Here is a 115343-nt window from a genome sequence, read left to right as displayed (position 1 = left end):
GAACACCCTGCGGCCCAGTGCGGGCAGGAGTCCGGCGGCCTCCTCCAAGGACCCTGTCGCGTGCCAGACGTCGCCCGCCACCGGGGTCCAGCCGGGGCGCCTCAGGGCGAGCAGCGGAACGCCCGTGATGGCCGCGGCCGACGCCGCGTTGGAGCTGATCGTTCCGGCGAAGGGGTGCGTGGCGTCCACGACCGCGTCCACCGCGTGCTCGCTCAGCCATCGCGCCAGGCCCTCCGCACCGCCGAAGCCGCCCACACGCACCTCGCCGGGCGGCAGCCGGGGCGTGCTCACCCGTCCGGCCAGTGAGCTCGTCACCCTGAGGCCCGGGTGCGTCCCCGCCGCCAGGCTCTCGGCGAGGGAACGGGCCTCGGCCGTCCCGCCCAGGATCAGTACGTGCACGGGGTCCGGTTCCCTTCCGCGGAGTGAGTGGGGCGTGGACAGCGGGGCCGGGGCGTGGCCGAGGGCGGTCGCAGGGGCCAACTCAAGCACACCGCCGTCCGCGGCCCGGCTCGCCCCGGGTGGACGCGCGACGACACGGCGTCCGGAGCCGGCCCGCACTCCCCCGCGTCACCCGCGGCACCCCGCCGTCTCGCGGAGCGCCACCCGGTGGGGCACCGTGGAATCACGCCTGGCACTCCCGCCACGGCGGAGAGGAGCAGCCGCATGTCCGAGCACACCTACCGGGTCACCGAGATCGTCGGGACCTCCCACGAAGGCGTCGACCAGGCCATTCGCAATGGAGTGACCCGGGCCTCGCAGACCCTGCGCAACCTCGACTGGTTCGAGGTCACGCAGGTCAGGGGCCAGATCGAGAACGGTCGGATCGAGCACTACCAGGTCGGCCTGAAGCTCGGTTTCCGGCTGGAGGACGCCGACTGACCCGACCCGCGCCCCGCGGGTCCGCCATCCGCCGAGAACCCCCTCAGGTCCGCCCCTCCCGCTCCTGCGCGTCCTTCAGTGCCGCCGACGCGGCCGCCCACCGCGCCCGTACGACCGTGAAGCCGGCCCGCTCCGCCTCCTCGCACACGAATGCGTCGTCGTCGACGAGGACGCGGATCTCCCGGCCGCGGGCCAGCCGGCGAAGGATCTCCAGCTTGGTGCGGCGGGCGGGCCTGCGGTCGTCGTTGCGCCGCATCCAGATACGCCCCTCGGGCAGGCCGTGCTCGGCCAGCCAGTCCGCGGTCGCCCGCCGGCAGCGCTCGGGGCGGCCGGTCAGATAGACCACCTCGCACTCCCGCGCGCTGCTCAGCGCCATCGCGACGCCCTCCGCGAGCGGCGGGTCCGCGGACGCCGCCGCGAAGAAGGCGTCCCAGTCCCTCGGCGTGCGCTCCAGGAACCGCTGCCGGTGCGCGGTGTCCGCGAGCGTGCCGTCCAGGTCGAACACGGCGAGTGGTCTGCTGCTCTGTTCCTTCACTCGGACCAGCCTAGACAGCGGCTCCGACAACGGGCGGGCCACAACACCCCGGCCGAGGAACGCGAAGAGGCATGAACACGCTCAACTTCCGTCTCTCCAGGCCCTGTTCACATCACCGGCAAGCCCTTACCGTAAAGCCTCGCACAGCATGTCGCACAGCATTCGGTATGTCGAACAGGAGTGGCCGGTCCGGTGCGGAGGGACACCCGTACCGCCCCCGCTCCTCCACCGAGGAGACCGGCATGAACGACAGGCCCCTTCAGCCCTCCCGGCGTGGCGCGCTGGGGACGATGGCCGGCCTCACCGCCGCCTTCGCCCTCGGTGCCCCGCCCGCCCGCGCCGCGGCCTCGGCCGCCTGTGTGATGGGCTACTTCACCGAGTCCCCGAACGGCGACGGAGCGGACTACGGTCTCCATCTGGCCGTCAGCACCGACTCGCTCCAGTGGACACCCCTGAACCAGAACAAGCCCGTCGTGACGCCGGCCGGCGGCACCGGCGGGCTGCGCGATCCGTTCGTCCTGCGCAGGCAGGACGGCACGTTCGTGGTGCTCGCCACCGACCTCTTGGGCACCGACTGGAGCCTGCAGAGCCAGTACATCCATGTGTGGGATTCGGCCGATCTGCGGTCCTTCAACGGCTACCGGCGGCTGAAGCTGCACGACATGGCCACCCACAGCTGGGCACCCGAGGCCTACTGGGACGCGGGGCGCGGGCAGTACGGGATCATCTACTCCGCGGTCGACTCCAGCGGCCACGACGTCATCATGGTCAACTACACGACCGACTTCGTGACGGCATCGACGGCGCAGGTCTTCTTCGACCCCGGCCACGACGTGATCGACGGTGATCTGGCGGTGGGCGTCGGAGGCGTCAACTACCTCTATTTCAAGAAGGACCAGACCCTGGTGGGCGCGAGGTCGACATCCCTCGACCCCGGCAGCTTCACCGTGTTCAGCACACCGGTCGCGCACGGCGGCACCGAAGCGCCGATCCTCGTCAGGTCCCGGTCGACGGGGACTTGGTACCTCTGGGGAGACACGTACACGCCCAACGGGGTCTTCTACGCCTGGCAGTCGGCCGATCTCGCGACCGGCACCTGGACCGCGGTCGACCAACGGCTCTACACGCAGCCGCTGAACTCCAAGCACGCGAGCATCCAGCCGATCACCACGGCGGAGTACGACAACCTCCTCGCCAAGTGGGGCGCTCCCGCCTGGAACCGGCTCAAGTCCTACAACTATCCCGCCCGTTACGTCCGGCACTCCAACTATGTCGGCCGGATCGACGAATACCCCTTCGACCCGTACGCGGACGCGCAGTGGACGCTGGTGCCCGGACTCGCGGACACGGCGGGCCTCTCGTTCCGCTCGGTCAACTACCCGACGCGCTACCTGCGGCACAGCGACTACCGGATGGTGCTCGACGTCGACGACGGGACCACGGCGTTCGCGCAGGACGCCACGTTCTACCGCACCGCGGGCCTGGCCGACACGTCGTGGTCGTCGTTCCGCTCCTACAACAACCCGGACCGTTACCTCCGGCACGCGAACTACGTGCTGCGCATCGATCCGGTCTCCACCTCCACCGACCGGGCCGACGCCACTTTCTCCGTCGGTTTCTGACGCCCCCTCATACCCAGGAGACACCCCCATGTCCCCTCTGCACAGACTTCTCGCCGGTGCGGTGGCGGCCGCCGCCGCACTCGGCGGACCCACCGCGGCCGCGTCCCCCGCCACGGCCGCTTCCCCCACCGCCTCCGCCGCCTCCGCCACGGCCGCCGGCTCCGGCACCTTCAGCGTGCTCACCTACAACGTCGCGGGGCTGCCCGACGGCATCTCCAGCGCGCCGACGCCCCGCCAGTCCGCGACCACGGCGATCGGCGGGCTCATCGCCCCCTACGACATCGTCCATGTCGAGGAGGACTTCAACTACCACGCGGCGCTGTACGCGGCCGACACCGCACACACCTACCGCACCCCCACCAGCGGCGGCGCAGGCATCGGCAGCGGTCTCAACACCCTCTCGAAGATCTCGTACGACACCGACGACTTCGAGCGGGTCGGCTGGAACTCCTGCCAGATCGACTCCGGCGACTGCCTCACGCCCAAGGGCTTCACCTTCATGCGGGAACGCCTCGCCGACGGCGTCTACGTCGACTTCTACAACGTGCACACCAACGCGGGCACCAACGACGGCGACCTCGCCTCCCGCGCCGACAACCTCAGCCAGCTCACCGCGTTCATCAACACCCATTCCGCGGGCAACGCCGTCGTCGTCATGGGCGACACGAACACCCGCTACACCCGCTCCGGCGACACCATCGCGGAGTTCGCCGCCGCCAACGGGCTGACGGACGCCTGGGTCCGGCTCGTCCGCGGCGGCACCCCGCCGGCCAAGGGAAGCGACGCCCTCGTCTGCGACCAGAGCGGCACCACCGTGCCCGACACCTGCGAGGTCGTCGACAAGATCCTCTATCGCGGCAGCAAGCTCGTCTCGCTCGACGCCACGGGCTACCACGACGAGCACACGCGCTTTTTGACCTCCGACGGTCTGATGCTCTCCGACCACGACCCGATCACCGCGTCGTTCGCCTGGTCGCGCAACACCGCCTTCCAGTTCAGCGACCAGTTCGGCGGGCCGCACGGCGACTACTTCGACGACATCGACCGGGTACCGGCCGGCGCACGCGCGACCGTCGTGTCCCTGAGCAGCGGTTCGCGGGTCGACCGGATGGGTCTGACGCTGAGCGACGGCACCACGTTCGCGCACGGCGGCACGGGCGGCACCACCGCCTCACTGACGCTCGGCAACGGTGAGTACGTGACCTCGGCGCAACTCTGCGAGGGAGTGAAGGACAGTCATACCCGCATCTTCTACGCGAAGTTCGCCACGAACCTCGGCCGCAGCCTGGCCGGAGGCACGACGACGTCGGACTGTGTGACCCGCACCGCGCCGAGCGGCTGGCAGCTCGCCGGCTTCCACGGTCGTACGGGGGACGAGGTCGACAAGATCGGCTTCATCTACACCCAGCGCTGACCGGACGGCAGGCACCGGATCCTCCCGCCGGGTTCCCGGACCCGGCGGGAACCCGCTCGCTCCACCGGCTTTCCGTCCACCGGCTTTCCGTCCGACGACCGGTCAGCCGGTCAGCCGGTCAGCCGGTCAGCCGGTCAGCCGGTCAGCCGGTCAGCCGGTCAGGAAGCGTCGGACAGCCAGGGCCTGACCTTTCTGCGTGCCTCGTGCAGACGGGACTTGAGCGTGCCGAGCGGAATGCCGACCCGCTCGGCGACCTCCGCGTACTCCAGCTGGCAGATGTCGCGGTAGACCAACGGCTCCACCAGATGCGGATGTTCGCGCTCCAGACGCTCCAGCGCCTCCAGGAGGTCGATCCTGGAGCCCGCGATGACGCTCGTGGTGCGCGGATCGACGTACTGCGTCGCGTCGATCGCCTCGGGCCGCTCGGCGGCCCGCCGCTTCAGCTCGCGGTACTTCTGCCGGGCGCAGTTGGCGACCACCGTGTACAGCCAGGTGCTGAACCGGCTGCGGCCCTCGAACGCCGTTATCTTCCGGGCGACTTGGAGAAGAACGTCCTGGGCCGCCTCCTCGGCGTCCTCACGGCAGGGCAGGAAACGCCCGCACCGCCGCACGATCTCGGGCCGGACCTGCCGGAGCAGGACGTCGAGCGCCACCGTGTCACCGGCCGCCGCCCGCCGCGCGAGCTCCTCGGTCTCCGCCGCGTCCCCCACCTGGAGCTCCCCTCGATGCAGATCAGAGGCCAGGCATGATAGTCGTATGCACTCCCTGGAGCGGATCGGCCGCTACCGCCTCGAACGGCGCCTGGGCGCCGGTGGTTTCGGCGTCGTCTGGCTCGCCCATGACGACGTTCTCGACGCGGCCGTCGCCGTCAAGGTGCTCACCGAGAACTGGGTCGACCGCCTGGACATCCGGGAGCGCTTCCTCTCCGAGGCCCGGTTGCTGCGCAAGGCCGACTCCAGCCGGGTCGTCCAGGTCTACGACATCGGTGAGCTCCCCGACGGAAGGCCCTACTTCGTCATGGAGTACGCCGACGGGGGCACCCTCGCCGACCGGATCGAGGCCGGGCCGCTGCCCGTCGCCGAGGCGCTGCGCCTGACAGCGCTGGCGGCCCGGGGCGCCGCCGCGCTGCACGCCGCCGGGATCGTGCACCGCGACATCAAGCCGTCCAACGTGCTGCTGCGCACCACCCCCGGCGGAGCCGACCGGGTGCTGCTGGCCGACCTCGGGCTCGCGAAGATGCTGGCCCAGGCCTCCGGGCTCACCATGGCGGCGGGCTCGGCCGGCTACACCCCGCCCGAGCAGGCCCGCCCCGGCTCCGGGATCGACGCGCGGGCCGACGTGTACAGCCTGGGCGCCCTCGGCCACCACCTCGTCACCGGTTCGGTTCCGGGCCCGCCCGGCAAGGTCGAACGCGCCGACCGGCTCCGTACGGACATCGGCCCGGACGTCGGCAGGGCACTGCTGCGCGCCATGGAACCCGACCGGGAACGGCGCTGGCCGGGCGCGGACGTCTTCGCCGCGGAACTCGAACGGCTGGCCGGACAGGTCGAGGGCGAGGGTGTCCCCACGTCCGGGCGGAACCGTCGGCCCGGGCGGCTCCGGCGCACCCCGCTCCTCGCGCTGGCCGGCGCCGCCGTGGCCTGCGCCGTCGGCGTCGGCGCCGTACTGCTGGAGAACGGGCCCGCCGCGAGAACCCTCACGGTCGAGGACGGCACGGGCCGGATCACGGTGGAGGTACCGGCCTCCTGGGGCGGACAGGTGCGCGACTCCGGATGGAATCCACGGTCGCTGGGACTCACGGACGGCACCGAACCCGGTCTCGTCGTCGCGGACCGCCTGGCGCGGTGGCAGGACCTCCGCGTCGGCGTCGGCGGAGCCTTCGTCGGACTCAGCGAACACGGCGACGTGACCGGCGAGGTCCGCGCCATCACACACCCTGGATGCCACTACGCCGGCAGCCGCCCCTATTCCGGCGCGCACTGGCACGGGCTGATACGGACCTGGGACGGCTGTCCGGGCGAGGAGGGCCGCCTCACCGAGGCCGCGCTGAGCGCGGCGGGGGGCAGCGGCCGGTCCCAGGTGTACGTCCAGATCCGCCAGGCGGACGGCGACGACGACACGGCCGTCGGTGTCATCGGCTCCCTGCGGCTCACACCCTGATCCCGGGCGGGCGATCCCGGCAAAATCCGTCGAAAATCCCGAGAACTTTTCGGCCCCCGGGTGCATCCAAGAGTAGTGACGAGGGGCGACGTGCCCCGCGCATGTGCGATGAGCTCGTACGAAGATTTCCAAGGAGTGGTGACATGTCGACCTTCCCGCACACGGTGGCGGACACGGACAGGCCCGGCACGGTGTCCGCGCACCGCGCTTCACCCGCCGCCCGGCGGGCCGCGCTGCTCGCGGGTGTCGCCCTGCTGGGCCTGCTGACCGCCTGCAACAACGGCACCCCGCAGAGCTCGCCGAAAACCCTTCCTGGCACGGCCGGACCGGCTTCCGGCGGTACGAGCACGAAGTCGGGTTCCACCCCGGCGGCCAGCACCGCCGCGAGCACCCCGTCGAAGAAGACGGGAACCGGGACCGGAACCGGGACGGGAAGCGGGTCCGCCTCGGCGACGGCCACCTCGGGGAGCGCCGCCGGCACCGGGCGCTGCCACACCTCGGAGCTGCGCGCCTCCGTCGGCCGCAACGACCCGGGAGCGGGTCAGGAGAACTTCCCGGTCGTCCTGACCAACAGATCCGGACGCACCTGCACCGTGCGCGGCTACCCCGGCGCGGCCTTCGTCGACGCGTCCGGCAAGCAGCTCGGACCCGACCCGCAGCGGTCGCCGGGCACACCGACGACGGTCGTGCTCGCCCCCGGGCACAGCGCGTGGTCGGGCCTGACCTTCTCCAACCCGGGGATCAGCGGGGCGGCCACGGCGACGCCCGCCTCGCTGGTCGTGACGCCGCCCGACGAGCTGGACTCCCTCACGGTGACGTGGACGCAGGGCGAGGTACCCGTGTCCGGCAACGCCTCGTCGGTCCGTCTGACGGTCCTCAGCCCCGGGACCGCCCCCTGACCGTACGTGCACGCCGGCCACACGGGCATCGGTGACCTCGGCGGCAGCGACAGCACATCACCACCGACGAAGGCAACGGCAACGCGGCAGCGGCAGCGGGCGGCCCCAGGGCGCCTCGCCGTCGCCGCGCCGGACGGCTTCCCTCGAGCCGCCAAGTGCCCCTCGCGCAAAGGGATTTGTCACAGAACGGAAACACGTCCCGTTTCCCGCGACCCTTTCCGGAATTTCACGCATCCCACCGTTTGACGCACCCCGCGAACGGCGCGCGTCGTACGGACGAAGGCACCGGCCCACAACCCCGGCCGGTGCCGAGAACATCGGGGGGATGAATCATGAGCGGTGTATCGCGCAGGCGATTGCTGGCCGCGACGGCGTCCGCGGGCGCGCTGGGCGCCCTGTCGGCCTGCTCGTCCAAGGACTGGTCCATGGGAGACGGCGGCGACGGCCCGGCCGCGCCGCCACCGGTCAGGCCGATCGGCGACGGGTCCACGGCGGACACCGGAGCCCAGCCGAAGCAGCCGAAGGCGAAGCGGCTGAAGCCCGGTGAACAGCCTCCGCAGTTCGTCGTGTTCTCCTGGGACGGCGCGGGCGAACTGAGCAACAAGCTGTTCTCCCGCTTCCGCAAGGTCGCCGCCGACCACGGGGCGTCGATGACGTTCTTCCTCAGCGGCATCTACACCCTGCCGGAGTCGAAGAAGCACCTCTACCACCCGCCGCAGCACCCCGTCGGCGCCTCCGCCATCGGCTACCTCTCCGACCGGCACATCCACGCGACGCTCCAGCAGATACGCGCGGCCTGGCTGGAGGGTCACGAGATCGGCACCCACTTCAACGGCCACTTCTGCGGCCCGGACGGGGTCCGCCGCTGGTCGCCCGCCGAGTGGCGCAGCGAGATAGAGCAGGCGAAGAAGTTCGTCAAGGAGTGGCGGACCAACACCGGCTTCACCGACCTGGAACCGCTGCCGTTCGACTACGAGAAGGAGCTGACCGGCGGCCGCACTCCCTGCCTGGAGGGCCAGTCGAATCTGCTGCCGACCGCCGCCGCTCTCGGCTGGAAGTACGACGCCAGCTCGCCCGGCGGACTCCAGATGTGGCCCTCCAAGGTGCAGGACGGCAAGATCTGGAACTTCCCTCTCCAGTCCATTCCCTTCCCCGGTCACTCCTTCCAAGTCCTGTCGATGGACTACAATCTGATGGCCAATCAGTCGAACGCCAACCCGCTCGGCGACCGCACCCGCTACGACGCCTGGCGCACGCAGGCCCGCGACAGCTATCTCGCCGGCTTCCGCCGCGCCTACGAGAGCAACCGGGCCCCGTTCTTCATAGGCAACCACTTCGAGCGCTGGAACGGCGGCATCTACATGGACGCCGTCGAGGAGGCGCTCTCCCGGATGGCGGCCCACGACGACGTCCGCATGGTCTCCTTCCGCCAGCTCGTGGAGTGGCTGGAGGCCCAGGACCCCGCGGTCCTGCGGAAGTTGCGCACGCTCGACCCCGGCCGTTCCCCGCTCGGAGGCTGGGCCGAGTTCCTGGGCACGGCCGGACCGTCGGACTCTGCCACGGCATCCGCCGGCACCGCGTCGCCCTGACGACCCTGGAGGGTGTCGTCCGGACCGACCCGAACGACACCCTCAGGACAAGAGACTTCCGAAGCCGTGTGCACAGGTTCGAATCCTGCCGGGGGCACCCTTCACAAGGCACCCGAAGACCCCGTCACCAGCGGAAACGCCGAGGTCGGGGTCTTCGTGTTCGTGCAGGCGTGTACGGGCGCCGGGCGGCCCCGTGTCGGGGCCTGTGGACTGTTCACGAGCAGGATCTCGGCGAGACTTCAGGAAGCCTTACGTATTGGGGCGAGCCTCTAAGATCATGGCCCCGACGTCGTGCTTTGACGGGCAGGTCCACAGACTGCCCGACTCGCCGGAAGCCCGCGGGGCCGTGATCACTCGTCCCGAAGCAGCTCCAGCCCAAAGCCGCTCCGCCGACCTTCGCTTTCATCACCGGGAGACTGCGTGAGACACGTATCGATAGCCGCCCTGGCCCTGTCGCTGGCTGCCCTGCTTGCAGGGTGCTCGCAGGACGAGCCCAAGCCACTGCATCCCACGAGGTCGCCAGGGGAAGCGGCCTGGTACGAGAGCACCAAGAAGCAGCAGCAGGAGTACTGCGCCGCTTACCGAGCGCACGACCCACAACACCCCATCCACGTCCCCTCGTTCTCCTCAGCCATGTCCGAGGACGAGTTCGCCGACGACTTCTACAGCACAGTGAAGAAGAAGTGCACGCCGGCCTGACGGGGCGCCCTTGAGCGACCGGTCCCCAACCTCAGGTGTCTGGCTGACGTCCTCGGCAAACCTCGGCAACTTCCGCGCCCATGGCTCGCATCGAGGTGGGCTGGGGTTCACACCCCCACAGGTCCATCGCAACTCAGAGCCTCGGCCGGAGAGATCCGGCCGAGGCTCTTCGGCATTCCCGCGGCAGCGGAGCGTGGCGGGTTGCTGCGATCCGGGAGGGGGGAAGGAGGCGTTCATGAAGCCTGAACGTGTTGCTGTCGTCGGAGTAGGCGTCCTCGGAGCCAGCGTGGGATGGAACCTGTCCCGGCACGGCGTCGAAGTGGTCTTCATCGACGCCGGCCGGCCAGGTGAAGGAGTTACCAACTGGTCTTTCTCATGGGCCAATGCGAGCAACAAGACAGTGCGCAAGTCCTACTTCGACCTGAGCGTCGCGGGCATGGAAGCGCACCGCGAGCTCGCCAGGACCATCGGGCCGGACTCCTGGTGGTATCCCGACGGCCACCTACGCTGGGCAGCCAACCCCGCAACAGAGAGAAAGCTCCTGGAAACAGCGGATTTGTTGACCAGCTGGAATTATCGGGTCGACGTGTACACAGGGGCCGAGGCGCGTCGCCGCCTCGAACCTGCTCTCACACTGCCCGACGACATTCCCGTCGTGTTCTACCCCGACGAAGCCTGGGTGCACGGACGTCATCTCGTCGGCCGCCTGGTGAGCAAGGCTGTCGCATCCGGCGCCGAGCACCGATTCGACACCACAGTCCGTGACATCGGCACCGGTGCCGACGGGAGCATCCGGTCAGTTGCTCTGTCCGACGGGAGCCATCTCGATGTCGACATCGTCGTGAACGCGGCAGGTCCCGACGCCGCCCACGTGGCCGAGCTCGTCTCGCGGCAACTGCCGATGCGCCGGGAGCCCGGCATCGTCACGCGGATCGGCTGTGCCGAGGTCCCGGTTCGCCGGGCCATGCACGCCCCTCACATCGAGATCCGTCCTGACGGGAACTCTTCGGTAGTCCTCCACAGCCGCGAGATCGACGCACTCATCGACACCGGCGAAGATCCCTCGGAACTCGCAGGGTTGCTCCACGAATCGGCGCGGCAGGTCGTTCCCGATCTCGGCAGCGGTCGCATCGCACAGACACGGGTGGCCAACCGACCGATCCCAGCCGACGGATTCCCCTCAGTGGGAGCAGTGCCGTCTGTGCCGGGCTATTACGAAGCTGTCTCCCACAGCGGCATCACACTCGGGCCGGTAATCGGCCGCCTGCTTGCTTCGGAGATCCTCAGCGGGGAGAGAGACGAGATGCTTGCGGACTTCCACCCCGAGCGGTTCGCCCCGTGACAATCCAGGCATGCGCTACTGGTACGCGACGATGGTCGGCCCCACGCTTGGCAGAACCGTGCCAGAACGAGCGGGGAACCACGGGAAATGACAGGCACCATCAGGACGTGACAGCCACGTCCGCCAGAATGGTCCATCCGCAGACCAGCCGAAGGATCACCCAACCTCGCTCCTAAAGCGGTGGTCCCGTCCAGGCGTCCTCTCTACCCTGTCCGCATGTGCCGATACGCGACCTCCTACAAACCGCACTTCGTGTGTCTGGCGTGCCGGGCGTCGTTCAAGCAGAGCCCACTGCCGCTGCGGGAGCATCCGTGCCCGCACTGCCGTACCCCGATGGTCGATGCCGGGTTCGACCTTGCCGTACCTCGCCGTGGGAACAACAGCGCTTGGAAGGCACTCGAGGCGACGCTGCGTGCCGGCCTCACCTTCCACTCGTGTGGTTGTGACGGCCCCGGCTACCGGCCCCGCTCGACCGCAGAAGTCCGGGAGCGACGCCGGGCGGCGAAGCGGCTCGGGCTGCTGGAGCTGACGGCGCTGGAGCGCTACGACCCTTGGGAAGAACCAGCGCGGTGAGGTGATGCGTGTACAGCGGCGAAACACAGAGACCCCGGCAACCGGCAGTGCCCAGCGGTGTCGAGTGGTGAGGTCGTCCGCACGATAAAGGCCGTGACCGGGATGCGACAAGGGTCGGCTGCCTCACCGCCACCTCAACCCCGTGCCACTCTCGTGCCAGAACGAGCGGGGACTCACAGGGACTCGCCGACAACAACGGAGCACGAGCGGGCACTTGCCCCCGTGCACGTTTCTGCAGCTCATCCCAGCATCCACCCGACCTCGCTCCTAAAGCGGGTGTCGGGGGAATCCTGCCGAGGAATGCCGCGAAGGGCCGGTTCAAAGGGAAGCAAGGCAGGCAGCACACGGCATTAGAGGGCTGGCAGGGCCTCCCCGCGGCGGGGTGTGCGGCGTTGCTCCAGCCAGAAGGTGTAGCCGCGCAGATATGCCTGCAGTCCGTCGTCGATGTAGGCGACGAAGTCCAGGTGGCCTTGGGCGGCGTCGAGATAGTGCCCCTGGAATCGGGCGGACCCGTTGCTGCCCCAGCCGGGGTGGGTGCTGGCGCCCCAGTCGGCCGCGATGGCCAGCGCCCACTCGCGAACACGGCCTCGGTCGCGCCACCATGCGCGGACAGTGTCAGGGGTCCAGTGGTCGTCGCCGTCCCAGCCGTAACCGCTGTACAACTCCAGACAGGCAGCCGATACCACTGCCTCGGTCTCCATTTCGCTCACGGGCTGGCGATAGACGAACTCCGTTCCGAAGCCGCCCCCGTAGTCGTCGTCGTAGGCAATGTGGTGTGGTGCATCCAGCCGGCCGGTGGCCATGGAGTCGGTGGCCGCACCGTAGAACGGGCCTGGGACGTTGCGCCAATTCCGTTCTGCCCAGACACCTGAGAAGACTTCCCTCGTCGGTTCCGCAGTGATGACAAGTTGCCGTGCCGTGGGCAGCGGATCCCAGTAACCATGCAAGACAACCCCTCCTCGATCGAGCACCCAGACGAGGTTATCCACCCCACCGGTGGACATGATCCGGCTGTACTTCCGTGCTGTACAGCACGGAAGTACAGCAACCGCCGGGCCCGTCATCGACCCTCCGTATGCCTAGGACACCAGGTGAGCGGCTCGGTAGACCTCAGCGACCGTCGCGCCCATATTTCGCATCGAGGGGGTGCGAGCGGTGGCCGTGGGCTGTGGCGGCCTGCTGCTCGTCGCTGGGGCCACTGCCACAGTGGACTGAAATCACCGTGCGCCCGATAGGCGCAAGTCCATACCCTCTGCGACATGGCTTCTGAGGAATCAGGTTCGTTGCCCCGTCGGCCCCAACTCGTGGACGGAGGACCATACGAGTGCCCGTGCTGCCGGCTCATGACTCTGGAGACATCGGCCAATTTCGAGATCTGTCCAGAGTGCGGGTGGGAGGACGATGGGCAGGACGATTTCGACGCTGACGAAGTCCTGGGCGGTCCCAATGGGGCGGAGAGCCTGACGGAAGCGCGGGAACGCTACGCGGCGTACCTTGCCGAGTCAGCCGGTCCTGACAGCGTCACTCAGGGCGGCGAGGGGTCTTGGCTGTCTGCCGCCAAGAGGAAGCGGCCGAGACGGACCGAGTGAGTGCGCAGTTGGAGGTCAGGGCGAACGTGTCCGCGTGCCACAGTCGCGCCAGATGAGGCGGGGACTCACGGGGAACCTCGGCTGCCGACGGGCAGCGCAGCCAGCAAATGCCGAAGTCGGAATCCCCCAGGTCAGACCTCAACTCGCCCCACCTCGCTCCTGAAGCGGGTGTCGCAGGTTCGAATCCTGCCGGGGGCACAGTGTCTGACCAGCGCGTTTACCTCTCCGAGGTAGGCGCGCTGTTTGTCGTAGCCATGGCATTAACCATGAATAGGTTCCAGAACCATGGTGAACACCAAGAGCAAGCGACGTCAGCGCGGCAGCATCCGCCCCAACGGGGCCGGCTTCCAGGTCCGGGTCTACGCCGGGCGGGACCCGCTCACGAAGAAGGATCTCTACCTCCACGAGCAGGCCGAGACGGAGACCGAGGCGGAGAAGGTCCGTACCCGGCTCCTGCACCAGGTCGACGAGAACCGCCACCCGAAGACGCAGGTGACCATGTCCTTCCTGCTCGACCGGTGGCTCGGTGTCGCCGAGCTCGACGAGACGTCGTACGAGCGGGCCGAGGGCATCATCCGCAACTACCTCAAGCCCACCTTCGGCGACCTCAAGGCCGGCAGGCTGACCGCCGAGATGCTGGAGCTGTTCTACGCCCGTCTCCGGCAGTGCCAGGACCAGTGCGAAGGCCGGCGCAACGGCAAGACCGACCCCAAGACGAAGCAGAAGCACGTCTGCGAGCCGCTCGCCGCGAACTCCGTCCGCAAGATTCACTTCATCCTGCGCCCGGCGCTCAACCGCGGCCTGCGCTGGGGATACGTGACGACGAACGTGGCGGCCCTCGCCGAGCCGCCCTCCCAGCCCAAGCCGAACCCCGACCCGCCCACTCCCGAAGAGGCGGCCCTGGTTCTGAACACGGTCTGGCAGCGGGACCTGGACTGGGGAACGTTCCTGTTCATGACGATGGTCACCGGCTCACGCCGCGGCGAGATGTGCGCTCTGCGCTGGTCTGGCATCAACCTCGACCGCCTCGAACTCTTCGTGAAGCACTCCAACAACGGTCGCAGGATCAAGGACACCAAGACCCACCAGCGCCGTAAGCAGGCCATCGACGTGATCACGCGTTCCGTCCTGGCCGCCCACCGGGCCCGCGCCGAGGAACGCTGCAGGGCGCTCGGCGGCGAACTCGCCCGCGATGCCTTCGTGTTCTCCGGCGAAGCCGACAGCACCGCCCCGCTCGTGCCCTCGAGCGTCAGCCAGCGCTACCGTCGCCTCGCGGAGAAACTGAAGATCCATACCCACCGCCTGAAGGACCTGCGCGCGTACAACGTGACCGAGCTCCTGGGCGCCGGTGCCGACGTACGAACGGTCGCCGGCCGCGTCGGGCACGGCGGCGGAGGCGCGACCACGCTCAAGTACTACGCAGCCTTCCTGGCCACCTCCGACCGCCAGGCCGTCACCGCCTTCGCCAAGCAGCTGCCGGTGCCGGAAGGGCTACTCGCCAAGCAGCCGGTCACCACCGTCGTCAACGGGCTCCGCCTGCTCTGAGAGTGCGGCAACGAATCGCTATGGGCGATGCTCCTGGTCACCGAGGGCGGCGCCGAGGCCCTGTGCGGCCAGTGCGAGGCAGCCGTCCAGGCCCGCCCGGACGCGGCCGTGGGCCCCATCGGCAAGACCATCAAGACCGAAGCCGCCCCGCCGTGTGAACTCGCTCCCTGGGAAGTGATCGCACAGGAACTCGCGGACGCCATCAAGGACGGCACGATGCTCCCCGGCGAGGACGTCCCCACGGTCGGCGACATCGCGCAGGCCCACGGCGTCTCGGTCGGCACCGCGCACCGGGCCTTCACCCAGCTGAAGAAGGACGGCCTGATCGAGGTCAGCCGGGGCCGCCGAGCCGTCGTCCGCCAGCACCAAGAGACAGCCGATGTCGCATAAGACGCCATTTCAGTTGGTGTGATCTTGCGGCAGTCTGGGGTGGTGGCTGCTGCGCTTGTCGAGCGGATGGCGTCCGAAGAGTTATGGACGTTGTTCCAGCGGGTGGTGCCGCCGGCGCCGGTCCGCCCTCAGAGTGGAGGGCACCGGCGGCGAGGGGACCGCGAGGTGTTGGCTGCCATCATCTTCGTGGCCACCTCAGGCTGCACCTGGAACCAACTGCCCTCCGGCTTCGGGCTGTCGGGCGTGACGGCCTTCCGCCGGTACGTCCCGTCCAATATCACGAACGCCTTCGTCGACGTCGCTCGTACGGCTTCGGCGAAGGTAGGGGCAAGGGCGGCCAGGAGGTTGACGGCATCGGTGACGTACCGGTAGGTGGTGCTGATCCCGAACCCGGCCGCGAGCTGGGCTTAGGGATGGCCGTTGCGCAGACGGGTGAGGGTGAGCAGGGCCTGTCAGCTGCGTTGAGGCGGCGCCATCGGGTTCCGAGAGCGCGGCGGTGTTACCTCAGACGGGCGGCGAGGAAGCGCAGGGCAGAACTGGACACGTCGACGCCAGACGGGTAGACAAACATTGCGAAGCCTCTGGTGGAGACGGTTCTCTTGGTCGAAAACCCATCTACCAGGGGCTTCAGCTGTCCGTCCGTCCAACTACCCCGCTGTCATGGGAGGTTGGAAAGGGCTCACTCTATCCCGGCGTGTCGTTCAGAATTGTCGCGACGCCATGAGGAGAATTCGCTATCTGATGGCCAGCCCGGAGCCGATGTCTGCGACAAGGAGGTCGAGGAGTTGGCACCCGAACCCGATTCCGTGGTTCCAGTTTCCGGCACCGGCGTACCTCAACTTCTCAAGATGTATGACCGAGCAATAGAGGATGCGGCGTCATTGTCGCCGTTCGTGTTGGTGCACTCTCGGCCCTCGCGGTGGCGATTTCTCAAGCCATTGGCCCGGTTTCCCCGTATGGCCTTTGGGACGCGAATGTTCCTCATCCGGCACGTAGAGCGGTCACTCCTAAAACTTGAGCGACAATATCATGTTCGAGAGGCTCTCGGCGAGCTGACGCCCGATCGCGATGATCGAGATCGCTCCGCTTGCGCGGCGTACCGCAAAGCCCTCCCACCAAGCCGTTACACGTTCGCCCTCATCGGCTTTGCGGTGTCTGCTGTGATCGTTGCGTCGATTATTATCCAGCTCGCTGGACGCGTCGCAAAATCTGTTATCCCAGGCGGTGGTACACAAAAGAAAAGCAGGCATTTCGGAAATGATCTGCTGAGTACCCTACAAGATAGTCGCCTTGAGAAGACCTTCGGCGAGATCAGTAAAGAGCTGGTCAACTTGATGACCGGTGGTGGTGGAGGAGATCTGCCGACGGCGGTCGGCCAAGCAATCCATATTGGTACCGCAGGTCTGCTAGTGCTGGTCTTCATCACCTTCGTCACGGGCTACGTGGCCACTCGACCGTTGGTATCTGCCTTCCGGCTCAAGAGGCAAATTCTCGGTCTCGCCGATCAGGACGAACTTGACCTTAACAACACCGCAAGCAGCTGGTACGTGAACAAATCGGTCGGCGCTTATGAGCAGGAAAGAAAAGTCTTTGGAGCACTTGAAAGAAAGCCGGTACCGGAAAAGCCCGTCGACCTAGTGATTCTCGCCTTTCCGGCTGCATGCTTGCTCGCACTGGCGATTCTGCTCGCCTGGTGGGCAACAAAAACCACCTTTCAAGCTGCCACCGAGTGGCAATCGTGGCAGGAATGGCTACCAATCACATTTGCGTATTATCTTTACGTCGTATGGCTGGGAGCTCTGGGCGTGCTTCGAATGATGTGGCTGCTTTCAGCGCTGGAAGGTCGCAGAGATGAGGAGAACCAAAAAGCCCCCTTCATCGGTAAGGTACGCGACAACGGCTTGTATGTGGAGGCGCGTCCTGTGATTGAGGCTGCCGCATGGCCGATGGCTTCCGGATTGCTCATTTTTCCATGGCTCCTTTATCCAGTAATTGGTGCCATCCAGTTCCATCGCATTATGATGACCGGGAATCGTTTGCGCGGACGCCGCGGCCACTGCTCAGTGGCGACTCTGGCCTTCATCTCAGTTGTTGCCACGCCAGTCATCGTCTCTCGCCAACTCTGGCGATTTGCCACGCTGGATAGCAGCCGCCGCAACAAAATCCTTGCTGTCGCTGCTTGCCCCGCATTGTTCACGCTACCGGTCGCCCAGGTTGCGAGCCTGTTTGAATTCTCTTCGACTGTAGACTTTTCGGTCTCCGCTTGGCTTTTCCTGTGCTTTGTTGCCTCTGGCTTGCTGTCTGCTCTGCTTTACGCACTACTCGTGGCAGCGGTGCAGAAATGCCAGAACAACCTGATCCAAAAACTAGCCGATGAGGTTAAAAGCGGACAGTGCGAGGCAGTCAGCGCGCATGTCACACTCGACCCGGTTCACGGACAAGCATAAGATTCGTAGCCAGGCGCCTTTATAACCGGGACCCGGACGCTGACAGAGTCGATCGCGCACCGTGACCAGTCCAGGTCGCCCCGGGCCCCGAGTTCGTCCAGCACCAGACGGTGGAGCTTGGCCCACACCCTGGTCTCGGTCCACTCGGTGAACCGACGAAAAGCGATGACCACCGACAGCCCTAAGCCTGGCGGGAGTTGGTTCCAGGTGCAGCCCGAGGTGGCCACGAAGACGATCGCGGCCAGCACCTCGCGCTCTCCTCGCCGGCGGTGCCCTCCACCTTGCGGGCGAACCGGTGCGGGCGGCACCACCCGCTGGAACAACGTCCATAACTCTTCGGACGCCATCCGCTCGACAAGCGCAGCAGCCACCACCCCAGACTGCCGCAAGATCACACCAACTGAAATGGCGTCTAAGGGGCTATGATCACTCGCCCCATGGCAGCTCCCGCCCAAAGTCTCGGAGCCGACCTCTCAGCGTCGTCGACCGCAGGCCGCCGGCTCTACTCGCGCGTGCGGGCCTTGCCGGCCGAGGGCTGGGTCTGCTGGAAGCTGTCTGCTCCGAATCCTTCCCAATCAAAAGCGAGCCGCTTCCTGGCCTTCACCAGCGTTGCCTGCATCCTCATCTGCTTGCGTCGCCTCACCACGCTGGATGTGCCGCTGCAGCAGCTCGACCGCCAGGTGGTGGCCGTAGGAGACGGCCAGGCCTATGGGTGTTAGCCCGTCGGGTCCCGGGAGCTGCGGATCAGCCCCGAAGGCCAGGAGCACCGCGGTGGTGTGCACAGTCAACGGCTTGCCGCTCTGCAACGCGCCATCGCCTTCCGCGTCAACGGCGTGCGTAAGGAGCGTCATGTCGTGGCAGATCTCATCGGGGTCGACTCCCTTGGCCAGCAGTTGAGCCAGGGTCTCTGCGTCTTCGTTCTCCACCGCTCGATGTGCCGGTGTACAGGTGTTCTCCACGTCGGCATTCAACCGTGCGATACCAACCTGCCCAAGCCCTTTCCCCACGTCGGCGCACCTATTGGGATGGCCCACGCGTGCCCCCTACGTGCCCGTTCGGTCGGGAAACAGCGGGGAGTCACGGGCGCCGACGGACAACGCTCACGAGAACGGCTCCTGACCGAGTTACCTGGTCAGGAGCCGTTCACTTGCGGTGGGTGTGGGATTTGAACCCACGGTGACTCGCGCCACGACGGTTTTCAAGCCTGTTGCGGCGGTGGGACGTTACTGATTCGATCCTCGAATGGCAGAGATCAAGGAGCCCTGGGGGCTCAGCGTGCTCGGTGCAGGGAACGTGTCGGCGGAGCCCCGGCTCGCCCAGGCGAAACTTGCGGTTGACCTCGTGGCACCGACACCCAAAGAAGCCTTTGAACAGGCTGGAGCAGCAGTTGTCAGGCTGCGTACTGTGCTGCGAGAGCATGGAATACCCGACTCCGACGTATCCGGATCACGCCTCGTCCTCAAGTCGGAATTCAAGGGCTACGGCGCGGACCGGACGTTCCTGGGCTATCGCTGCGAGGCGACGTACACCGTGCAGACTGAAGCCCTTGATCGGCTCGAACTTCTGATAGAGGACGCCGTCCGGGCTGGCGCCAACCGCGTCGACGAGGTGCACTTCGACGTGCTTGACAAGCCCGCGCTCCGGGACGAAGCCCGCCGCAGGGCAGTCGGGGCTGCACGACGCAAGGCTGAGGTCTACGCGGATGCCTGCGGTGTGCGGCTTGGCCCTGTAGTGCATATTCAGGACGTTGACCCGGAGTCGGTCGGGCTACGCAGTCATGGGAGTCGCCTTGGAGGCGATCCTGAATCTGACGGTGTCTTCGCTCCTGGGTCGGTACGCGTCGAGGCCGCTGTGTTGCTCGGATTCAGCTTGCTACCCGACTAGGATCTTTCGAACCGATGCTCCAGGCCGACACGAAGAGCCACGCCCGCGAAGACCGCGCATGGCGGCTGACACCAGCGGCTGACACCAACGAGCGCGAACAGCAGCGGTCGGCGCCGGACCTCAGTGGACGATCGACCGAGGCGCAGGCCCGGTGGGTTGACGTCGACAGACCCAGACGGTCACCAGTCGGCAGGGCTTGGGGCGGCCTTGAGAGATGCGGCCGTGAGCAAGTCTCGGCATGCGCGATCCAGCGGTCGAAGTACTGAGCCTCGGCCTCTGCGGTGCCCTCTGCGACAAGCCGTTCCCGGGCTGCTCTGACCGTGTCGCCCTCAGCCTCGGCCGTCTCGCTCGGCCGCAGTTCAACCCAGTCCGTCAGGGCGCCCCAGAGAAGTTGCAGAGCGATGCAGATCTCGTCCCCGTCGCCGCTCGGCCATTCCCTACCCGCGCGGGTTTCGGCTTCTCGTGCCCGCCCAAGGGCCGGAGCGGTGAGCCCCGACCAGGTCGAACGCTCGTTGGCGCGGGGCCGTCTCCGGGCCGTCCGAGGGTGCTCCACTACGTCCAACGACGACCAACGCTGACAACCGTCGACAGGTAAGTCGCAGGTCGCAGCGTTGACCGATGAGAGGGGCACAGGTCAAAAACCCGGCCCCTCACTTCTTCGGCCAGTGAGATCGCGCGGAAGGCTCAGGCGTGCATCTGTTCGTCGGTGGCCTGGCGACGGCCTCCGTACGAGGTGACCAGTGCGTCGGCGACGGCCACCGCGTCCGCGTCGGCTACGTCCGCCGGGTACTCCGGCAGGAGGTCGTCCCAGACGGGCAGCCATGACCCGTACAGCTGGGCCTGCCCCTCGGGCCGGGCGAAGAACCAGATGTGCAGGTGCGCGGCTCCGTCCCCGATCCGGTAGACGTGGGCTCGGGAGACGTGCGCCAGTGCCTGCACATGGCGGACGATGTGCGTGGTGAGCACCCCGAGTTCGGCGGCCATTTCATCGGGCAGATCCGCCATGTCGTAGTGCTCTCGGGGGAACAGCATCAGCACCAGAGGCACGCCGACGCCCGTGACCCGGGCCAGTCGCCAGCGTTCGTCGAACCAGACGCCTTCGTCCCGGGCGCGGCACGGGTCGCAGTTCGCCGGGTCCTCGCCGTGTCGTTCCGGCTCGGGCAGAGCGGGCGGACGCAGCGGCGCGACGCGAAGTCCTTCAGGTTCGAACGGACTTATCTCCCAGCCGGTCATCCGCGCCAACGGAAGCCGAAGCTCACCGTCCGCAGCCGCGCGTGCGTGGTCGTAGAACTCATCAGGTCGCAAGGCCATGTTCGGAGACTAACGTGACTCACGGGCACCCTGACCGTGCCGGACGCGTGCCAGATCGTGTGGGGAGCCACGGGGGAACAGCGAATCCCGACTCCGCAGACGGAACGCGCCTGCGCCGCCGTAGCGCAGGTCAACTCCACCACTCCCGCCAGATCACCTGAGCTTCCCCAGCTGAGAGCGCGGGTTCGATTCTTGTCCTGCCCAACAGGAACCCCCAGGCCAGCGACCCGGGGGTTCCTTTTTTGTCCAGACCAGTGAGCAGGTGGCGCACCACAACCGCACCGCGGCTGCCCGGAACAGGATCAGGCGCCCAGCGCCACGCATTCCGCCGCAACCCAACCGTCGCGGCCGTTGATCCGAACGGTCTTCCAGTCATTGGACGTTCCGCCGCAAGCCGTGTAGGTCTGACCGTTCGCGGAGCCCTCCCCGAGGCTTCCGCAGGGAAGACGTCCGCTGGCGGCGATAGTCCCCACGACCGAGTACCTCGTGCCGGCTCCGCCCCGCACGTTCAGGGTCGATCCGGACCGGTTGTACGCATAACAACTGGCTGCGGTCACGGAAGTCTTCTGGCCGACCTCGGTCGCAGGTGCGGCGCCAGCAGGACCGATCGTGGCACCCACCGCCCCAAGTGCAGATACGACGACAGCTGTGGCCTTCATGGACAGACGCATGACTTCCAATCATTCATCCAACTAGAACACCCAATCCAAGCCCGGTGACGCTGCCCGAGCAAGATCATTTCTCGCCATTGCCCCGCACCTGACCACGAAGAATGACCCCCGCGTTGGCGACTGGGCCGCGGCCAACAACGTCGAGTTCGCCTACACACCGACCAACGGCTCCTGACTGAACCGCGTCGAGGCCCAGTTCACCGCGCTGCGCTACTTCGCGCTGGACGGCACCGACCACACCAGCCACAAGGAGCAGGGCAGCATGATCCGCCGCTACATCACCTGACGGAACAAGCACACCGCCGATATTCGCTTGCACACCATCGTCACTCGGGTCAACGTCGCCTGACACCTGACGAAGGAAGAGAAGATGACCACGCAGGCCCACCCCGTCGATCACGAACTCATCCAGGCCGCAGCGCACGTCGCCCGCACTCGCTGCCGGGGCGACAACCACACCATGGCAGCCGCAGCCCGCGCCCGGGACGGCCGGATCGTCACCGCGGTGAACGCCTACCACTTCACCGGAGGCCCCTGCGCCGAGTTGGTCCTCATCGGCGCCGCAGCCGCCCAGGGCGCCTACGAGCTGGACACGATCGTCGCTGTGGGCGACCGCGACCGGGGGGTTGTTCCCCCGTGCGGCCGGTGCCGTCAGGTACTTCTCGACTACTTCCCCGCCATCAAGGTCATCGTCGGGGAAAACGACCGTGTCCGAACCGTCCTCATCTCGGACTTGCTGCCCGAAAGCTACGTCTGGGCCGACCACCAGGTCGACGTCGAGTAGACCCTGCCACTCAGCACGAACCGACACCGCCAGTCGGCAATAGGGCGAACGTCGTCTGATGCGGCACCAGGTATTCCAGGGCATCCGCCTTGGTCCGCACGGCGATGACGGTACTCGTCGGACTTGCGCGATGGCCCGAATCGCAGTCGCCGTCGTGCAGGTCGCGCACAGTACGGATTGCCTGGTGCAGGCACTCGGCCAGCGGCAGAGCCGGGTGCGTGACGACGACGGCGGCGAGCAGCATCCCGCCCAGCGTCGAGAGAGCCGGGCACCACCGTGCTTACAGCCCGTGTCCGGGAGCCGACCGCTCACCGTTGTCGGCCACAGGCCGGCCCGACAGGTCACATGGACTGGCCGGCGGGCCCGACGGCCACCCGTCGACTTGACGGAGTCCTGTCATCTCGGCCTTCTTCACGGCTGGCATGATCGGCATGCCGGGGCGTCTGGCACGGCTGTTCGCCGGCGGGGTCATCCTTACGCTGCTTTGGCATTTCGGCAGGGGTGAGTCGTGGCTCGACGCGCCCGGAACGGTCGTCGGCGAACCTCGCTGAACACGGCCTCGACCAGCTCACCGCATTGGTGAAGACGCGGTTGAAGCGGATGCGGTATCGCCCCGCCTCGTCGAGGGACTCATCGTCGAAACCGGGCTCGGCCTCCCGTCTCCACGACCCCGGCCGTCAAAGATCTCCTAGAAACAGGAGGCCACCAGGTCGCGGTCCACCGTGATGGTGTCGCGATCCAGCGCGGGCAACCCCAGGTGGTCACAGATCAGCTGGGTCAACTGCTCCTCGTAGGCCTCGTTCTGATGGTCCAGCCCGGCCGCCGCGATGAGGGGGGCCATCTCGTTGGGCCAGTATTCTCCGACGTACTCGGGATTCTCGTAGTCGATGCAGGACGATATCTGGCCGTCCTTGTAGTGGTATGCCTTGGGTCCGCGACCCTTGGCAACGCACGGGTTGGGAACGAACACCATCAGCTCGGCGCCCTGAGGGCACAGCTCGCGGTAGTCGATCTCGTCGTGGTCGTCGCGGTTGAACATGTGGTGCACGATCACGCCCCAGTCGCCGGCTGCCGTGTCGTTGCCGTGGGCGAACGGCGGCCGGTGCTGCGCGGACAGGCCTTCGGCCATGGCGGCCGGACTGGTCCCCTTGAAATAGACCAGGACGGTTTCGTCTTCCCGGTACCGCTTCTCTTCCATCCACGCCATGACGCCGCAGCCGATCCAACTTGTCATGCTCGGCAACATAACTGGCGCCACTGACATGCCGACGCCCAGAGCCGCCACTCGACGCCAAAGCCAACCGCCTCACCTACGCCGCCGGAGCAGGACGCTCCGACCGCCGGCTCAAGCACCCACGAGACGCCTGAGGCCGCCGGAGCCGTCACCGACGGCCGCCACGGCCCCCTCCGCCGAAGGATCCATAGCCGCCGGAACCGGATCCCGTGCCGTATCCGCCGTCCCGGGCCGAGCCGTCGAACCCGCCGCCCGGGCAGTCGACGGACGCGGAGGCGCAGGAGGTGTCGGACGGGTCCGCGGACGCGGTGCCCCGGCCGGGAGCCGTGGCCGTCGCGGTGGGTGTCCGGGTGGCGGTGGGTGCCGTCGCGGACGCGGAGGGCCTCCGGCTGCCGGAACCCTTCGCGTCACCGTTCGTGGAGTCCCAGTTGACGACTTCCAGTTGGAGCGAGGGCGCCGGGGTGTCGAGCGTCCAGTGCTGGACCGGTTCGTCCTTGCGGGGTTTGAGGACGAGCGCCGACTCGCCGGTGTCCGACGCGGGGGTGAGGGCCAGATCCTGGTTCCAGCGCGGAACGAGCATGCCCTGGAGGGTGAAGTCGTAGCGGACGTTCTTGGTGCCGGGCTGCGACGAGCCCGTACAGGCGGCCAGTTGGACCGAGTAGCCCAGGTGCGAGTCGAGGCACAGGCTCGGGTGGGCGGCGTCGCGCAGCAGCCCGTCCGCCGTGTACGACCATTCCGTCGCCGAGTCCGAGGAGCACGGGACGAGCCGGGCCTCGGCACCCTTCGCGGGCGCTGTTCCGGTGAAGCCGACGCACAGCCCGGTCGCGGCGTTGCGCAGCCGGCCGCTCACGGCGCCGTCCTTCTTCTCGCCGTTCCGGGCCCACGTCGGGCCCGTGTCCTGGCTCGGTGCCGCGGAGGTGTGGCCGCCGTCGGTCGTGCCGTGCCGTCCGTCGGGGTCCGCGTCACTCGCCCACAGGACCAGCGGGACCGCGACCAGGGCGCTGAGGGTCAGCACGGCGAGGGTGACGTTACGGCGTCCGGGAGCGCGCCGGGACGCCTTGCGCTCGGCGGCCCGGCGGGCGGCGCGGGTTCCGGCGCCGGTCCGGGGCGCGCCCCGGCGGCGCGTGGAGCGGTCGTCGTCCCCGCCGGGCGCGGGAGCGTCCTGTCCGGACGGGACCGCCGGCTGCGGCGCGGTCGCCTCGTGGGCCGTGGGCGGGGTGCCGGTGTACTGAAAGCCGTCCGCCGAGGTGCGCGGGGGGAGACCCGGTGGGCGTACGTCGTCGGCGTCGGGCCGGAACTCGACGATCTGGGCGGTCTCGGCGGCCGGGCCGCCGGGACCGGTGGCTCCGCCCGCGAAAGCCGGATCTCCACCGGCCCTGAAAGCCGGGCCGCCGTCGGCACCCGTGGCTCCACCCGCGAAAGCCGGGTCTCCACCGGCCCCCATGGCTCCGCCCGCGAAAGCCGGGCCGCCGTCGGTGTCCGCCGGTCCGCCGCCGAAGGCGCTGCCGGGGCCGGTCCCGTCGCCCTGCGGCTCCCGGGCCGCGGCGGCAGCCGCCGCCCGCTCCTTCCGGGAGGCCGCGTAGGCGCCCGCACCCCAGCCGAGCACCGCCTCGGCGAGCGGGACGGAGAGATCGCCGTTGAACACGCTCAACTGGTCGGCCGCGTACCGGCAGTGGCCGCATTCGTCCATGTGGGCGCGCAGGTCGGGGTCGAGGTCGGTGCCGCCGCGCCGGAACGAGACGTCGAGCATGCGGTGGTAGCGGCGGCACTCCTGGCTGGGGGCGAGTTCGTGGTGGATCTCCAGGCAGCCCTCGCGCAGGCGTTCCCTGGCCCGCTCCAGTTCCATGACCGCGTCCTCGGGGAAGATCCCCAGCAGAGCGGCGGGCACCTCGGGCCGTTCGGCCTCCACCTCCCCGTGCCAGAGCAGGCAGCGGGCCGGTTCGGGCAGCCGCTGGAACGCCCGTGAGATGAGACGCCTGTTCTCCGGCGGGAGCAGCCGTGCCGCCGCCCGGTCCTCCCGGTCGGCTTCGGCCAGGAGGGCGGGATCGAGCAGTTCGCGCCGCGGGTCCGTGAGCCACTCGGCCGCCAGGCGGCGGACGGTGACGAGCAGCTGGGGCCGCCAGGCGGCGCTCGGCCCGCCCTGGTGCAGCGAATCCCCGAACAGGCGCGTGAATGAAGCGGTGGTGAGCATTCCGGCGGGACGTACGCCGCCGGTGCACAGTCGCGCGTAAGAGAACACCGCCTCCCAGTGGCGGTCCAGGAGTTCCCCGACCGGATAGTTCGCCGACACGCCCCCTTGCCTCTTCAGCTCGGCCGCGAGCCGTTCATCCGACACCTCGAACAAGCGGTCGGGGTCAGACGAATGAGACAGCGTTCCGTCATTCACGTCCGCTTTCCTTCCAAGGGCAGCGCGGCAAATAGTCCATACCAACGGGTATGGAGGCCGCCCGTCGGAACCGGAGGGTCTGCCCGTTGGGCGTGACGTCGCGAACCACCACCTCCGGCAGCCCTTCCGGGCGAGGGGGGAGTGGGCGCGCCACACGCGCGCAGAGCGAAGTAACCATTGTCTGCACGCCGACAACGCCCACCTTTGCACAGGGCGGTGAGCCGGAACAAGCGATCCCGGATTTTCTCTTAATGCGACACCGTCGCGATTATTGAACAAATGTCAGCCGACCCGCTCCAAAAGAAATTCGGAAACCCGGCGGCCCGCACTTCCGTCCGAAGTCTCCACAATGGGAGCGCTCTCACGCGCTCATCCGAGCGCCTTTCCGCACGGAATTCCCGTCCTTCCGCCGCCCGCCCCGGCCGGGCCGGCCGGGGCGGCTCGCACGCGTCAGTGACCGCTGATCGCCCGGGGCGTGTACGGCTGTTCCAGTTCCTCGGTCTCCTTGTCGGAGAGCTCGAGGTCGAGCGAGGCGACCGCGTCCTCGACGTGTCCCGCCTTGGTGGCGCCGATGACGGGCGCGGTCACGCCGTCGCGCCGCAGCAGCCAGGCGAGCGCGATCCTCGCGCGCGGCACCCCCCGCTCGGCGGCGATGCGTGCGACCGCGTCGGCGATCTCGCGGTCGCCTTCCTGGTACAGCTTCCGGCCGAACGTGTCGCCACGGCTGCGTTCGGTGGACGTGTCCCAGTCACGGGTGAGCCGGCCGCGGGCGAGCGGGCTCCACGGCAGGACCCCGACGCCCTGGTCGGCGCAGAGCGGCAGCATCTCGCGCTCCTCCTCGCGGTAGAGGAGGTTGTAGTGGTTCTGCATGGAGACGAAGCGGGTCCAGCCGTGCAGCGCGGCCGTGTACTGGGCCTTGGAGAACTCCCACGCGTACATCGAACTCGCCCCGATGTAGCGGGCCTTGCCCGCCTTGACCACGTCGTGCAGGGCCTCCATCGTCTCCTCGACGGGGGTGCGGTGGTCGAAGCGGTGGATCTGGTAGAGGTCGATGTAGTCGGTGCCGAGGCGGCGCAGGCTGTTGTCGATCTCCGTCATGATCGCCTTGCGGGACAGGCCACGGCCGTTGGGGCCTTCATGCATCGCGCCGTTGACCTTGCTGGCGATGACGATCTCGTCGCGGCGCGCTAACGCGCCGAGCGCCCGTCCGACGATCTCCTCACTGGTGCCGTCCGAGTACACGTTGGCCGTGTCGAAGAAGGTGATCCCGGACTCCAGGGCCTGGCGGATCAGGGGCCGCGAGGCCTCCTCGTCGAGGGTCCACGCGTGGACTCCCCGGTCGGGCAGACCGAAACTCATGCAGCCGAGGCAGATCCGGGAGACGTCCAGACCCGTCGAACCGAGCTTCACATACTGCATGCTCACTCCTGCTCTCGCTGCCGGTGGGATGGGGCGGGGAGATCCGAGGACGGATCCCGGGGTGGGGCGGGAAGATCCGAGGACACATCCCTGCCCGCCGCGGACGCGCGGCAGCCCTACCCGACCGGGGCATCCACGTCGTCGTACACCCGCGCCGACACGATCAGGCCATCGCCGCCCCGGGCGCAGACCGCGAGGCCCGGCTGCGGTGGCAGTCCGATGCCGCCCCAGCGGTCGACGACGTACTCGAAGGCGCTGCGGGTGCCGTCCTCGGTCACGGTGCACAGGGTGAGCGGGATGCCGCCGCCCGCGGAGAAGAAGGCGTCGAAGAGCTCGGTCAGCTCCTTGGTCCCGGTGTGCCGGTACGCGTCGGCGGCCGGTCCGCGGAAGGACCCGTCCGGAGCGAAGGCGGCGACGACGGCCGCGGTGTCCCCCGCGCCGAGGGCGGTCAGGTAGGCGCCCACCACGTCCGAGGCGTGCGCCGACGGGTCCGGCGGCACCATCGGACGGCGTACGACGTGGCGACCGCCCAGCGGCAGGCGGGAGTGGTGGATCCGCACCGGCAGCGCGGAGGCGAGGTCCACGGCGGCGGCCACGGGCAGCCCGGCGCGCCCGCCGTCCTCACCCTCCATGTGGACGACCCATTCCCCCACGGCCCGCCCTTCGGCGAAGGTGGTGGCGACCTCCTCGATCTCCGCCTTCCGTTCCGCCCTCCAGGTGTCCTGCACGGCCAGCCAGGCCTCCAGCACCCCGACACCGCTGATCCGGCCGGCTTCCGGATCGTCGAGGGCGACGGGCACGGTCGCCGCCGCCGGGTCGCGCAGGGCGCCGGCGAGCTCGGCGGCGCCGAGCCGGTCGACGAGGTCGGAGATCTGCGGGATCCAGACCATGGGGGCTCCTGGGCCGTACGGAGTGGTCGACTTCGATCGTGGGCCCGCACCGGCCCCGGCGCGACCTCAGCGGACGGGAGAACGCCTCCGTGCGGTGTCTCCGGACCGCCCGCTCGGCTCTTTCACCGGGCTGCCCGCCCTGCGCTCTGTCCGAATCCCGCCGGACGGGAGGCCGCGCAGGGCGCACTGTTGAGGGTGAACACGCCGGAGACCTCGGAAAGGACCGGACCGATGACGGTCTACACGACCATGGACAGCCCGCTCGGCCGACTGCTGCTGGTGGGTGAGGAGTCGGCCACCGCCAGGGGCGGTACCGCGCTCGCCTCGCTGTCCGTGCCGGACCAGAAGTACGGCGCGGTCGTCCAGGAGGGCTGGCACGAGGACGCGGACGCCTTCCGGGAGATCGTCTCCCAGCTGCGCTCGTACTTCGACGGCCGGCTGACCGCCTTCGACATCGAGTACGTGACCAGCGGCAGCGATTTCCAGCGGCGCGTCTGGAAGGCCCTGGAGACCGTCCCGTACGGCACCACGGTCAGCTACGGGGAGGTCGCCGCGCGGATCGGCGCCTCCAGGGCCGCGGTCCGTGCCGTCGGTACGGCGATCGGGGCGAACCCGCTGCTGATCGTCCGCCCCTGCCATCGTGTGATCGGCGCGAGCGGGGCGCTCACCGGCTATGCCGGGGGCCTGGAGCGCAAGCGACAGCTCCTGGACCTGGAGAACGTGCCGTCCTGAAGTACCCAAAAGGAGCGGGGTGCGCCGGCGGTGCCGCGGCGGCCGGCGGCCTTCCGGGAACGGGTGTGTCACGCGTCATATCCCCCTCGACACAAGGAAGTCGGGGCGACAGCATGGTGCTGCGCCGAGGGTCGGGGCAGGGGGAGAGGAACAGTGAGCACGGGGTTCGAGAGGCTGCCGCGCGAGTACCGGATGAGCCGGTCGAGGAGGCGGGCGGTCCTTGTGGTGATCGTGACGGGCACCGCGGGCGTCGCGAAGGGCCTGCTCGATCTCGACGGCCTGCCCACCTCGTTCACGTACCCCTTCCTCGTCGCCTGGGCGGCGTTCATGGGCTGGCTCTTCTACACCACCCTGCGCTCCTCCACGTCGGCGGACCTCGACGCGATCCACGTACACGGCGTGTTCAAACAGCGCCGGCTGGCCTGGGAGGACATCCAGGACATCCGGGCCGAGAGGAACCCGGCCGCGGCGAGGAAGGACACCGCGCCCAAGGTGCTGGTGTACGCCTACGGCCGGGACGGCCGCAGGATGCCGCTGCCGTTCGTCGACGACCTGAACGTGAACGTCGGGCACGAGGTCGGGGTCCTGCTGGAGGCGTGGGAGGAACTCCGCGGCGCGGACTGGGCACCGAATGCCGAGGCCGCCGTCCGCATCGACCGGCGCGCCGCCCGCCGGGGCGCGCTGACGGCCGGTTTCTCCGCCGCGATGCTGGCGTTCATCCCTCTGACGGTGCTGATGCTGCTGCCGCTCTTCGTGGACGTGCCCGGATGGCTGGCGCCGGTGCTTCAGCCGCTCGCGGTGATCACGGTGGGCCCGATGCTGATCTTCGCGCTGACCGCGATCGCCTCGTACCGCGGGCGGACGCGCACCGACTGAAGGAGGCCCGGACACCGGTGTGCCCCGGCTTCGGGCCCCCGGGGCGGGAGCGGGCGGGGAAGACCCCTTTCTCTCTCCGGGCGCTCTCGTGCCGTCCCGCCCGCGCGCTCGGACGACCCCGGTGGCGGGCCCCCGGATCTCAGCGGCGCGCCCCGGAACACGAGCCGGGGTCGTGTGTGTACCCCTGTGCCGCCTCGGCCAGGGACCGGCGGTCGGGGTGGCCGCCCGCCGGGAGCGGGGGACGCAGACTCACCTCGGCCGTCAGACCGCGTGCCGAGACCACGCGCCACAGCGAGGCGAGCAGCGAGTCCTCGCCGACGAACGCGGGCGCGGTGCTCGCGGCTCCGTCGGCGGACCGGTACCGGATGCGCACCGGCTGGACCGGCACACCGGCGTCCAGCGCGGCCTGGAAGAGGGCCCTGCGATAGCGGCCCCGGGCCCGGCCGCACCAGGTGCTGCCCTCGGGGAACGCGGTGACGGCCGAGCCGCCGCGCAGGGCCTGGGCGACCTCGTCCACCGTGCCGGGCAGGGCGCGCAGCCGGTCGCGGTCGATGAAGAGGGTGCCGCCGCGGGCGGCCAGCGCGCCCACCACGGGCCAGCCGCGCACCTCGGTCTTGGCGACCATCCGTGCCGGGCGGACGGCGGCGAGCAGCGGGACGTCCAGCCACGAGATGTGGTTGGACACGATCAGCAGGCCGCCGACGGGCGGGGCGGCTCCGGTGATCCGCGTCCGGACCCCGGCGGTGTGCACCACGGCCAGGCACCAGCGGCGGATCCACCTCTGGCGTGACCGGTACGGCAGCCGTGCGATCAGCGGGAGCAGGGCGATCCCGAGGACGACCACGGCCAGCAGCGCGACCAGTCGCAGGACGGCCCGGGGCACGCCCGTCAAGGGCCGCGCCGACTCCACGCAGTCGCGCGGCGAGCAGGGGGCGGTGGGCAGCCACGCGCTCGCCGCCCGGACGGGACCGGCACCCCGCCGCCGGGACTGGACGGGACCGGCGATGGGGTGCTGGGACTGGACGGGGCCAAGGACGGACGGTCGGGGCTGTACGGGATCGGCGGCGAACTGCCGGGCCGGTACGAGACCGGCGGCGGACTGTCGGGGCGCGGGGACGGCTTCGGGGGGTACCGCCGTTCCCCGCCCTCCGCCGGACCGGGGACGGCGGAGGGCGGGGAGGCGCGGCGCTCCGGTGCGGGGCGTGCTCATCAGGCGGGAACGAGCGAGAGGAAGTGCCGCAGGTAGCGCGGGTCGACCCGGCGCATCGACAGCAGCACGTACAGGTCGGCGACCCCGAAGTCCGTGTCGTGCGCGGGCTCGCCGCACACCCAGGCGCCGAGGCGCAGGTAGCCGCGCAGCAGCGGGGGCAGTTCGGTGCGGGCGGGGCGGGCGACGCCCTCGGGGCTCCAGGGCAGCAGCGGGCGGACGCGGAACTCCTCGGGGGCCAGGTGCTTGGCCTGTACGCGGTCCCAGGTGCCCGCGGCGAGGGTGCCGCCGTCGGCGAGCGGTACGGAGCAGCAGCCGGCGAGCCATTCGTGGCCGCCGTCGACCATGTAGCGGGCGATCCCGGCCCAGATCAGGCCGATGACCGCGCCGTCGCGGTGGTCGGGGTGGACACAGGAGCGGCCGACCTCGACCAGCCCGGTGCGTATTCCGGCCAGCGGGCCGAGGTCGAACTCGCTCTCCGAGTAGAGCCGTCCGGCGACCGCGGCACGGTCGGGCGGCAGCAGCCGGTAGGTGCCGACGACCTGGCCGCTCTGCGTGTCGCGGACCAGCAGGTGGTCGCAGTACGCGTCGAAGGCATCGATGTCGAGACCGGGCTGCGGGGTGTTCAGGAGGGCGCCCATCTCTCCGGCGAAGACGTCGTGGCGCAGCCGTTGCGCGGCCCGGACGTCGGCCTCGTCGCGGGCCAGGGTGACGGTGTAGCGGGTGGGGGCGACGGGTTCGGTGGGGGTGTCGAGGGTGGAAACGCCGGTCATGGCACTCTCCTGGTCACGGGCCGGTTCGGCGGAGGGGTGCCCCTTGCTCCAGGGGAGTCGGGAGCGCGGGGAGGCAGGCCGGATCCGAACGGACTGCGCGCTCCTGTTCTTCCGACGCCGGTTGGCGCCTGCGTGACCAGTGCCAGGAGGGCGGATGTGGGAATGCTGAATGACAGGGGTGACCCGGAAAGGCGAGACGGGACCGGGGATGAGCACCACTCCCGGTCCCGCCCGTCCGCACCGTACGGCGAACGACTTTGCGGCTAACGCCTGCCCGCCCTGCGGGTGGCGCGCAGCCACTCCTTGTTCATGCTGGTGATGGAGACCAGCGGGATGCCCTTGGGGCAGGCGGTCGCGCACTCCCCGGTGAGGGTGCAGCCGCCGAAGCCCTCCTCGTCCATCTGCCCCACCATGTCGAGCACCCGGGTCTCGCGTTCGGGGGCGCCCTGCGGCAGCACGTTCAAGTGGTTGATCTTGGCCGAGGTGAACAGCATGGCGGCGCCGTTCGGGCAGGCCGCCACACAGGCGCCGCAGCCGATGCACTCGGCGTGCTCGAAGGCGAAGTCGGCGTCGGGCTTGGGGACGGGGGTGGCGTGCGCCTCGGGCGCGGCGCCGGTCGGGGCGGTGATGTAACCGCCGGCCTGGATGATCCGGTCGAAGGCGGAGCGGTCGACCACCAGGTCCTTGACGACCGGGAAGGCGGCGGCCCGCCACGGCTCGACGTCGATCGTGTCGCCGTCGCGGAAGGAGCGCATGTGCAGCTGGCAGGTGGTGGTGCGCTCGGGTCCGTGCGCGTCGCCGTTGATGACGAGGCTGCACGCGCCGCAGATGCCCTCGCGGCAGTCGTGGTCGAAGGCGACGGGGTCGTCGCCGGCCAGGATGAGCTCTTCGTTGAGGGTGTCGAGCATCTCCAGGAAGGACATGTCGGCCGAGATGCCGTCCACCTCGTACGTGGACATCGCTCCGTCGGCGTCGGCGTTCTTCTGCCGCCAGACGCGCAGGGTGAGCTTCATGCGTAGCTCCGCTGGGTGGGGTGGACGTACTCGAAGACCAGGTCTTCCTTGTGCAGGACGGGAGCGGTACCGGTTTCGGTGAACTCCCAGGCGGCCGCGTACGAGAACTCCTCGTCGCGGCGTGCCGCCTCGCCGTCCGGGGTCTGGGACTCCTCGCGGAAGTGGCCGCCGCAGGACTCGGCGCGGTGCAGTGCGTCGAGGCACATCAGCTCGGCGAGTTCGAGGTAGTCGACGATCCGGTTGGCCTTCTCCAGCGACTGGTTGAACTCCTCGCCGGTGCCGGGGACCTTGATGCGCCGCCAGAACTCCTCGCGGATCTGCGGGATGCGCTCCAGTGCCTTGCGCAGGCCGCTCTCGGTGCGGGCCATTCCGCAGAACTCCCACATGAGTTCGCCGAGTTCGCGGTGGAAGGAGTCGGGGGTGCGGTCGCCGTCGACGGCGAGCAGGAGCCGCAGCCGGTCCTCGGTGTCCGCCAGTACCTCCTGGACGGCGGGGTGTTCGTCGGTGACCTCGGTCTGGTGCGGGTTGCGGGCGAGGTAGTCGTTGATCGTCGACGGCAGGACGAAGTAGCCGTCGGCGAGGCCCTGCATGAGGGCGGAGGCGCCGAGCCGGTTGGCGCCGTGGTCGGAGAAGTTGGCCTCGCCGATGGCGAACAGGCCGGGGACGGTGGTCTGGAGGTCGTAGTCGACCCACAGTCCGCCCATCGTGTAGTGCACGGCGGGGTAGATCCGCATGGGCACGGTGTACGGGTCCTCGGCGGTGATCCGGGCGTACATGTCGAAGAGGTTGCCGTACTTCTCCTCGACCGCCGCCCGGCCCATCCGCCGGATGGCGTCGGCGAAGTCGAGGTAGACGCCCTGGCCGCCGGGACCCACTCCCCTGCCCTCGTCGCAGACGTTCTTGGCGGCGCGGGAGGCGATGTCGCGGGGCACGAGGTTGCCGAAGGACGGGTAGATGCGCTCCAGGTAGTAGTCGCGCTCGTCCTCGGGGATCTCGTTCGGCGGGCGGGTGTCGCCGTGCGCCTTGGGGACCCAGATGCGGCCGTCGTTGCGCAGCGACTCGCTCATCAGCGTGAGCTTGGACTGGTGGTCGCCGGTGCGCGGGATGCAGGTGGGGTGGATCTGGGTGAAGCAGGGGTTGGCGAAATAGGCGCCGCGGCGGTGGGCCCGCCAGATCGCGGTGGCGTTGGAGTTCATGGCGTTCGTCGACAGGTAGAAGACGTTGCCGTAGCCGCCGCTGGCGAGGACGACGGCGTCCGCGAAGTGGGTGTCGATCTTCCCGGTGATCAGGTCGCGGGCGACGATGCCGCGCGCGCGTCCGTCGACGACGATCAGGTCCAGCATCTCGGTGCGCGGGTGCATCTCGACCTTCCCGGCGGCGATCTGCCGCGAGAGCGCCTGGTAGGCGCCGAGCAGGAGTTGCTGGCCGGTCTGGCCGCGGGCGTAGAAGGTGCGGGAGACCTGGACGCCGCCGAAGGAGCGGGTGTCGAGCAGACCGCCGTACTCGCGCGCGAACGGCACGCCCTGGGCGACGCACTGGTCGATGATCTCGACCGAGATCTGCGCCAGGCGGCGGACGTTGGACTCGCGGGCCCTGAAGTCGCCGCCCTTGACGGTGTCGTAGAAGAGGCGGTGCACGGAGTCGCCGTCGTTGCGGTAGTTCTTCGCGGCGTTGATGCCGCCCTGCGCGGCGATGGAGTGGGCCCGGCGCGGGGAGTCCTGGTAGCAGAACTGGACGACGTGGTAGCCCTGTTCGGCGAGGGTGGCGCCCGCGGAGCCGCCCGCGAGGCCGGTGCCGACGACGATCACGGTGTGCTTGCGGCGGTTGGCCGGGTTGACCAGCTTGGCCTCGAACCGGCGCCTGTCCCAGCGCTCTTCGACCGGCCCGGCCGGTGCCTTGGTGTCGGCGACCGGTTCCCCGGTCGTGAAGTGGGCGTATTCAGCGGTCATTTCAGCTCACCACTCCGGTCATGACGCCCACGGGCACGGCGACGAAGCCGGCCGTGAGCAGCAGTGCGAGGACGTTGGCGACGGTCTTCAGGGCGCGGTCGCGGGTGCGGCTGCCGGCCCCGAGGGTCTGGGCTGCGCTCCAGAAGCCGTGCCGGATGTGCAGGCCGAGCGCGAGCATCGCGACGATGTAGATGACGTTGCCGTACCAGGTGGAGAAGGTGTCCACGACGTTCTGGTAGGGGTGGCCCTCCTGGAAGCCGCCGGAGTGGACGGTGCCGGTGGTCAGGTCGAGGAGGTGCCAGACGATGAACAGGCCGAGGATGATCCCGCCCCAGCGCATCGTGCGGGTGGCGTAGCTCGCGCCGCGCTTCTTGTGCACGTACTTGCTGGGCCGCGCCCTGATGTCACGACGGCTGAGCTGGTACGCGGACACGGCGTGCGCGACCACGGCGACGACCAGCACCGCGCGGACGATCCACAGCGTCCACTCGTAGTGCATGAAGGGTTCGCCGACGGTGCGCAGCCAGTGCGCGTAGTGGTTGAACTCGCCCGCGCCGAAGTAGATCTTCAGGTTCCCGATCATGTGGGCGACCAGGTAGAGCAGCATGATGAGGCCGCTGACGGCCATCACGGTCTTCTTGCCGACGGAGCTGTCCCACACGGTGCGTGCCATGGACGGCCGTCGGTCCGTCCGCGTTGCCAGAGCCATGGGACGAGACGGTAAGCCGCGGGGAACCGATCAGTCCAAGACATGGAACAGCTGGTTTCCATAGACGTGAGCTATCGTCGGGGCGTGCAGTTCCAACAGCTCCAGTACTTCGTGGCCGTCGCGGAGACCCGGCACTTCACCCGGGCCGCCGACCTGGTGCATGTCGCGCAGCCCTCGCTGTCCCAGCAGATCAAGGCGCTGGAGCGGGAGCTGGGGGCCGATCTGTTCCTGCGGGCGCGCGGGAACATCACCCTCACCGACGCGGGCGAGGCGCTGCTGCCGCTGGCCCGGCGCATCCTCGCCGACGCGGACACGGCCCGGCACGAGGTGCAGGAGCTGGCCCAGCTGCGCAGCGGCCGGGTGCGGCTCGGCGCGACCCCGAGCCTGTGCACCGGTCTGCTGCCCGACGTGCTGCGCGCCTTCCACGACCGCTATCCGGGCATCCGGCTGCTGATCGAGGAGGGCGGCTCGCACGATCTCGTACGGGGACTCGCGCGCGGCGCCCTCGACCTCGCGCTGGTCGTCCTGCCCCTGCCGACCCCCTCCCCCGCGCTGACCACGGTGGAACTGCTGCGCGAGGACCTCGTGGTGGTGTCGTCGCCGGAGGCCCCGGCGCCCGGCGGTGGCGGCCGTCGGAACACGGTGCGGGTCGCCGATCTGGAGGGCGAGCGCCTGGTGATGTTCCGGCACGGCTACGACCTGCGTGAACTGACCGTGGCCGCCTGCCGCGCCGAGGGTTTCGAGCCCGACTTCGCGGTCGAGGGCGGTGAGATGGACGCGGTCCTCGGCTTCGTCCGGGCGGGCCTCGGCGTGGCCGTCGTACCGCGCATGGTGGCCGCGCGGTCCGGGCCGGGGCTGCGGGTGACGCCGCTGGCCCCGCCCGGACTCGAGCGGACCATCGCCCTGGCGCACCGCAGCGACGTGGCACCGCCCCGGGCGGCCCGGGAACTCCAGCGGATGCTGCTGGAACGCTGACGCCGGGCGACCCGGGGTTCACCAGGTCGGGATGAGGCCGCCGTCGATGACGAAGTCGCTGCCGGTGATGTTGCGCGCGCGGTCCCCGGCGAGGAAGAGGACCAGCTCGGCCACCTCGGACGGCTGGGAGAAACGGCCGGTGACGGTCGCGCCGGAGGCCTGGGCGACCACGTTGCCGGGGGTCGTCCCGACGACGGCCGAGACCGTCTCGGCCACTCCCCCGCTGCCGAGCCACAGGTCGGTCTCCACCGGACCCGGGCTCACCGTGTTGACGCGGATGCCCTTCGGGCCGACCTCCTTGGACAGCGCCTTGGAGAAGGCGACGAGGGCGGCCTTGCCCGCGCTGTAGTCGATGACCAGGGGGTCCGGCAGCGTGGCGTTGACCGAGCCGATCGTCACGACCGAGCCCCCTCGGGCGGCCAGCATCGACGGCAGGGCCGCTCGGGTGACCCGTACGGCCGTGAGGAGGTTCAGATCGACGGTGCGCCGCCAGTCCTCGTCGGTGATCGAGAGGAAGCCACCGGTGCGGGCGGGGGCCGCGCCCACGTTGTTGACCAGGATGTCGATCCGCTCGCCGGCCGCCTCCACGAGCCTGGCCGCGGCGTCGGGTTCGGCGAGGTCGACCGGGACCCAGGTCACGTTCCCCTTCCCCGCCAGGGCGTCAAGGCCCTGGGATGTGCCGCGGGAACCGGCGATCACCCTCGCTCCGGCTCCCGCCAGCGCCTCCGTGACCGCGAGTCCGATGCCCTTGCTGGCTCCGGTGACGACGGCCGTCCTGCCCTCAAGTTCGGTACTCATCCGTCTCAGCTCCATAGGTGGAAGGTGCTCCCCGTCCATGAGACATACGGAGGACCGCGGGCGCGAGGCGTGCCGTGCGCTCAGGACGCCCGCCCCGCGCGGCGCGCCCCCGCCCGGGGAGGCCTCGCCGCGCGGACGGGTTCAGCCGACCGCGTCGACCAGCGCCAGTTCGTGCAGCCGCTCCGGCGGGCCCGGACGGGCGTAGTACCAGCCCTGGGCGGTGTCGCAGCCCAGGATCCGCAGCTGTTCGGCCTGCGCGCCCGTCTCCACGCCCTCGACCGTCACCGCCAGGTCGAGGCTGTGGGCCAGCGAGACGATGCCCTCGACGATCTTGAGGTCGACCGGATCCGCCGGGAACTGCTGCATGCCCTGGGTGAAGGACCGGTCCAGTTTGAGGATGCTGACGGGCAGCCGGCGGAGGTTGGCGAGATTGGAGTAACCGGTGCCGAAGTCGTCGAGCGCGATGTCGACGCCCATCTCGGCGAGCCTGCGCAGCGGCTTGAGCAGGTCGTCGTCCGCGCCGATCAGCGCGGACTCGGTGACCTCCAGGCACAGCGCCCGGGCGTCGAGACCCTCACGCTCCAGGATGTCGACCGTGTCCTGGACCAGCCCGGGATGGGTCAGCTGGCACGGCGAGAGATTGACGTTGACCCGCAACGGGCCCGCGTCCGAGTTCCGTTCCTGCCAGCTGCGGGCCTGGCGCACCGACTGCTCCAGGACCCAGCGGCCCAGCGGCACGATCAGTCCGGTGTGCTCGGCGAGCGGGATGAAACGGTCGGGTCCGAGGACCCCGTGCTGCGGGTGCAGCCAGCGCACCAGCGCCTCCGCGCCCCGCACACTGCCGTCACCGAGGTGCACCAGCGGCTGGTACTCGATGAAGAACTCGCCCCGGTCCAGGGCGGCGGGCAGCGCGGTGGTGAGTCCGTTGCGGGTGATGGCGCGGGCGTCGGCCTCGGGGTCGGCCAGCTCGAAGCGGTTGCCGCCCGCGGACTTGGCGCGGTACATCGTGATGTCGGCGCTGCGCAGCACCTCGGCGGCGCCGCGCTCCCCGGCCGGGCCCTCGACGACGCCGACGCTGCCGCGCACGGTCAGGTCACGGCCGTCGATGCTGATCGGGGTGACGAGCGCGTTCATGATGCGCCCGGCCAGCTCGTCGACCTCGCGCTCGGTGTCCGGGCCGGTGGTGAGGGCCACGAACTCGTCGCCGCCGAGCCGGGCGACCATCTCACCGGGCGCGGTGGCGCAGGACTGGAGGCGGTCGGCGACCTCGACGAGCAGCCGGTCGCCGGCCGCGTGCCCGAGGCTGTCGTTGATGGTCTTGAAGCCGTCGAGGTCGAGGTAGCAGAGCCCGAAGCGCTGGCCCTCCCCCGCGGCCAGCGCCTTCTCCAGTCGCTCGAAGAACAGGGTGCGGTTGGGCAGTCCGGTGAGCGCGTCGTGGGTCGCCTCGTAGCGCAGCCGCAGATTGAGCAGCCGCCGCTCGGTCGTGTCCTCCATCAGCGCCAGTTGGTACTGGGGCGCGCCGTCCGCGTCACGCAGCAGCGAGACCGTCAGGTTGGTCCACAGGGCGGTGCCGTCGGGGCGGTAGAACGCCTTCTCCACGTGGTAGTGCTCGCGTTCGCCGCGTACCAACTCCTCGTACAGACGCCATACTTGAGGGGCGTCCTCGGCGTGCGTCCATTCGGTGACCTTGCGGCCGCGCATGGTCTGCTCGGAGCCGCCGAACATCCGCAGCAGGGCTCCGTTGACCTGGAGGATGTTGCCGTCCAGGTCGGCGATGCCGATGCCTATGGCCGCGCCCTCGAACACCGCGCGGAAGCGGGCCTCGCTGTCGTGCAGCGCCTCGGCGACGGCGCTGCGCGCGGTCAGCGCGGCCTGCGAGATGGCCTGCTGCTCGGCGAGCGTCCGCTCGCGCAGCGCCTCGGCGTATCCGGCGGCGATGGCGTGCTGGAGCCGCGCGGAGCGGGTCCGCAGCGCCTCCTTGGGACCGTCCTCGCCGCAGTAGAGCACCAGGTAGGCGTCGACGCAGTCGAGGGCCCGGCTGAGGGCCTCGGGATCGGTGCAGTGCGCGGCGACGAGCGCGGCGCCGACGCTCCGTCCCTCGGCGGCCTCGAAGGTCCGGGCCCGCAGGGCCTCGCTCAGCCGCCTCGCGAGCGGCAGCAGTTGTTCCTCGAACTCCGGCCGGGTCAGCGAGGTGGAGGTGACGGGGAAGACCGCCCGGCTCCAGATCGTCGCGAACCGGCGCAGTCTGTCCTCCGGCCCGTCCGGCTCGGCGCTCACGCCTTGCGTCCCACGCCGCCGAACCCGGAGAAGGAATAGGGATCCTCGTCCTCGGGTGCCGTGTCGGGCCGCCATTCCGGCATCGGCACCAGTCCGGGTTCCACCATGTCGTACCCCTCGAAGAACCGCGCGATCTCCTCGCGCGTGCGCATGATCAGCGGGTTGCGGATGTCCTTGTAGACGTCGACCGTGCCCTCGGCCTGCTCCCGCAGGAGCGGAATTCCCTCGAACGAGGCATGCGTGACGACGAGCATGCTTCCCGGCGCGAGGGCGTCGCGCAGTTCGGCCACCGCCCGGTACGGGTCGTCCGCGTCTTCCACGAAGTGAAGTATGGCAACGAGAAGCAGGGCGACCGGCCTCTTCAGGTCGATCAACCGCTGAACCTGGTGACTCACCAGGATTTCCTGAGGCTTGAGCAGGTCCGCGGCGACGACGTCCGCGTTCTCGTTGTCCCGCAGGACGGCCTGGCTGTGTGCGACGGCAACCGGGTCGTGGTCGACGTAGACGACCCGTGCGCCGGGCCGGGCGGCCTGGGCGATCTCGTGGACGTTGCCGAACGTCGGGATGCCGGAGCCGATGTCGAGGAACTGGTCGATGCCCTCGACGGCCGCGTGGCGGACGGCCCGGCGCATGAACGCCCGGTTCGCCTGCATGATCTTGGGAAGGCCCGGCATGGACTCCATCGCCTTGCGCGCCGCTTCCCGATCCACCTCGAAGTTGTGCGAACCGCCCAGGTAGTAGTCGTATATCCGGGACACGCTCGGCACTGAGATGTCAATGCTGCGAGGGGCCCAGGCGGGACGCTCCATCTATCTCTCCAAGGCGTAGGCGACGGCACGGACGATCCGGTGTTCGAGCTGAGGCTACTGATCGCCCGCCAAAGGAGCGAGTCAAACCGGAAATTGACCGTCCGTTCCAGGTCACTGCCTCGGGCACGTGCCCAATTGGCAACTGCGAACGTATACGGCGCACGCCACTCACCGCCTCCGCGAAATCATTGCGAAGCGTTCCAAAAAGCTCCGCGGAGTCACGAAGCGTGGCCAAGTCCCCCGCCGGGCCGGGGCGTTCTTTCACATCCGGGCCACAGCCCGGATCTTTCACGTTCCGGCGACGGCCGGAACGCCTCGCCCGGCACCGGGCGCACGGGGGCCCGCCCCGGCCGGCGCCGGACGCACAAGGGTCCGCCCCCTCCGGTGGAGGGGGCGGACCCTTGGCGGCGCGTTCGTTCTGGCCGGTCGACCGTGGGGTGTCGACGACCTACTTGGCCGCGCCGACCGGCTTCCCGTCGGGCGAGACGGCGTACCAGGTGCCGCCCACGCCCTGACCGTTGGTGTCACCGGGAGCGCTGTCACCGGAGAAGGTGTAGATCGGCCAGCAGTTGACCGTCATCTGCTTCACGCCGTCGGGGCGGGTGAAGCCCATCAGGCCCTTCTTCTGGACGCCCTTCGTGTCGCTGGCGGGAACCGGGGCGACCGCGGGCCACTTCTCCAGACAGGCGCCCGTGCAGGCCGACTTCGAGACGGGCCAGGCCTGGTCCTTCATGAAGCGGTAGACCGTCATGCCGTTCTTGTCGACGACGATGTCACCGAGCTTCGGGTCCTTGCGGACCGACAGACCCGGGAGGGCGGCCAGCGTGGCCTTCTTGCCGTCGGGCGCCGACGCGAACCAAGTGCCGCCCACGTTCTGGCCGTTGGTGTCACCGGCCTTCGTGTCCTTGGCGTAGCGGTACATGGGCCAGCCGCCGATGGTCAGCTGCTTGGAGCCGTCGGAGCGGGTGACCTCGCCGAGCAGCGCCTTGTCGATACCGGTGGCGGCCTCGGCACCCTCGGCGGGCACGGGCGGCCAGGCGGTCGCGCAGGCGCCGTCACAACTCGACTTCGGCGGCTCGGCGGTGTCCTTGTCGAAGCGGTACAGGGTGAATCCGGCACCGTCGGTCAGCACCTTGCCGAGCTTGACGCTCTCGGCCACGGTGAGCTTGCCCGCGGCTTCCGGCTTGGCGGCGGCGCTCTGGTCCTTGGAATCGGCTCCGTAGCCGTTGCCCGCACCCGCGGTGGTGCTGCTCCCGTAACCGCCCGCCGCCGCGGTGGCACCCACGTTCTGGGTACCCGTGGAAGCGTTTTCCTGACCACACGCCGTCGTGAGCGCCAGCACGGCCGCAGCTGACGCTACGAGTGAGGCGCTCCGCCAGGAGGTCTTCATTGGTAACTCCCGCTGTTCGCATAAGTGTTGCAGCGCCCTGCAGCGCCGCGCATGGCCCTAGGTACGGGCGGGAGGTGCAGGAGTGTTCAAACGGGCCTCAAATTTCTTTCGGAAGTCTGTGGCGCGTTCGATCACGGTCGCTCACATGTTCGACCGAGATCCCGGTCCCTCGGCTCCGCGCGTCAAGCCATCGGGAGCCCGAGGTACCCAATTCGTGGCCAATCCAGGACACTTCGGCGTGACCCGGCCCCTCGCACCCCATGATCTCCGTCGTGCACGCACCCCAGCGGACCCGGTCCGCCCTCGTCATACGGGTACTGGCGCTGACGGCGCTCACCTGGCTCCTCGTCGGCGCGCCGGGCGGAACGGCCGCGGCCGACGCCTGCGCGTACGCCTCGACGGGTCCGGGCGGCGACGGGATCACCGCGGTGGCCGTGGCGGGCGACGGGGCGGTCGCCGGCGCCGGACACACCGTCCGCTGCCCGGCCCCGACGCCGCCCTGCCCGCCGACCCCCACCCCCACACCTGCCCCGCCAGCTCCCGAGCCGCCGCCTCCGCCGAAGCCGACGCCCAAACCGACGCCCAAACCGACGCCGCCCCCTCCACCCACCCACGCGCCGAAACCCGCGCCGCCGCCTCCACCCCCGCCGCCTCCACCGCCTCCACCGCCTCCACCGCCCCCGCCGCCGAAGCCGAAGCCCCTGCCGCCGCGGCCGGCTCCGGTCGTGGCGGCGAGACCCACGCCGAAGCCCCCACCGGCACCAAGCGCGCGTCCCGCTCCGGCGCCGGTTCCGGTCAGTTATCCGGCGTACCGCACCCCGCCGCACAAGCACGCGCCCCGCGGCGGTCCGTCACTGGTCTCGTTCACCCTGCTCATCACCGCGCCCGCGGTGCTCGCCGTCGCGGCGCTGCGCCCGCGCTGACCCCTGGAGGCACTCTGTGTCGGATTGGCTTGTTCTCGCCCTCGCGATGGCGGCCGCGTGCCTCGTGGTCCTCGCCGTGACCCTCGTACGCCATCGCAGGGCCCGCGAGGACGAGGACCCCACCGAGACGCCGGACGTCATCGAGTACATGACGATGATGATCGGCGTGGTGTACGCCATCGTCCTCGGGCTCGCCATCGCCGGCGTCTGGGAGGCCCGCGGCAGCGCCCAGAACCAGGTGCAGGCGGAGGCGCAGGCCCTGCACGAGATCTCCGAACGGGTCCGGGTCTACCCGCCCGACGTCCGCGACCGGATCCGCGGTGACGTCGACGCGTACGTCCACCACGTGGTCACCACCGAGTGGAAGGCCATGACGGAGCAGGGCCGGGTGACCGACGAGGGCGGCCGGCTCCTCGACCGGGTCCGGCACGACGTCACCGACTACCAGCCGAAGTCGGACTTCGAGGCGCAGGCCTACCAGCCGCTCCTCGACCAGGTGACGGCGGCCGACACCGCGCGCAGCGCCCGCGCCGACTCCACCGGGGCGACCATGCCGGGGGTGGTGTGGTTCGGGCTGATCACCGGCGCCGTGGTCACGGTCGGGATGATCTTCGCGCTGCAGATCCGGCGCACCGCCCGGGAACTGGTCCTGGCCGGGCTGTTCTCCGCCCTGATCGCCTTCCTGCTCTTCCTGATCTGGGACTTCGACTCGCCCTACAGCCGCGGGATCACGGCGTCGGCGGAACCCTTCACGACGCTGTTCCCGCACCTTCCCGGGTGACGTGCCGGCCGGGGAGACCCGATGGACGGGGGACGGGTGCCACGCCGTGCGCGTCCCCCGTACGCACGCACCGCGTCCCTCGAACGGCCCACGCGATTGCCCCGTTCGCGCTACTGGGATCGCGCCCCTGTTCGCCCTTTTCTAGCGTTTCGATCGTCGAGGTGCATTTCTGGCGCAAGCGGAAACAGTCCGCAGCAAGGCTCCTCGGGGACCTGGAGGATCACCATGCGCGCGATACGCGTCGCTTCGGCCGCACTGCTGGGCGTGGCCGCCCTGGCCTTCGCCGCACCCGCCGCCGTGGCCGGTGACGGGGACGGGGACCACGGCTTCGCCCCGATCACCCCGTTCTCCTTCAGCGTGCAGCCGTCGACCGTCGCCGCGGGCGGCCAGGTGTCGCTGCTGCTGAAGCGGGACGGCGGATGCCGGGGCACCGCCACGGTCACCTCCGGGGTCTTCGACACCGTCACCATCCCGCCGGGGCGGTCCTCGGCCACCGCCACGGTCGACCGGGACGCCAGACCCGGGGCCGTGTACGACGTGACGTTCTCGTGCGGCGGCGCGAGCGGCAGCACCGGTCTCACCATCGCCGGCGGCCGACCCTTCACCCCGACCCCGGTGCCCCTGCAGCGGGGCGTCCGGGCCGGCGTCGGCGGCAGTGTCGGCGGTTTCGACCTCAAGGAGATCGGGATGGGAACCGCGCTCATCGCCGGTTCCGTCGGCGCGGCCTGGTACCTGTCCCGCCGGCGCACCTCCGCCGACGAGACCTGACGCAGCGACAGAGCCCCTCGCGCCGGACCCGGTCGGGCGGGTCCGGCGCGAAGGACCCTCGTGTGCGCCCCGCGCTGCGGACGGCCGGCCTCCGAAGGGTGCGGGACCGGCCGCTCGCCGGCGGAACGGTCAGATGTGCCGTTCCGACCTGCGGCGCATCCAGAACACCCCGCCGCCGGCGGCCGCCGCGGCCACCAGGCCGCCGCCGATCGCCATGTCGGTGGGCGTGGCGCCGGTGGTGCTGCTGCCGCCGAGACCGCCGCGGACACCGCCGATGACGGTGAAGGCGGCCGGGCGGGTCAGCGGGCCCGTCCCTTCGCAGTTGACGGTGATGTCGTACGAGCCGGGGCGGGCGTCCTGGTTGATGGTGGCCGTACCGCTGGACGACTCGGTGCGGCTGCCCAGGAGCGGCGAGAGTTTCGCCTGACGGAACGCGGGAGAGGTCATCGTGCCTCCCCTCGGGCACCCGTCGACGGTCACGGTCAGCTGACCGCCGCGGGCGATGACGCTGGGCTGCGCGACGATGTTGCTCGGCGTGTTCCACGCCGCGGCCATCGGGGCGGCGAGCCCCACGGCGGCGACCGCGGCGGCGGACACCGCCAGGGCACGAGTAGTACGCATGTGTTCCTCCGCGGGGGCGCCCCGGGAACCGTCCCCGGTGGATCGGCGAGAAAGCGCCTCCCAGTCAGACCCTCAGATGCCGTGCACGGGGCCGCATTTCGGGAATGGTCCGTCCTGGTGAGAGGACACGCCGAAGGAATTCCATACAATCGGATATTGCCGCAGGTCACGGACTGTCGGAAAATTCCTGGTCACGGCAACTCGGATGGCGCACGAGGCATTCTCCCGGCCACCCGTTCGCCTGCGCCCCGTCGCCGGGCGGCCTTGCTGCCATTAGCGTGCTCATATGCGCGGATGACGAGGCGACGGCCGCGTCGAGAGGGGATTGCGAATGTCTGCGTCCGAGTTGGCCGAAGAGGAGGAGCGGCAGAGGAAGCGCGCTCCTTGGGGCGTGATAGCGCTTGTTCTGCTGACCGGCCTCGCCCTCATTCGGAACGGTTCCGGCGAGTTCGACGTGGGCCCCCCGCAGCCGGCCTCGGCGGCCGCGGCGGACAGCCGCACGCCGGGCGCCACGTTCTCGAAGACGCCGGATCCGCTACCGTACTCCGTGGTCGACCGGGTGCGGATCCCGGCCATCCGCGTCGACGCCCCGGTGATGCCGGTGGGCCTGGACATCGACGGATGGGTCGACGCGCCGCCGCCCGACGACCCGAATCTCGCAGGCTGGTTCACCGGCGCGGTCTCGCCCGGCGAGAAGGGCACGGCCGTGATCGTGGGCCATGTCGACAACATGCAGGGTCCCGCCGTCTTCTACGGACTCGGGGCGCTCAAGAAGGGGAACAAGGTCGAGGTCCTGCGCAAGGACGGGAAGACCGCGGTGTTCGAGATCTACGGCATCGAGGTCTTCGCGAAGTCCAATTTTCCCGGCGACCGCGTGTACAACAGCAAGGGCACCCCCGAATTGCGTGTCATCACGTGCGGAGGCGGTTTTTCCAAGCAGCACGGATACGACGGGAACGTCGTGGTTTTCGCGCGCCTTTCCGAGGTGCGCTGAGCGTTTCCGGGCCGGGCGCGCGAAAGCCGGCCGAAGAGGCGTTCGACCTCCCGCCGGCCGCCCCGGCCGAAAGCCCCGCGACACCTCGTGCGCGGGGCCCTCTCGGTTCTAGGCGTATTTCCGGTGCGGCACCGTGATGCGGTAGCCGGCGTTCAGCAGGCGCGGGAGATAGGTGCGCAGTGCCTGGACGCTCTGCGAGCGGTCACCGCCCGCGTCGTGCTGGAGGACGACGACACCCGGGGCGGCCTGCTTCTGGACCGTGCCGACGATCGCGCGGGTGCCCGGCCGCGACCAGTCGAGCGTGTCGATCGTCCAGGACAGTGGTTCCATGCCGAGTTCGGCACCGATCTGGTAGACCGCACGGTTCCACTCCCCGTACGGCGCCCGGAACCAGGTCGGCGGCTCGCCGCAGGCATCGTCGATGACCTCGCTGGTGCGCTCCATCTCCGAGCGGATCGCGGAGCGCGAGAGCTTGGTGAGCAGCGGATGGCTCCAGGTGTGGTTGCCGACGATGTGTCCGTCGTCGGCCATCTCTCCCAGCAGGTCCTTGTTGTCGGCGGCCATCACCCCGCACACGAAGAACATGGCATGCACGTCGTACTCGTGCAGGGTGCGCAGGATCTCGGGGGTGTAGTGCGGGTCGGGGCCGTCGTCGAAGGTCAGCACCATCGTGCGGCCGCGCCCGGACACCCGCATGAAGGGCTCGTCCCGGACGAGGGTCCGCAACTGCGCGCTCTGCGGCGGCGGGCCGTACCCGGCGAGCGGCTGGAGGCGGTAGGCGGAGGGCTTGAGGGCACCGGACGCCTGCGGGCCGGAGAGCGGCAGGCTCCGCGCCGACTCCGCGGCCTGTCCGGCGGTCAGGACACGGGCCGTGCCCGCGACCCCGGCCGCACCCAGGACAGCGGCGCCGGCGATCAACGCTCGACGCCGAGTAATCAGCTGATCCTTTTTCATGATTAATCAGTCACCCGGGGGAAGGGACATCCGGCCGAACAACACCGGTGTGGCCCCCTGAATGCACCCGCCCGGCCCAGTCAGCGGCGGCGCACCAGCGGGAACGGCAGTGTCTCGCGGATCGTCAGACCGGTGAGGAACATGACGAGCCGGTCGACGCCGATCCCGAGCCCGCCGGTGGGCGGCATGGCGTACTCCAGCGCGTCGAGGAAGTCCTCGTCCAGCTCCATCGCCTCGGGGTCTCCCCCGGCGGCCAGCAGCGACTGCTCGGTGAGCCTGCGACGTTGTTCGACCGGGTCGGTCAACTCCGAGTAGGCGGTGCCCAGTTCCGTGCCGAAGGCGACGAGGTCCCAGCGTTCCGCGAGCCGCGGATCGGTGCGGTGCTGCCGGGTGAGCGGGGAGACGTCGGTCGGGAAGTCCTTGTAGAACGTGGGGAGCTCGGTCTTCTCCTCCACGAGACGTTCGTACATCTCCAGGACGACATCGCCGCGTCCGTCGTCCACCGTGTACGGCACGCCCGAGCGGTCGCACAGCCGCAGCAGCCTCTCCAGGCTCGTGTCGGCGTCGATCTCGTCCCCCAGCGCCTCGGAGACCGCGCCGTACACCGTCTTGACGGGCCAGTCCCCGGAGATGTCGTACTCGACGCCGCCCTTGCGGGCGATCTGTGCGCCGAACGCGGCGGTCGCGGCGCCCTGGATCAGCTCGCGGACGAGGTCGAGCATCACGTCGTAGTCGGCGAAGGCCTGGTACGCCTCGAGCATCGTGAACTCGGGGTTGTGCTTGTAGGAGACACCCTCGTTGCGGAAGGTGCGGCCCATCTCGAACACCTTCTCCATGCCGCCGACGCACAGGCGTTTGAGGTAGAGCTCGGGCGCGATGCGCAGATAGAGGTCCAGGTCGTAGGCGTTGATGTGGGTGGTGAAGGGCCGGGCGTTGGCTCCGCCGTGGATCTGCTGGAGCATCGGGGTCTCGACCTCCAGGTACCCGCGGTCGAGCAGCCCCTGGCGCAGCGCCTGGACGGCCGTGGAGCGGGCGCGTACGACCTCGCGGGCGGCGGGGCTGGACACCAGGTCGAGATAGCGGCGGCGGACCTTGGCCTCGGGGTCGGCGAGGCCCTTGCGCTTGTCGGGCAGCGGGTGCAGGCACTTGGCGGTGAGCTGCCAGGCGGTGACGAAGACCGTGGGTTCGCCGGAGTCGCTCGCACCCGCGAGACCGTCGGCGCTGATGTGGTCGCCGATGTCGATCACCTGCCGGAAGCGGTCGAGCGCGGCGCCGGACTCCCCCCGGGTGAGGGCGATCTGCAGGTCGCCCGACCAGTCGCGCAGCACGGCGAACAGGATGCCGCCGAAGTCGCGTACGAGCATCACGCGTCCGGCGACGGTCACGTCCTCGCCGCCGCGGACCTCGGCCAGGACATGGGTGCGCGGCGGGATGCCGACCGGGTAGGGGTCGGTGCCCTCGGCGCGCAGCCGGTCGAGTTTGCGGTGCCGCACCCGGACCTGGTCGGGCAGGCCCGTGCCGGCGGCGCCGCTCTCGGCCCCGTCCCGCGCGTCGAGGCCGAGGGCCGCCAGGGACGGCAGCCCCGCGGTCGTGGCGGGTGCGGGTCCGCCCTTCGCGTGTCCCTTGCCCCACAGGCTGCGCAGTGAGGGCACGGAGACGAAGCCCTCGGCGATGGCGGACGCCAGGCCGATGCGGGCGAGGGCGCCGGTGTCGCCGTAGCAGATGAAGCGCGGGTACCACTCCGGGTGGTACTTGGCGTTGGAACGGTAGAGGGCCTCCAGCTGCCACCACCGGGAGAAGAACAGCAGCAGTCTGCGCCAGAGTCTGAGCACCGGGCCCGCGCCGATGCGGGCGCCCTCCTCGAAGACCGAGCGGAACACGGCGAAGTTGAGGGAGATGCGCCGGACGCCGAACCGCCCGGCGACCGCGCACAGCTCCGCGACCATGAACTCCATGACGCCGTTGGGCGCGCTGCGGTCGCGGCGCATGAGGTCGAGGGAGATGCCGTCGCGGCCCCAGGGCACGAAGGAGAGCAGCGCGAGGAGCTTGCCGTCGGAGCCGATCGCCTCGACGAGCAGGCAGTCGCCGTCCTCGGGGTCGCCGAGCCGGTCGAGGGCCATCGAGAAGCCGCGCTCGGTCTCGGTGTCGCGCCAGGCGTCCGCCCGGCCCACGATCTCCTCCATCTCGCTGTCGGACAGGGTGGAGTGCCGGCGGACCCGGCAGGTGGCGCCGGAGCGTTTGACGCGGTTGACGGCCTGCCGGGTGACGCGCATGTCGCGGCCGGACAGGTCGAAGCCGACGACGTGCAGGATCGCCTCGTCGCCGAGCTGCAGGGCGCCCAGCCCGGAGCGCGCGAACGCCTTGGCGCCCTCTTCGGAGGCGCCCATCGCGGCGGGGGCCCAGGCGTAGCGGCGGGCGATGTCGAGCCAGGCGGCGATCGCGTGCGGCCAGGCCTCCCGGTCGCCGACGGGATCCCCGCTGGCGAGGCACACTCCGGCCTCGACGCGATAGGTGACGGCCGCTTTGCCGCTGGGCGAGAAGACGACGGCCTTGTCGCGGCGGGTGGCGAAGTAACCGAGGGAGTCGTTTCCGCCGTACGCCTGGAGCAGGGCGCGGATCCGGGACTCCTCGTCGCCGTGCAGGGCCGCGACGAGACGCTGGGAGCGGAAGAGCGTGGTGGCCGCGTTGAGGAGGGCGAGAGCGCCGAACAGGCCGAGGACGAAGAACAGCCAGTGCGGCGGACGGCCGTCGAAGGAGCGTCCGGAGACCAGTCCGCCGCAGACCCGGTTGGCGGCCCACAGCAGCCGCTGGCCCTCCACCAGGGTGCCGGGGAACAGCTCGACCAGGCCCCAGCCGAGCAGGATCGCCACGACGAGCCCGGTGACCAGGACGAGCAGGGCCCGTCGTACGGCGGCGCGCCGCGAGTCGGCGTAGAACTCCCGGCGGGCCACGATCAGCAGCGCGAGCAGGAGCCCGCAGACGATCAGCGAGGGGATCGAGGCGGCGTACAGGCCGGCGGCGACGCCGAGGACGTCGGTCAGGACGAGCAGCCCGAGGTAGACGACCACGAGCCACCAGGCGATCTTCTTGCGGGCGGCCGTCGCGGCGGCGAGCAGGAAGAGGAAGACGGCGTACGCGAGGTTGGCGCTGACCGGGATGATCAGGAGGTCGAGGAAGCGCACGACCGGGCGCAGCACCGCGCGCACCGGGGGGACGAAGGCGAGCAGGGTGCAGAGCAGACCGATGGCGGCGAAGAAGGCGGCGAAGCCTTCGGGCACCTTGCTGAGGAAGCCGGTCCGGGGCGGCCGTGGCGGGCCGCTGGCGGTCTTCGGCGGGCGGGCCTCCACAGTGGCGCTCATGGTTCCGACTGTAGGAAGAGCGGCGGCGCCCCGCCCGTCGAGCGGATCGGCGCCGCTCCCCCGCGGCCGGGGGACCTGCGGGTTCCGATAGCCTCGCAGCCGTGACGGAAGAGCAGCACGCGCATCGGTTCGAACGCGGGACGGACGGTCCCAAGGTCATCGTCGTCGGTGTGGACGGCTCCGACTCCTCGCTGCGCGCCGCGGCGTACGCCGGTGGGCTCGCGCGGCGGCAACGGGCGCTGCTCGCCGTGGTCTACGTCCAGCCGGTGATGGCGGCGGGAGCGGCGCTCGGGGTGCCGGTCGCGGAGACGACCGACGAGATCGCCGAGGATCTGATCCAGTACATCCGCGACGCCGCCGAGCGGGTGAAGGACATATTCGACGTGCGCTGGGAGTTCCACACCTTCCGCGGCGACCCCTACAACGGTCTGGTCACCGCCGCGGACGAGCTGAAGGCGGACGCCGTGGTGGTCGGGGCCTCCGAGCAGGCCGGGCACCGGATCGTCGGTTCGGTGGCGATCCGGCTGGTGAAGGCGGGCCGCTGGCCGGTCACGGTGGTGCCGTAAGGCGTCCGGATGTCCGCGCCGCAGGGGCTCCGGATGTTCGTGCCGCGGTCGTCCGGACCGGTCCGGGTCCCGCGTCACCTGGCCATGACGAGTCCCTCCCGGCCCGCGCCCCTGCCGAGGACGACGCCGCGGATGCGGTCGCGTACGGCGCCGACGTCGGCGCCCTGCTCCAGCGCGGTGTCGAGATCGACGACCCGGCCGGCGTCGAGGTCGAAGGCCAGCGGGACGGACTCGGCCTTCGTCACCTCCCATCGCCGTGCGGGCCGGGCGGGCGGGGAGAAGGTGAAGCGGGCGAGGGTGCCCTGGTCGCCGCGCGGGTCCTGGACGCCCTGGTCGTCGTACATCTCGCCGGCGATCTGGTCACCCGTGCCGTAGACGACCCAGGTGCCGTTGACCTTCTCGTACGGCTGCGGGACATGGGAGCGGGTGCCGAGGATCAGGTCGATGTCGGGGCGGGAGCCGGTGCGGGAGGCCGTCAGCTGTCTGCTCAGGCCGAGTTGGCGCTCGTCCGGCTGGTCCTGCCATTCGGTGCCCCAGTCGAGGGAGACCACGACCACGTCGGCGCCCGCTCTCCGGGCGGCACGGGCGTCCGCGACGATCCTGGCGGGGTCGATCCGCCCGACCGCCCAGGGCTGTCCCGGCGGGAGCGGGAGCCCGTTCGTGCCGTCGGTGTACGCGAGGTGGGCGACGCGGGCGCTGCCCGCCCGCATGAGCGTGACGGCGCTCGCCTCCGGTGCGCTGCGGGCCGACCCGGTGTGCCGCACGCCCGCGCGGTCGAGTGCGTCCAGGGTGCGCCGGACACCGTCGGCACCGTCGTCGAGGGTGTGGTTCGAGGCGGTGGAGCAGGAGTCGTAGCCCGTCGCGGCGAGCCCCTCGGCCACCTGGGGAGGGGACTTGAAGGCGTACGTGCCGGTGGGGGCGCCGCCTGTGTCGTACACGGTCCGCATGTGGCAGAGCGCCAGATCGGCGCCGAGGACGAGGGGCCGGACGCCCGCGAGCATCGGCCGGAAGTCGTATCCGGCGCCTGACGCGTCGGAGCCGGCCCGTTCGAGGACCGAGCTGTCCGGCAGGACGTCGCCGGCGGCGACGAGGGTGAAGCCGCGGGCGGCGGCGGGGCCGGGCTGCCCGAGACGGTGGGGACCGGGCGTGTCGTGGGCCCGGCTGATCACCGCGGCCGCGATGAGGGCGGCCGCGAGGGCCAGATTGATCTGTCGCGCGCGTGTGATCATGCCGGGCCCCATGCGGTCGCATTTAATTACTAATTGATACGCATCCACGTACACGGGCCGTCGGCAGTCAAGGAGACACCACCGCGGCTCACCCGTCCGGCGCTCACCGGCCTGCCCGCCGGGCGAACGGGAGTACGGACACGGCCGCCCCGGAATCAGGGGCTCCACCTCGGCCGACCGTTCGGCGCACCGTTCACCGACCGCTTCGACCGCCCACCGCACAACCCTGTCCCCGGCCTGTCCGCGCGGAGCCCGGGGCGCTGACATACACGCCATGACGGCCGGAACCACCACCATCACCACCAGGACGACCGCCGAGCACGAGCTGGCCGCGCTGCAGCGCGAGCACGGCCGCCCCCTCTTCGCCCTGCTGCTGCGCCTGTCCGACGGGGACCGCCAGCGCGCCGAGGACCTGGTGCAGGAGACCTTCGTACGCGCCTGGCAGCACCCCGAGGCCCTGCGCGCCGACGACTTCGACTCCGTACGGCCCTGGCTGCTGACCGTGGGACGGCGGCTGGCCATCGACGCGCGGCGGGCCCGGCAGGCACGGCCCCCGGAGGTCGGGGACGCGGTCCTCGACAACGCGCGGGTCTGCGCCGATCACGCCGAACGGTCGGCGGCGACGCTCGATGTGCGGGAGGCTGTGAAGACACTCACTCCCGAACACCGTGAAGTCCTGGTGCTGGTGTACTTCCAAGGGGCGAGTGTGGCGGAGGCCGCCGCAGCACTGGGAATTCCACCCGGTACGGTGAAGTCCCGCGCGTACTACGCGCTGCGCGCCCTGCGCCGGGTCCTTCCGGGATACGCGGCCGACCTGCGGTGAAACCGATCGCTTGGTCAAACCTCCGTAAAGCGCCTTGCTGAGGACCATGGTTGAGCAATCAGCTTGCCTCATCCGTGTTCCGGACTGGGGCCCGGGGTCGGGCGACGCGCACGCACCGGAGGAAGGCAGGAAGGGATGCTGCACAGAGGGCAAGAGAGCACGGACGGCACCGGCGGGGGCGAACTCACCGTCCCCATGGCCTGGTTGTACGCCGAGTACATCGCCGACGAACTGCTGCGGACGGGCGACCTGATGCCGCCCACCTCCTTCGAGTTCCGCGCCGGGCGCGACGCCCTCGCGCTGACGATCTTCCTGTCCGACAGCGGCGGCGAACTCTCCGGGATCCGGGTCATCACCCAGCTGGAGACCTGGCTCTCGCTGACGGCGTACGACCAGCCCTGGCACACCTGGGTACGCGAACACCTGGAGCTGCGCGCGGCCGAGGCCACCGGATCCGTCGCGCCCGATCCCGATCTGGAGCTGGCGTCCGCGGCGTGGCGGTGGCTGGAGGAGACGGAACTGCTCGCTCCGGACCTGGACGCGGTGCCGGGCAAGGGCTCGGTGCCCGGTGAGGACGACGGCCCCAAGGTGTGGACGGCGGCCTGGCGGCTGGGCCTGCCGCTCGGCCATCTGGCCATCCACCTCTTCTGACGACGGCCGTGGCGCTCCGGGACGGCGCCGCGGCGGCGGCCCGACCGGACCCGGATCGCTCCCCGGCGGCGGCTCCGACCGGGCCGGGAACAATTTTCCCGGGCTCGCACCAATCCGCGAGGACCCGCGCTCCGAATGTCTTCACCCCGATTCCTGACGTGTCTTGAGTGATTCGACGGTCTGATGCGTACCCGTGGGCAACAGCAACACCACTCACAGTCCGCACCAACGCCACGAGGATTCGGTATTCGGTATGAGGTCCCTGGAACGGCATCGCGACGTCGGCGCCTATGCGCTCGGCGTACTCGGCGAGGCGGAAGCCTTCCGCTTCGAGGACCACCTCGTGGAGTGCGCTGAGTGCACGGCATTCGTCAGTGAATACCGGCCCGCCACACGGCAGTTGATGCTCTACCGCCGGTCGACACCGCGCAGCGTGCACCCCTTCGCCACCCCCGGGCCGCGACTGCTGGACCGGCTGCTCGGCGAGGTGGCCACCCGCAACCGGGCCGGGCGCAGGCGCCTGCTGTTCGCCCTGGCGGCCTCCGTGGCCCTCGCCGCGGGCGGGTCCGCGCTGACGCTCGTCGGGGGCCACGACTCCCCCTCGAACAGGGTCGTCGCGGACGGCCCCCCGTCGAGCCAGATGGCCAGGACCGACGCGGAGACCGGGGTCTGGGCCCAGGTGACCACCCGGGAACGGCTCTGGGGCAGCGAGATCGAGGTCGCGGTCAAGGACGCCAAGGGTCCCCGCTCCTGCGAGCTCGTCGCCATCGGCAAGGACGGCTCGGAGCAGTCGGTGACCAGCTGGATGGAGCCCGCGCACAACGACGCCGCCATCACCATGCAGGGCGGCTCGTCGATGAAGACCGACGAGATCCGCCGGTTCGAGGTGCGCACGGCGGACGGCGAACACCTCGTGACGCTCAACTCCCCCTGACCCGGGCCCGTTTCGCCGCCCGGGTCACCGAGGGTCCGCCCACGTGAGCAGCCGGGACATCCGCCGGTCCGCCGGCGGCTCGCCGCCCGTCCGGCAGGTCGGGCAGTACGGCGACGGGGAATCGCCGAAGGAGACTTCGCGGACGGCGTCCCCGTACACCGGACAGGCCTCCCCCGTTCTCCCGTGCACCCGCAGACCGCTCCTCCTCTCCGCCTTCAGCCGCCCGGTGGCCGGCCCGTGGGAGCGCTCCACCGCTTCGGTGAGCGTGCCGCGCGGTGCCTCGTGCAGCCGCCTGGCCACGCCGGGAATCCGCTCCGGGGCCTCGACGGCGTACGCGGGGAGCCGCTCCTGGGTGCCGGCCTTCGGCCCCGGGCAGTTCCGGCATGCGTCCGGGGTGCCGTCCGGCACCGGCGACGCCCGGGATCAGCTCCGTTCCCGGATCATGAACTCGCACCACACGACCTTGCCGCCGCCGCGCGCCTCGACGCCCCAGACGTCGGTGAGGCGGTCGACGAGGAGCAGTCCGCGGCCCGAGACACCGGACTCGCCCGCCTCGCGGCGCCGCGGCAGCGCGCTGGAGGAGTCCTCGACCTCGACGCGCAGTCTGCGTTCGGATCCGGCCAGGACGCGCAGGGTGACGATGGCCGAGCCCTCGGTGTGCATGAGGGCGTTGGTGATCAGTTCGTCGGCGACCAGCTCGACCTCGTCGGCCCGGTCCCGGGCTCCCCACGCGCGGACGGCGGCCCGGATCATGTGGCGGGCCGAGCTGAGCGCCTCGGGGTCTCCGGGCGCCACATGCTGCTGGAGCCGTCCGCCCGAGCGCTGGTCGCCCCCGCCGTGGCGGCGCAGGAGCAGCAGGGCCACGTCGTCGTCCCCGCCGCGGGCCTCGGCCATGTCGATGAGCCGGTCGGCGAGATCGCTCACGTCGTCCGGGCCGATGCGGACGCGTTCCCTGAGCGTGTGCATGCCGTCGTCGAGGTCGACGCCGGGTTCCTCGACGAGCCCGTCGGTGCACAGCAACAGGGTCTGGCCGGGTTCGAGTTCGATGATGGCCACGGGGTATTCGAGACGCCCGAACTCGGCGGACAGGCCGAGCGGCAGACCGCCCTCCACCGGCAGCCGGCGACAGGTCCGGTCGGTGTACCGGACGAGCGGGTCGATGTGGCCCGCCCGGACCAGCTGGGTCACTCCGGTGGACAGGTCGACCTCGGCGTACAGGCAGGTCGCGAAGCGGTTGGTGTCGAGTTCGTGGAGGAAGACCGAGGCACGGGCCATCACGGTGGCCGGGGTGTGGCCCTCGGCCGCGTAGGCGCGCAGGACGATGCGCAGCTGGCCCATGACGGCGGCCGCGTGGGTGTCGTGGCCCTGGACGTCGCCGATGACGGCGCCGACCCTTCCGCCGGGCAGCGGGATCAGGTCGTACCAGTCGCCGCCGATGTCGCGGCCGAGCGAGGCGGAACGGTAGCGGACGGCGATGTCGGCGCCGCTCACGCTGGGGATGGAGCGCGGCAGCATGGCCTGCTGGAGGCCCTGGGCGAGGTCCTTCTCCTGTTCGAAGAACATGGCCCGCTGGAGGCTCTGGGCGATGCTGCTGCCGAGGGCGACGAGGACGTTGCGCTCGTCCTCCGAGAAGCCGTGCCGGTCGTTGTAGAGCAGGCCGATCGCGCCGATGGGGCGGGCCTGCACGATGAGCGGCAGATAGGCGGCCGAGGTGATCTTCAGATCGGTGATGTTCGGCCACAGCAGCGGATACGACTCGGCGAACTCCTCGGGCGACTCGATGAAGTGCGGTACGAGGGTCCGTACGACCTCGTTCATCGGGTACTGCGCGTCCAGGCGCGTGATCCGGGTGCCGGGGACGTAGCTGTGCTCGGGGCCGGTGGCGACCATGCGGATGCGGCCGGCCTCCACCAGGCCCATCACCAGGCTGGCCGCCCCGAGATGGGTGAGCCCGTGGGTGTCCTGCAGCACGTCGATGACGTCCTGCACGGTGACGGCGTGCGCCAGCGCGGCCGTGGTCAGCTGGACGACGCTGGTCTGCTGGCGCCGTACCTCGTGCTGGGCGGCCTGGTCACGGCGCGCCACGCTCTCGTCGAGCTCCGCCGTGGCGTCGCGGACGATGCCGATGATGCGGCGCGGCCGGCCGTTCTCGTCGCGGCGGATGTAGCCCTGGGTGTGGGTCCAGCGCAGGGCGCCGTCGCGGCGGCGGATGCGGAAGTAGGCGCCGTAGTTCTCGCTGCCGTCCTTGAGGGCGTGGGAGACCATCGTGTCGAGCCGGCGCGACTCGGCCGGCGGGACACGCATGCCCAGGGTGCCGGGATGTCCGTCGTATTCGTCCGGGCGCACGTCGAAGACCTCGTGGGCCTGGGCGTCCATCTGCATCAGACCGGTGTCCAGGTCCCAGTCGAAGCTGCCCATGCGGTTGAGCGCCAGGATCGGATCCGGGTGGGCGGGCCAGTCGTCCGGGAGTGACAGGGCGCTCGCTCCCCGATCAACCATGGGGCCACCATGCCAGCATTTGCCCGATTGTTCGACTTCTGGGCAGCCGGGTTCCGGGCCCTGGGAGGAGAGGACGGCGTTCACGTGCCGGGGGCACCGGCCGATACGTCGAAGACGCTGTCCGGACCGGTCGGCCCGTCGGGGATCAGGCCGCCGTCGGGAGCCTCGGGGCTGTCCGGGACGGTGTCCTCGCCGGGGGTGCCCGGATCGTCGGACGGGACCTGCGGGGACGGGGGCTCCGGGGAGCCGGAGCGGTCGGGGGCGGACGGGTCCGGCCGCGGGACCGTGGTCCCGTCCGAGGGGGCCGGACTGGTCCCGGGCCGCGTCGTCGGCGGTGCCGTGACCGTGGCGCCGGGGCAGTGCGAGGGCTCGGGGCTCGAGCGCGCGGTGCGACCCGGTCCGGCCACGTCCATGACGGCGCCGTCCGTCGGAGCGCCGGTGGGCGCGGTGCCGGGTCCGGCGCTCTCGTCCGGGGTGCCCCGGCCGGTTCCCGGCGTCGGGGTCACCGTCGCGGTGGGCGTGGGGCAGTCGGAGGCGGAGGCGGAGGCGTCCGGGGACGGACTCCGGCCGCCCGGCGAGGCGTCGGCGGAGGGCTCGTGCGCGGAAGCGGAGCCGTGCGGCCTCGGGGCCGGGTCCGGGGGCGGCGGTACGACGTGGTCGTGACGGTGGCCCTCGTACCCGGCCGGCCGCTCGATCCAGGTGTTGTCGCCCGCGTCGACGATCGTGAAGTCGGTGATCACGTCGGGCGCCGGCGTCACCACGACGACCTGGGCGGCCCGGTACCCGCTCCAGGGCCTGCCCCGGGTGTCCGGGTTCCCGTCGATGACGGTGGGCCGGCCCAGCGGGTTGCCGCAGGCGCAGCGGACCCGGGGCACGCCCCGGTCGTCGACGAGGACGGCCGTACCGGCCTGGAGCACGGCCTGGAAGCCGGTCGCGGCTCCGGCGGCGAATCCGTGGTCGGTGACGCCGGTGTCGGCGCGCAGCACGACCGGGGTCAGCTGTCGCAGATAGTCCGGGACGGACTCCGGGGAGATGCCGGAGAGTTCGGCGAAGGCTCGGGCCTTGGCCCGGTCGGAGGCGAGGTAGCGGATCTGTCTCCCGACATCGCAGCTGCCGGCGTTCCGGGTGCCGCCGTACAGGCCCGGTGCGGCGCCCGAGACGGAGCGCACCCCCTGGGTGACGGTGGCCGACGGTTGCGGCGTTCGGGTGACGGGCGGCCGGGTCGCGGGGGTGGTGTCGGTGGGCGCCGTGAAGGGGTCGGGCCCCTGGTCCGCGAGGGGCTGGAGGAGCACCTCGCCGCCGGTGGATCCGTTCGGCGCCGTGCCGCCGCCACCGCCGTCACAGCCCGCGACGACAAGGAGTGCCGCCGCGAGCGCGCAGGCCGCGGCAAAGGTCCTGGTGGGTATGTGCACCACGTCTCTCCCGTTCGTCCCGGGCAGTTGGTGCCTCATTCTCTGCGTCACCCTCTTGGCGCACGCAAGCGGAAATCGGTCACCCAGCGTCACAATGGAGGGAGAGAAGTGGGAGAGGAGGGGAGAGGAGCACCCGCCATGGAGTGGTTCGTCGCACCCGGCTACTGGCTGAGCCGACTGGTGTTCCAGCGAGGGCTGGCCGTGCTGTATCTGGTCGCGTTCCTGGGCGCGGCCCTGCAGTTCCGGGCGCTGACCGGGGAGCGCGGGATGCTGCCGGTGCCCCGCTTCGTGCGGCACGTCGCCTTCCGTGACGCGCCGAGCGTGTTCCACTGGCGCTACTCGGACCGCTTCTTCGCCGCCTGGTGCTGGACGGGCTGCGCGGTGTCCCTGGCGCTGGCCGCCGGAATCGACGGCCGGCTGCCGCTGTGGGGCGCGATGCTGCTGTGGCTCGTGCCGTGGGCCCTGTACCTGTCGGTCGTCAACGTCGGCCAGACCTGGTACGCGTTCGGCTGGGAGTCGCTGCTCCTGGAGGTGGGCTTCCTCGCGGTGTTCCTCGGCAACGACGAGGTGGCGCCACCGGTCGTCGTGCTGTTCCTCATGCGCTGGGTCCTGTTCCGCGTGGAGTTCGGGGCGGGCTTGATCAAGATGCGGGGCGACGCCTGCTGGCGGAAGCTGACCTGCCTCTACTACCACCACGAGACACAGCCGATGCCGGGTCCGCTCAGCTGGTTCTTCCACCATCTGCCCAGACCGTTCCACCGGATCGAGGTGGCCGCGAACCACTTCACGCAACTGGTGCTTCCCGTCCTCCTGTTCACCCCGCAGCCGATCGCGACGGCCGCGGCCTCGCTGATGATCCTGACCCAGCTGTGGCTGGTGCTGTCCGGCAACTTCGCGTGGCTGAACTGGACGACGATCGTCCTCGCCCTGAGCGTGACCGAACTCCCCTCCACCGCGCCCCGGACCCCCGCGGCGCCGCTGTGGTACGAGGTGGTCGTGCTGGTCGTCGCCGCGGGCCTGGTGGCGCTCGGCTACCGCCCCGCACGCAATCTGGTCTCCCGGCGCCAGGTCATGAACCGCTCCTTCGACCCGCTGCATCTGGTGAACACCTACGGGGCGTTCGGCAGCGTCAGCAGGATGCGGCACGAGGTGATCCTCGAGGGCACGGCGGACGAGGTGCCGCGCGAGGACGCCGACTGGCGGGAGTACGAGTTCAAGGGCAAGCCGGGTGATCCGCGGCACTGGCCGCGGCAGTTCGCGCCGTACCATCTGCGGCTCGACTGGCTGATGTGGTTCGTGGCGCTCTCCCCCGGATACGCCGGCACCTGGTTCTCCGGCCTCGTGGAACGGCTCCTGGAGAACGACCGTGACACGCTGCGACTGCTGCGCCGCTCCCCGTTCCCCGCGGACGCGCCGCCCCGCTACATCCGCGCCCGTCTCTTCCGCTACCGGTACACGACCTGGCGCGAGCTGCGCGAGACGGGCGCGTGCTGGCACCGGACCTGTGTCCGCGACTTCCTCCCGCCGACCCGGCTGGAGCACGCGGCGGAGCGCCGGGGGCCGCACCGGTAGCGGCGGGGCGATCTCACGCGCCCTCCGGTTCGGGGAGGGACGCGGTGGCGGGGAGGGGTGCGGTGGCCGGGAGCAGGCCTTCCGTGCGCAGGTCCCGCCAGAAGGCCTCGGGCACCGGCGCCGCGAACTGCTCCGCGCAGTCCCGGACTTCGGCCGCCGTACGGGCCCCGGCCAGGACACTCGCCACGACCGGATGGGCGGCGGGGAAGGCCAGGGCGGCGGCGCGCAGGGTGGTGCCGTGCCGTCCCGCGATCTCCTGGAGCCGCAGCGCGCGGTCCAGCAGCGCGCCCGGCGCCGCGGCGTAGTCGTACGTCGCTCCGGGCCTCGGGTCCGCCAGCAGACCGGAGTTGAAGGCGCCGCCGATGACGACGGAGATGCCGCGGGCCCGGGCGGCGGGCAGCAGTCCGGTGAGAGCGTCCTGGTCCAGGAGGGTGTAGCGGCCCGCGCACAGCACCACGTCGACATCGGTCTCGCGCACGAACCGGGTCAACATCCGCGTCTGGTTCATGCCCACGCCGATCGCGCGCACCACGCCCTGCGCGCGCAGCTCCGCCAGCGCGGGGAAGCCCTCGCGCAACGCCTGCTCGCCGTGGTCGTCGGGGTCGTGGAGGTACACGACGTCCACGTGGTCGAGGCCGAGCCTCTCCAGGCTGGCGTCCAGGCTCCGCCGTACGCCGTCGGCGCTGAAGTCCCAGACACGACGGTGCGTGGCGGGCACGGCGAAGCCGTCGGCCAGGTCGTCGCCGCCCGTGTCCACGGGCTCCAGGAGGCGGCCCACCTTGGTGGACACGGTGTACCGCGCGCGGGGCAGGTCGCGCAGGGCCGCGCCCAGGCGCCGTTCGGAGAGGCCGAGGCCGTAGTGCGGGGCCGTGTCGAAGTAGCGGATGCCGCTCGTCCAGGCGGCGGTGACCGCCTCGTACGCCTGCTCGTCGGTGACCTCGGAGTACAGGTTGCCGATACCGGCGGCGCCGAAGGACAGCGCGCTGACGGGGACACCGCTCCCGCCGAGGGAGTTCACCGGACCACCGGGCACGGCCGCGGCCCCCGCGTACCGGGGGCGGTGCCGGAGCCGTCGAGCTCGTGCGAGGCGGGGAAGCGGACGTCCTGGGTGTCGACCGCGGCGACGCGCGCGGGCGTCGGGGACACGGCGGGCCTTTCCGTCGAGGGCACGGCGGGCCTTTCCGTCGGGACAGGGGTCGATGGCCGGGTGCGCAGAGGTGCTCGGTCCCGAGGATCTCTCCCCCCACCGGTCCGCGTACAGGGCCGGGGGCGGACCGGTGACGCGAGATCCGGGAGGCCCGGCCGAGGGCCGGGAGCCGTGGACCGCCCAAGGTCCGGGGCCACGGGCTCTCGACGCGGTGCCCCGGCCGGGGGCAGAGTGCTCCCGTAACTACTCACCAGTACGACACGAGTGAGGAGCGCCCGTGACCACCTGGGCCGGCCGGACCGCCACAGAGATCGCCGCAGCCGTGCGCGAGAAGAAGGTCACCCCCCGCGAGGTGGTGGCCGAACACCTCGCGCGGATCGAACGCCTCGACGGACGCGTCGGCGCCTTCCGCACGGTCCGCGCCGAGGCGGCCCTCGCGGAGGCCGACGCGCTGGCCGGCCGGGACCTCGACCGGCTCCCGCTGGCGGGAGTGCCGGTGGCGGTGAAGGACAACCTCGCGGTGCGCGGCGAGTCGACCCGCAACGGTTCCGCCGCGACCCCTGACGCGCCCGCCGCCGAGGATCACGTCACCGTGGCCCGGCTGCGGGCGGCGGGCGCCGTCGTGGTGGGGCTGACGAACGTGCCCGAACTGTGCGTCTTCGGCACCACGGAGGGCGTGTACGGCAACGCCCGCAACCCCTGGGACCTGTCCCGCACGGCGGGCGGTTCCTCCGGCGGCAGCGCGGCGGCCGTCGCCGCCGGGATGGTGCCGATCGCGCTCGGCAACGACGGCATGGGTTCGCTGCGCATACCCGCCGCCAACTGCGGTCTGGTCACCCTGAAGCCGGGTCACGGGGTGATCCCCGCCGGGATCGGTCACGGCGACTGGTTCGGCATGTCGGAGAACGGCCCGCTGGCCACGACGGTCGAGGACGCCCGGCTGCTGTTCGCCCTCCTCGCGGACATCGAGCCGGCACCGCCCGCGGAGCCCGCACACCGCCGGATCGCCGTCTCGGTGCGCAGCCCGCTGGCCGGCGTCCGCGTCACGCGGCCGTACACGAACGCGGCCCGGGAGGCCGCCGCCCTGCTGGCCGAGGCGGGCCACCGGGTGCGGACCGCGAACCCGCCGTACCCGCTCTGGCTGAGCACGGCCTCGCTCGCGCACTGGACGGCGGGCACCGCGGTGGACGCCGAGGATCTCGACCCGCGCAGGCTGGCCCGGCGCACCCGCGTGCACGCCGCGATCGGGCGCCGCTTCGTGACCGGCGTACGCAAGGGGGAGCGCCGCGAGCAGCTGCGCGGGCGCCTGGCCGCGTTCTTCGCGGAGCACGACGTGCTGCTCACCCCGGCGCTCGCCCGGCGCGCTCCCGCCTCCGTCGACTGGCACAAGCGGGGCTGGCTGCGCAATGTCCTGGCCAACACCACCTACTCGCCGATGACCCCGCCCTGGAACCTCACCGGCTGGCCCGCGATGTCGGTTCCGTTCGGAAAGCTGCCGAACGGTGCCCCTTGTGCCGTCCAGCTCGTCGGCCTGCCCGGCTCCGAGGAGGCCCTGCTCGACGTGGCCGGGCAACTGGAAGTGCTGCACCCGTGGCGGCGTACGGCTCCGCTCGGCTAGCACCGCGACAGGCCCCGGGGCCGTACGGAAGGCCTCGGGGCCGGCCGGAAGGCCGTGTCACATGCCGAAGCCGCGGCCGGTGGTCGGCCGCGGCTTCTCCTGTTTCGGCGTGAACGCGGGTCCGGCACTCCCGTGCCGTCCTCGATCGCGCCGACCCCTCGCGCCGGTCAGTCGACGCTGGGCAGGATGTGGGGCTCGGCGAGGTCGTCCTCGTAGCCCGCGAGGCGGATGGGAGCGGACCTGGCCCACACGTCCAGGCTTCCGAGCTTGGTGTCGGAACCACTGCCGAGGCGTTCCCCGCGTTCCTTGAGGTCCTGGTCGAGATTCGTCTTCTCCGGTGTCACCGCGCACTCCTTATGTGTCGGGTCACCCTCAGGACGCTAGGGCCCGGTGCTCTCGGGCCGCCTGACGTCCGCTCGGGTCTGAGTCGAAGCAGTTAGGGACGCGGTGGCGCCGGTAACTCGTGTGAGAGCAGGCCGTGGTGACCGGCTTGTCCCGGGACGGACCGTGGGTGTGGGTGGACCCCAGTGAGTCTGTCCGTCGGCTACAGCCTAACCATATGAGCGGCCCCCCGCTCTATGGGGCTGAAAACTTGAGGTTACCGTCACACGTCATCCAGGGCTCATCAGGCCTCGATCTGCGGTGATTTGAAACATGATGCCCTCTTCGCCACCACCCATTCGGCTCAATATCGCCCCCGGGCGGGGGCGTCGGGGCCGGCCGCGGGCACGACTGAGTCACCATCGGCCCACGGCCGTCGCCACGTCCGGCGCCGAAGACGTCACGCAGTTCAGGTCCCGTTGGCCGGTTCGCAAGGAGTCCATGCTCTGCTGTCGCACGGCAACGGCTTTTCCCGCGGGAGGACTGACGCATGGAGCTGCGCAGCGTCGAGGAGCTGATGGACCTGCTGCACGCCTGCCGGGGCGTCCACGAGCCACCGGAACTCCCCCGCCCCCGGCTTCGCCCGGGCGGAGGAACATCTCTCGGCGATGCCGTCGATCTGCACGACCACGCCCTGCAGACCGCCGCACTGCTGCGCCGGGGACATCCCAGCGACAAGGAGCTCCAGGTCGCGGGCCTGGTGCACGACATCGGACATCTGCTCAGGCCCGGTGACGACGCCGGGCACGCCGGGCACGCCGCCGACGCGGTACGGCCGCTCCTCGGCGAGCGGGTCTCCGGTCTCGTACGTCTGCACGTCGCGGCGGAGCGCCGTCCGGCGGCCGCCTCACCGGGACGCGGTCCCTCCCCGCGCGAGCCGATGGCGTTCGAGCACGACCCGCTGGCCGAGGACGCGGTGACCCTGCGGCAGGCGGACGACGCCGCTCATGTCCCCGGCCTGTACGCCGGGGACATGGAGGACTGGCGCACCCTGCTGGAACTGGTGGCGGAACGCTCCGCGCGCCTGGGCGCCACGGACTGACGGGCCTCTCCCGCGCGGCCGGGCACCACGGACCGGCATGACACCTCCCGCACGGCCGGGCGCCCCGGGCTGACGGCATCGGTGCCCCGGCGGGCGGCCGCGGTCGTCGCCGGGGTCTGTCGGCTGACGGTCCGTCATGAGACGGTACGCGGATGACGTCGCCGTACGGACTTCAGGGCAGGGCCGCCGTCGTCACCGGCGCCTCGCGCGGAATCGGTCTCGCCGTCGCCGAGGCGCTCGCCGGAGCGGGTGTCCGGGTGTGCGTGAGCGCGCGCGATCCGGACGCGGTGCGGCGCGCCGCCGAACAGGTCGGCGGGATCGGGCTCGCGGGTTCCGTCGCCGACGGGGCACACCTGGGCGAGCTGACCGGACTCGCGCTGCGCACCTTCGGACGGCTGGACATCGTGGTCAACAACGCGGCGACCAACCAGCCCTACGGCCCGCTCATGGACGCCGACCCGGACCGCTGGCGCGAGGCGTTCGCCGTGAACGTCGAGGCGCCGCTGCGTCTGGTGCAGTGCGCCTGGCGGGCCTGGATGAGCGAGCACGGCGGGGCCGTGGTCAACGTCTGCACGGAGGGCGCCGAGCACGTCGGCCCCCGGGTCGGCGCGTACGGCACCAGCAAGGCCGCCCTGCTCCATCTGACCCGGCAGCTGGCCGGCGAGCTGGCGCCGGGGGTCCGGGTCAACTCGGTCTCGCCCGGCCTCGTCCGTACCGAGATGGCCCGCTTCGTGTGGGAGGACGCGGAGGCCGAACTGGGCGCCTCGCTCCCGCTCGGCCGGATCGGACGGCCCGAGGACGTCGCGCGTGCCGTGACCTGGCTGGTCTCGGACGCGGCCGGGTGGATCACCGGTGCCGACCTGCTGGTCGACGGGGGAACGCGGGTGAGGGCGGCCCACCCGGGCTCCCCCGCCCACGCCGTCCACGAACGGCTGCGCCGGCGGACCCCCGACGGGCGGGAGTCCGCGCGGTAGGCGGAGGGGCCGCGCGGCAGCCGGCGGTCCCGTCGGAGAATCCGCGCGGCAGCCGGAGGTCCTACCACTTGCCGGGCGCGTAGTCCTTCATGAAGACGCCGTACAGGTCCTCGCCCAGCTCGCCGCGCACGATGGGGTCGTACACGCGGGCCGCGCCGTCGACGAGGTCGAGCGGGGCGTGGAAGCCCTCGTCGGCCAGGCGCAGCTTGTCGTAGTGCGGGCGCTCGTCGGTGATCCAGCCGGTGTCGACCGAGGTCATCAGGATGCCGTCGGTCTCGAACATCTCCTGGGCGCTGGTACGGGTCACCATGTTCATGGCGGCCTTCGCGGCGTTGGTGTTCGGGTGGCCGGCGCCCTTGTAGCCGCGGCCGAACACGCCCTCCATCGCGGAGACGTTGACGACGTACGCGCGCCCCGTGGACGCGGTGCGGGCGGCCTCGGCCATCTGCGGCCGCAGCTTGCTGATCAGGATGAACGGTGCCGTGTAGTTGCACAGCTGGGTCTCGAGCAGCTCGACCGGGGAGATCTGCTCGATGGTCTGCACCCAGGTGTTGCTGTCCACGACGTCGGGGAGCAGGCCGCCGGCGTCGATGGCGGTGCCCTCGCGGTGGCGGACCACGCTGGCGTTGCCCGCGACCAGGGCGAGGTCGGCCACCTTCTGCGCCTCCAGGCCCGAGACGCCGACGGGCAGCGCCTGCAGTCCGTCGACCGCGCCGGAGTTGAAGGCGCCGATGACGTGCTGGGCGGGCAGTTCACCGGCCGGCAGCGGGGCGCTCTCGCCCTCGACGAGCGCGGCGTAGGCGGAGGGCAGCCGGCGCACGGTCTGCGTGGCGTTGTTGATCAGGATGTCGAGCGGGCCCTGCTCGGCGACGCGGTCGGCCAGGGCGACGGCCTGGGCCGGGTCGCGCAGGTCGATGCCGACGACCTCCAGGCGGTGGATCCAGTCCGCCGAGTCGTCCATGGCCTTGAAGCGGCGGATCGCGTCGTTCGGGAAGCGCGTGGTGATCGTGGTGTGCGCACCGTCACGCAGGAGGCGCAGCGCGATGTACATGCCGATCTTGGCGCGGCCGCCGGTGAGCAGCGCCCGCTTGCCGGTGAGGTCGGTGCGGGCGTCACGGCGGGAGCGGTTCAGTGCGGCGCAGTCCTGGCAGAGCTGGTGGTAGAAGTAGTCGACCTCGACGTACCGCGTCTTGCACGTGTAGCAGGAGCGCGGGCGCTGGAGTATGCCCGCGATCTTGCCCTCTTCCGTCACCGACGACGGCAGGATGCCCTCGGTCTCGTCGTCGATGCGCTGGGCGGAGCCGGTCGCGGTGGACTCGGTGACCAGCTTGTCGTGGGCCGTCTTGGCGGCGCGGCGCTCCTGGCGGCGGCGCTGCTTCACGGTCCGGTAGATGCCCGCGGTGGCGCGGCGCACGGCGATGGCGTCGGGGTGGTCGACCTCGAGCTTCTCGAGTTCGTCGAGCACACCGAGGCAGACGGCCAGTCGCTCGGGGTCGATACCGGGACCGAACGCGACGGCCGCCACATCTGTCGTGTCCACGGCGGGGGTCGCCCGGCCGTCCTCTGTCACCGTCATCGCTGCCGTTCCTCGGGTTGTGCGCCGCGTTCGAAACCGCGCTCGCTTTCGAAGGCGGAATTTTACGGACCAATCGCGCGCGGCACCAAACCCGTGATGATCATGGCGTGCAGGCGGTGATCAGTACGCGCACCTCCTCGGCCAGGGAACGGGCCAGCAGATCGAGGTCGGGAACGGCCTCGGCGTCGGCCACCAGCCCGTAGTGGACCCTTCCCCGGTACGTCGAGACGGCCACGGCGAGGGCCTGGCCGCGGGCCAGCGGCGCGAACGGATAGACCTCGGTGAGCGGGCAGCCGCCGAGCTTCAGCCCGAGGCTGGGCAGCGGCACGCTGGTGACGAGGATGTCGAACAGCAGCCGGGCGGCCTGTCCCACGACGGGCCCGCCGAGGCGGTGTCCGAGCGGCGGGACGTGGTCGGCGAGCAGCGCGACGGCGCCCGCGCCCCGGTTGGGTCCGGCGTCCTTGTTGCGGTCCATCTCCGTGCGGACGGCACGCAGCCGGCCGAGCGGGTCGGCCTCGTCGACGGGAAGCCGTATCAGATAGCCGGAGAGCCGGTTGCCCTGTGGCTGCGCGGTGCGCGGCCGGCGCCGGGAGACGGGGATCAGGGCGCGCGGGGAGACTCCCTCGCTGCCGTCGCCGCGTTCGTCGAGCCAGCGGCGCAGGGCGCCCGCCACGACGGCGATCAGGACGTCGTTGACGGTGCCGCCGACGGTCTTGCGGACGATGTGCACCTCGTCGAGGTCGATGACGACCCCGGCGGTGCGCCGGGTGCCGGTGGGCGCGGAGGTGAGGGCGGGCGAGGACCGCGCGGTGAGGGTGGCGCGGGCCACCGAGGTGCCGATGTCGAGGGCGCGGCTCATGTCGGAGAGGGTGCCGCGGACCAGTCCGGGCAGTTTGCGGACGTCCGGGAAGAGCCCCCGGGGCGGCTCCGCGGGGCGCGGGCGGGGTTCCGGCAGGTCCATCGGGTCCATGATGGCGGCGGCGAGCATCAGCGCCCTGAGCCCGTCGGCGAGCGCGTGGTGGAACTTGAAGAGCACCGCGAAGGACGTGCCGTCCTCGCCGGGCAGCACATGCGCCTCCCACGGGGGCCGGCCGCGCTCCAGCGGGCGCTCCATGAGCCGGCCGGCCTCGGCGTGGAAGTCGGCGGTCGGCTTGTGCAGCAGGACGTGGTCCAGCGGCTCGAAGTCGGGCGCGCTCTCGCGGGCCGCGCTGCCGAAGGCGAGCGGAGCGGTCGGCTGCCACACGTCGCGGATGCGCATGCGCAGCCCGGGTACGGCGGCGGCGCGGGCCGCGAGCAGGTCCGCGGCGTGGGCGCCCGCGGTGGGCGAGTTCGCGGCGAAGACACCGAGGGCTCCGAGGTGCATCGGGTGCCGGTCGGACTCGATGTTCCAGAACGCCAGGTCGAGTGGTGCGAGGAAATCGGAGATCAAGGGCCTGCTCTCGCGTCGGCGACGGGTGGGTGGGTGGGCCTGCAGTCAAACCCGGACCGGTGATTACGGTCAAGTACGATCAAGTTACGCATAGTTAACAGCGGATTAAGTCCCGTCCCTCGGAGGAGGGACGGGACTCGCCCGTCTCAGGAACGACCGGGTGTCACTTCAGGACCGGGGGTGCCGCCGAGGCCGCAGTTCCCCACTCGGACGGCTCGGGGCCGACCGTGAAGCGGAGCGACCGGACGTTCTTCAGCGTGCCGGTGGTCAGGTACGTACGAGCGTACGGGGAACCGTCGAGACGGGCCGACCTGATGTACCGGTCGGTGTCCGAGGTGCCCGGCGCCGTGACGGTCAGGGCGCCGCGCGGGTAGTAGCGCCGGTCGAGGGTGAGGTCGACCCGCTCAAAGACGGGCGTGGACAGGCCCCAGGTGTCGTAGCCGGGCTGCACCGGGAAGATCCCGATGGACGACAGGACGTTCCAGGCGGACATCGTGCCGAGGTCGTCGTTGCCGGTCATGCCGGTCGGCGCGTCGGTGAACAGGGTCAGCGCCGCGTGCACGACGTCGGTCGTCTTCCACGGCTGCCCGGTCGACAGGTAGGTGTACGGGGCGATCAGGTCGGGCTCGTTCTGCGGGTTGTACTTGTCGGCGTTGTAGTACGCGTACGGGCCGTTGACCCAGACCTCGCGGGCGGTCTTCGCGGGGTCCTTCAGCAACCGGTCGTAGGCGAAGAACGAGTCGAGCCGGTCGTTCGCGGCCTGCTTGCCGCCGATCAGGCCGACCATGCCCGGCAGGTCCTGCGGCACGAGCCACTGGTACTGCCAGGCCGTGCCCTCGTGGAAGCCGACGCTCTGGGCCGGGTCGACGGGGCCGGTGAAGGCGCCGGAGGCGTCCCGGGCACGGAAGAAGCCGGTCGAGGGGTCGTGGATCGCGCGGTAGCTCCGGGACCGCGCCAGGTAGCGCGCCGCGTCCTCGTCATGGCCGAGCTCCCGCGCCATCTCGCCGAGCACGGCGTCCGACAGGGCGTACTCCAGGGTCGCGGAGGCGCCCTGGTCGAAGTCCGAGTCACCGGGCTTCGCGTGCGGACGGCTGCCCTTGAGGTACGGGGCGAAGCCGTTCGCGATGTACTCCTTGTTCGCCTCGCGGCCCAGTGCGGGCGAGTCGGCGGACGGCACGCCGTCCGCGTTCTTCTTCAGCGCGCGGTACGCCCGCTCCTCGTACCCCTCGAGCAGGCCCTGCTGGTAGGCGTTGGTGAGGAACGGGGTGACCGGGTCGCCCGTCATGATGTTCGTCTCGACCGTGCCGTAGCCCCACTTGGGCAGCCAGCCGCTCTCCTCGTCGATCTTGATCACCGAGATCGCCATGTCCCGCGCCTCGTGGGGCGCGAGCAGCGAGAGCAGCTGCGACTGGGTGCGGTAGGTGTCCCACAGCGACCAGTTCTGGTAGTACGTGAATCCCTTGGCCCGGTGGATCCGCTGGTCCCAGCCGGTGTAGCGGCCGTCGGCGTCACTGCCGATGTTGGGCGCGAGGAAGGAACGGTAGAGCGACGAGTAGAAGGTGCGGCGCAGGGCGTCGGTACCGCCCTGGGCGCGTACGTCGTCGAGCCGGTCCTCCCAGGCGCGGCGGGCGGCGGCGCGCACCGCGCCGAAGGAACGGCCGCCCTCGGAACGCAGGTTGACCTCCGCGCCGCGCGCGTCCACGTAGGACAGCGCGGTGGTCGCCTCGACCGTGCGGTCCTCGGTGGTGTCGAAGCGCACGAAGGCCCCGGTGCGCCCGGTGGTGCCGGACGCCTCGCTGGAGCCGGTGACGGTGTCGCCGTTCCAGGTGCCCGAGGTGGTGAACGGCCGGTCGAAGCGGGTGACGGTGTACACCCTGTAGGGCTTGGTGGTCTGGCAGAAGCCGCTGCCGGTGATCTCCGTGCGGACGGTCCGGTCGTCCAGGATCTCGACCTTCGTGGCGACCGTCTTGTGCAGCGACTGGCCGGCGTTCAGCAGCACGTTGGCCTTGTCGGTGGCCGGGAAGGTGTAGCGCTGCACTCCGGTGCGCGCGGTGGCCGTCAGTTCGGCCTCGATCCCGGACTTCAGGTCCGCCCGGTAGTAGCCGGGGTGCGCCTCCTCGGTCTCGTGGCCGAACTCCGCCGCGTACTGAGCGTCGTCCGTCCGGGTGATGTCCCCGGTGGTGGGCAGGACGGGCAGGTCGCCGCCGATGCCGCAGCCGACGCCCGAGAGGTGGACGAGGGAGAAGCCGCGGACGTGGTTCTGGGAGTGGTCGTAGCCGGTGTTGTGACCGGTGTCCGGCGAGAACTGGACCATGCCGAAGGGCACGGCGGCGCCGGGATAGGTGTTGCCCTCGCTCTGGGTGCCGATGAACGGGTTGACCAGGTCGGTGAGTCGGCCGTCGCGCGGCTCGGCGGCCTGTGCGGTGGGCAGGGCGAACAGCGCGGACGCTGTCACCAGCCCCGCCGTACACAGACGCAGGCGCCGGGTCCATCTCATGCGGGAGACCTCCGGTGGGTGATCGACATCGTTGTCCTCATGCATCGTCGGGGCGGGGGACCGGCTTTCCCGGCAACCGGAGGCGATCGCGCGGGACGCGTCGCGTCCGGGCAGCGCGCGACCCGGACCGCCCCGGGCGATGACATCGTTGTCAGAGCTGTACGACGTTGTCATCGACGACAGTTGGCATGACAGCACGGGATTCCGCGCTCCGTCCAGGGACATGACAAGCGAGGGCATGACAACGGCCGGAAGTCGCCGTGGCGCGCGGTTCGGCGGCTTCCGGCCGGCCGGTCGTCGTGGGTACGGGGGCTCGCGTGCCGTCGGGGGCTCGCATGCCCTCACGGGGCCGCGCGAGACGTGCGGCCCCGTGAGACGTGCGGCCTCAAAGGCGCGTGGCCCTGTGAGACGCGTGGCCCGGTCAGGGCACGCGCTGGCCCTTGCCCAGGGCGATCACGCCGCCCTGGGAGACCGTGTAGAGGTCGGAGTCGCGCTCCGGGTTGACGCCGATCGTCGCCCCCGGCGGCACCTCCACGTTCTTGTCGAGCACCGCGCCGCGCACGACGGCACCCCGCCCGACCTTGACGTTGTCGTGCAGGACCGATCCCTGCACCACCGCCCCGGGGTCGACGACCACCCCCGGCGACAGCACCGACCGCGTCACCTGCCCGCGGATCAGGCACCCCGCGCTGATGATGGACTCGCTGGCGATGCCCCCCGCGTTGAAACGCGCCGGCGAGAGCTGCCCCGAGCTCGTGTAGACGGGCCAGCTCCGGTTGAACAGGTTGAACGCGGGACGCTCGGCGATCAGGTCCATGTGGGCGTCGTAGTAGGCGTCGAGGGTGCCCACGTCTCGCCAGTAGCCCTGGTCGCGGGTGGTCTCCCCGGGCACGTGGTTGTCACTGAAGTCGTACAGCTGCGCCTCGCCCCGCTCGGTGAGCGCGGGCAGGATCGAACCGCCCATGTCGTGCACGGAGTCGTCGTCCTCGGCGTCCCGCTGGAGGGCCTCGACCAGCGCCTTGGTGGTGAAGAGGTAGTTGCCCATGGAGGCGAAGACGCACTCGGGGGCGTCCGCGAGGCCCGGCGGGTCGGCGGGCTTCTCCAGGAAGCCCCGCACGCTCTGGCCGTCGGAACCCGGGCTGATGACCCCGAACGAGGACGACTCGGCGCGCGGCACCCTTATCCCGGCCACCGTCACGCCCGCCCCGCCCTCGATGTGCTGGGCGAGCATCTGCCGGGGATCCATGCGGTAGACGTGGTCGGCGCCGAACACCGCGACGTACTCGGGCTGCTCGTCGTGGATCAGGTTGAGCGACTGGAGGATCGCGTCCGCGCTGCCGAGGTACCAGCGGGGACCGAGCCGCTGCTGGGCCGGAACCGGCGTCACGTAGTTGCCGAGCAGGCTCGACATCCGCCAGGTGGTGGTGATGTGCCGGTCCAGCGAGTGCGACTTGTACTGCGTGAGCACGCAGATGCGCAGGATGTCGGCGTTGACGAGATTGGAGAGGACGAAGTCCACGAGACGGTACGTACCGCCGAAGGTCACCGCGGGTTTCGCCCGGTCCGCGGTGAGCGGCATCAGCCGCTTGCCCTCGCCTCCCGCCAGTACGATTCCCAGCACCGAAGGTCCACCGCGCCCACCACGCCGCATGCTGCCCGCCCCTTCCACGCCCGGTGGGGCAACGCCCGGCTGCCCGGACCCGCCCCGCGTTCCGAAGTTCACCTGCCCGAGGTCGGCCTGCCCGAAGCCGCCCGTCCGAAGTAGGCCTGCCCGAAGCCGGCCTGTCCGAGGTCGACTTGGCCGAAGTCGCCCTGTCCGAAGGGTTACCCCGCTTTGAGGACTTCCTCGTACAGCCGGACCGTCCTTCGGGCCACCGTGTCCCAGCCGAACTCCCCCACCGCGCGCCGCCGTCCGGCCTCGCCCATGCGCCGGGCCGTGACGGGGTCGGCGAGCACGGAGTCCAGAGCCGTCGCGAGCCCCGCCTCGAAGTCGTCCCCGAGCGGCACGAGAAGGCCCGTCTCACCGTGCTCGACCACCTCGGGAATGCCACCGACGCGCGAGGCCACCACCGCCGTCCCGCAGGCCATCGCCTCCAGGTTGACGATGCCGAGCGGCTCGTACACCGAGGGGCACACGAACACGGCGGCGTGTGTGAGGAGTTGGATGACGTCGGGCCGGGGCAGCATCTGCGGGATCCAGTGCACGCCGTCGCGCACGGCGCTCAACTCCCGGTACAGCTCGCGGAACTCACGGTCGATCTCCGGGGTGTCGGGGGCACCCGCGCACAGCACCACCTGGGCGGCCGGGTCGATGTCCCGTACCGCGCGCAGGAGATGGGGCACCCCCTTCTGCCGGGTGATGCGGCCGACGAACAGGATGTACGGGCGCCCGGTGTCGAGGCCGATCCGCTCCAGGACGTCGGTGCCGTGGTCGGGGCGGTACAGGGAGGTGTCGATGCCGTTGTGCACGACGTGCACCCTGGCCGGGTCCAGGTCCGGGTAGCAGCCGAGGACGTCGTCGCGCATGGCGCCGGAGACGGCGATCACGGCGTCGGCGGCCTCGACGGCGGTGCGCTCGGCCCAGCCGGAGAGCGCGTAGCCACCGCCGAGCTGCTCGGCCTTCCAGGGCCGCAGCGGTTCGAGCGAGTGGGCGGTCATCACATGCGGAATGCCGTGCAGGAGCTTGGCGAAGTGTCCCGCGAGGTTGGCGTACCAGGTGTGGGAGTGCACGAGTTCGCGGCCTTCGAGCGCGGCGGCGATGGAGAGGTCCACGGAGAAGGTGCGCAGGGCGTCGTTGGCGCCGTCGAGTGCGGACCAGGGCCGGTGCCGGACGACTCCGCCCGCGGCGCCCTCGCCCCAGCAGTGCACGTCGAGTTCGGTGAGGGCCCGTAACTCCCTCGCGAGGAACTCGACATGGACGCCCGCACCGCCGTAGACGTCCGGCGGATACTCCCGGGTCAGCAGTCCCACGCGCACGCACAACCCCCGTCCTAGCCGGCTGGTGCCCCTCATGGTCACTCAGTTGAAGCCGATACGGAAGACCGCGAGAAGCCCTGCCCCGCCGGGCCCGGCGGGGCGCGGGTGCCGAGTCCGGCGGGGCGCGGGTCCCGAGTCCGGCGGGGCGGCCGTACCAGGACCGGTGAGGTGGCCGCGCCGGATCCGGCGCGGCCACCGTGCCAGGACCGGCGGAGCGCAGGAGCCGGGCCCGGTGGTGCGACCGTGTCAGGAGCGGCGGGGCGCCGGGCGTGGTGGGCGGTCGAAGCAGCAGTCGCCGCAGACCCCGCCGCCGGGCACCCGGTAGTAGAGGCAGCAGCTGCGGCGGCGCAGCGTCCCCGGGTCCAGGGTGGCGGCCAGGTCGGGATGCGCGAAGAGCCGGCCGGCCAGCGCCCTGGCCCGCTCCCCCACGTCCGGACGTCCGTGGGCGAGGGCCCAGCGGTCCAGCTGGCGGACGGTCCCGGCCAGGGCGGAGCCCGCGTTGCCCCACAGCAGGCCCGGCGGGACGCGGTGGCGCGAGCGCAGGGCCGCGCTCAGCGGCACGAGCAGTCCGGCGCGCACGACCGCGTCGAGATCGCTCACGGGCCGGAAGCGGACCTCGCCGAGCCGGAGATCGTCGGGAGCACCGGCGTCCGGGTCCCAGAACAGCAGCTCCGGATCGAGGTCGGGCAGCCGGCCGCAGAGGGCGGCGGCACCGAGGGCGATCGACCAGAAACGGGCCGCCAGACCCTGCTGCGCCACCGAGGCCGCGACCCGCGATTCCGGCGCCCGGATACTCTGTGAAACTTTTTGGACACGAAAAGTTATCGGATCTCCGTAAACCTCCGAAGAGGTCGCGGACCACGGGTCCGCGAAGGCGCTCGCGAGGGTCGGCAGGGGGCCGCCCGGCGGTACGCCGGTGCGCAGTACGAAGAATCCGCCGAGCGCGTCGAGCGCCTTGAGTTCGGGGTCGAGGTCCACGAAGAGCAGTAGTACCAAGACCCCTAGGGGGAACCACCAGTGGATCAGGGCGTGGTGTCGCCCACCCTGGGGAGGACAGCGGGCGATTCGTACTCCATCGGCAGTAGGACCCAATGACTGCTCAGGGACGACGACGAGAACTAAATCGCACGGCATCGTTGTTTGCATGGAAGCCGACCGTTCGTCGCGCCGGGCCGCCGCTCCGCGCCGTACGCAGAGGAGGGACTCATGAGTGCCCTCGCTTTGTCCGTGGTGCTCTCGTTCGTCTCAGCCGTCGCGTACGCGGGCGGCGCGATCATCCAGGAGCGGGTCGCGGTGACCTCTCCCGGCCAGACCTACGCTCCCCTGCGCAGGCCGGGCTGGTGGGCGGCCGTCGCGCTGACCGGCCTGGGCGGGCTGCTGCACGTGGTCGCCCTCGCCTTCGGCCCGCTGAGCCTCGTACAGCCGCTCGGCGCGCTGACCATCGTCTTCGCGCTCCCGATGGCGGCCCTGTTCGTCGGCCGCCGGGCCGGAGCCGCCGCCTGGCGCGGCGCGATCATGGCCACCGTCGGTCTCGCGGGCCTGCTGTCCCTGGTCGGCGCGTCCGACGCGCAGTCCCTGAGCAATGCCCAGCGTCTGGCGCTGGGCGTGGTGTCGGGCGGCGCGGTCGCGGCCCTGATGACGGCCGGACGCGCGGCGCACCGGCACCCCGCGGTGCGCAGTGTGCTGCTCGCGGTCGCGGCGGGCGTCGCCTTCAGCATGTCCTCCGTGTTCACCAAGACCGTCGCGGTCGACTGGTCGCGGCACGTCTCGCTCGCCGACCTGTCGAGCCTCGCGGCCATCGGTGCCTTCGCGACGGCCGGCATGCTGATCTCGCAGGCCTCCTACCGAGGTGCCGGCCTGGAAGCGCCGCTGGCCACGCTGACGGTCGTGAACCCCGTCGTGGCGGCCGCCGTCGGCATCACGATGTTCGGCGAGACCTTCCGCTACGGAACGACCGGCACCACGCTCGCCCTGGTCTGCGGCGTCGTCGCGGCGGGCGGTCTGATCCTGCTCACCACCGAGCGCATCGGCTCCGAGCCCATCGGCACCGGGGGAACCGGCAGTCGCGACCGATCAGCGGCTCCCGTCCCCGAGCTCGCGGCCGTGCCGGAGGCGGACGCCGGGCAGCCGGCCGGGGAAGCGCACCGGGCGGCCGTCGCCGGCCCGGCTCCGGTCGCCGTCGCGGCCCCGTCCGAGCCGCTCCCCGAACCGGCCGTGTCGAAGCCGCGGCGTGCGGAGCCCGCCGTCCCGGTCGCCGCCGGTCTCGGCGTTCTCACGGAGGCCGAGGCCGCCGTGGCGGAGCTGCTGGCCGGGCTGCCCGCGGACGGCGCGGACGTGCTCGTACCGGCTGCGCAGCCCGGTGCCGGGAGCGTGCCGGGGCCCTCTCGGGCGGGCGGCGACAGCGTGTTCCCGTCGGCGGCTCCGCGGGCCACGGCCGGGGGTGCGTTCGCACCGGCTCCGGCCACGGTCGCCGCAGTGGCCGCTCCGGCCGCAGTCGCCGCAATAGCCGCTCCGGCCGCAGCAACCGCTCCGGTCACGGCCGCCGCGGTCCCGGCGATGGAGGTCGTCGCCGGACGGCACTCCGCGGCCTCGGAGGAGCAGGTGGCCTGCCTGACCGTCATGCTCGGTGTGCCCTACGTGCCGACGCCGTTCGTCAGCCACCACCGCACCCGAGTCAAATCCTGACGCCGCCGGCCCGGAGGTAGGCCACCGGGTCGATGTCGGATCCGAAGCCGGGCCCGGTCCGCACCTCGAAGTGCAGATGCGGGCCCGTGCTGTTGCCGGTGGAGCCCGAGCGGCCTATGCGCTGGCCGGACACCACGCTCTGCCCCGCCTTCACGGAGATCGCGGAGAGATGGCCGTACTGCGTGTAGCGGCCGTCGGCGTGCCGGATCACCACCTGGTAGCCGAACGATCCGCCCCAGCCCGCGCCGACCACGTGCCCGGCGGCGACCGCCGCGACGGAGGTGCCGGTCGGCACGGGGAAGTCGACGCCCGTGTGGTAGCCCTTCGACCAGTGGGAGCCGGTGGCGCGGTAGGGCGTTCCGGTCGCCGCGTGCACCGGGGCCACGAGTTCGTGCGTCCCCGTCCTGGCCGGGGCCGTCGCGTGCGAGGACGTCCTGCCGGCCGAGGCCTTCTTCGCCGGCGTCTTCTTCTCCGGCGCCCGGGGGTGCGTCTTCGGGGAACTCTTCGCCGGGGTGTGCGCGGGCGCCCTGGTCGCGCCGTCCAGGGTGAGCCGCTGGCCGGGCAGGATCAGGTCCGGATCGGAGCCGACGGTCGTACGGTTCGCGGCGTACAGCCCCTGCCAGCCGCCCTGGACGTGCCGGGAGCCGGCGATGCCGGACAGCGTGTCGCCGCGTACGACGGTGTACATCTCGGCGGTCCCCGCCCGCGACTGCGGTGTGGTCTGCGGCTTCACGTCCCGCACGGACCGCTGCTTCGCCGTCTGTGCCGCGGTCCCCTCCGGGCTGATGTCGGGGGTGCCACCGCCCCGGGTCAGCCCTCCGCGCACCGAGCACACCGGCCAGGCGCCGGGGCCCTGGCCCTTGAGCACCTTCTCGGCCACGGCGATCTGCTGGTCCCTGGTGGCGAGGTCCGCGCGCCGGGCGTAGGCCTGGCCGCCGTACGCCTCCCAGGTGGACCGGGTGAACTGCAGTCCGCCGTAGTAGCCGTTGCCGGTGTTGATGCTCCAGTTGCCGCTGGACTCGCAGGCGGCGACCTTGTTCCAGGTCCCGACGTCGGCCGCGTGGGCGCCCGTGGCCCCGACCAGCGGGAGCGCGATCCCTGCGCCGCCCGCCGTGACGGTGAGTGAGGCGCGGTTGATCCTGTTCGGCTGATACCGGCGGTGCCGACCGCGTACGGCCATGAGGGAGCCCCCTAGACATGCGTCAGGAGCGGCAAAAGTAAGCGCTGGGAACAGGACGGGACAAGACGGCAACCGGTCGCTCGGAAAAGGCGGTTGACCGGACCCCGGCCTGCCGCCCGAGTGGACGCGCTCCGCACGGCGGGTGACCGGACGGGCCCGGGACCGGGGTGCGCCGCCCGCCGCTCCGCAGCCCTCCGACATCGGGTTCCCGCGGCCGGCGACGGGCGTCCGGCCCGTTCGCCGGACCCGGCCGCGCCACGGCGGGGGCCGTGCGCGGGCCTGCGGGCACGGCCGCCGTCGGCGGCCCGCGCCGCCCGGCCTGTCCGAAATCCGCCCCCGCGACGCGGGGTCGTTCTTCTGCGTGGACACCTGCGACACGTCAGGATGGCCTGGGGCAATACTGGCGAGCAGCACGTACGAGCACGACCGGTGGCACCGGTACCGGAACATTTCCCGTACCGGCCAACGGACTTACCGCACTTCTTAGGAGCCAACCGAATGAGCACTTCAGCCCAGATCGGCGTCACGGGTCTCGCGGTCATGGGGCGCAATCTCGCCCGCAACTTCGCCCGCAACGGTTACGCGGTCGCCGTGCACAACCGCACCGTGGCGAAGACGAACGCGCTGGTGGAGGAGTTCGGCCACGAGGGCACGTTCGTGGCGGCCGAGACCGCGAAGGAGTTCGTGGCGGCGCTGGAGCGGCCCCGGCGTCTGGTGATCATGGTGAAGGCGGGCGAGCCGACCGACGCGGTGATCCAGGAGTTCGCCCCGCTCCTGGAGCCCGGCGACATGATCATCGACGGCGGCAACGCGCATTTCGCGGACACCCGGCGCCGTGAGCGGGCGCTGCGCGAGCAGGGCATCCACTTCGTCGGCACGGGTGTGTCCGGCGGCGAGGAGGGCGCGCTGAACGGGCCGAGCATCATGCCGGGCGGCTCGGTCGAGTCGTACGCCTCGCTCGGTCCGATGCTGGAGAAGATCTCCGCGAAGGCGGCCGACGGGGCGCCGTGCGTCACGCATGTGGGTCCCGACGGCGCCGGGCACTTCGTGAAGATGGTCCACAACGGCATCGAGTACGCCGACATGCAGCTCATCGGCGAGGCCTACCAGCTGCTCCGCGATGTCGCCGGGTACTCCCCCGCGCAGATCGCGGACATCTTCCGCACGTGGAACACCGGCCGGCTCGACTCGTATCTGATCGAGATCACCGCCGAGGTGCTGTCGCACGTCGACGCGGCGACGGGCAAGCCGTTCGTGGACGTGGTCCAGGACCGGGCCGAGCAGAAGGGCACGGGCCGCTGGACCGTGCAGATCGCACTGGACCTGGGGGTGCCGGTGTCCGGTATCGCCGAGGCGGTGTTCGCCCGCTCGCTGTCGGGGCACGCGGACCTGCGCGCCGCCTCGCGCGGCCTCGCCGGTCCGACGGCGCAGAAGCTCGACGAGTCCGAGGCCGCGGCCTTCGCGGACCGGGTCGAGCAGGCGCTGTACGCGTCGAAGATCGTCTCGTACACGCAGGGATTCCACGAGATCACCGCGGGCAGCGACGAATACGACTGGAACATCGACCTCGGTTCCGTCGCCTCGATCTGGCGCGGCGGCTGCATCATCCGGGCGGCCTTCCTCGACCGTATCCGTGCCGCCTACGACGCCCGGCCCGATCTGCCGAGCCTGCTGTCGGACGAGACGTTCGCCCAGGAGATCGCGGCGGCCCAGGACGACTGGCGCGAGGTCCTCGTCGCCGCGACCCGCCAGGGCGTGCCCACACCCGGCTTCTCGGCGGCCCTCGCCTACTACGACGCCCTGCGCGCCGAGCGCCTGCCGGCCGCGCTCACCCAGGGGCAGCGGGACTTCTTCGGAGCGCACACCTACCGCAGGACGGACCGCGAGGGGTCGTTCCACACGCTGTGGGGCGGCGACCGGTCGGAGGTCGAGGCATAGCGGTCGCCCCGCGGGGCCGCCACCGGGCGGCCCGGGTGCCGTACCCCCGCCGAAGCCGTCACGTTCCCGGAACGGGACTCGTGACGGCTTCGGCGCACTCACAGCGCCACGTGCCCGGCGGGGCCGGCTCCGCCGGGGCTGGCCCCACCGGGCGGCGAACAGTTCCAGGTGTGCGCAGTCGGGGCAGCGGAAGGCGTCGATCTGCCGGCGCGGCCGGCCCATCAGCTCGGCACCACCGAGCGGGCCCCGCTCGAGCATGCCCTCGACCCACCGCGCGAACCCGCGAGCGCCTTGCCCCGGGTCCTCGACGAAGCCCGGTTCCAGCCCGACGGCACCGCACTGGGTGCACCCCGTATGTCGTTCACACGCGAGAGTGCATGGAAACCGTCCGGGGCCCTGGTGACCGGGGCGATCGGTCCGCTGCGCCCGTCAGGACAGCGGCTCCGGCCGGGGCTGGGGCTCCGGCACCGGGTCGGGGCCCGGCGGCTTCGGGATCGGGGACGGGGACGGTACGGGCTCCGGACCGGGTACGGGTGCGGGACCGGGTACCGGATCGGGCCCGCCCGGGTTCGGGCCCGGGGCGGGACCGGGTGCCGGTCCCGGCGCGGGGTCGGGGCCGCCCGGATTCGGCACCGGATCGGGGAAGGGTGACGGCCCCGGGGGTTCGGGGCGCGGTCCGGGGGTGGGTCCCGGCGGCACGGGGTCGGGATACGGGTGTGTCATGACGGTCCTCCAGCCAGTCGGTACGTCGGCCCTCTGGACTTGTCTCCCGCGTACCCGGCACCCGAGCCCCCACTCACTCCGTCGCAGGGGAGGCAGCCCCCGGGTGGCCCAGTCCCGGTCGCGCCGGCGGCACCGCCGGGGGACGCCCGAGGCCGGGTCCGGCCCTGCCCGGGCCACCGGCCGGGACGCTACCCGGCGTGCACCGCGCGGGCCGCGTCCGCCGCGGCGGCGAGCCCGGGGCGGGGGCTGGACAGCACCGGCACCGGGGTCGTGGTGAGCCGCTCGGCCGGGGTCATGGACGCCTGGGCGAGGACGATGGCATCGGCGTCGGCGACCGCGTCGGCCGCGTCGGCCACCACGCGGGCGCAGCCGTCCGTGTCACCCGCCTCGAACAGCGCCCACGCGTGCTCGACCAGGGCCGTACGGACCTCGATGGGGCGACCCGCACGGCGGGCCTCCTCCTCGACCAGGGCGACGGTCGGTTCCAGCGTGCTCGCCACCGTCGCGAGGACGACGACCCGGGGTCCCGCGGCCACCGCGGCGGCGGCCATCGGACGGTCCACGCGGAGCACGGGCACCTCGGCACCGGACCGTTCGGCGACCGCGCCGATGGTCGAGCAGGTGCACAGGACGACCCGGGCACCGTCGGCGACGGCCCCGGCCAGCAGCGCCCGCACCTCGCCGGCCACCGCTTCGGGCCCCTCGCGCCGGGCTCTCGCGAGCAGTTCCTCGTCGACCAGGTGACGCAGTTCCAGACCCGGGTGATCCGCGTCCCGCAGGGCCTCGAAGACGGGGACATGCGCCGGTGAGGTGTGCAGCAGGGCGACCGGTCCGGACCGGGGCGGAAGCTGCCCCGGATCCGGGGCGGAAGCGGGAACCGGGGCCGGGGCGGGAGCGGGAACCGGGGCCATCAGAAGCGTCCCGGATGCGCCTTGAGCCACTCCGTCGCGGCGTTCAGCAGCTCCGGGTCGGCCGCCGGGGCCTCCTCGGGGTGCCGCTCGGCCCACCTCACGACGTACGGGCAGAGCGGGGCCACGACGACACCCTCGCGGGCGGCGATGCCGTACAGCTCGCGGGCGAGGGAGCCGGCGATGCCCTTGCCCTCGTGCTCCGGCTCCACGACGGTGTGCACCGGGACGAGGGCCCGCGCGGGCTCCTCCAGGACGAAGTACTCGATGTGTCCGACCACTTGGCCGTCGGCGAAGGCTTCGAGACGTCCGGCCGGCCGGTCGTCGCGGATCTCGATGTCGCTCACGGGCACTCCTCGGTCCTCGGTCCTGGATCCTGGGGTCCTGCGTTGCGGCCGCCCCGCCGCTCAGACGGTGACGGCCTGCGGGCTGCGCTCCTGGTCCGAGCCCGGTACCGGCTCGGACGGGTCGGTGCCGAGGGACACGATCCGGTTGTCGCGGTCCACGTGCACGACCCGCGGCCGCAGCGCGCGCGCCTCGGCGTCGGCGACCTGAGCGTAACTGATGATGATCACCAGGTCACCGGGGTGCACGAGATGGGCCGCCGCTCCGTTGATCCCGACGACCCCCGACCCGCGCTCCCCCTCGATGACGTACGTCTCCAGGCGGGCGCCGTTGGTGATGTCGACGATGTGGACGAGTTCGCCGGGCAGCAGGTCCGCGGCGTCGAGCAGATCGGCGTCGATGGTCACGGATCCGACGTAGTGCAGGTCGGCCTGGGTGACCGTGGCACGGTGGATCTTGGACTTGAACATAGTGCGAAACACGAAAAAACTCCCGATTCGTCCTGCTCCCTGCCTGCTTTTGCGGGTCAAGGGCCGTCTCCGGAGACTACTATCGCCGCGCCTGTCCGGTCAGCTGCCGCCAGGTGTTCGAAGGCCCACACCGCCCCGCTGTTGACCTTTTTGCGCCACATCGAGGTCTCGGCTCGGCAGACCGCGGTGGCACCGCCCGGCACACCACCGAAGAGTCCGGCTCCGCCGCTCACACGGCGGAGCCGGCACCCCGGGATCTTCATGAGTCCTCTAGGCGATGCGGTGCGGGACGCGTCCGCGGAGCAGGACCTCGAAGCCCGCCCTCAGGTCCTGCTTCAGGTCGGCCAGTGCCTCGAGGCCGACGTGCACCCGGATCAGGGGGCCCCGGCCCGCCCATGTCCCGGGCAGGCGCCGGGAGACGGGGTCGGCGGGGACGATCAGGCTCTCGTAGCCGCCGTAGCTGTGACCGAGCCCGAAGAGGCGCAGGTGATCCAGCATCGCGTCGATGTCCGGTTTCCCGAAGACCGGATCGAGTTCCACCCCGAACAGGCCGGCCGCGCCGGTGAAGTCGCGGCGCCACAGATCGTGGCCGGGGTCCCCGGGCAGACCGGGGTGCAGGACTGCCGCCACACCTTCCCGTCCCGCGATCCAGCGGGCCAGTTCCAGGCCTTGTTCCTGGTGGCGGGCCAGACGCACGCCGAGGGTGCGCAGTCCGCGCAGGCCCAGGTAGGTGTCGTCGGCGCTCGCGCACTGGCCGAGCCGCATCGCCGCGCCCCGGACCAACGGGTAGCTCTCCTCGGTGCAGACCACCGCCCCGAGGATGCTGTCCGCGTGCCCCGTCAGGTACTTGGTCGCGGAGTGCACCACCGCGTCCACGCCCGCGCCCAGTGCCAGCGGGCGGTGGAACATGGGCGTGGCCCAGGTGTTGTCCGCGATGGTGGCCACCCCGCGGGCCCGGCAGACGGCGGTGAGCGCCGGGACGTCCTGCACCTCGAAGGTCGTGGAGCCCGGGGACTCGAGGTACAGCAGCCGTGTTCGCGGGCGGATCAGCCGGGCGATCGCGGCGCCGTCCGCGGTCGGGCTGTAGTACTCGGTCTCCACGCCCAGCACGGCGAGCGAGTCGCAGAACTTCCGCGTCGGCAGATACACCGAGTCGCTGACGAGGATGTGGTCGCCGGCCCGGACGTACGCGAGGATCGTCGTGGTGATCGCCGAGAGACCGGAGCACGTCACCACCGCGGCGTGGCCGCCCTCCAGCTCGGTCAGCGCCTCCTCGAAGGCGCGGCTGGTGGGCGTGCCGAAACGTCCGTAGACCGGACCGCCCCGCTTGAGCGGGTCGGCCTGGGAGGCGTCCATCTCGGCCACGTCCCGGTAGAGGACCGTGGAGGCGTGGTGCACGGGCGGGTTGACGTAGCCGCCCTGCCGGCGCGGGTCCGAACCGGCGTGCACGTACCGTGTCTCCGGCGAGTCGAGGGGCTCCTTCACCGGCCCACCACCGCTTCGGGCAGCGGGGGTTCGGGCACCGCGGGCCGCCGGTGGCGGCCCAGCGCCAGGGCGAGCAGCGCCGCGATCGCGCACTGAGCCCCCACCACCAGCCAGAACGTGCCCAGTTGACCGCCGGACCTGTAGTGGGCGAAGACGAATCCGCCGACGACACCGGCGAGGAGTCCGCCGACACCGCCCGTGAGCCGCTGCACACCGAAGGCGAACGCGGCGTTGCGCGGCAGGAGTTCGACGAGTTCCAGGTCGCAGCGGAGGAAGAGGAAGATCTCGCCCATGGTGAACAGCGCGGTGCCGGTCAGCAGGGCCGGGGTGCCGCCGAGGGACATGACCGCCATGCCCGCCGCCATCACGGTGAACGAACCGGCCATCAGCAGGCGGTAGTCGGCCCGCGCGATACGGTCGGCGAGCACCGGCTGGAACACCACCACCATGGCGCAGTTGAGCAGCATCACCCAGCCCAGCGCCCGGATGTCGGACACCCCGGCCGCGTACAGGCCCATGAAGCTCTGGAAGAAGAAGTACAGGTAGTAGGCGAGGGCGGTGAACAGGACCGGCCGCAGCGCTCCCCGCAGCGCCGCCCACTTCCCGGTGGGCCCTTCCTCCCCCGCCGGCTCCGCGGCCGGCCGGCGTTCGGCCGGCTTCAGGGTGACCTGGTGGGCCGCGGTGATCAGCGCGAAGAGCCCGGCGAGACCGATGAGCAGCGCCATCGGGTCGGCGTCGACCAGCAGCGCGGCCAGCAACGGGCCGAGGCCCATACCGGCGTTGAGCGCGGCGCTGCTCACCCCGAGGAACAGCGGGCGCAGGTCGTCGGAGACGCTGGTGACGATGTACGCCTTGTTCGCCGGGAGGTACAGCGCCGGGCCGGCCGCCACGAGGACGACGGCCGGGTACGCCGCCCAGGGCACCTTGACGGCTGCCCCGAGCATCACCAGTCCGGCCGTGCGCAGGGTGAGCGCGAACACCATCGTCCGCTTGAGCCCGAGCCGGTCCACGACCGCGCCGCCCAGGATGCTGCCGCCGAACTGGATGAAGGTGGCCACCGCCACCAGTACCCCGGCCACCCGGACGTCCAGGTGGACGGTCTCGACCATGAGCACCCCGATGAACGGGGTGACCATGTAACTGCCCAGCGCGACGACGAACGACAGGACGATCAGTGCCTTGAGCGCGGACGGCAGACCGGTGAACGTCCGGTACTTCGCGGCGAGTCCGCCGCCGAGACGCCCCCCGCTCACGGTGAATCGCCCTCGCCGGTGGCCACCGGGCGCTCCGAGGGCAGGCCCCACTCGCTCCACGATCCGTCGTACACGGCGAGTTCGCGGTAGCCGGCCAGGGTGGCGCCGAGCGCGAGGACGCAGGCGGTGACCCCGGAGCCGCAGCTGAAGTACAGCTGCTCCCGGTCCCCGGCCGCCGCCTCGAACACCGTACGCAGCTCGTCCGCCGGACGCATCGCCCCGCCGTCGCACTGGAGTTCACCGAAGGGCAGGCTGACGGAGCCCGGCATGTGGCCGCCGCGCAGGCCCGGGCGGGGTTCCGGGGCGGTGCCCGCGTAACGCTCCCGGGTTCGTGCGTCGAGTACGGCGGCACGCGGGTCGGCGAGGGCGGCGGCGACGGTGTCGGCGTCCACGATCAGGCCGGACCGGGGCCGGGCGGTGAACGTGCCGCGCGGGCCGTCGTACGCGGCGGGCCCGGCTTCGACCGGGTGACCGGCCGCGGTCCAGGCGGGCAGTCCGCCGTCGAGTACGGCGACCCGGTCGAAGCCCATGGCACGCAGCATCCACCAGGCGCGGGCGCTGGAGTAGACGCCCTGGGCGTCGTAGACGACGACCGTGTCGGTGTCGCGCACGCCGAGTGCGCGCAGCGCCTCGGTCAGCTCCTCGGCGCCGGGCATGGTGTGCGGCACCGCGGAGGTGTGGTCGGAGAGGTCCCCGTCGAGGTCGAAGGGGCGGGCTCCGGGGATGTGCGGGGCGCCGCCCCGGCGGGCGCCGACGGAGGCGTCGAAGAGGACCAGACCCTCCTGTCCGAGCCGCCCGGCCACCCAGTCCGCCGCGACGAGCGGGCCGGGCACGCCGACGGCGTCGATTCCAGGGGGTGTTGGGGCGCTCATGCGATACCTCCGGAGGACCGGGCGGGCCGCCACCGGGAGTTGTCGGAGAACCAGCCCGCCACACGTTCGAGATTGGCGGCCACATCCTCCTCGCTGTCCCCGTCGACCACATAACCGGCCAGGAACAGACCGGACTTCACCCCGCCGTGGAACTCCTGGCCGACCGCCCCGGTGAACATCTCCTCGCGGACGCACCCGGGCCGTCCGGCCTCGGGGGGAAGCTGCTCCAGCACCCCGTTCCGCGGCGGGATGCACAGGGCCCCGGCGGGCCGGTACCGGGAGGTGTCCACCGTCGAGGGCAGACCGCACTCGGCGTACAGCCACTCCTTGTCCAGGTCGATCCCGAAGGCGTGCCGGACCATCGCGCTGATCATGCCCCCGCCGGTACGGCTGGCGATCTCGCAGAAGACCAGCCGGTCGTCCGGCGTGATCCAGAACTCTGCGTGGAACGCGGTCTGCGGCGGTGTCGGCAGCTCGGCCAAGACCGCCCGCGCCGCCTTGACCAGCCGGTCGTACAGCGGGTCCTGGGGGGTGAGCGGCAGGTTGGCCACCCAGTCGTTGCTCCGGAACGACAGGCAGTCGTTGAGGTAGCGGAAGGGGTGGACGAAGACGACCTCGCCGCCGGCCACCAGCCCGTCCACGTGGTACATCTGCCCGGGTACGAACACCTCGATCTCGCTGACGCCCTGCCACGGCCTGGCCAGGTAGGCGTCCAGCTCGGCCTCGTCGCGGACGATCGCCGCGCCCAGCGAGCCCGACTCGGACACCGGTTTGATCACGACCGGGTAGCCGTGCTCGGCGACGAAGTCCAGCACGGTGTAGGCGGAGTCGATCCGGCGGTAGGCCGGGACGTCGACGGGTCCGCCCGCGAGATGGTCCTTCATGACGACCTTGTCGCGGAAGGCCAGCGCGCTCGCGGTGTGCTGGCCCGGCATGCCGAGCAGTTCCCGCAACCGCGCGGCCCTTACGACGTCGGCCTCGGCCCGGGCGAAGACCGCCTCGACCGCGAACGCCCGGGCCAGCCGCAGCGCGGTCTTCTCGACCAGTTGGTTGGTGTCGTACGCGTCGAAGGCGTGCACGTGCGGGAGATGGGCGTAACCCTGCGCGAACTCGGACGTGGTCACGATGACCGGGACGATCCCCGAGCCGGCCAGCCAGCGGTCGTACGGGGTCTTGGCGTAGGGCGTCTTGGCGAAGACGAGGATGTGGCGCATTGCGGGGTCTTCTCTCGGTTCAGGACGCGGACTCGACGAGGAGCGGCAGCCGACGCCGCTCGGGAACCCGGGAGATCAGGCCGAGTTCCTCGGACAGTTCGGTGGCGAAGCAGCCGTCCTTGTACGTGCCGGCCATCCGCTTGGCGGTGAACGCCTCGATCTCGTCGTGGTCGAACTCCACGTCGTACGTGGTGCCTTCGGCGGTGACGGTGCGGGTCAGGACGCCGAGGTGCGGCTCGAAGGTGTTGACGCAGCCCACGATGTCGCCGATCTTCTCGCGGCGGCCCTCGGGTCCTTCGGAGAGGACCTCCTCCGGCGCGGGAATGGCGGCGAAGAGCTGACGGCCGGCCCGGCACCAGCCGACGTGGCCGGGGAAGCCCATGGCCTTGATGCCGAACGTGCCGAAGTCCTCGCTGACGCCGAGCTGGAACTGGAGCGGGACCGTCTCGTGGAGCCACTTGAAGTCGCGGTAGGCCTGCTCGACCTCCTCACGGCTCAGGCGCAGTTCGGGGTGGCGGTTGCCGTGGTCGGTGAAGTTGTTGAACCGGACGGTGGCCACGCCCAGCTTGTTGAAGTAGTGGGCGTAGCGCTCCAGGGAGGTGCGGCCGTGGTTGTGGCGGCCGACGGTGACGCCGATGTTGACGCGGAAGGCGTCCTCGGCGGCGACTCCCTTGTTGTACTCGCCGATGCGGCGCAGCACCTCCTCGGTGTCCGCGCCGGAGAAGACGCCCTTGATGGGGTACGTCTTGTGGTCGGTGACGTCGAGGTTCTCGTCGATCACGCCGTGGTAGGTGATGGAGATGGTGCCGTAGCCGTTTTCCACCGCCCGGTCGAGGAGTTTCCGCCAGTTGTCGGCGAGCAGGGGGCGGCCGCTGGTCCAGGCGTCGCCCTTCTCCATCGTCGCGGTCGGCGTGTGGTCCAACTCCTGGCGGAACTCACGGTTGTTGGCCGGTCCGTAGAGGTTCATGAACTCGCCGTCGTAGGCGAAGCTGTCCACGTAGCGGGGATAGACGTGGTACCCGTGCGACTGCAGGCCCTCCAGGATGCGGGGGCCTTCCTCCATGGCGAAGGACTTGTCGTAGACCTTTTCGTAGTTGACGAACCAGCAGTGCGCGCACTTCTGGCCACAGGTGTTCTTGCCGACCTTGGTGTCGAGGTCGAGGTAGATGTGGATGTCGTCGGGCTTGATGTCCTTGAAGGGCGTGGAGAACGGGACATCGCCATGGAAATCATAGGAAACCGGCGCGTTCTGAACAGACATGTGACCCCCGGGTGTGGTGTTGTCGTCAGGAATGAGGCACAAAAAATGGGACCGAGCGGGAATTGACCGGAGGACACGGAACCGCGGCGCGGTTCCGTGTCAGAGCTGCGGCTCGGGCACGGTGGTGACCACGGGCCGGGCGGTGAGTTCCGCGACGGCCGCCGCACAGGCTTCGGTGCCGGCCGCGGTCAGGACGGCCATGCCGAGCCGGTCGGCGGAGGAACGCAACGGGCGGGCCTCGTCGCCGGGCCGGACGGAGAGGTCCCAGGCATGGATCCGCCCGTGGGCGAGGGTCGGCGGCGGCGCGACGGCCGTCACGCGCCCGGGCGGGGCGGTGAGGAAGACGGTGGCGGCCGCGGCCGCCGCGGCGGGGCTCCGGTGGACCTCCGCACCGATCGCCCAGCCGAGGGCGGCGCGCCGCCACTCGACTCCGGTGGTGAGCTGGACCAGGTCCGCGATGCCGTCGCCGCCGAGCCGGGTGTGGGTCTCGATCACGACGATCTTGTCGCCGTCGACCATGATCTCGGTGTGACCGGGGCCGTCGGTGAGCCCGAGGACGTCGAGCAGTTCGCCGACCGCCCGGGCGACCAGTTCCTGGCGGTGCGGGTCCAGGGAGGGCGGCGGCATCATGTGGCTGACCTCGACGAAGCCGTCCGCGGTGCCCTTCTCGGCGATGCCGATGACGGTGTGCCGTCCGCCCCTGGAGAGGGTCTCGACGCTGAACTCCCGCCCCTCGGCGAACTGTTCCAGCAGGGTGGCGGCCGTACGGCGGTCCGCCGGGAGCGCGTCGACGCTTTCCACCAGGGCGATGGAGGCGCTGCCGACCCCGTCGACCGGCTTGGCGATGGCCTGCCCGTAGGCGGCGAACAACCGGTCCACCGCCTCGGCGTCGTCACCCGCCGCGAAGGCCGGGTTCAGATGCGGTGCCCGGCGTTCCAGGATCCGCCGCATGGCGAGTTTGTCGCGGGTGGCGTGGACGACGGCCGGGTCGACGCCGGTGACACGGAGCCGGCGGGCGGCCAGCGCGGCCGGCTCCAGGCCGAACTCGGTGAGCGAGACGACGGCGGTGGGCCGCAGGGGCCGCAGCACCTCGTCGGTGAAGGCCAGGAAGGCGGGCAGGTCCCGGAAGTCGGCCGTCAGGACCCGGGTGCCCGGGTCGAGGGCGGGGGCGCCCGGTAACTGGACGTGGATCAGCTCGCCGGGCAGGGACGCCGCCGCCCTCGCCACGGTCGGGTTGGCGCCGACGATCACGAGAACGGAGACGTCGCCCGTGTTCCCCGGACAGTCCTCGTCCGGCCCGCCCGTACTCACTGCGTCCACTTTTCCTCCCCCGTCCCGCGTCGACTGCTCGTTCGACCGACGCGGTCGGGCAAGACAATCGCAAGCGTTCTCAAAGGATGTCAACAGGCTTACGCACAGTGACAATTGACCCTCGCGACCCGACCTGACCTGGCAATCGCCCGCATTCACAGGGCGCGCTTGACAACTCGCACGGCCGATGGGACGAACCGCGTTCGTCCACGCACGGACACCCCGCCATGCCATTCCGGCCAAGTTTTCGACTGCTTGGAAACATTGCGTTCATAAAACAGCAGCACGACGTGCCGGTCGTCGGCGGTTTTTGGTCAACTACCGAGCGAGGGGTGCCACTCGGCGGCGATCCGGGGGAGCGGGCCAGGGTGGCGACAACGCCGGCCACTGCCCGCGCACCTGGGCAGGCGTCCGCGTGGAAGGGCGGGCAGGACTTCGCCATGGCCGGCCGGACAGCCGGTCCGGCCGTCGTGGTGGATCGCGATGACGGCGCGACTGCTCCAGGGCCGGCACGGCAGGCCGAGCCGGTAGGTGATCCCCGCCCGTGCGGAGGTCGCCGCGTGCTCGGGGCGCTCGGTGCAGAGCGCGCACGTGCGCCGGCCCCTGCTCGCGCGTTGTAGCATCGAACCGAGACCGATGATGTTCGCGAGGTCTTCCTCGAAGACCTCGTCGACGGCGTGACCGAACCCCTTCGAGTCGGCCGACCGTCAGGCCCTCGGGCTCTGCGTGGTAGCCGAAGTCGCAGAGCGAGAAATCCGCGCAGGAGGTCATGTCGATTCTCGACGAGGGCCTCGTCGCCGTCGAGTCGGGCTTCGATCTTGTCGCCTCGAACGTCCGGCGATCAGGACACCCGGCTGTCGCCGACGGACCGGTCGCCGACGCCGCACCACGCGACACCGCGGGCGGACAACGGAGGCCGTGGCAACCGGTACACGCCTTTCCCGATCACTTCAAGATCAACACATGGAATTTTCCCTCGCCCGTCACCCGAAGGGAAAGGGCGCCCCGATTCGGACATGCCGCACCGGAGAAAGTTCCTCATTCACCTATTGGCGTTTCGGTGATGCGTGAGGGGGGTGAACGGAACGGCACCACCAAGGAATTGATCCGGTTTCCGGCGCCCCTTCCGGCGTCCGCGGTTGACCGAATCAATACGCCCGCGCGTCGCCCCACTGGTTCAACATTGACCAGCCAGTAACAACAGGACTACCTTTCAACGCGTTTCGAGCAGGCTTTTCTCATCGGTGTTCCCGGGTTGTCCCAGATCCCGCTGGAATCCGACGCGCCGCCATCGTTGTCGTACCGCATCCCCCACCGAGCAGTCTCAGCTTGATTCGGAGAATCATGACGTCTGCTGTGCGTTCCGAGGACATGATCATCGGCATCACCCCGTTCGGCGAACCCGACGCCCGGCTCGCCGCGGCGGTGTGCCGGGCCGGCGGGCTCGGCGTGCTCGACCTGGGCGACGGGGACCGAAGATCCCGTGACGCGCTGGAACGCCTGTGCCGCCTGGCACCGGGACCGTTCGGGGTCCGGATCGGCGCCCGCTGCCGACTGGACCCCGCCGACCTCGCGCCGGGGACCGGCGGCACCGGCCGGCCGGACACGGTGGTGCTCGCGGTCGACGCGCCGTGGCGGGCCGACGACCTGGCCGACGGCCACCATGTGCTGGTGGAGGTCACGGACCTCGACGAGGCGCGGGCCGCGGTGCGCGCCGGAGCGTACGGACTGATCGCCCGCGGCAGCGAATGCGGCGGACGTGTCGGGGAGTTGAGCACCTTCGTCCTGCTCCAGCGACTGCTCGCCGCGACCGACGTGCCGCTCCCCGTCTGGGCCTGCGGCGGAATCGGCCCCCGGACGGCGGCCGCCGCGATGACCGGCGGGGCGGCCGGGGTGGTACTGGACGGCCAGCTCGCGCTGCTGGCCGAGTCGTCGCTGCCGGAGGCGGCCGCCGCACGATTACGGTCCCTGGACGGCTCGGAGACCGTCGTGCTGGCCGGTCACCGAGTGCTGCTGCGCCGTGGCCCGGACGCGCCGCGCGTCGACGGGACCGATCCGGCGGCGGTCGCGGCGGCGCTGGGCGCGCAGGATCCGCGGACCCAGTTGCTGCCGGTGGGTCAGGACGGCTTCCTCGCCGCCCGGTTCGCGCGCCGCTGGGGTGACGTGCGCCGCACGGTACGCGCTCTGACGGACGCGGTGCGCGACGTCGTACGCGACGACGTGGCCGCCGGGGCGCTGGCCGCGGGCTCCCCGATGAGCCGGGCGCTCGGCACCCGGCTGCCCGTCGCGCAGGGTCCGATGACCCGGGTCAGCGACCGCGCCGAGTTCGCCGCGGCGGTCGCCGAGGACGGCGCGCTGCCCTTTCTCGCGCTCGCGCTGGCGGACGGCGCGCGCACCCGGGCGATGCTGACCGAGACCCGGGCCGCCATGGCAGGGCGGCCCTGGGGCGTCGGCGTGCTCGGCTTCGCGCCGGAGGAGGTGCGTACCGCCCAGCTGGAAGCGGTACGGGAGCTGCGGCCGACGCACGCCGTCATCGCGGGCGGGCGCCCTTCCCAGGCACGGGCACTGGAGGAGGACGGGATCCGCACCTTCCTGCACGTGCCCTCACCGGGGCTGCTGCGGCAGTTCCTGGAGGCCGGGGCCCGCCGGTTCGTGTTCGAGGGCTCCGAGTGCGGCGGACACGTCGGTCCGCGCGGCAGCTTCCCGCTCTGGGAGGCGCAACTCGCGGTCCTGGAGGACTTCCTGGACACGGCCGACGGGAAAGGCGGGAACAGCAGGAACGACAGGAACGACAGGAACGACAGGAGGAACGAGCGGGGTGGGAACACGGCGGAGGCGCTGGAGGTGTTCTTCGCGGGCGGTGTCCACGACGAGCGCTCGGCGGCGATGGTCGCCGCGCTCGCGGCCCCGCTGACCTCGCGCGGGGCCGCCGTCGGGGTCCTCCTGGGCACCGCGTACCTGTTCACCGAGGAGGCGGTCGCGCGCGGCGCGATCCAGCCGCTCTTCCAGCGCCAGGTGCGGGCCGCCGAGCGGACCACGCTCCTGGAGACCGCGCCCGGTCACGCCACCCGCTGCGTGCCGAGCCCCTTCACCGAGGGGTACCGCGAGCACGAGGGGCGGCTGCGGTCCGCGGGCGTGGCCGACCGGCGGATCTGGGAAGAACTGGAGCGGCTCAACATCGGGCGGCTGCGCCTCGCGAGCAAGGGCGTGGAACGGGACGACGACGGGGCGCTCAGGTCCGTCGACGAGGACCGCCAGCTCGGCGACGGCATGTTCATGGCCGGGGAGGTGGCCGTGCTGCGCTCGGCCACCACCACCGTCGCGGCGCTGCACCGGGCGGTGACCTCCGGGGCCGCCGGCTTCCTCGCCGAGCGGGCGCCGGGCCTGCGTGACCGACTGGGCGAGCGGCCGGCCGGGTCCGGGACCCGGGAGCCGGTCGCACCCGCGCCACTGGACATCGCCGTCGTCGGGATGGCCTGCATGTTCCCGCAGGCGCCCGACCTCCCCACCTTCTGGGCGAACGTCGTCGGCGGCCGGGACGCGGTCGGGGAGGTCCCGCCCGAGCGCTGGGACCCGGCCGTGCACTACGGGCAGGGCGACGACGGCGCCCCCTCCAGCGGTGCCGCCCCCTCCGACGGCGCCCTCCCCTCGAGCACCGCCGTCCCCTCCAAGTGGGGCGGCTTCCTGCCCCGCATCCCCTTCGACCCGCTGCGCTACGGCATCCCGCCGGCGTCGCTCGGCAGCATCGAGCCGGTCCAGCTCCTGTCCCTGGAGGCCGCCCGGCGCGCTCTGGAGGACGCCGGATACGGAGACGGGGGAAGGGAGTTCGACCGGTCCCGTACCTCGGTGGTCTTCGGCGCGGAGGCGGGCAGCGACCTGTCCAACGCGGCCACGCTGCGCGCCGTGCTCCCGTCGTACCACGGGCGCGTCCCCGAGGGCCTCGACGGCCAGTTGCCCCGGCTCACCGAGGATTCCTTCCCGGGCATGCTCGCCAACGTGATCTCCGGCCGGATCGCCAACCGGCTGGACCTCGGCGGCGCCAACTTCACCGTCGACGCCGCCTGCGCCTCCTCGCTGGCCGCGGTGGACGTGGCGTGCAAGGAACTCGTCGGCAACACCAGCGACGTGGTGCTGTGCGGCGGCGCCGACCTGCACAACGGCATCAACGACTACGTCCTGTTCTCCTCGGTGCACGCGCTCTCCCCCACCGGCCGCTCCCGCTCCTTCGACGGCTCGGCCGACGGCATCGCGCTCGGCGAGGGCGTCGCCTGCGTCGTCCTGAAGCGGCTCGCGGACGCCGAGCGGGACGGCGACCGCGTCTACGGTGTGATCAAGGGCCTCGGCAGTTCGAGCGACGGCCGCTCACGGGGCCTGACCGCGCCCCGCCCCGAGGGTCAGCGCTCGGCGCTGGAGCGGGCCTACCGCAACGCGGGTGTCTCGCCGGCCGACGTCGGGCTCGTCGAGGCGCACGGCACCGGGACCGTGGTCGGCGACCGCACCGAACTGACCGTCCTCGGTGAGGTGTTCGGCGAGGCCGGGGCCGAACCGGGCAGCTGTGCGCTCGGTTCGGTCAAGTCGCAGATCGGGCACACCAAGTGCGCCGCCGGGCTGGCCGGGCTGATCAAGGCGGTACTGGCGCTGTACACCGGTGTCCGGCCGCCCACCCTGCACCTGGAGCGCCCCAACGCGGCCTGGGACGAGGGGAGCAGCCCGTTCGTCTTCCACACCCGGGCCCGGCCCTGGGCGGCTCCGGCCCCGCAACGGTTCGCCGGTGTCAGCGCGTTCGGCTTCGGCGGGACCAACTTCCACGTGGTGCTGGGCGCGTACGCGGACGGAACGGCGCCGGTGCAGACGTTGGACGTCTGGCCGGCCGAACTGTTCGTGTTCCGGGGCCGGGACGTCGCGGCGGCGCACCGGGCCGTGGAGGAGCTGCTCGGGGCCGCCGAGGCCGACGGCCGGCCGTGGCGGCTGCGGGACCTGGCGCTGAGCGCGGCCCGCCGGGCCGACGTCTGCCCGGATCCGGCGCAGGTGGCGGTCGTGGCCGCGGACGTGGACGAGCTGACCGGGCGGCTGCGACGGGCGCTGGCCGGGGAGCACGATCCGGCGCACGGCGTCCATCTCGCCCAGGACCCGGCCGGGGGCAAGGTGGCCTTCCTCTTCCCCGGCCAGGGCAGCCAGCGCCCGGGAATGTTCGCCGACCTGTTCGTCGCCTTCCCCGAGCTGCGCCACTACCTCGAACTCGGTGCCGACCAGGCGGGCCGGCTGTACCCGCCCGCCGCCTTCGGTGACGGCGCGCGCGAACGGCAGCGGGCGGCGCTCACCGACACCCGGGCCGCACAGCCCGCCCTCGGCATCACCGGACTCGCCGCCCACGCCCTGCTCACCACGGCCGGGATACGGCCCGACATGGCCGCCGGGCACAGCTACGGCGAACTGGTCGCCCTGAGCGCGGCCGGCGCCCTCGCCCCCGAAACGCTTCTCGCGCTCAGCTCCGAACGGGCGGCGGCGATCCTCGAGGCCGCCGGCGCGGACCGCGGAGCGGACCCGGGGACCATGGCCGCGGTCAAGGCCGGCGCCGCGGAGGTCGCGGGGACCCTGCGGACGGCCGGGGCGCCGGCCACGGTGGTCGTCGCCAACCGCAACGCGCCCCGCCAGACGGTGATATCCGGCCCCGTCGACGACGTCACGGACGCGGTACGGCTGCTGCGCGAGGCGGGGTACGGCGCCCAGCGCATCCCCGTGGCCTGTGCCTTCCACAGCCCGCTGGTCGCCGGTGCGGGCGCCCGGTTCGCCGAGGCACTCGCGGCCAGGCCGGTGCGCGCGCCGGAGTTCCCCGTGTGGGCCAACCGCACCGCGGCGCCGTACGCCGCCTCCCCGGACGGGGTACGGGCCGAACTCGCCGCACAGATCGGCGCACCGGTCGGGTTCGTCGAACAGATCGAGGCGATGTACGAGGCGGGCGCGCGGATCTTCGTCGAGGCCGGGCCCGGATCCGTGCTGACCGGGCTGGTCGGACAGATCCTCGGCGACCGGCCGCACCGGACGGTCGCCTGCGAGCCGCGCCCGGACGACGGCCTGCGCGGCTGGCTGGACGCCCTGGCCCGACTGGCCGTCGCGGGGCTGCCGGTGCGCACCGGCTGGCTGCTGCGGGGCCGCGACGCCGTCGACGCGGTGCGCACGCCGGTACCGGGACGGCCCGGCTGGACGGTCGACGGGCAGTTGGTACGCACTGCCGCCGGAGACCTCCTTCCCGGTGCGCTCGCACCGGCCCGACGAGTCGTGGAGGCCACTGTGCCGACGAACCCCCCGCACGCGGTCCCGTCCGGCCGGGACGACCGTCACGGCACGCGCGGCCGGGAGCGCCAGGACGCTCGAGGCGCCCAGGACGCGCTGATCGCCGATTTCCTGCGCACCAGCCGCGAGATGGTCGCCGCTCAGCGTGACGTGCTCATGACCTATCTCGGAGCGGGGGCCGGGGAACGGACGGCCGCGCCGCCCGCGCCCGTCGCCCCGCCGGCCTCGTGGGAGGCGACGGAGGCCGCGCCCCTGACGGAGCCGCCGCGGACGGCCGTGCCGTCTCCTCAGCCTCCGCCGGTCACAGGGTCGTCGGCCCACCAGGGATCCGCCACGGAGCCGCCGGCCCACCAGGCGTCCGGCACCGGGCCCGCACCGGTCCGGGGCGGCGACGTCCGGCAGATGGTCCTGGAGATCATCAGCGAGCGGACCGGCTATCCCCTCGACATGATCGAACCCGATCTCGACCTGGAGGCCGACCTCAGCATCGACTCCATCAAGCGGGCGGAGATCGCCGGTGAACTGGCCCGGCGCCTCGGCGCCGGGGACGGCTCGGACCTCACCGGGCTCGACGACGCCGAGCTGGAGGACCTGGCGAAGGCACGGACGGCCGCCGCGGTGACCGACTGGCTGACCGCGCGGCTCTCCGGCCCCGCGGAGCCGGCCGCGCTTCCCGCCGAGGACGCGGAGACCGAACCGGCGGCCGAGGCGGCCCATGCGGTCGAGACCGCCGAGGTCACCGGGGCGGCTGAGGCGGCCGGGGCACCGGAGGCGTCCGGGACGGCCGAGGCCGTGGAGGCGGGCACCGGCACGACGGTGAACGGCGAGGCGGTGAACGGCGAGGCGCCCAAGCGGTATCTGCCGCGGTCGGCGCCCCTCGGGCAGGAGGGTGGTGCGGCGGATCCGGCGGCCGTGCTGTCCGGGACGCGGTGGGCCGTCCTCGGCGACGCCCCCGAGATCGGCGCCCGGCTCGCCTCGCACGGCGCCGACGTCGTCGTACGCGACCGGGAGCATCTGCTCACCCAGGACGACGGCCGGGTGGACGGGGTCCTGTACCTCGTGACGGGTGGCACGCCGGTACTGCCGGACGCCTTCCCCGTCCTGAAGGCCGCCCTGGCCCGGGGACCGCGCAGGCTGCTGGCCGTGCGGGCCGCCGACGGGGACGTGCCGGACACGGTGGCGGCGGGGCTTCGCGGCTTCTTCCGTACCGTGGCGCGCGAGTACCCGGAGACGGTCGCGCGGACGGTGGAGGTGGCGACCGCGTCGGCCGTCGCGGACACTCTGGCCGTCCCGGACACGCTGACCGTCGCGGACGCGCTGCTGCTCGCGGACGCGGTGGTCGACGAGGTGTGCGCTCCCGACCGCGCCCCGGTCGTCCTGCGCCGGCCCGAGGGCCGGTTCGCTCCGGAGCTCGTCGAGTCACCGCTCGGGATCCTCGGCAGCACCGGCGCCGGACCGGCCGGTGCGGGGGCGGCCGAGGCAGCCGCGCTCGGCCTGGACCGGGACGCGGTGGTCCTGCTGGCCGGCGGGGCACGCGGCATCACCGCGCAGTGCGCCGCGGCCCTCGCCGCCGCCTCCCGGTGCCGGCTCGAACTGCTCGGCAGGACGCCCGCGCCGGACGGACCGGAGGACCCGGACACGGCCGCCGCCCGTACCCCGGCCGCACTGCGCGCGGCGCTCGCCGCGCGCGGCATGAAGGATCCGGCCGCGATCAACCGCGCCGCCGGACTCCTCCTCGCCCGGCGGGAGATCACCGCGACGCTGACGGAGCTCAGGGCGCTCGGCAGCCGGGTCCGCTACCGCTGCGTCGACTTCCGGGAGCCGGAGGCGGTGCTCCAGGCGGTGAAGGAGATCCACGCCGAGCACGGCCGCCTCGACGGTGTCGTCTACGCGGCCGGGGTGATCGAGGACCGGATCATCGCCGAGAAGACCGCCGAGTCCTTCCAGCGGGTCTACGGCACGAAGGCGACCGGCGCGAACGCCCTGCTCACCTCTCTGGAGGAGCTGCCCGACGGGCCCGCGTTCACCGTGCTGTTCGGCAGCATCGCCGGCGTCCTGGGCAACCGGGGTCAGGCGGACTACGCGGCGGCCAACGACGCGCTCCAGACCCTCGGCGCGGCCTGGGCCGCCCGCACCGGACACCGGGCGCTGACCGTGCACTGGGGGCCTTGGGCGCCCGCCGTCCGGCACGGCGGCATGGTCGGACCGGAGCTGGCCCGCGCCTACGCCCGGCAGGGCATCGGCCTGATCGACCCCGAGGAGGGCACCGCGGCCCTGCTGCGTGAACTCGCCTGGGGCGATGCGTCGACCACTTCCGTCGTCTACACGCCCTCGGGCTGGTGACAGGCTCCATGACGGGTCGTCACCTGCCGGTCGCCATCGTCGGTATGGCGGTCCTGATGCCCGGGGCCCGGGACCTGGAGGCGTACTGGCGCAACCTGCGGGACGGGGTGGACGCGATCGCAGAGGTGCCGCAGGGCCGGTGGGACGCCGGGTACTACCGCCCCGGCACGGCGTCCGAACCGGCCGTCGCCGACCGGGTGTACTGCCGCAGGGGCGGGTTCGTGGACGCGGCCGAGGTGGAGGTGACCCGGTTCGGGGTCATGCCGAACTCGGTGGCCGGCACCGAGCCCGACCAGCTCATCGCGCTGCACGTGGCCGCGGCGGCCCTCGCGGACGCGGGCGGCCCGGACCGGCTGCCCGACCCGCGGCGCGCCGGCGTCGTCCTCGGCCGGGGCGGCTATCTCACCCCCGGCCTGGTCCGGCTCGACCAGCGGGTGCGCACGGCCGGGCAACTGGTGCGCACCCTGGGCGAACTGCTACCCGAACTGACGGAGAGTCAACTCAGCCGTGTGCGAACGGCGTTCACCGAGCGGCTCGGGCCCGACAGTCCCGAGTCGGCGATCGGTCTGGTGCCCAACCTGGCCGCCTCCCGGGTGGCCAACCGGCTCGACCTGCGCGGCCCCGCCTACACCGTGGACGCCGCCTGCGCCTCCTCGCTGGTGGCGGTCGACCAGGCGGTGGGCGAACTCTCCTCGGGCCGCTGCGACCTGATGCTCGCCGGAGGCGTCCACCACTGCCACGACATCACCCTGTGGAGCGTCTTCTCCCAGCTGCGCGCCCTCTCCCCCAGCGAACGGATCCGCCCCTTCCACCGGGACGCCGACGGCATCCTCATCGGCGAGGGCACCGGGGTCGTCGTCCTGAAGCGGCTGGCCGACGCCCGGCGCGACGGCGACCGGATCTACGCGGTGATCCGGGGCACCGGGGTGGCGAGCGACGGCCGGGCCGCGGGCCTGGTCGCCCCCGATCCCGGCGGTCAGGCGAGCGCCGTGCGGCAGGCGTGGCGCGCCGCGGGACTCGACCCGGCCGCGCCCGGCTCGGTCGGTCTGCTGGAGGCGCACGGCACCGCGACCCCGACCGGCGACGAGGCCGAACTGGCCATGCTCACCGAGGTGTTCGGCCCGGCCGGCGGATCCGGCGCGGGCCGCGCGGTGATCGGCTCGGTCAAGTCGATGATCGGACACACCATGCCCGCCGCCGGGGTGGCCGGACTGGTCAAGGCCGCCCTCGCGGTGCACCACGCGACACTGCTGCCGACGCTGCACTGCGACGACCCGCATCCGGCGCTGGCCGCGACCCGCTTCCGCACGCTGGAAGAGGCCGCACCCTGGGAGACGTCGCCCGGTCACCCGGTGCGGCGGGCCGCCGTGAACGCCTTCGGCTTCGGCGGGATCAACGCGCACGTGGTACTGGAGGAGGCACCGGCGCCCGTCGCGACGGTGCCCGCCCCGCAGACCGGGCACCCGGTCGTACGGGTCGCCGAGCCCGAGCGGGTCCTGCTGCTCGCCGCCGACGGTCCCGAGCCGCTCGCCGCCCTGCTGGACGCCGACGACGGCTCGGTGCGCACCGCCGGACTCGACCCCGCGCTCCCCCACCCTGCCGCGGGCCGGGCCCGGCTCGCCGTCGTCGACCCGACCGCGAAACGGCTGGCCCTGGCCCGCCGGGCGGTCGGCCGGGGCCGCGCCTGGCACGGCCGGGGCGACGTCTGGTTCCGTCCCGGCCCGCTGCTCGGTCCCGGCCACGGCAAGCTCGCCTTCGTCTTCCCTGGCCTGGAGGGCGAGTTCGCCCCGCGCGTCGACGACGTGGCCGCGCACTTCGGGCTGCCCGGCGCGGTGTCCGAGGGCGACCGTGTCGGCGACGTGGGACGGCACGGCCTCGGCGTGGTCGCCGTCGGACGCCTCCTCGACGCGGCGCTGCGCCGCACCGGCGTCGTGCCGGACGCGGTCGCCGGGCACAGCGTCGGCGAGTGGACCGCGATGACGGTGGCCGGGCTGTACTCCGGGGACGAGGTCGACGCCTTCATGGCCGGCTTCGACCCGGACTCGGTGACGGTGCCGGGTCTCGCGTTCGGCGCCGTCGGCGCGCCCGCGGAGCGTGTACTGGCCGCCCTGGAGCAGGAATGGCCGAGCGCGGGCCTGGTGCTCTCCCACGACAACGCGCCCGGCCAGTCGATGGTGTGCGGGCCGGACGGCGCGGTCGAGGAGTTCGTCAGGTCGTTCCGGGCTCGCGGTGTGCTCGGCCAGGTGCTGCCGTTCCGGTCCGGCTTCCACACGCCGATGCTGGCGCCCTACCTCGGGCCGATCAGACGGGCGGCGCAGCGGTTCCGGCTGCGTGCGGCGACCGTACCGGTGTGGTCGGGGACGACCGCGGCGCCGTTCCCCGAGCGGGAGGCGGAGATACGTGAGCTGTTCGTCCGGCACCTGCTGGAACCCGTGCGCTTCCGGCAGTTGGTCGAGGCCCTGTACGCGGCGGGGCACCGGACGTTCGTACAGATGGGCCCCGGGCAGCTCGGGTCGCTCGTGGGCGACACCCTCGGCGGCCGCGATCATCTGGCCGTGGCCGCCAACTCCCCTCATCGCACCGGCCTCGCCCAGCTGCGCCGGGTGGCGGCAGCGCTGTGGACGGCGGGGGCGGCCGTGGCCCCCGCCCTGCCGGCCGGGAGCCCTGCGGACACCACCGCCGGGACCGGCCCCGGCCCAGCCGACGTCGACGTCGACGTCGACGTCGACGGCACACCGTCACCGCGTCCTTCCGTACGACACGACCTGGAGGGCGCGCCGTCGCCGCGGTCCTCCGTACGACTCGACCTGGACAGCGGGCCGATCTCGCTCGGCGGACCGGAACTGGCCGGTCTGCGCGCCGAGTTGCGGGCGGCTTCCGCCGCTCCCGGCTCCACCGCGGGGTATGCGCTGGGCGCGTTCACCGAGCGGTTCCCGGCCGCCGCCGAACTGGACGCCCTGCTGCGCGAGACCGCGGACACGGCAGCCGCGCTGATCACCGCGCGGACCGCCCGCCCGCCGTCCGCCGCACCCCCGTCATCCGTCCCCGCACCCGTCCCCACGTCCGCCTCCGCCCCCGTCTCCGTGCCCGGCACCGGGACGCGGACGGCGGGCGCCGACGAGCCGCCGACGACGACGAGCACCGGTGTACGCACGTCGGTCGTCCGCGTCTCGCCGGAGACCATGCCGTATCTGCTCGACCACTGCTTCTTCCCCCAGCGGCCCGGCTGGCCGGACGTTTCCGACCGCTGGCCGGTCGTCCCGGCGACCACGATCGTGCAGCACCTGATGGACGCGGCCCGGCGGGCGGCACCGGGCAAGGTTCCGGTCGCGGTGCACGGCGCCCGGTTCGAGGAGTGGCTGACGGCCACCCCCGCCGTCGACGTGCGGGTCACGGCGGAGCCCGTGGCACCGGACCGCCTCGCGATGTCCTTCGGCCCGCGGGCCCGCGCCACCGTGGAACTCGCCACCGGCTACTCCGCCCCGCCGCCCGCCCGTTGGCGCACCGACCCCGCCGTCGAGCGCACGCCCGACCACACCGCGGCCCAACTGTACGGTGAGCGCTGGATGTTCCACGGCCCGGCGTTCCAGGGGGTCACCGAACTGACCGCGCTCGGCGAGCGGCACATCCGCGGGATCATCACCGTCCCGGTCGCGCCCGGCGCCCTGCTGGACAACGTCGGCCAGATCCTCGGCTACTGGATCATGGCGACCCGCACCGAGCGGACGGTCGTGTTCCCGGTCGGGATGCGGGAGATGCGCTTCCACGGCCCGCATCCGGCCCCCGGGACGCGGGTGGCGTGTCTGGTGCGGATCACCTCGCTCACCGACACCGTGCTGGAGGCTGACGTACAACTGTCGGTGGCGGGCGTGGTGTGGGCGGAGCTGCGCGGCTGGCAGGACCGCCGGTTCGACAACGACCCGCACACCCGGCCGGTGGAGCGCTTCCCGGAGCGCAACACCCTGTCCGAGGCCCGTCCGGGCGGCTGGTCGCTGGTGCACGAGCGGTGGCCCGATCTGGCGTCACGTGACCTGATCATGCGCAACTCGCTGGGCGGACAGGAGCGTTCGGAGTACGCCGACCACGCGCCGCGCGGCCGTCGGCAGTGGCTGCTGGGCCGGATCGCGGCCAAGGACGCCGTACGGCAGTGGCTGTGGGACCACGGCGAGGGCCCGGTGTTCCCCGCGGAACTGCGGGTGCGCAACGACGACCTGGGCCGCCCGTACGTCACCGGGGTGCACGGGCGCGACCTGCCCCCGCTGGACGTCTCGCTCGCCCACTGCGCGGAGGCGGGCGTGGCGATCGTACGGCCGCACACGCCCGCTCCCGGGCCGGGCATCGACATCGAGGAGGTCACGACCCGCGACCCGCAGACGGTGGCGACCGCGCTCGGCGCGGACGAACTGCGGCTGCTGCGCGCACTGTGCGCCTCCGGCGGCGACTCCGAGGCGCTGTGGTTCACCCGGTTCTGGGCAGCCAAGGAGGCGGTCGCCAAGGCGGAGGGCACCGGCTTCGGCGGCCGACCACGCGACTTCGCCGTGCTGGAGGCGTCCCCGGCCGGCGACGCCCTGACCGTCTCGGGGCGCCTGGAACGCGCCTACGCGGTGCGGTGCGCACCGGCCGCGAACCCGCCCGGACCGACCGAGCGGGCCTATGTCGTGGCCTGGACCACAGGACCGATCGGACCGACGGGACACCCCCACGAGGAGGAGTACGCCCCATGAACGCCACCCCCCACCCCGCCGGCACGGACCTCGTGCTCGCCGACATCGCCGGACTGCTCGCCCGGCTGATCGAGGACGAGTACGGCCTCGACGACGTCGAGATCGGCATGGCGACCACGTTCAACCGCGATCTGGAGCTGGAGAGCATCGACCTGGTGACCCTGGCGGGGCTGCTGGAGGAGCGATACGGCGAGCGGGTCAACTTCGCCGAGTTCCTGGCGGGGATGGAGTTCGACGAGATCATCGAACTCACCGTGGGGCGGCTCGTCGAGTACGTCGTGGCCAGTCTGAAGGCGGCGGAGGCGAGCTGACGCATGGCGATGGTCGACACCGGTGGACTCCGGTTGCACGTACAGCGGATCGGCCCCCGGGACGGCCGGGCGGCCACCGCCACCGCGGTCCTGGTCCACGGTCTGCTCACCGACAGCCTGGCCAGCTACTACTTCACCGTGGCACCCGCCTTCGCGGCGGCCGGCCTCGACGTCGTCATGTACGACCTGCGGGGCCACGGCCGCAGCGAACGCCCGCCGGACGGCTACACCCTGGACCACAACATCGACGACCTCCGGGCGCTGCTGGACCGGCTGGCGGTGACCGGGCCGGTGCACCTGGTCGGCAACTCCTACGGCGGCACGATCGCCTTCGGATACGCGGCCCGTCACCCCGAACGGGTGGCCAGCGTGTCCCTGATCGAGTCCGAACCGGCCACCGCCGCCTGGGCGTCGAAGCTCGGCGGCATCCTCGACCGGGTGCTGACCCAGCTCGCGCACAACGAGCCCGACGCCCTCGCCTGGATCACGGCCAACCGGGGCCACAACACGGCACGTCTGGCCCGGGGCGCGGCCCGGCTCGCCCGGGACACCACCCTCGGAACGGACATCCCCGCCAGCCGGGTCCTGACGCCGGAGCGGATCGGCGCGGTGCGCTGTCCCGTGCTCGGCGTGTACGGCGGTGACTCCGACCTCGCCGAACTCGCGCCCCGGCTGCGGTCGTTGCTGCCGGACTGCCGGACGGTGGTGATCCCGGGACACGAGCACTCGGTGCTCGTGGAGGCGGCCGGGACCGTGGGCGGTCACATCCTGGCGCTGATCCAGGGGACTTCGGCGGCCCGACGGGTGGGGGCCAAGGCGCGGTGAGCGGATTCCTTTTCGTGGTACCGCCGTTGGTCGGGCACATCAACCCGGCCGTCGGGGTCGCCGACCGGCTGCTCGCGCGCGGGCACCAGGTGGCGTGGGCGTGCGCCGACCCCGGCCTCGTGGAACGCCTCGCGGGTGACCGGGCCCGGGTGTTCCCGTGCGCCGGGCCCGTACCGGGGGTGGGCGAGGCGCGACGGCCGCCCGACCTGCGCGGGCCCGAGGCGCTGAAGTTCCTGTGGGAGGGGTATCTGCTGCCGCTGGCCGAGGCGATGGCGCCGGGGGTACGGGCGGCGGTCGGGACGTTCCGTCCTGATGTGGTCGTCGCCGACCAGCAGGCGTTCGCCGGTGCGCTGGTCGCCGAGCGGTCGGGGCTGCCCTGGGCCACCTCGGCGACCACCTCGGCCGAGTTCGCCGACCCGCTGGCCGGGCTGCCGAAGGTCGGTGAGTGGCTGGCGGAGCGCCTCGCCGGACTGCGCGCGTCCATCGGTGATCCGGCGGGCGACACCGATCCGCGGTTCTCGCCGCATCTGGTGCTGGCGTTCAGCACCGTCGAGCTCGCCGGTCCGCGGGCCGCCGCGCGGGGCGGCCCGGTCCGCTGGGTCGGCCCGTCGGTCGCGGCCAGAGCGGCCACGGCCGCCTTCCCCTGGGACTGGCTCGACCCCGGCCGGGCCGCGGTGCTGGTGACCCTGGGCACCGCGAACGCGGACGCCGGCGGACGCTTCCTCGCCGTCTGCCGGGAGGCGCTGCGCGCACGGGCCGACCGGGTACAGGCGGTCGTCGTCGACCCGGGGGGCACCCTGGGCACGGACGGCACCCCGTCCCCGGACGCCGGCCCGTCCCCGGACGGCACCTGGACTCCGTACGGCACCCGGACTCCGGACGGCCACGACAAGGACCTGCTGGTCCTGCCGTCCGTGCCTCAGCTCGCCCTCCTCGAACGGGTCGACGCCGTGGTCTGCCACGCCGGTCACAACACCGTGTGCGAGGCGCTGTGGCACGGGGTTCCTCTCGTGGTGGCGCCCATCCGCGACGACCAGCCGGTGGTGGCCGGGCAGGTGGTGGAGGCCGGGGCCGGCGTCCGGGTCAGGTTCGGCCGGGTGACCGCCGCCGGGCTGGGTGCCGCGCTCGACGCCGTACTGCACGAACCCGGACACCGTGCCGGCGCCGAGCGGATCGGCACGGCGTTCCGTGCCGCCGGCGGTGCCGCGGCGGCGGCGGACAGCCTCGAACGACTCGCCAGGGAGTGCCGATGAGTGAGCAGACCGGGAAGCCGGCCGGGAACACGGCCGGGCAGGCCGACGGGAAGCCGGCCGGGGAGCCGGGCCGCGCCGAGCGGGTGGCCGCGCTGCGCCCCGGCTACCTGGCCGATCTGGCCGAGGGCCCGGAGCGCTTCTTCGAGCCGCCGCGCACCACCTGCCCCTGGTGCGGCTCCGGCCGACTGACCACCCGCCTGCGCACCACGGACCTGCTCCAGCACAAGCCGGGCCGGTTCGTCCTCGACCGGTGCGACGCCTGCGGGCACGTCTTCCAGAACCCCCGGCTGAGCGAGGCGGGGCTGGAGTTCTACTACCGCGACTTCTACGACGGGCTCGGCGAGAAGAAGCTCGGCGACACCTTCGGCGGCCGCACCAGGATGTACCGCGACCGCGCCGGGTCGATGCTGCCGTACGACTCCGCCCCGAAGACCTGGCTCGACGTCGGCACCGGGCACGGCCACTTCTGCGCGGCCGCCCGCGAGGTGCTGCCCGGCACGGCGTTCGACGGTCTCGACTTCACGGACGGCGTCGAACTCGCCGCCCGCGAGGGCCGCGTGGCGCGCGGCTACCGCGGGGCCTTCCCCGACCTGGCACCGGAACTCGCCGCCCGCTACGACGTGGTGAGCATGTTCCACTATCTGGAACACAGCACCGACCCCGACCGTGAACTGAGGGCCGCGTGGCAGGCGGTGCGGCCCGGCGGCCATCTGATCGTCGAGGTGCCGGACCCCGAGAGCCGCTACGCCCGGCTGCTGGGCCGCTGGTGGCTGCCCTGGCTCCAGCCGCAGCACCTGCACTTCGTGCCGGTCGCCAATCTGCGCCACCGGCTGGCGGAGTTGGGGTTCACGGTGGTGGCGGAGCAGCATGCCGAGGCGCACGATCCGGTGGACCTGCTCGCCGCCGTATGGCTGGCGCTGGACCACACCGCTCCGCGCGAGGACGCGCCCTGGCTGCCGCGGCCGCCGGGCCCGCTGCGCCGGGCCGGGCGTACGGCCCTGCTCGTCGCGGGGATCCCCGCCCTGATCCTGGGCACGCTGCTGGACCGCTTCGCGGTCCGCCCGTTCGCGCGACGGCTCGGCGTGTCCAACGCCTACCGCCTGGTGGCCCGCCGGGACTGACCCGCGTACGGCCGTGAAGCCGCGGGCCGCGTCCGGCGAGCCCGTCGTGCGTCACTTCACACGTGCCGGCCGGGGCTCAGGCGGCGGTGCCGTCGGCCTCCATGGTCATGCGGGCCACGTGGAGCGCCAGGTAGGAGACCTCGTCCTCGCTGAGCTGCCGGCCCAGACGCAGCTCGACGATCGTGGCCAGCTGCTGCGCGGTACGGGTCGCCTCCGGGTAGTACTGGCGGATGCCCATGCCGATCGTGGCCTCCTGGCCCTTCAGCTGCTGGTGCTGCTGGATCCGTACGAAGAGGTAGCGCACGTGGGTGATGAACCGTGCCACGTTCATGGACTCGTGGGAGACGTCCACCCCGTACCGCTCCCGTACGACGGCGAGCATCTGCTGGATGACCCCGGTCATCGTGTACGTGAAGGACAGGTCGCCCGAGACGAAGCCCGCGTTGACCAGGTGCAGCGCGAGCGCGGTCGCCTCGGAGGCGTCGAGCTGCGGGACCATGTGCGCGTTGATGGCCTTCAGCAGGAGCTGCGCCTGGGCGTACTCGGTGGCGTACAGCGTCTGCACCTCGGCGCGCAGCGGGTACTCGATGACGATGCCCCGCGCGGCCCGCTCCAGCGCGCCGGCGACATGGTCGGCGATGGCGATGGCGAGGGTGGGACGGGTGGACTCGCGCCCTTCGATGCCGACGTCGCCGAGGGCGGTCACGACGGCGTGCAGGACCTCCTCGCTGATCAGGGCGAGGGCCTCGGCCATCTGGTCGGCGTCCGGGTCGTGCGGGCGGTCGTCGGCCGGGACGAAGACGCGCTCGATCAGCGTGGGGTCGACGGGCTTGCCCTGGTGGGAGCTGAAGCCGATGCCGCGCCCGGTCAGGATGACCGGCCGGCCGTTCTCGTCGTTCGCGAGAACCACGTTGTTGTTGAGCACGCGCAGAGCCTTCACCGCCGCTCCTCCTTTCCGTTCGTGCCCCATCCTCCCCCGAACCCGCGCGGCGCGCGCACGCCTCCCACCAGGGGAGGCGTGCGCGCGCCGTGCGAAAGGCGGGTCGTCACCGCCGTACGGTCACCACCGGGGCGCCGACGACGACGTCCTGTCCGGTGTGCGGCTCGACCGAGTCCATGTCCGCGGTGTTGAGGACGGTCACGAGGACGACGGTCGGGTGCCCCGCGGCGCGCACGGCGCCGAGGTCGACCTCGGCGAGGAGGTCACCGGCGGAGATCTTCCGGCCGGCCTCGACGCGCACGTCGAAGCCCTCTCCCTTCATCTGCACCGTGTCGATGCCGATGTGGACGAGCACCTCGACGCCGTCCGCGGTGCGGATGCCGAAGGCGTGGCCCGTGTTGGCGACGCTGATCAGCTCACCGTCGACCGGGGCGACGACGTGGCCGTCGGCCGGTTCGATGCCCACGCCCTCGCCGAGCGCGCGGGAGGCGAAGACCGGGTCCTCGACCTCGCCGAGGCCGACCACACGACCCGCGACCGGCGCCGCGAGCTCGAGGCCCTTCCCGGCGGCGGGAGCGTCGGCCGAATCGGCGGACACGGCGGCCGAACCGGTGGCGGTGGCCGAACCGGTGGCGGTGGCCGAACCGGTGGCGGTGGTCACCGCGGCGCCGACGGCGACGAGCTCACGGTCCTCGGCCACAGCGGCCTCGGCGGGGGCGGCAGGAGCGGCGACCTCACCGCGGGCGGCGGCCTCGGCCGCGTCGCGCTCGGCGTTGGCCTCGACGCGCTCCTCCTTGGTGCGGTAGTCGGAGAAGTACACGAGCGCCATCGAGGTGAAGAAGGCGGCCGAGATCGCGATGATGTACTTGATCATCGGGTCGAAGACCGGGATGGTCAGCAGCGAGGTGAAGGCGAAGGCCTTGGTGTTCACGCCGCCCAGGATGCCGATGATCACACCGCCGACGAGGCAGCCCACGAGCATGCGCGGGTAGATCCGCTTGAAGCGCAGGTGGATGCCGTACAGCGACGGCTCGGAGATACCGCCGAGCAGACCCGCGGCCAGGGCGCCGGTGGCGGTCTGGCGCATGTCCTTCTCACGGTGACGGATCGAGAGCATCAGGACACCGGCGGTCGCGCCGAAGCAGGCGAAGTTCCACGTGCCCATGGGGCCCTGGATGAAGTCGTACCCGAGGGTGTTGATGTTCACGAGCATGAGCGCGTTCAGCGGCCAGTGCAGACCCAGCGGCACCAGGAACGGGTACAGCATCGGGATGACGATCGCGAAGACGATCGGGGCGTTGCCGTTCAGCCAGGACAGACCCGTGCCGAGGCCGTTGCCGGCCCAGACGCCCATGGGGCCGATGAGGAAGGCGGTCAGCGGGATCATGATCAGCATGCTGAAGAACGGCACGAAGACCATCTGCACGTTCTCGGGGAAGATCCGCTTCAGGCCCTTGTAGACCAGGGCGAGCAGCGCGACCATCAGCAGCGGCACGAACACCTGGCCGCCGTAGTCGTTGAGCTGCATCGGCAGCCCGAAGACGTGCGCCACGGACTCCGTGGTGCCCAGCGTCGTGTTGGTGTGGGTGACGACGCCGGGGGTCTTGGAGCCGATCATGCCGGTGAAGTTCGGGGTCATCACCGCGGCCATCACCGAGGCGCCGACCCAGGGGTCGATCTTCAGCTTCTTGGCCGCGTTGTAGGCGACCATGATCGGCAGGAAGTACAGCACCGAGCGCCACATCGAGTCGACGAAGACCCAGCTGGCGGACTTGTCCGCGGAGCGGAAGTCGACCACGCCGAAGGCGTCGAGCATGGAGGCGATCGCGATGATCAGCGAGGCGCCGAGCAGCACGCCCAGGAGCGGGCGGAACGAGTCCGAGAGGTACTCGAAGAAGTTGTCGAGCCAGGCGTAGCGGCCGCGGCCCTTGGCGCGGATCTCGGCCTTGACGTCGGCGTCGGACTGCGGGCGGGGTGTCCCGGCGGCGCTCATCGACGGCAGGTTCATGATGGTCGAGTAGACGCTCGCGACGGCTCCGCCGATCACGATCTGGAAGCGGTCGCCGGACTGGGGCACGGTGCCCATGACGCCGTCGAGGGCGTCGAGCGCGGCCTGGTCGACCTTCTTGCCGTCGTGGAGCTGGAAACGCAGCCGCGTCGCGCAGTGCGTGAGGCTCTCGATGTTCTCGGGTCCGCCGATGCCACGGAGGATCTCCTCCGCCAGCACCCCCGGCTTTGATGTGTTCATGCTGCGTCCCTGCATTCCTGATTCGTGCGATCCTGCATCGGTCCGCGATCTCTCACGCACGGACCGAGGCAACAAAAAAGGCCCGGGCAGCGCACGGGGCGCCACCCAGGCCTTGCCTCCCTCAGCCGGACACCGGCGCATCGCACGGGGCGACGACGATGGCGTCCATAGGGAGTAACAATCCTGCGATCGAGATCGATCGAAAATGACTATAGCACCGGCACGGCGGCGCCGAGCACCTCCGAAACCCGGCTCCCTGCCTCCGTATGTGCAGGTCAAGGGTGCTTTGAGGCTGTACGGCGAACCATCCGCCCGGCCAGTCGGACGAGGTTCGTGACACTCGCCACAGCAGGCCGCCCGCCTGTCGCCCTCGTGGGCTGCCCCACCGGGCCGGAGTCGCCCCCTCCCGTGCACGCCGAACGCAGGACCCCCGGCATCCCACCGTCACCGCCGTCACCTCCGTCGAGGACACCTGCGGCGGATCCCCGGCCCGGCCCCCGCACACGGCGGTCGCCTCAACGCGGTACGGAGCCTCAACGCGGTGCGGAGCCGCGGCGACGTGCCGCGGACCGCGCCACCGGGACCCCCGCGGCCGCCAGGAGCAGCAGTACGCCGCAGACGACGGCCGCCGTCCACGCGGCATCCGGGGCGTGCGCCGCCGCATCGGCGGCCGGTGCCCCGTCCAGACTCAGTACGGGTGCGGGGTGCTCGGGTTCGGCCTGCCCCGCCACCGTCTCCTGGTCCCAGGTGACGACCTCGCCGTCGTCGTACTCCTGCCGCGCCACGAAGGCCAGCTCCGACACCCCGGTGGGCACGCGGTCGATGTGGACGACGAAATCGACTCCGTTCTCGCCGCTGATCGCCCCGCCGGACCAGCCGACGGTCCGGCCCGCGTCACCGGCGGCCGCCTGCTCCGCGGTCCAGCCCGTCACCTGCTCCGCGCGCACTCCTCGCACGCCCTTCGGTGCCTCGATCCGTACGCCGACGGTCCGCGCGGAGTCCTTCTCGTTCGGCACGTGGAACGTCATGCGTACGTCCGTCGCGCCCGGGGTCACCGCCTGGTCTGCGTGCACGTGCACGTGAGCCTGGGCAGGGGTCGCCGTCGCCAGCAGCAGTCCCGCGGCGATCAGGGCCGCGGCTGTGCGGGCCGGGGGAAGCAGCTTCATGGGTCGGTTCCTCTCGGGGGTCCCGGCGGTGTGCGTGCGGCGCGGGAGCGGGACGGGGACGGCTTCGGTGCTGCGGGACCGGGCGTGGCCGGACCGGCGGCGGGATGCGGTCACACGGGCGGGGCGGTCGTGACCAAGGCGGCGGTGACGGCCAGCACGACGGCCGCGACGAGCAGTTCGGCCAGCAGGCCGCGCCTGAGGGTTCGTACGAGAGCGGCGTCCGGCGGCGCGGGCGGGGCCGGTGCGGTCAGGGTGAGCGTCGTACCCGCTTCCCTGCCCGCCGGCGGGGCAAGGGGTGCCGGGCGGGTGGCGTGGCGGTGGACCCAGCGGCGGGCCGTGCCGCCGAGCGCGACGACCACGGCGACCCCGGCCGTCTTCAGCAGCAGCAGCCGGCCGAACCGGGTGTCGAGGAGATGCCCGGCGGAGCCCACCTCCCGCCAGGCCTGACAGGTCCCCGTGACGACGAGGGCGACGACGGCGGTGAACGCCAGCCGCGAGAACCGGGGCAGCACGACGGCCAGTTCACGGAGGTGAGCGGGGCGCGACAGGACGGCCGCGACCAGCGCGAGTCCGCCCAGCCAGAGCGTCATGGCGGCCAGGTGGACGAGATCGACGGCCACCGCGAGCGGTGCGTACCGGCCGTCGACGGCGTGCCCGGTCAGCGGCCAGGTGCCCCAGAGCACGGTGACCGCGGCCGTCGTCGCCAGGACCAGCGGCTTGGCGGGGCGGTCCCTCCCGGCCGACGCGGTGGCCACCGCGGTCGCGGCGCCGAGCGCCAGCAGGGAGTAGAAGCGCACCGCGTAGGCCAGGTCGGCCGTCGCCGAGTACGGATGGGCGTGCGCACCGGACCAGGCCTCGGCCAGTGGCCGGCCGTCGGCCCAGACGGTGTCGACGGCCAGGACAGCGAGCGTGCCGGCCGCCAGCAGACCGGCCCCGCCCCACACCAGGACGCGGGTCCTGCGGTCGCGCAGCCCGGCGGGCCACAGCCACAGGGCGACCAGCAGCACGCCCGGCCCCAGGGCGAGTCCGGCGTAGCCGGTCCCCCGGGCCACCCCCAGGAGCCGGCCGGCCCAGGCGGCGTTCGCACCGGCGAGCGGGGGCACGGCGCCCACGACGTGAGTGGCCGCGCCGATCGAGAACCGGTAGGTGCCCGCCACGGGGTGTCCGTCGGCCGACGTCACCTGCCAGGCGACGGAGTAGGTGCCCGCGCGCAGGCTTCCGGGCAGGGCCGTCCGCAGGGTCCGGCGCCGACGGTCGTCGGGGTGGCCGCCGAGGTCCACCCGGCGCATGTGGTCGTCGAACACGCGCACCGCGTCGGCGCCCGCGGTCACCGGCCGGCGGAACGTCAGCGCGACCTTGGCCGGCAGGCGCGGCAGCACCTGTCCTGCCGCGGGCTCGCTCGACAGCAGACCGGTGTGCGCGGCGGCCGGGCCCGCGGACACGGCCTGCAGGAACAGGGCGCAGAGAACAAGGCAGAGCGTGGTGACGATGCGGCGCATCCGTTTCCCCCCGGGTGCACTGGTCGGACGGCACGTCCAGGGTGCCGCTCCGCCACCGCCCCCGGCAGCCTCGCCCTTGGGGGGTGGGACCCCCTCAAAACGAGGGGGTCAGGACGGGACCGGCAGCACGGTGCGTACCTCGGTGCCGCCGTCGGGGCGCTCGGCGACCGTGACCTCGCCGCCCAGCTCGCTCGCCGTGTCCCGGATGAGCTGCAGTCCGAGATGCCCGGTGGTGCCGAGGGCGGTGCCCGGCCCCTTTCCGTCGTCCGTCACCACGACCAGCAGCCGCTCCTGGCCACCGGTGACGTCGATCCATGCCCGGTCCGCCTCGGCGTGCTTGAGGATGTTGGTCACGCACTCCCGTGTGCAGCGGTAGGCGGCGGCTGCCAGGTCCGGCCCCAGCGCGGCCCGCACGTCGACGGTCGTGGTGACGGCGACCCCCTCCCGGCGCAGGCGCTCGGCGAGCAGTTCGACCGCCTGCGGCAGCCCGTCCTCGGTCAGGTCCGGCGGGTAGATGTCCACCATCAGCGTGCGGAGCGAGCCGACGGCGCCGCGCAGCACCTCGGAGACCCTGTCGAGCATGCCGCCGGTCGATGCCGGGGTGCCGGGCGGCAGGTCGGCCCGGACGGCCTCCAGCGCGTACCCGGCACCGGCGAGGTCCTGGACCACGCCGTCGTGCAGGTCACGGGCGATCGCGCGCCGCTCGCGCTCCGAGGCGGTGAGCGCGTTGGCGAGCAGTCGGCTGCGCTCCGCGTCGGCCTGGCTGACCCGGCGCAGCAGCTGCACGGAGACCGGGAGCTGGGTGACCAGCAGAAGCAGCAGCGCCAGGATCGAGAACGGTACGAGGGTGCGCATCAGCTCGTCGCGTGCGATGGCCACCCGGTCGTCGGTGAAGTACACCTCCAGCGCGAGCCGTTCGCCGGAGGCCAGGTCCAGGGGAACGTAGACCTCCACGAGACGGCTGTCGCCGTAGGGTTCGGTGATGTTCTCCTCGTCGGACAGGTCGGAGAGGTCCGCCCAGCTGGCGTGCCCGTCGATGGTCTTGCGCACGTCGTCGTTCAGGGGGAAGGACATGCCGATGGCGTGGTGCTCGTTGGAGTAGAGCACCACGCCCTGCCGGTTCCACACCTTCACGCGTACGACGCCGGCCTCGCTCTCCCGGGCCGCGACCGCCTCGTCCAGCTGCGCCCGCGCGGTGCGGTCGCCGCGGATCAGCCGGGGCACGGCCGGCTTGAAGATCACGTTTCCCATCAGCTGCGCGGACCGCGCGGCCTCGGCGAGCGCGGTCCGCTTGGCGATCGACTCGGCGGCGAACAGGGTCGCCGCGCCGACGACGGTGAAGGAGCTCAGCCCGATCAGCACCATCGCGACCACCGCGCGCCGGACCGTTCTGCTGCCGCCGGAATCCCGTGCCGGGACCGTGCCCTCTCGGTCAGCCATCGCTGTGCGCCTCGACGAGACCGAGCTGCTGCGCCTTCACCACGGCCTGCAGCTGCGAGCGCACCCCGAGCTTGAGGTGGATCGCCTTCACGTAGCCGCGGCAGGTGTTGACGCTGATGCCCAGCAGTCTGGCGATCGCCGCCGGAGCCAGCCCCTTGCCCATCAGGGTGAGCACCTCGGACTCGCGCGCGGTCAGAGCGGCCACGGCGGGGTCGTCCGTGGCCCGCGGCCGGGGCGGTTCACCGAACACGGACGCGGACACGAGCATCGATCCCTGCCGTACGTCGCGCAGGACTCTCAGCATCTCCTCCAGCGACCCGGACTTCGGCACGAACGCGCTGGCGCCCGCCTGTGCGGCGCGCACCACCCAGTCGGGATCGCGGTGCGCGGAGACGATGACGACGGTCGCGTCCGGCGTCGTCTCCCGGATCCGCCGGGTGACCTCGAGCCCGCTCTCCGTGCCGAGCGAGATGTCCATCACGACCATGTCGGGTTGTTCCCTGGCCGCCAGCTCGACGGCCGTCGCCCCGGTGCCCGCCCAGCCCGCGCAGTCGAAGTCCGGCTGGGACCCCAGCGCGAAGGCCAGCAGTTCCGCGAAGGTCCGATGGTCGTCGACGATCAGTACCCGCGTCTTCGGCGACCCCTCTTGTCCCGGCATGCTCTCCCCACCTCAGCGGACCGCCACCGTGGCCGGAACGCATGCGCCATGCAATCACGACGTGGTGGAACGGAGAACGGGTTGTGAAGGAATCGTGTCCTTGCGGGCTGTCGCCCCCTCCGGTTTGGGGGTGGCTGTACCGCCTCGGGACGGGCACCGTTGGACCATGCCGATTCGCCTGCTCGTCGTCGACGACCACCCGCTCGTGCGGGACGCCCTGGCCGGGGCGCTCGGCCGCAGCACGCTCGTGGACGTGGTGGGGGTGGCCCGCGACGGCGCGGAGGCCGTCGACGCGGTGGCACGGCTCCTGCCGGACGTGGTCCTCATGGATCTGGTCATGCCCGTCATGGACGGGGCCGAGGCGACCGGACGGCTGCTGACGCTCCGGCCGGGGACCCGGGTCGTGGTGCTGACCTCCGCGGTCGGCGGCCGGCTGGAACGGGCGGCCCGGGACGCCGGAGCCGCCACGGTCCTGCGCAAGGACACCGGGATCGACGCGGTGCTCGACGCCGTCGTGGCGGTCTCCCCGGGCACATGAACCCGTGGCGGGGGGGGGGGCGGGGCGCCCCCCCCCCCCCGGCCCCCCGGCCCCCCCCCCCCCCCCCGCCCCCGCCCCCCCCCCCCCCCCCCGCCCGGTCCCCGCCCATCTACCGCGGGGGGGGGGGGGGCCCGGGGGCGGGGGGGGGGGGCGGCGGGGGGCCCCCCCCGGGGGGGGGGGGGGGGCCGGGCCCCCCCCCCCCCCACGGTCCGCCGGGCCCGCGCACCCTCACGGTCTCCCGGGCCCGCGCACCCTCACGGTCTCCCGGGCCGTGGCCACCAGCGCAGGATCACCCGTCCGGTCACCTTCGTGACGGGGACCGGTCCGAACTGCCGGGAGTCCACGGAGTGCCGACGGTTGTCGCCCAGCACGAAGACGGTGCCGTCCGGTACCCGCGCGGGCCCGTAGTACATCCCGTCGACCGTCTTCGGATCGACCGCCGGCTCCTCGACGGCACGGCCGTCGACCTCCAGGACCCCGTCCTCGATCGCGACCGTGTCCCCCGCCACCGCCACGACCCGCTTGACCAGCGTCGCGCCGGACTCGTCGAACACCACGAGATCGCCGCGCCGGGGCGGGGCGCCGCGGTACGCGCGGTCGTCGACGAGCAGATGGTCCCCGGCCGACAGCGTCGGCTCCATGCTGGTCGACTCGACCCGCACCGGCTCCACCAGGAAGGTGCCGGCCACGAACGCCACGGCCGGCACCACGAGCAGGGCGGCGGGGGGGGGGGCCCGCCCCCGGCCCCCCCCCCCCCCCCCCCCGCGGCCCCCCCCCCCCCGCGGGCGCCCCCCCCCCCCCCCCCACCCCCCCCCCCCCGCCCGGCGGGGGTGGACGGCCGC

Annotated in this window: 92 protein-coding genes and 5 pseudogenes (1 of these 97 only partly in view); 42 read left to right on the top strand and 55 right to left on the bottom strand. The window is 71.7% G+C overall.

Features of this window, described 5'->3' with window-relative positions:
* Positions 1 to 399: the 5' portion of a cobalt-precorrin-6A reductase gene (locus ACH4S8_RS01465; RefSeq protein ID WP_398389783.1), read on the bottom strand. It extends 378 nt beyond the left edge of the window; the window shows 399 of its 777 coding nt (coding positions 1–399); it begins with the start codon at positions 397 to 399; the stop codon falls past the left edge of the window.
* Between the two features lie 264 nt (positions 400 to 663).
* Here ACH4S8_RS01465 and ACH4S8_RS01460 point away from each other — a divergent pair, with 264 nt between their 5' ends.
* Positions 664 to 879 (top strand): dodecin, encoded by a 216-nt coding sequence (locus tag ACH4S8_RS01460; protein ID WP_103547697.1) that lies wholly within the window; start codon positions 664 to 666, stop codon positions 877 to 879.
* A gap of 43 nt (positions 880 to 922) precedes the next feature.
* Here the strand turns inward: ACH4S8_RS01460 and ACH4S8_RS01455 are convergent, their stop codons facing one another.
* A complete protein-coding gene (locus ACH4S8_RS01455) occupies positions 923 to 1414 on the bottom strand; it encodes a hypothetical protein (RefSeq protein ID WP_398389781.1) in 492 nt (163 codons plus the stop codon).
* Positions 1415 to 1656: 242 nt separating this feature from the next.
* On the opposite strand from ACH4S8_RS01455, the gene ACH4S8_RS01450 reads away from it, so the two are divergent.
* Both ACH4S8_RS01450 and ACH4S8_RS01445 read left to right on the top strand, forming a co-directional pair.
* Entirely contained in the window at positions 1657 to 3036 is a 1380-nt protein-coding gene (locus ACH4S8_RS01450) for a glycoside hydrolase family 43 protein (protein WP_398389779.1), read from the top strand.
* 37 nt (positions 3037 to 3073) lie between these two features.
* Positions 3074 to 4450, top strand: a complete 1377-nt coding sequence (locus tag ACH4S8_RS01445; RefSeq protein ID WP_398390691.1) for a jacalin-like lectin — start codon at positions 3074 to 3076, stop codon at positions 4448 to 4450.
* Positions 4451 to 4608: 158 nt separating this feature from the next.
* Here ACH4S8_RS01445 and ACH4S8_RS01440 read toward each other — a convergent pair whose 3' ends face one another.
* Positions 4609 to 5160: an RNA polymerase sigma factor gene (locus ACH4S8_RS01440; protein ID WP_398389777.1), complete on the bottom strand. Its 552-nt coding sequence runs from the start codon at positions 5158 to 5160 to the stop codon at positions 4609 to 4611.
* Positions 5161 to 5206: 46 nt separating this feature from the next.
* Between ACH4S8_RS01440 and ACH4S8_RS01435 the strand changes: the two genes are divergently transcribed.
* The 6 genes from ACH4S8_RS01435 (at position 5207) to ACH4S8_RS01410 (ending at position 11712) form a co-directional block, all read left to right on the top strand.
* Positions 5207 to 6610, top strand: coding sequence for a serine/threonine-protein kinase (locus ACH4S8_RS01435; protein ID WP_398389775.1), 1404 nt, complete (start codon positions 5207 to 5209; stop codon positions 6608 to 6610).
* A gap of 143 nt (positions 6611 to 6753) precedes the next feature.
* The gene (locus ACH4S8_RS01430; RefSeq protein ID WP_398389774.1) at positions 6754 to 7509 is read left to right on the top strand and encodes a DUF4232 domain-containing protein; all 756 of its coding nucleotides are present in this window, start codon (positions 6754 to 6756) and stop codon (positions 7507 to 7509) included.
* Positions 7510 to 7841: 332 nt separating this feature from the next.
* The gene (locus ACH4S8_RS01425) at positions 7842 to 9098 is read left to right on the top strand and encodes a hypothetical protein (protein ID WP_398389773.1); all 1257 of its coding nucleotides are present in this window, start codon (positions 7842 to 7844) and stop codon (positions 9096 to 9098) included.
* Between the two features lie 420 nt (positions 9099 to 9518).
* Entirely contained in the window at positions 9519 to 9797 is a 279-nt protein-coding gene (locus ACH4S8_RS01420; RefSeq protein ID WP_398389771.1) for a hypothetical protein, read from the top strand.
* 235 nt (positions 9798 to 10032) lie between these two features.
* Positions 10033 to 11139, top strand: coding sequence for an NAD(P)/FAD-dependent oxidoreductase (locus ACH4S8_RS01415; protein WP_398389769.1), 1107 nt, complete (start codon positions 10033 to 10035; stop codon positions 11137 to 11139).
* 216 nt (positions 11140 to 11355) lie between these two features.
* Positions 11356 to 11712 carry a deoxyxylulose-5-phosphate synthase gene (locus ACH4S8_RS01410; protein ID WP_398389767.1) on the top strand — a complete coding sequence of 119 codons (357 nt, stop codon included), beginning with the start codon at positions 11356 to 11358 and terminating at the stop codon, positions 11710 to 11712.
* Positions 11713 to 12062: 350 nt separating this feature from the next.
* Here ACH4S8_RS01410 and ACH4S8_RS01405 read toward each other — a convergent pair whose 3' ends face one another.
* Positions 12063 to 12716: a ferredoxin gene (locus tag ACH4S8_RS01405; protein WP_398389765.1), complete on the bottom strand. Its 654-nt coding sequence runs from the start codon at positions 12714 to 12716 to the stop codon at positions 12063 to 12065.
* A 255-nt stretch (positions 12717 to 12971) separates the two neighbouring features.
* Here ACH4S8_RS01405 and ACH4S8_RS01400 point away from each other — a divergent pair, with 255 nt between their 5' ends.
* The 4 genes and pseudogenes from ACH4S8_RS01400 to ACH4S8_RS01385 form a co-directional block, all read left to right on the top strand.
* Entirely contained in the window at positions 12972 to 13301 is a 330-nt protein-coding gene (locus tag ACH4S8_RS01400; protein WP_398389763.1) for a CPCC family cysteine-rich protein, read from the top strand.
* Between the two features lie 285 nt (positions 13302 to 13586).
* Positions 13587 to 14846, top strand: a complete 1260-nt coding sequence (locus ACH4S8_RS01395) for a tyrosine-type recombinase/integrase (protein ID WP_398389761.1) — start codon at positions 13587 to 13589, stop codon at positions 14844 to 14846.
* A gap of 27 nt (positions 14847 to 14873) precedes the next feature.
* Entirely contained in the window at positions 14874 to 15236 is a 363-nt protein-coding gene (locus ACH4S8_RS01390) for a winged helix-turn-helix domain-containing protein (RefSeq protein ID WP_398389759.1), read from the top strand.
* A 42-nt stretch (positions 15237 to 15278) separates the two neighbouring features.
* Positions 15279 to 15501, top strand: a pseudogene (locus ACH4S8_RS01385) (transposase); the annotation flags it as partial.
* Here ACH4S8_RS01385 and ACH4S8_RS01380 read toward each other — a convergent pair.
* Positions 15500 to 15807, bottom strand: a pseudogene (locus tag ACH4S8_RS01380) (transposase family protein); the annotation flags it as partial. The pseudogenes ACH4S8_RS01385 and ACH4S8_RS01380 overlap by 2 nt on opposite strands.
* 214 nt (positions 15808 to 16021) lie before the next feature.
* Between ACH4S8_RS01380 and ACH4S8_RS01375 the strand changes: the two are divergent.
* The gene (locus tag ACH4S8_RS01375; RefSeq protein WP_398389758.1) at positions 16022 to 17683 is read left to right on the top strand and encodes a hypothetical protein; all 1662 of its coding nucleotides are present in this window, start codon (positions 16022 to 16024) and stop codon (positions 17681 to 17683) included.
* 32 nt (positions 17684 to 17715) lie between these two features.
* Here the strand turns inward: ACH4S8_RS01375 and ACH4S8_RS01370 are convergent.
* Together ACH4S8_RS01370 and ACH4S8_RS01365 are read right to left on the bottom strand one after the other, a co-directional pair.
* Positions 17716 to 18054 (bottom strand): annotated as a pseudogene (locus ACH4S8_RS01370) (transposase); the annotation flags it as partial.
* A 204-nt stretch (positions 18055 to 18258) separates the two neighbouring features.
* Positions 18259 to 18690 carry an ankyrin repeat domain-containing protein gene (locus ACH4S8_RS01365; protein WP_398389756.1) on the bottom strand — a complete coding sequence of 144 codons (432 nt, stop codon included), beginning with the start codon at positions 18688 to 18690 and terminating at the stop codon, positions 18259 to 18261.
* A 235-nt stretch (positions 18691 to 18925) separates the two neighbouring features.
* Here ACH4S8_RS01365 and ACH4S8_RS01360 point away from each other — a divergent pair, with 235 nt between their 5' ends.
* Positions 18926 to 19567, top strand: a complete 642-nt coding sequence (locus tag ACH4S8_RS01360; RefSeq protein WP_343325101.1) for an SIMPL domain-containing protein — start codon at positions 18926 to 18928, stop codon at positions 19565 to 19567.
* A 684-nt stretch (positions 19568 to 20251) separates the two neighbouring features.
* Here ACH4S8_RS01360 and ACH4S8_RS01355 read toward each other — a convergent pair.
* Positions 20252 to 20878 carry a hypothetical protein gene (locus tag ACH4S8_RS01355; protein ID WP_398389754.1) on the bottom strand — a complete coding sequence of 209 codons (627 nt, stop codon included), beginning with the start codon at positions 20876 to 20878 and terminating at the stop codon, positions 20252 to 20254.
* Positions 20879 to 21628: 750 nt separating this feature from the next.
* Between ACH4S8_RS01355 and ACH4S8_RS01350 the strand changes: the two are divergent.
* Both ACH4S8_RS01350 and ACH4S8_RS01345 read left to right on the top strand, forming a co-directional pair.
* A pseudogene (locus ACH4S8_RS01350) lies at positions 21629 to 21898 on the top strand (IS630 family transposase); the annotation flags it as partial.
* Between the two features lie 21 nt (positions 21899 to 21919).
* A complete protein-coding gene (locus tag ACH4S8_RS01345) occupies positions 21920 to 22333 on the top strand; it encodes a cytidine deaminase (RefSeq protein WP_398389753.1) in 414 nt (137 codons plus the stop codon).
* A 10-nt stretch (positions 22334 to 22343) separates the two neighbouring features.
* On the opposite strand, the gene ACH4S8_RS01340 is transcribed toward ACH4S8_RS01345, so the two are convergent.
* The 5 genes from ACH4S8_RS01340 to ACH4S8_RS01320 form a co-directional block, all read right to left on the bottom strand.
* Entirely contained in the window at positions 22344 to 22577 is a 234-nt protein-coding gene (locus ACH4S8_RS01340) for a hypothetical protein (RefSeq protein WP_398389752.1), read from the bottom strand.
* A gap of 444 nt (positions 22578 to 23021) precedes the next feature.
* Positions 23022 to 23567: a hypothetical protein gene (locus ACH4S8_RS01335; RefSeq protein WP_398389750.1), complete on the bottom strand. Its 546-nt coding sequence runs from the start codon at positions 23565 to 23567 to the stop codon at positions 23022 to 23024.
* Between the two features lie 148 nt (positions 23568 to 23715).
* Positions 23716 to 25953 (bottom strand): ricin-type beta-trefoil lectin domain protein, encoded by a 2238-nt coding sequence (locus ACH4S8_RS01330; RefSeq protein ID WP_398389748.1) that lies wholly within the window; start codon positions 25951 to 25953, stop codon positions 23716 to 23718.
* Between the two features lie 450 nt (positions 25954 to 26403).
* On the bottom strand, positions 26404 to 27372 hold the full coding sequence (locus tag ACH4S8_RS01325) for an aldo/keto reductase (protein ID WP_398389746.1): 969 nt from the start codon (positions 27370 to 27372) through the stop codon (positions 26404 to 26406).
* A 116-nt stretch (positions 27373 to 27488) separates the two neighbouring features.
* Positions 27489 to 28262, bottom strand: a complete 774-nt coding sequence (locus ACH4S8_RS01320; protein ID WP_398389745.1) for a nuclear transport factor 2 family protein — start codon at positions 28260 to 28262, stop codon at positions 27489 to 27491.
* 231 nt (positions 28263 to 28493) lie between these two features.
* Between ACH4S8_RS01320 and ACH4S8_RS01315 the strand changes: the two genes are divergently transcribed.
* Together ACH4S8_RS01315 and ACH4S8_RS01310 are read left to right on the top strand one after the other, a co-directional pair.
* Entirely contained in the window at positions 28494 to 28994 is a 501-nt protein-coding gene (locus ACH4S8_RS01315) for a methylated-DNA--[protein]-cysteine S-methyltransferase (protein ID WP_398389743.1), read from the top strand.
* Between the two features lie 153 nt (positions 28995 to 29147).
* Positions 29148 to 29870 (top strand): PH domain-containing protein, encoded by a 723-nt coding sequence (locus ACH4S8_RS01310; protein WP_398389741.1) that lies wholly within the window; start codon positions 29148 to 29150, stop codon positions 29868 to 29870.
* A 139-nt stretch (positions 29871 to 30009) separates the two neighbouring features.
* On the opposite strand, the gene ACH4S8_RS01305 is transcribed toward ACH4S8_RS01310, so the two are convergent.
* The 5 genes from ACH4S8_RS01305 to ACH4S8_RS01285 all read right to left on the bottom strand — a co-directional run bounded on the left by ACH4S8_RS01305 (position 30010) and on the right by ACH4S8_RS01285 (position 35485).
* Entirely contained in the window at positions 30010 to 30876 is an 867-nt protein-coding gene (locus ACH4S8_RS01305; protein ID WP_398390689.1) for a lysophospholipid acyltransferase family protein, read from the bottom strand.
* 203 nt (positions 30877 to 31079) lie between these two features.
* Positions 31080 to 31850 (bottom strand): GNAT family N-acetyltransferase, encoded by a 771-nt coding sequence (locus ACH4S8_RS01300; RefSeq protein ID WP_398389739.1) that lies wholly within the window; start codon positions 31848 to 31850, stop codon positions 31080 to 31082.
* A gap of 263 nt (positions 31851 to 32113) precedes the next feature.
* A complete protein-coding gene (locus tag ACH4S8_RS01295; RefSeq protein ID WP_398389737.1) occupies positions 32114 to 32863 on the bottom strand; it encodes a succinate dehydrogenase/fumarate reductase iron-sulfur subunit in 750 nt (249 codons plus the stop codon).
* Positions 32860 to 34812 (bottom strand): fumarate reductase/succinate dehydrogenase flavoprotein subunit, encoded by a 1953-nt coding sequence (locus tag ACH4S8_RS01290; protein WP_398389735.1) that lies wholly within the window; start codon positions 34810 to 34812, stop codon positions 32860 to 32862. The genes ACH4S8_RS01295 and ACH4S8_RS01290 overlap by 4 nt, the downstream gene beginning before the upstream one ends.
* Before the next feature lies 1 nt (position 34813).
* Positions 34814 to 35485 (bottom strand): succinate dehydrogenase, encoded by a 672-nt coding sequence (locus tag ACH4S8_RS01285; RefSeq protein ID WP_398390687.1) that lies wholly within the window; start codon positions 35483 to 35485, stop codon positions 34814 to 34816.
* A gap of 120 nt (positions 35486 to 35605) precedes the next feature.
* Here ACH4S8_RS01285 and ACH4S8_RS01280 point away from each other — a divergent pair, with 120 nt between their 5' ends.
* Complete coding sequence (locus ACH4S8_RS01280; protein WP_398389734.1) at positions 35606 to 36496, top strand: LysR family transcriptional regulator; 891 nt, start codon at positions 35606 to 35608, stop codon at positions 36494 to 36496.
* Between the two features lie 18 nt (positions 36497 to 36514).
* On the opposite strand, the gene ACH4S8_RS01275 is transcribed toward ACH4S8_RS01280, so the two are convergent.
* The 4 genes from ACH4S8_RS01275 to ACH4S8_RS01260 all read right to left on the bottom strand — a co-directional run bounded on the left by ACH4S8_RS01275 (position 36515) and on the right by ACH4S8_RS01260 (position 41770).
* Positions 36515 to 37294 (bottom strand): oxidoreductase, encoded by a 780-nt coding sequence (locus ACH4S8_RS01275; protein ID WP_398389732.1) that lies wholly within the window; start codon positions 37292 to 37294, stop codon positions 36515 to 36517.
* 141 nt (positions 37295 to 37435) lie between these two features.
* A complete protein-coding gene (locus tag ACH4S8_RS01270; RefSeq protein WP_398389731.1) occupies positions 37436 to 39571 on the bottom strand; it encodes a putative bifunctional diguanylate cyclase/phosphodiesterase in 2136 nt (711 codons plus the stop codon).
* Entirely contained in the window at positions 39568 to 40380 is an 813-nt protein-coding gene (locus tag ACH4S8_RS01265) for an SAM-dependent methyltransferase (protein ID WP_398389729.1), read from the bottom strand. The genes ACH4S8_RS01270 and ACH4S8_RS01265 overlap by 4 nt, the downstream gene beginning before the upstream one ends.
* A gap of 448 nt (positions 40381 to 40828) precedes the next feature.
* Positions 40829 to 41770, bottom strand: coding sequence for an SCO0930 family lipoprotein (locus ACH4S8_RS01260; RefSeq protein ID WP_398389728.1), 942 nt, complete (start codon positions 41768 to 41770; stop codon positions 40829 to 40831).
* A 725-nt stretch (positions 41771 to 42495) separates the two neighbouring features.
* Between ACH4S8_RS01260 and ACH4S8_RS01255 the strand changes: the two genes are divergently transcribed.
* From ACH4S8_RS01255 to ACH4S8_RS01245, 3 genes are all read left to right on the top strand, one after another.
* Positions 42496 to 42693: a hypothetical protein gene (locus tag ACH4S8_RS01255; protein WP_398389727.1), complete on the top strand. Its 198-nt coding sequence runs from the start codon at positions 42496 to 42498 to the stop codon at positions 42691 to 42693.
* A 16-nt stretch (positions 42694 to 42709) separates the two neighbouring features.
* Positions 42710 to 43474, top strand: coding sequence for a hypothetical protein (locus ACH4S8_RS01250; protein ID WP_398389726.1), 765 nt, complete (start codon positions 42710 to 42712; stop codon positions 43472 to 43474).
* Between the two features lie 225 nt (positions 43475 to 43699).
* On the top strand, positions 43700 to 44242 hold the full coding sequence (locus ACH4S8_RS01245; protein ID WP_398389724.1) for a hypothetical protein: 543 nt from the start codon (positions 43700 to 43702) through the stop codon (positions 44240 to 44242).
* Positions 44243 to 44371: 129 nt separating this feature from the next.
* Here ACH4S8_RS01245 and ACH4S8_RS01240 read toward each other — a convergent pair whose 3' ends face one another.
* On the bottom strand, positions 44372 to 44863 hold the full coding sequence (locus tag ACH4S8_RS01240; RefSeq protein ID WP_398389723.1) for a hypothetical protein: 492 nt from the start codon (positions 44861 to 44863) through the stop codon (positions 44372 to 44374).
* A 331-nt stretch (positions 44864 to 45194) separates the two neighbouring features.
* Between ACH4S8_RS01240 and ACH4S8_RS01235 the strand changes: the two genes are divergently transcribed.
* Entirely contained in the window at positions 45195 to 45857 is a 663-nt protein-coding gene (locus ACH4S8_RS01235) for a class F sortase (RefSeq protein ID WP_398389721.1), read from the top strand.
* 108 nt (positions 45858 to 45965) lie between these two features.
* Here ACH4S8_RS01235 and ACH4S8_RS01230 read toward each other — a convergent pair whose 3' ends face one another.
* Together ACH4S8_RS01230 and lysX are read right to left on the bottom strand one after the other, a co-directional pair.
* The gene (locus tag ACH4S8_RS01230) at positions 45966 to 46811 is read right to left on the bottom strand and encodes a polysaccharide deacetylase family protein (protein WP_398389719.1); all 846 of its coding nucleotides are present in this window, start codon (positions 46809 to 46811) and stop codon (positions 45966 to 45968) included.
* A gap of 80 nt (positions 46812 to 46891) precedes the next feature.
* Positions 46892 to 50170: a bifunctional lysylphosphatidylglycerol synthetase/lysine--tRNA ligase LysX gene (gene lysX, locus ACH4S8_RS01225; protein WP_398389717.1), complete on the bottom strand. Its 3279-nt coding sequence runs from the start codon at positions 50168 to 50170 to the stop codon at positions 46892 to 46894.
* 101 nt (positions 50171 to 50271) lie between these two features.
* On the opposite strand from lysX, the gene ACH4S8_RS01220 reads away from it, so the two are divergent.
* The gene (locus tag ACH4S8_RS01220) at positions 50272 to 50736 is read left to right on the top strand and encodes a universal stress protein (protein WP_389399799.1); all 465 of its coding nucleotides are present in this window, start codon (positions 50272 to 50274) and stop codon (positions 50734 to 50736) included.
* Between the two features lie 74 nt (positions 50737 to 50810).
* On the opposite strand, the gene ACH4S8_RS01215 is transcribed toward ACH4S8_RS01220, so the two are convergent.
* On the bottom strand, positions 50811 to 51965 hold the full coding sequence (locus ACH4S8_RS01215) for a CapA family protein (protein WP_398389714.1): 1155 nt from the start codon (positions 51963 to 51965) through the stop codon (positions 50811 to 50813).
* A gap of 274 nt (positions 51966 to 52239) precedes the next feature.
* Between ACH4S8_RS01215 and ACH4S8_RS01210 the strand changes: the two genes are divergently transcribed.
* The 3 genes from ACH4S8_RS01210 to ACH4S8_RS01200 all read left to right on the top strand — a co-directional run bounded on the left by ACH4S8_RS01210 (position 52240) and on the right by ACH4S8_RS01200 (position 54373).
* Positions 52240 to 52788: a sigma-70 family RNA polymerase sigma factor gene (locus ACH4S8_RS01210; RefSeq protein ID WP_398389713.1), complete on the top strand. Its 549-nt coding sequence runs from the start codon at positions 52240 to 52242 to the stop codon at positions 52786 to 52788.
* 135 nt (positions 52789 to 52923) lie between these two features.
* Positions 52924 to 53439 carry a hypothetical protein gene (locus ACH4S8_RS01205; protein ID WP_398389711.1) on the top strand — a complete coding sequence of 172 codons (516 nt, stop codon included), beginning with the start codon at positions 52924 to 52926 and terminating at the stop codon, positions 53437 to 53439.
* Positions 53440 to 53692: 253 nt separating this feature from the next.
* Positions 53693 to 54373 (top strand): anti-sigma factor family protein, encoded by a 681-nt coding sequence (locus ACH4S8_RS01200; RefSeq protein WP_398389709.1) that lies wholly within the window; start codon positions 53693 to 53695, stop codon positions 54371 to 54373.
* A 24-nt stretch (positions 54374 to 54397) separates the two neighbouring features.
* Here ACH4S8_RS01200 and ACH4S8_RS01195 read toward each other — a convergent pair.
* The 3 genes and pseudogenes from ACH4S8_RS01195 to ACH4S8_RS01185 all read right to left on the bottom strand — a co-directional run.
* A pseudogene (locus ACH4S8_RS01195) lies at positions 54398 to 54679 on the bottom strand (Fpg/Nei family DNA glycosylase); the annotation flags it as partial.
* A 117-nt stretch (positions 54680 to 54796) separates the two neighbouring features.
* Positions 54797 to 56872, bottom strand: coding sequence for a SpoIIE family protein phosphatase (locus ACH4S8_RS01190; RefSeq protein ID WP_398389707.1), 2076 nt, complete (start codon positions 56870 to 56872; stop codon positions 54797 to 54799).
* A gap of 80 nt (positions 56873 to 56952) precedes the next feature.
* Complete coding sequence (locus tag ACH4S8_RS01185; protein WP_398389705.1) at positions 56953 to 58287, bottom strand: DUF6777 domain-containing protein; 1335 nt, start codon at positions 58285 to 58287, stop codon at positions 56953 to 56955.
* A gap of 135 nt (positions 58288 to 58422) precedes the next feature.
* Between ACH4S8_RS01185 and ACH4S8_RS01180 the strand changes: the two genes are divergently transcribed.
* Positions 58423 to 59856, top strand: coding sequence for a lipase maturation factor family protein (locus ACH4S8_RS01180; protein ID WP_398389703.1), 1434 nt, complete (start codon positions 58423 to 58425; stop codon positions 59854 to 59856).
* 13 nt (positions 59857 to 59869) lie between these two features.
* Here ACH4S8_RS01180 and ACH4S8_RS01175 read toward each other — a convergent pair whose 3' ends face one another.
* Together ACH4S8_RS01175 and ACH4S8_RS01170 are read right to left on the bottom strand one after the other, a co-directional pair.
* A complete protein-coding gene (locus ACH4S8_RS01175; protein WP_398389701.1) occupies positions 59870 to 60874 on the bottom strand; it encodes an aldo/keto reductase in 1005 nt (334 codons plus the stop codon).
* Positions 60871 to 61002, bottom strand: coding sequence for a hypothetical protein (locus ACH4S8_RS01170; protein ID WP_398389699.1), 132 nt, complete (start codon positions 61000 to 61002; stop codon positions 60871 to 60873). Before ACH4S8_RS01170 ends, ACH4S8_RS01175 begins: the two co-directional genes overlap by 4 nt.
* Before the next feature lie 278 nt (positions 61003 to 61280).
* Between ACH4S8_RS01170 and ACH4S8_RS01165 the strand changes: the two genes are divergently transcribed.
* A complete protein-coding gene (locus tag ACH4S8_RS01165; protein ID WP_398389698.1) occupies positions 61281 to 62621 on the top strand; it encodes an amidase in 1341 nt (446 codons plus the stop codon).
* 167 nt (positions 62622 to 62788) lie between these two features.
* On the opposite strand, the gene ACH4S8_RS01160 is transcribed toward ACH4S8_RS01165, so the two are convergent.
* Positions 62789 to 62965, bottom strand: coding sequence for a hypothetical protein (locus tag ACH4S8_RS01160; RefSeq protein ID WP_398389696.1), 177 nt, complete (start codon positions 62963 to 62965; stop codon positions 62789 to 62791).
* 527 nt (positions 62966 to 63492) lie between these two features.
* Between ACH4S8_RS01160 and ACH4S8_RS01155 the strand changes: the two genes are divergently transcribed.
* Positions 63493 to 64044, top strand: a complete 552-nt coding sequence (locus ACH4S8_RS01155; RefSeq protein ID WP_398389695.1) for an HD domain-containing protein — start codon at positions 63493 to 63495, stop codon at positions 64042 to 64044.
* Positions 64045 to 64196: 152 nt separating this feature from the next.
* Entirely contained in the window at positions 64197 to 65018 is an 822-nt protein-coding gene (locus ACH4S8_RS01150) for an SDR family oxidoreductase (protein ID WP_398389693.1), read from the top strand.
* 61 nt (positions 65019 to 65079) lie between these two features.
* On the opposite strand, the gene ACH4S8_RS01145 is transcribed toward ACH4S8_RS01150, so the two are convergent.
* From ACH4S8_RS01145 to ACH4S8_RS01120, 6 genes are all read right to left on the bottom strand, one after another.
* A complete protein-coding gene (locus tag ACH4S8_RS01145) occupies positions 65080 to 66594 on the bottom strand; it encodes an SDR family NAD(P)-dependent oxidoreductase (RefSeq protein WP_398389692.1) in 1515 nt (504 codons plus the stop codon).
* 100 nt (positions 66595 to 66694) lie between these two features.
* Complete coding sequence (locus tag ACH4S8_RS01140; protein WP_398389690.1) at positions 66695 to 68023, bottom strand: wax ester/triacylglycerol synthase family O-acyltransferase; 1329 nt, start codon at positions 68021 to 68023, stop codon at positions 66695 to 66697.
* A gap of 163 nt (positions 68024 to 68186) precedes the next feature.
* Positions 68187 to 70520, bottom strand: coding sequence for a GH92 family glycosyl hydrolase (locus ACH4S8_RS01135; RefSeq protein WP_398389688.1), 2334 nt, complete (start codon positions 70518 to 70520; stop codon positions 68187 to 68189).
* 421 nt (positions 70521 to 70941) lie between these two features.
* Entirely contained in the window at positions 70942 to 72171 is a 1230-nt protein-coding gene (gene glgC / locus ACH4S8_RS01130; protein WP_398389686.1) for a glucose-1-phosphate adenylyltransferase, read from the bottom strand.
* 173 nt (positions 72172 to 72344) lie between these two features.
* A complete protein-coding gene (gene glgA, locus ACH4S8_RS01125) occupies positions 72345 to 73496 on the bottom strand; it encodes a glycogen synthase (RefSeq protein WP_398389684.1) in 1152 nt (383 codons plus the stop codon).
* 246 nt (positions 73497 to 73742) lie between these two features.
* Positions 73743 to 74492 (bottom strand): (2Fe-2S)-binding protein, encoded by a 750-nt coding sequence (locus ACH4S8_RS01120; RefSeq protein WP_398389682.1) that lies wholly within the window; start codon positions 74490 to 74492, stop codon positions 73743 to 73745.
* A 210-nt stretch (positions 74493 to 74702) separates the two neighbouring features.
* Between ACH4S8_RS01120 and ACH4S8_RS01115 the strand changes: the two genes are divergently transcribed.
* Entirely contained in the window at positions 74703 to 76181 is a 1479-nt protein-coding gene (locus ACH4S8_RS01115; RefSeq protein WP_398389680.1) for a DMT family transporter, read from the top strand.
* Here the strand turns inward: ACH4S8_RS01115 and ACH4S8_RS01110 are convergent.
* Positions 76171 to 77361, bottom strand: a complete 1191-nt coding sequence (locus ACH4S8_RS01110) for a transglycosylase family protein (protein ID WP_398389679.1) — start codon at positions 77359 to 77361, stop codon at positions 76171 to 76173. The two genes, ACH4S8_RS01115 and ACH4S8_RS01110, sit on opposite strands and share 11 nt — an antisense overlap.
* Positions 77362 to 77859: 498 nt before the next feature.
* On the opposite strand from ACH4S8_RS01110, the gene gndA reads away from it, so the two are divergent.
* Complete coding sequence (gndA, locus tag ACH4S8_RS01105) at positions 77860 to 79299, top strand: NADP-dependent phosphogluconate dehydrogenase (protein WP_398389677.1); 1440 nt, start codon at positions 77860 to 77862, stop codon at positions 79297 to 79299.
* A gap of 911 nt (positions 79300 to 80210) precedes the next feature.
* On the opposite strand, the gene ACH4S8_RS01100 is transcribed toward gndA, so the two are convergent.
* The 9 genes from ACH4S8_RS01100 to ACH4S8_RS01060 all read right to left on the bottom strand — a co-directional run bounded on the left by ACH4S8_RS01100 (position 80211) and on the right by ACH4S8_RS01060 (position 89150).
* Complete coding sequence (locus ACH4S8_RS01100) at positions 80211 to 80933, bottom strand: aspartate/glutamate racemase family protein (protein WP_398389675.1); 723 nt, start codon at positions 80931 to 80933, stop codon at positions 80211 to 80213.
* Positions 80933 to 81277, bottom strand: coding sequence for a GNAT family N-acetyltransferase (locus ACH4S8_RS01095; protein WP_398389673.1), 345 nt, complete (start codon positions 81275 to 81277; stop codon positions 80933 to 80935). The genes ACH4S8_RS01100 and ACH4S8_RS01095 overlap by 1 nt, the downstream gene beginning before the upstream one ends.
* A gap of 60 nt (positions 81278 to 81337) precedes the next feature.
* A complete protein-coding gene (gene panD, locus ACH4S8_RS01090) occupies positions 81338 to 81757 on the bottom strand; it encodes an aspartate 1-decarboxylase (RefSeq protein ID WP_398389671.1) in 420 nt (139 codons plus the stop codon).
* Positions 81758 to 82015: 258 nt separating this feature from the next.
* Complete coding sequence (metC, locus tag ACH4S8_RS01085) at positions 82016 to 83230, bottom strand: cystathionine beta-lyase (RefSeq protein ID WP_398389670.1); 1215 nt, start codon at positions 83228 to 83230, stop codon at positions 82016 to 82018.
* Positions 83227 to 84483, bottom strand: a complete 1257-nt coding sequence (locus ACH4S8_RS01080) for an MFS transporter (protein ID WP_398389668.1) — start codon at positions 84481 to 84483, stop codon at positions 83227 to 83229. Before ACH4S8_RS01080 ends, metC begins: the two co-directional genes overlap by 4 nt.
* Positions 84480 to 85355 (bottom strand): sulfurtransferase, encoded by an 876-nt coding sequence (locus ACH4S8_RS01075; RefSeq protein ID WP_398389667.1) that lies wholly within the window; start codon positions 85353 to 85355, stop codon positions 84480 to 84482. Before ACH4S8_RS01075 ends, ACH4S8_RS01080 begins: the two co-directional genes overlap by 4 nt.
* Positions 85352 to 86569, bottom strand: coding sequence for an acetyl-CoA carboxylase biotin carboxylase subunit family protein (locus ACH4S8_RS01070; protein ID WP_398389665.1), 1218 nt, complete (start codon positions 86567 to 86569; stop codon positions 85352 to 85354). The genes ACH4S8_RS01075 and ACH4S8_RS01070 overlap by 4 nt, the downstream gene beginning before the upstream one ends.
* 19 nt (positions 86570 to 86588) lie before the next feature.
* Positions 86589 to 87830, bottom strand: a complete 1242-nt coding sequence (locus tag ACH4S8_RS01065; protein WP_398389663.1) for a radical SAM protein — start codon at positions 87828 to 87830, stop codon at positions 86589 to 86591.
* Positions 87831 to 87929: 99 nt separating this feature from the next.
* Positions 87930 to 89150: an ATP-grasp domain-containing protein gene (locus ACH4S8_RS01060; protein WP_398389661.1), complete on the bottom strand. Its 1221-nt coding sequence runs from the start codon at positions 89148 to 89150 to the stop codon at positions 87930 to 87932.
* A gap of 760 nt (positions 89151 to 89910) precedes the next feature.
* Between ACH4S8_RS01060 and ACH4S8_RS01055 the strand changes: the two genes are divergently transcribed.
* The 7 genes from ACH4S8_RS01055 (at position 89911) to ACH4S8_RS01025 (ending at position 106012) form a co-directional block, all read left to right on the top strand.
* Positions 89911 to 90339 (top strand): hypothetical protein, encoded by a 429-nt coding sequence (locus ACH4S8_RS01055; RefSeq protein ID WP_398389659.1) that lies wholly within the window; start codon positions 89911 to 89913, stop codon positions 90337 to 90339.
* 146 nt (positions 90340 to 90485) lie between these two features.
* Complete coding sequence (locus ACH4S8_RS01050; protein WP_398389657.1) at positions 90486 to 97778, top strand: SDR family NAD(P)-dependent oxidoreductase; 7293 nt, start codon at positions 90486 to 90488, stop codon at positions 97776 to 97778.
* 8 nt (positions 97779 to 97786) lie between these two features.
* Positions 97787 to 102502: a beta-ketoacyl synthase N-terminal-like domain-containing protein gene (locus ACH4S8_RS01045; protein WP_398389655.1), complete on the top strand. Its 4716-nt coding sequence runs from the start codon at positions 97787 to 97789 to the stop codon at positions 102500 to 102502.
* Positions 102499 to 102813, top strand: a complete 315-nt coding sequence (locus tag ACH4S8_RS01040) for an acyl carrier protein (protein ID WP_398389654.1) — start codon at positions 102499 to 102501, stop codon at positions 102811 to 102813. The genes ACH4S8_RS01045 and ACH4S8_RS01040 overlap by 4 nt, the downstream gene beginning before the upstream one ends.
* Positions 102814 to 102816: 3 nt before the next feature.
* Entirely contained in the window at positions 102817 to 103638 is an 822-nt protein-coding gene (locus ACH4S8_RS01035; RefSeq protein ID WP_398389652.1) for an alpha/beta fold hydrolase, read from the top strand.
* Positions 103635 to 104891: a glycosyltransferase gene (locus ACH4S8_RS01030; RefSeq protein WP_398389650.1), complete on the top strand. Its 1257-nt coding sequence runs from the start codon at positions 103635 to 103637 to the stop codon at positions 104889 to 104891. Before ACH4S8_RS01035 ends, ACH4S8_RS01030 begins: the two co-directional genes overlap by 4 nt.
* Positions 104888 to 106012 carry a class I SAM-dependent methyltransferase gene (locus ACH4S8_RS01025; RefSeq protein ID WP_398389648.1) on the top strand — a complete coding sequence of 375 codons (1125 nt, stop codon included), beginning with the start codon at positions 104888 to 104890 and terminating at the stop codon, positions 106010 to 106012. Before ACH4S8_RS01030 ends, ACH4S8_RS01025 begins: the two co-directional genes overlap by 4 nt.
* A gap of 76 nt (positions 106013 to 106088) precedes the next feature.
* Here ACH4S8_RS01025 and ACH4S8_RS01020 read toward each other — a convergent pair whose 3' ends face one another.
* The 6 genes from ACH4S8_RS01020 to ACH4S8_RS00995 all read right to left on the bottom strand — a co-directional run bounded on the left by ACH4S8_RS01020 (position 106089) and on the right by ACH4S8_RS00995 (position 113963).
* Complete coding sequence (locus ACH4S8_RS01020) at positions 106089 to 106952, bottom strand: PRD domain-containing protein (RefSeq protein WP_398389647.1); 864 nt, start codon at positions 106950 to 106952, stop codon at positions 106089 to 106091.
* A 106-nt stretch (positions 106953 to 107058) separates the two neighbouring features.
* Positions 107059 to 109200: a glucose PTS transporter subunit IIA gene (locus ACH4S8_RS01015; RefSeq protein ID WP_398389646.1), complete on the bottom strand. Its 2142-nt coding sequence runs from the start codon at positions 109198 to 109200 to the stop codon at positions 107059 to 107061.
* A 533-nt stretch (positions 109201 to 109733) separates the two neighbouring features.
* Positions 109734 to 110366 (bottom strand): DUF1775 domain-containing protein, encoded by a 633-nt coding sequence (locus ACH4S8_RS01010; RefSeq protein WP_398389645.1) that lies wholly within the window; start codon positions 110364 to 110366, stop codon positions 109734 to 109736.
* Positions 110367 to 110476: 110 nt separating this feature from the next.
* Positions 110477 to 111865, bottom strand: a complete 1389-nt coding sequence (locus ACH4S8_RS01005; RefSeq protein WP_398389643.1) for a copper resistance protein CopC — start codon at positions 111863 to 111865, stop codon at positions 110477 to 110479.
* A 108-nt stretch (positions 111866 to 111973) separates the two neighbouring features.
* Positions 111974 to 113305 (bottom strand): sensor histidine kinase, encoded by a 1332-nt coding sequence (locus ACH4S8_RS01000; RefSeq protein WP_398389641.1) that lies wholly within the window; start codon positions 113303 to 113305, stop codon positions 111974 to 111976.
* The gene (locus ACH4S8_RS00995; RefSeq protein ID WP_398389639.1) at positions 113298 to 113963 is read right to left on the bottom strand and encodes a response regulator; all 666 of its coding nucleotides are present in this window, start codon (positions 113961 to 113963) and stop codon (positions 113298 to 113300) included. The genes ACH4S8_RS01000 and ACH4S8_RS00995 overlap by 8 nt, the downstream gene beginning before the upstream one ends.
* Before the next feature lie 166 nt (positions 113964 to 114129).
* On the opposite strand from ACH4S8_RS00995, the gene ACH4S8_RS00990 reads away from it, so the two are divergent.
* Positions 114130 to 114501, top strand: a complete 372-nt coding sequence (locus ACH4S8_RS00990; protein ID WP_398389637.1) for a response regulator transcription factor — start codon at positions 114130 to 114132, stop codon at positions 114499 to 114501.
* Positions 114502 to 114755: 254 nt separating this feature from the next.
* On the opposite strand, the gene lepB is transcribed toward ACH4S8_RS00990, so the two are convergent.
* Positions 114756 to 115208: a signal peptidase I gene (lepB, locus tag ACH4S8_RS00985; RefSeq protein WP_398389636.1), complete on the bottom strand. Its 453-nt coding sequence runs from the start codon at positions 115206 to 115208 to the stop codon at positions 114756 to 114758.
* Positions 115209 to 115343 lie beyond the last annotated feature (135 nt).

The organism is Streptomyces sp. NPDC021080 (assembly GCF_044333225.1).
Classification (GTDB): Bacteria; Actinomycetota; Actinomycetes; order Streptomycetales; family Streptomycetaceae; genus Streptomyces.
Note: the sequence above shows the minus strand (reverse complement) of the source record. Positions and strands in the feature narration are given on the sequence as shown.

Bases quoted from the DNA above. Each gene is read 5' to 3' on its own strand.
- glgC (WP_398389686.1), bottom strand. From the start codon at position 72,171: ATGCGGCGTGGTGGGCGCGGTGGACCTTCGGTGCTGGGAATCGTACTG.
- ACH4S8_RS01430 (WP_398389774.1), top strand. From the start codon at position 6,754: ATGTCGACCTTCCCGCACACGGTGGCGGACACGGACAGGCCCGGCACG.
- ACH4S8_RS01335 (WP_398389750.1), bottom strand. From the start codon at position 23,567: ATGACAAGTTGGATCGGCTGCGGCGTCATGGCGTGGATGGAAGAGAAG.
- ACH4S8_RS01405 (WP_398389765.1), bottom strand. From the start codon at position 12,716: ATGTCCACCGGTGGGGTGGATAACCTCGTCTGGGTGCTCGATCGAGGA.
- ACH4S8_RS01145 (WP_398389692.1), bottom strand. From the start codon at position 66,594: ATGACGGTGACAGAGGACGGCCGGGCGACCCCCGCCGTGGACACGACA.
- ACH4S8_RS01035 (WP_398389652.1), top strand. From the start codon at position 102,817: ATGGCGATGGTCGACACCGGTGGACTCCGGTTGCACGTACAGCGGATC.
- ACH4S8_RS01010 (WP_398389645.1), bottom strand. From the start codon at position 110,366: ATGAAGCTGCTTCCCCCGGCCCGCACAGCCGCGGCCCTGATCGCCGCG.
- ACH4S8_RS01155 (WP_398389695.1), top strand. From the start codon at position 63,493: ATGGAGCTGCGCAGCGTCGAGGAGCTGATGGACCTGCTGCACGCCTGC.
- ACH4S8_RS01025 (WP_398389648.1), top strand. From the start codon at position 104,888: ATGAGTGAGCAGACCGGGAAGCCGGCCGGGAACACGGCCGGGCAGGCC.
- ACH4S8_RS01200 (WP_398389709.1), top strand. From the start codon at position 53,693: ATGAGGTCCCTGGAACGGCATCGCGACGTCGGCGCCTATGCGCTCGGC.
- ACH4S8_RS01340 (WP_398389752.1), bottom strand. From the start codon at position 22,577: ATGCTGCTCGCCGCCGTCGTCGTCACGCACCCGGCTCTGCCGCTGGCC.
- ACH4S8_RS01115 (WP_398389680.1), top strand. From the start codon at position 74,703: ATGAGTGCCCTCGCTTTGTCCGTGGTGCTCTCGTTCGTCTCAGCCGTC.
- ACH4S8_RS01050 (WP_398389657.1), top strand. From the start codon at position 90,486: ATGACGTCTGCTGTGCGTTCCGAGGACATGATCATCGGCATCACCCCG.
- ACH4S8_RS01110 (WP_398389679.1), bottom strand. From the start codon at position 77,361: ATGGCCGTACGCGGTCGGCACCGCCGGTATCAGCCGAACAGGATCAAC.
- ACH4S8_RS01235 (WP_398389721.1), top strand. From the start codon at position 45,195: ATGTCTGCGTCCGAGTTGGCCGAAGAGGAGGAGCGGCAGAGGAAGCGC.
- ACH4S8_RS01415 (WP_398389769.1), top strand. From the start codon at position 10,033: ATGAAGCCTGAACGTGTTGCTGTCGTCGGAGTAGGCGTCCTCGGAGCC.
- ACH4S8_RS01230 (WP_398389719.1), bottom strand. From the start codon at position 46,811: ATGAAAAAGGATCAGCTGATTACTCGGCGTCGAGCGTTGATCGCCGGC.
- ACH4S8_RS01300 (WP_398389739.1), bottom strand. From the start codon at position 31,850: ATGACCGGCGTTTCCACCCTCGACACCCCCACCGAACCCGTCGCCCCC.
- ACH4S8_RS01320 (WP_398389745.1), bottom strand. From the start codon at position 28,262: ATGGTCTGGATCCCGCAGATCTCCGACCTCGTCGACCGGCTCGGCGCC.
- ACH4S8_RS01360 (WP_343325101.1), top strand. From the start codon at position 18,926: ATGGCAGAGATCAAGGAGCCCTGGGGGCTCAGCGTGCTCGGTGCAGGG.
- ACH4S8_RS01410 (WP_398389767.1), top strand. From the start codon at position 11,356: ATGTGCCGATACGCGACCTCCTACAAACCGCACTTCGTGTGTCTGGCG.
- ACH4S8_RS01390 (WP_398389759.1), top strand. From the start codon at position 14,874: ATGCTCCTGGTCACCGAGGGCGGCGCCGAGGCCCTGTGCGGCCAGTGC.
- ACH4S8_RS01325 (WP_398389746.1), bottom strand. From the start codon at position 27,372: ATGCAGTATGTGAAGCTCGGTTCGACGGGTCTGGACGTCTCCCGGATC.
- ACH4S8_RS01150 (WP_398389693.1), top strand. From the start codon at position 64,197: ATGACGTCGCCGTACGGACTTCAGGGCAGGGCCGCCGTCGTCACCGGC.
- ACH4S8_RS01285 (WP_398390687.1), bottom strand. From the start codon at position 35,485: ATGGCACGCACCGTGTGGGACAGCTCCGTCGGCAAGAAGACCGTGATG.
- ACH4S8_RS01275 (WP_398389732.1), bottom strand. From the start codon at position 37,294: ATGAGTACCGAACTTGAGGGCAGGACGGCCGTCGTCACCGGAGCCAGC.
- ACH4S8_RS01205 (WP_398389711.1), top strand. From the start codon at position 52,924: ATGCTGCACAGAGGGCAAGAGAGCACGGACGGCACCGGCGGGGGCGAA.
- ACH4S8_RS01295 (WP_398389737.1), bottom strand. From the start codon at position 32,863: ATGAAGCTCACCCTGCGCGTCTGGCGGCAGAAGAACGCCGACGCCGAC.
- ACH4S8_RS01135 (WP_398389688.1), bottom strand. From the start codon at position 70,520: ATGAGATGGACCCGGCGCCTGCGTCTGTGTACGGCGGGGCTGGTGACA.
- ACH4S8_RS01045 (WP_398389655.1), top strand. From the start codon at position 97,787: ATGACGGGTCGTCACCTGCCGGTCGCCATCGTCGGTATGGCGGTCCTG.
- ACH4S8_RS01190 (WP_398389707.1), bottom strand. From the start codon at position 56,872: ATGGTTGATCGGGGAGCGAGCGCCCTGTCACTCCCGGACGACTGGCCC.
- ACH4S8_RS01075 (WP_398389667.1), bottom strand. From the start codon at position 85,355: ATGAGCGCCCCAACACCCCCTGGAATCGACGCCGTCGGCGTGCCCGGC.
- ACH4S8_RS01460 (WP_103547697.1), top strand. From the start codon at position 664: ATGTCCGAGCACACCTACCGGGTCACCGAGATCGTCGGGACCTCCCAC.
- ACH4S8_RS01005 (WP_398389643.1), bottom strand. From the start codon at position 111,865: ATGCGCCGCATCGTCACCACGCTCTGCCTTGTTCTCTGCGCCCTGTTC.
- ACH4S8_RS01260 (WP_398389728.1), bottom strand. From the start codon at position 41,770: ATGAAGACCTCCTGGCGGAGCGCCTCACTCGTAGCGTCAGCTGCGGCC.
- ACH4S8_RS00990 (WP_398389637.1), top strand. From the start codon at position 114,130: ATGCCGATTCGCCTGCTCGTCGTCGACGACCACCCGCTCGTGCGGGAC.
- ACH4S8_RS01015 (WP_398389646.1), bottom strand. From the start codon at position 109,200: ATGAACACATCAAAGCCGGGGGTGCTGGCGGAGGAGATCCTCCGTGGC.
- ACH4S8_RS01245 (WP_398389724.1), top strand. From the start codon at position 43,700: ATGCGCGCGATACGCGTCGCTTCGGCCGCACTGCTGGGCGTGGCCGCC.
- ACH4S8_RS01345 (WP_398389753.1), top strand. From the start codon at position 21,920: ATGACCACGCAGGCCCACCCCGTCGATCACGAACTCATCCAGGCCGCA.
- ACH4S8_RS01400 (WP_398389763.1), top strand. From the start codon at position 12,972: ATGGCTTCTGAGGAATCAGGTTCGTTGCCCCGTCGGCCCCAACTCGTG.
- ACH4S8_RS01210 (WP_398389713.1), top strand. From the start codon at position 52,240: ATGACGGCCGGAACCACCACCATCACCACCAGGACGACCGCCGAGCAC.
- lysX (WP_398389717.1), bottom strand. From the start codon at position 50,170: ATGAGCGCCACTGTGGAGGCCCGCCCGCCGAAGACCGCCAGCGGCCCG.
- ACH4S8_RS01070 (WP_398389665.1), bottom strand. From the start codon at position 86,569: ATGCGCCACATCCTCGTCTTCGCCAAGACGCCCTACGCCAAGACCCCG.
- ACH4S8_RS01180 (WP_398389703.1), top strand. From the start codon at position 58,423: ATGGAGTGGTTCGTCGCACCCGGCTACTGGCTGAGCCGACTGGTGTTC.
- ACH4S8_RS01040 (WP_398389654.1), top strand. From the start codon at position 102,499: ATGAACGCCACCCCCCACCCCGCCGGCACGGACCTCGTGCTCGCCGAC.
- ACH4S8_RS01065 (WP_398389663.1), bottom strand. From the start codon at position 87,830: ATGTCTGTTCAGAACGCGCCGGTTTCCTATGATTTCCATGGCGATGTC.
- ACH4S8_RS01435 (WP_398389775.1), top strand. From the start codon at position 5,207: ATGCACTCCCTGGAGCGGATCGGCCGCTACCGCCTCGAACGGCGCCTG.
- ACH4S8_RS01395 (WP_398389761.1), top strand. From the start codon at position 13,587: ATGGTGAACACCAAGAGCAAGCGACGTCAGCGCGGCAGCATCCGCCCC.
- ACH4S8_RS01055 (WP_398389659.1), top strand. From the start codon at position 89,911: ATGTCGATTCTCGACGAGGGCCTCGTCGCCGTCGAGTCGGGCTTCGAT.
- ACH4S8_RS01355 (WP_398389754.1), bottom strand. From the start codon at position 20,878: ATGGCCTTGCGACCTGATGAGTTCTACGACCACGCACGCGCGGCTGCG.
- ACH4S8_RS01240 (WP_398389723.1), bottom strand. From the start codon at position 44,863: ATGCGTACTACTCGTGCCCTGGCGGTGTCCGCCGCCGCGGTCGCCGCC.
- ACH4S8_RS00995 (WP_398389639.1), bottom strand. From the start codon at position 113,963: ATGCCGGGACAAGAGGGGTCGCCGAAGACGCGGGTACTGATCGTCGAC.
- ACH4S8_RS01425 (WP_398389773.1), top strand. From the start codon at position 7,842: ATGAGCGGTGTATCGCGCAGGCGATTGCTGGCCGCGACGGCGTCCGCG.
- ACH4S8_RS01450 (WP_398389779.1), top strand. From the start codon at position 1,657: ATGAACGACAGGCCCCTTCAGCCCTCCCGGCGTGGCGCGCTGGGGACG.
- ACH4S8_RS01000 (WP_398389641.1), bottom strand. From the start codon at position 113,305: ATGGCTGACCGAGAGGGCACGGTCCCGGCACGGGATTCCGGCGGCAGC.
- ACH4S8_RS01215 (WP_398389714.1), bottom strand. From the start codon at position 51,965: ATGATCACACGCGCGCGACAGATCAATCTGGCCCTCGCGGCCGCCCTC.
- ACH4S8_RS01315 (WP_398389743.1), top strand. From the start codon at position 28,494: ATGACGGTCTACACGACCATGGACAGCCCGCTCGGCCGACTGCTGCTG.
- gndA (WP_398389677.1), top strand. From the start codon at position 77,860: ATGAGCACTTCAGCCCAGATCGGCGTCACGGGTCTCGCGGTCATGGGG.
- ACH4S8_RS01290 (WP_398389735.1), bottom strand. From the start codon at position 34,812: ATGACCGCTGAATACGCCCACTTCACGACCGGGGAACCGGTCGCCGAC.
- ACH4S8_RS01100 (WP_398389675.1), bottom strand. From the start codon at position 80,933: ATGGCCCCGGTTCCCGCTCCCGCCCCGGCCCCGGTTCCCGCTTCCGCC.
- ACH4S8_RS01265 (WP_398389729.1), bottom strand. From the start codon at position 40,380: ATGGAGCGTCCCGCCTGGGCCCCTCGCAGCATTGACATCTCAGTGCCG.